At 68.5% G+C, this 115,343-nt stretch carries 92 protein-coding genes and 2 tRNA genes (1 of these 94 running past the window's edge); 40 read left to right on the top strand and 54 right to left on the bottom strand.

The annotated features are described in order from the left end of the window. Positions 1-1,550 carry the 3' portion of a DEAD/DEAH box helicase gene (locus DAT35_RS52515; RefSeq protein WP_146210236.1) on the top strand. Its footprint begins 187 nt before the window's first position, so only the last 1,550 of its 1,737 coding nucleotides appear in the window; the start codon falls outside the window, past its left edge; the stop codon is at positions 1,548-1,550. A gap of 38 nt (positions 1,551-1,588) precedes the next feature. On the opposite strand, the gene DAT35_RS52510 is transcribed toward DAT35_RS52515, so the two are convergent. Together DAT35_RS52510 and DAT35_RS52505 are read right to left on the bottom strand one after the other, a co-directional pair. Next, positions 1,589-2,836: an imm11 family protein gene (locus tag DAT35_RS52510; protein WP_108077036.1), complete on the bottom strand. Its 1,248-nt coding sequence runs from the start codon at positions 2,834-2,836 to the stop codon at positions 1,589-1,591. Between the two features lie 15 nt (positions 2,837-2,851). Then, positions 2,852-4,051, bottom strand: coding sequence for an AHH domain-containing protein (locus tag DAT35_RS52505; protein ID WP_108077035.1), 1,200 nt, complete (start codon positions 4,049-4,051; stop codon positions 2,852-2,854). Between the two features lie 315 nt (positions 4,052-4,366). On the opposite strand from DAT35_RS52505, the gene DAT35_RS52500 reads away from it, so the two are divergent. Further along, positions 4,367-6,349 (top strand): putative metal-binding motif-containing protein, encoded by a 1,983-nt coding sequence (locus tag DAT35_RS52500; RefSeq protein WP_108077034.1) that lies wholly within the window; start codon positions 4,367-4,369, stop codon positions 6,347-6,349. 10 nt (positions 6,350-6,359) lie between these two features. On the opposite strand, the gene DAT35_RS52495 is transcribed toward DAT35_RS52500, so the two are convergent. Then, the gene (locus tag DAT35_RS52495) at positions 6,360-6,914 is read right to left on the bottom strand and encodes a DsbA family protein (protein WP_199243266.1); all 555 of its coding nucleotides are present in this window, start codon (positions 6,912-6,914) and stop codon (positions 6,360-6,362) included. A 350-nt stretch (positions 6,915-7,264) separates the two neighbouring features. Between DAT35_RS52495 and DAT35_RS52490 the strand changes: the two genes are divergently transcribed. The 6 genes from DAT35_RS52490 (at position 7,265) to DAT35_RS52465 (ending at position 15,605) form a co-directional block, all read left to right on the top strand. Then, the gene (locus DAT35_RS52490; protein ID WP_369946547.1) at positions 7,265-10,843 is read left to right on the top strand and encodes a serine/threonine-protein kinase PknK; all 3,579 of its coding nucleotides are present in this window, start codon (positions 7,265-7,267) and stop codon (positions 10,841-10,843) included. Positions 10,844-10,972: 129 nt separating this feature from the next. Further along, positions 10,973-11,899 (top strand): SDR family oxidoreductase, encoded by a 927-nt coding sequence (locus tag DAT35_RS52485; RefSeq protein WP_199243265.1) that lies wholly within the window; start codon positions 10,973-10,975, stop codon positions 11,897-11,899. Positions 11,900-11,942: 43 nt separating this feature from the next. Beyond that, positions 11,943-12,770 carry a hypothetical protein gene (locus DAT35_RS52480; protein WP_108077032.1) on the top strand — a complete coding sequence of 276 codons (828 nt, stop codon included), beginning with the start codon at positions 11,943-11,945 and terminating at the stop codon, positions 12,768-12,770. Between the two features lie 32 nt (positions 12,771-12,802). Further along, complete coding sequence (locus DAT35_RS52475) at positions 12,803-13,558, top strand: hypothetical protein (protein ID WP_146210235.1); 756 nt, start codon at positions 12,803-12,805, stop codon at positions 13,556-13,558. Positions 13,559-13,617: 59 nt separating this feature from the next. Continuing rightward, the gene (locus tag DAT35_RS52470; protein ID WP_108077030.1) at positions 13,618-14,874 is read left to right on the top strand and encodes a YcaO-like family protein; all 1,257 of its coding nucleotides are present in this window, start codon (positions 13,618-13,620) and stop codon (positions 14,872-14,874) included. Continuing rightward, positions 14,871-15,605, top strand: coding sequence for a TfuA-like protein (locus tag DAT35_RS52465; protein WP_108077029.1), 735 nt, complete (start codon positions 14,871-14,873; stop codon positions 15,603-15,605). The genes DAT35_RS52470 and DAT35_RS52465 overlap by 4 nt, the downstream gene beginning before the upstream one ends. Before the next feature lie 52 nt (positions 15,606-15,657). Here the strand turns inward: DAT35_RS52465 and DAT35_RS52460 are convergent, their stop codons facing one another. The 8 genes from DAT35_RS52460 to DAT35_RS52420 all read right to left on the bottom strand — a co-directional run bounded on the left by DAT35_RS52460 (position 15,658) and on the right by DAT35_RS52420 (position 22,564). Further along, positions 15,658-16,128: an NUDIX hydrolase gene (locus DAT35_RS52460; protein ID WP_108077071.1), complete on the bottom strand. Its 471-nt coding sequence runs from the start codon at positions 16,126-16,128 to the stop codon at positions 15,658-15,660. A 21-nt stretch (positions 16,129-16,149) separates the two neighbouring features. After that, positions 16,150-16,620, bottom strand: coding sequence for an NUDIX hydrolase (locus tag DAT35_RS52455; protein WP_108077028.1), 471 nt, complete (start codon positions 16,618-16,620; stop codon positions 16,150-16,152). Positions 16,621-16,642: 22 nt separating this feature from the next. Beyond that, positions 16,643-17,113: an NUDIX hydrolase gene (locus tag DAT35_RS52450; RefSeq protein WP_108077027.1), complete on the bottom strand. Its 471-nt coding sequence runs from the start codon at positions 17,111-17,113 to the stop codon at positions 16,643-16,645. Between the two features lie 21 nt (positions 17,114-17,134). After that, entirely contained in the window at positions 17,135-17,605 is a 471-nt protein-coding gene (locus DAT35_RS52445; protein WP_108077026.1) for an NUDIX hydrolase, read from the bottom strand. Continuing rightward, entirely contained in the window at positions 17,602-19,131 is a 1,530-nt protein-coding gene (locus DAT35_RS52440; RefSeq protein WP_108077025.1) for a DUF2380 domain-containing protein, read from the bottom strand. The genes DAT35_RS52445 and DAT35_RS52440 overlap by 4 nt, the downstream gene beginning before the upstream one ends. Before the next feature lie 386 nt (positions 19,132-19,517). Next, positions 19,518-21,152 (bottom strand): sigma-54 dependent transcriptional regulator, encoded by a 1,635-nt coding sequence (locus tag DAT35_RS52430; RefSeq protein WP_108077023.1) that lies wholly within the window; start codon positions 21,150-21,152, stop codon positions 19,518-19,520. A gap of 69 nt (positions 21,153-21,221) precedes the next feature. Continuing rightward, positions 21,222-22,175: a diguanylate cyclase gene (locus tag DAT35_RS52425; protein WP_108077022.1), complete on the bottom strand. Its 954-nt coding sequence runs from the start codon at positions 22,173-22,175 to the stop codon at positions 21,222-21,224. Between the two features lie 110 nt (positions 22,176-22,285). Beyond that, a complete protein-coding gene (locus DAT35_RS52420; protein WP_108077021.1) occupies positions 22,286-22,564 on the bottom strand; it encodes a glutaredoxin family protein in 279 nt (92 codons plus the stop codon). A 21-nt stretch (positions 22,565-22,585) separates the two neighbouring features. On the opposite strand from DAT35_RS52420, the gene DAT35_RS52415 reads away from it, so the two are divergent. Both DAT35_RS52415 and DAT35_RS52410 read left to right on the top strand, forming a co-directional pair. Next, the gene (locus tag DAT35_RS52415; RefSeq protein ID WP_108077020.1) at positions 22,586-23,752 is read left to right on the top strand and encodes a DUF4388 domain-containing protein; all 1,167 of its coding nucleotides are present in this window, start codon (positions 22,586-22,588) and stop codon (positions 23,750-23,752) included. A gap of 244 nt (positions 23,753-23,996) precedes the next feature. Further along, a complete protein-coding gene (locus DAT35_RS52410) occupies positions 23,997-26,756 on the top strand; it encodes a hypothetical protein (RefSeq protein ID WP_108077019.1) in 2,760 nt (919 codons plus the stop codon). A gap of 52 nt (positions 26,757-26,808) precedes the next feature. Here DAT35_RS52410 and infC read toward each other — a convergent pair whose 3' ends face one another. Beyond that, positions 26,809-27,480 (bottom strand): translation initiation factor IF-3, encoded by a 672-nt coding sequence (infC, locus tag DAT35_RS52405; protein ID WP_108077070.1) that lies wholly within the window; start codon positions 27,478-27,480, stop codon positions 26,809-26,811. 320 nt (positions 27,481-27,800) lie between these two features. Here infC and DAT35_RS52400 point away from each other — a divergent pair, with 320 nt between their 5' ends. After that, positions 27,801-28,547, top strand: a complete 747-nt coding sequence (locus DAT35_RS52400) for a 1-acyl-sn-glycerol-3-phosphate acyltransferase (protein WP_108077018.1) — start codon at positions 27,801-27,803, stop codon at positions 28,545-28,547. 32 nt (positions 28,548-28,579) lie between these two features. On the opposite strand, the gene DAT35_RS52395 is transcribed toward DAT35_RS52400, so the two are convergent. From DAT35_RS52395 to DAT35_RS52380, 4 genes are all read right to left on the bottom strand, one after another. Continuing rightward, on the bottom strand, positions 28,580-30,247 hold the full coding sequence (locus tag DAT35_RS52395; protein WP_233262222.1) for an AMP-binding protein: 1,668 nt from the start codon (positions 30,245-30,247) through the stop codon (positions 28,580-28,582). After that, positions 30,244-31,194 (bottom strand): cyclopropane-fatty-acyl-phospholipid synthase family protein, encoded by a 951-nt coding sequence (locus tag DAT35_RS52390; protein WP_108077017.1) that lies wholly within the window; start codon positions 31,192-31,194, stop codon positions 30,244-30,246. Before DAT35_RS52390 ends, DAT35_RS52395 begins: the two co-directional genes overlap by 4 nt. Next, a complete protein-coding gene (locus DAT35_RS52385) occupies positions 31,191-31,475 on the bottom strand; it encodes an acyl carrier protein (protein WP_108077016.1) in 285 nt (94 codons plus the stop codon). Before DAT35_RS52385 ends, DAT35_RS52390 begins: the two co-directional genes overlap by 4 nt. Positions 31,476-31,586: 111 nt before the next feature. Continuing rightward, a complete protein-coding gene (locus tag DAT35_RS52380; protein ID WP_108077015.1) occupies positions 31,587-33,041 on the bottom strand; it encodes a penicillin-binding transpeptidase domain-containing protein in 1,455 nt (484 codons plus the stop codon). A 165-nt stretch (positions 33,042-33,206) separates the two neighbouring features. On the opposite strand from DAT35_RS52380, the gene DAT35_RS52375 reads away from it, so the two are divergent. Together DAT35_RS52375 and DAT35_RS52370 are read left to right on the top strand one after the other, a co-directional pair. After that, entirely contained in the window at positions 33,207-33,971 is a 765-nt protein-coding gene (locus tag DAT35_RS52375; protein WP_108077014.1) for an ABC transporter permease, read from the top strand. Beyond that, positions 33,968-34,879, top strand: coding sequence for an ABC transporter ATP-binding protein (locus tag DAT35_RS52370; RefSeq protein ID WP_108077013.1), 912 nt, complete (start codon positions 33,968-33,970; stop codon positions 34,877-34,879). The genes DAT35_RS52375 and DAT35_RS52370 overlap by 4 nt, the downstream gene beginning before the upstream one ends. Positions 34,880-34,975: 96 nt before the next feature. On the opposite strand, the gene DAT35_RS52365 is transcribed toward DAT35_RS52370, so the two are convergent. Continuing rightward, positions 34,976-35,215, bottom strand: coding sequence for a sulfurtransferase TusA family protein (locus DAT35_RS52365; RefSeq protein ID WP_108077012.1), 240 nt, complete (start codon positions 35,213-35,215; stop codon positions 34,976-34,978). A gap of 222 nt (positions 35,216-35,437) precedes the next feature. On the opposite strand from DAT35_RS52365, the gene DAT35_RS52360 reads away from it, so the two are divergent. Further along, a complete protein-coding gene (locus DAT35_RS52360) occupies positions 35,438-37,402 on the top strand; it encodes a thioredoxin domain-containing protein (protein WP_108077011.1) in 1,965 nt (654 codons plus the stop codon). 81 nt (positions 37,403-37,483) lie between these two features. On the opposite strand, the gene DAT35_RS52355 is transcribed toward DAT35_RS52360, so the two are convergent. The 3 genes from DAT35_RS52355 to DAT35_RS52345 form a co-directional block, all read right to left on the bottom strand. Further along, a complete protein-coding gene (locus DAT35_RS52355) occupies positions 37,484-41,053 on the bottom strand; it encodes a DEAD/DEAH box helicase (protein ID WP_233262221.1) in 3,570 nt (1,189 codons plus the stop codon). 74 nt (positions 41,054-41,127) lie between these two features. Beyond that, on the bottom strand, positions 41,128-41,514 hold the full coding sequence (locus DAT35_RS52350) for a RidA family protein (protein WP_108077010.1): 387 nt from the start codon (positions 41,512-41,514) through the stop codon (positions 41,128-41,130). A gap of 156 nt (positions 41,515-41,670) precedes the next feature. Next, the gene (locus tag DAT35_RS52345) at positions 41,671-43,890 is read right to left on the bottom strand and encodes a bifunctional (p)ppGpp synthetase/guanosine-3',5'-bis(diphosphate) 3'-pyrophosphohydrolase (protein ID WP_108077009.1); all 2,220 of its coding nucleotides are present in this window, start codon (positions 43,888-43,890) and stop codon (positions 41,671-41,673) included. Positions 43,891-44,009: 119 nt separating this feature from the next. Here DAT35_RS52345 and DAT35_RS52340 point away from each other — a divergent pair, with 119 nt between their 5' ends. After that, entirely contained in the window at positions 44,010-45,110 is a 1,101-nt protein-coding gene (locus DAT35_RS52340; RefSeq protein WP_108077008.1) for an FHA domain-containing protein, read from the top strand. A 16-nt stretch (positions 45,111-45,126) separates the two neighbouring features. Here DAT35_RS52340 and DAT35_RS52335 read toward each other — a convergent pair whose 3' ends face one another. Then, on the bottom strand, positions 45,127-47,001 hold the full coding sequence (locus DAT35_RS52335; protein WP_233262220.1) for a protein kinase: 1,875 nt from the start codon (positions 46,999-47,001) through the stop codon (positions 45,127-45,129). A gap of 147 nt (positions 47,002-47,148) precedes the next feature. Between DAT35_RS52335 and DAT35_RS52330 the strand changes: the two genes are divergently transcribed. Further along, positions 47,149-47,904 carry an FHA domain-containing protein gene (locus DAT35_RS52330; RefSeq protein WP_108077006.1) on the top strand — a complete coding sequence of 252 codons (756 nt, stop codon included), beginning with the start codon at positions 47,149-47,151 and terminating at the stop codon, positions 47,902-47,904. A gap of 62 nt (positions 47,905-47,966) precedes the next feature. Here the strand turns inward: DAT35_RS52330 and DAT35_RS52325 are convergent, their stop codons facing one another. Continuing rightward, positions 47,967-48,329 (bottom strand): TraR/DksA C4-type zinc finger protein, encoded by a 363-nt coding sequence (locus DAT35_RS52325; RefSeq protein ID WP_108077005.1) that lies wholly within the window; start codon positions 48,327-48,329, stop codon positions 47,967-47,969. Positions 48,330-48,465: 136 nt separating this feature from the next. On the opposite strand from DAT35_RS52325, the gene DAT35_RS52320 reads away from it, so the two are divergent. Beyond that, a complete protein-coding gene (locus DAT35_RS52320; protein WP_108077004.1) occupies positions 48,466-49,347 on the top strand; it encodes a diadenylate cyclase in 882 nt (293 codons plus the stop codon). Between the two features lie 12 nt (positions 49,348-49,359). On the opposite strand, the gene DAT35_RS52315 is transcribed toward DAT35_RS52320, so the two are convergent. The 3 genes from DAT35_RS52315 to DAT35_RS52305 all read right to left on the bottom strand — a co-directional run bounded on the left by DAT35_RS52315 (position 49,360) and on the right by DAT35_RS52305 (position 51,938). Continuing rightward, positions 49,360-49,791, bottom strand: coding sequence for a thioesterase family protein (locus DAT35_RS52315; protein ID WP_108077003.1), 432 nt, complete (start codon positions 49,789-49,791; stop codon positions 49,360-49,362). A gap of 20 nt (positions 49,792-49,811) precedes the next feature. Continuing rightward, positions 49,812-51,119, bottom strand: a complete 1,308-nt coding sequence (locus DAT35_RS52310; protein ID WP_108077002.1) for a hydroxyacid-oxoacid transhydrogenase — start codon at positions 51,117-51,119, stop codon at positions 49,812-49,814. A 111-nt stretch (positions 51,120-51,230) separates the two neighbouring features. Next, on the bottom strand, positions 51,231-51,938 hold the full coding sequence (locus DAT35_RS52305) for a Coq4 family protein (protein ID WP_108077001.1): 708 nt from the start codon (positions 51,936-51,938) through the stop codon (positions 51,231-51,233). Positions 51,939-52,059: 121 nt separating this feature from the next. Between DAT35_RS52305 and DAT35_RS52300 the strand changes: the two genes are divergently transcribed. Further along, positions 52,060-52,731, top strand: a complete 672-nt coding sequence (locus DAT35_RS52300) for a TetR/AcrR family transcriptional regulator (RefSeq protein WP_158502253.1) — start codon at positions 52,060-52,062, stop codon at positions 52,729-52,731. Here the strand turns inward: DAT35_RS52300 and DAT35_RS52295 are convergent. From DAT35_RS52295 to dnaK, 5 genes are all read right to left on the bottom strand, one after another. Continuing rightward, complete coding sequence (locus DAT35_RS52295) at positions 52,692-53,267, bottom strand: PspA/IM30 family protein (RefSeq protein ID WP_108076999.1); 576 nt, start codon at positions 53,265-53,267, stop codon at positions 52,692-52,694. The two genes, DAT35_RS52300 and DAT35_RS52295, sit on opposite strands and share 40 nt — an antisense overlap. A 13-nt stretch (positions 53,268-53,280) precedes the next feature. Next, a complete protein-coding gene (locus tag DAT35_RS52290) occupies positions 53,281-55,593 on the bottom strand; it encodes a vWA domain-containing protein (protein WP_108076998.1) in 2,313 nt (770 codons plus the stop codon). A 14-nt stretch (positions 55,594-55,607) separates the two neighbouring features. Beyond that, entirely contained in the window at positions 55,608-58,133 is a 2,526-nt protein-coding gene (locus tag DAT35_RS52285) for an AAA family ATPase (protein WP_369946545.1), read from the bottom strand. Positions 58,134-58,220: 87 nt separating this feature from the next. Then, positions 58,221-58,628: a thiol-disulfide oxidoreductase DCC family protein gene (locus DAT35_RS52280; RefSeq protein WP_199243264.1), complete on the bottom strand. Its 408-nt coding sequence runs from the start codon at positions 58,626-58,628 to the stop codon at positions 58,221-58,223. Between the two features lie 140 nt (positions 58,629-58,768). Continuing rightward, positions 58,769-60,682, bottom strand: coding sequence for a molecular chaperone DnaK (gene dnaK, locus DAT35_RS52275; RefSeq protein WP_108076996.1), 1,914 nt, complete (start codon positions 60,680-60,682; stop codon positions 58,769-58,771). A gap of 347 nt (positions 60,683-61,029) precedes the next feature. On the opposite strand from dnaK, the gene DAT35_RS52270 reads away from it, so the two are divergent. Continuing rightward, positions 61,030-62,121, top strand: coding sequence for a diacylglycerol kinase family protein (locus DAT35_RS52270; protein WP_108076995.1), 1,092 nt, complete (start codon positions 61,030-61,032; stop codon positions 62,119-62,121). A 40-nt stretch (positions 62,122-62,161) separates the two neighbouring features. Here the strand turns inward: DAT35_RS52270 and DAT35_RS52265 are convergent, their stop codons facing one another. From DAT35_RS52265 to greB, 4 genes are all read right to left on the bottom strand, one after another. Then, on the bottom strand, positions 62,162-62,920 hold the full coding sequence (locus DAT35_RS52265) for a cyclopropane-fatty-acyl-phospholipid synthase family protein (protein ID WP_108076994.1): 759 nt from the start codon (positions 62,918-62,920) through the stop codon (positions 62,162-62,164). A gap of 81 nt (positions 62,921-63,001) precedes the next feature. Further along, the gene (locus tag DAT35_RS52260) at positions 63,002-63,319 is read right to left on the bottom strand and encodes a YbeD family protein (protein ID WP_108076993.1); all 318 of its coding nucleotides are present in this window, start codon (positions 63,317-63,319) and stop codon (positions 63,002-63,004) included. 27 nt (positions 63,320-63,346) lie between these two features. After that, a complete protein-coding gene (locus DAT35_RS52255; RefSeq protein ID WP_108076992.1) occupies positions 63,347-64,666 on the bottom strand; it encodes a PhoH family protein in 1,320 nt (439 codons plus the stop codon). Positions 64,667-64,981: 315 nt separating this feature from the next. Next, positions 64,982-65,554: a transcription elongation factor GreB gene (gene greB / locus DAT35_RS52250; protein ID WP_108076991.1), complete on the bottom strand. Its 573-nt coding sequence runs from the start codon at positions 65,552-65,554 to the stop codon at positions 64,982-64,984. A gap of 184 nt (positions 65,555-65,738) precedes the next feature. On the opposite strand from greB, the gene DAT35_RS52245 reads away from it, so the two are divergent. Together DAT35_RS52245 and DAT35_RS52240 are read left to right on the top strand one after the other, a co-directional pair. Next, a tRNA-Lys gene (locus tag DAT35_RS52245) sits at positions 65,739-65,811 on the top strand. A gap of 5 nt (positions 65,812-65,816) precedes the next feature. Then, positions 65,817-65,889 (top strand) — tRNA-Glu (locus tag DAT35_RS52240). Positions 65,890-66,024: 135 nt separating this feature from the next. On the opposite strand, the gene DAT35_RS52235 is transcribed toward DAT35_RS52240, so the two are convergent. Next, positions 66,025-67,137, bottom strand: a complete 1,113-nt coding sequence (locus tag DAT35_RS52235; protein ID WP_146210234.1) for a hypothetical protein — start codon at positions 67,135-67,137, stop codon at positions 66,025-66,027. Positions 67,138-67,493: 356 nt separating this feature from the next. On the opposite strand from DAT35_RS52235, the gene DAT35_RS52230 reads away from it, so the two are divergent. Genes DAT35_RS52230 through DAT35_RS52210 form a run of 5 tightly spaced genes read left to right on the top strand, consistent with a single transcriptional unit; the run spans position 67,494 to position 74,304 of the window. Further along, positions 67,494-68,807 (top strand): hypothetical protein, encoded by a 1,314-nt coding sequence (locus DAT35_RS52230; RefSeq protein ID WP_108076989.1) that lies wholly within the window; start codon positions 67,494-67,496, stop codon positions 68,805-68,807. A 60-nt stretch (positions 68,808-68,867) separates the two neighbouring features. Beyond that, positions 68,868-69,809, top strand: coding sequence for a vWA domain-containing protein (locus DAT35_RS52225; RefSeq protein ID WP_108076988.1), 942 nt, complete (start codon positions 68,868-68,870; stop codon positions 69,807-69,809). Then, the gene (locus tag DAT35_RS52220; RefSeq protein WP_108076987.1) at positions 69,809-70,792 is read left to right on the top strand and encodes a VWA domain-containing protein; all 984 of its coding nucleotides are present in this window, start codon (positions 69,809-69,811) and stop codon (positions 70,790-70,792) included. The genes DAT35_RS52225 and DAT35_RS52220 overlap by 1 nt, the downstream gene beginning before the upstream one ends. A gap of 14 nt (positions 70,793-70,806) precedes the next feature. Beyond that, entirely contained in the window at positions 70,807-73,512 is a 2,706-nt protein-coding gene (locus DAT35_RS62260; protein ID WP_108076986.1) for a cation-translocating P-type ATPase, read from the top strand. A 60-nt stretch (positions 73,513-73,572) separates the two neighbouring features. Next, entirely contained in the window at positions 73,573-74,304 is a 732-nt protein-coding gene (locus DAT35_RS52210) for a hypothetical protein (protein WP_146210233.1), read from the top strand. Positions 74,305-74,357: 53 nt separating this feature from the next. Here the strand turns inward: DAT35_RS52210 and DAT35_RS52205 are convergent, their stop codons facing one another. The 4 genes from DAT35_RS52205 to DAT35_RS59575 all read right to left on the bottom strand — a co-directional run bounded on the left by DAT35_RS52205 (position 74,358) and on the right by DAT35_RS59575 (position 80,074). Then, complete coding sequence (locus tag DAT35_RS52205) at positions 74,358-74,951, bottom strand: hypothetical protein (RefSeq protein ID WP_108076984.1); 594 nt, start codon at positions 74,949-74,951, stop codon at positions 74,358-74,360. Between the two features lie 6 nt (positions 74,952-74,957). After that, the gene (locus DAT35_RS52200) at positions 74,958-75,524 is read right to left on the bottom strand and encodes a DUF1801 domain-containing protein (RefSeq protein ID WP_108076983.1); all 567 of its coding nucleotides are present in this window, start codon (positions 75,522-75,524) and stop codon (positions 74,958-74,960) included. Between the two features lie 89 nt (positions 75,525-75,613). Further along, the gene (locus tag DAT35_RS52195; RefSeq protein WP_158502251.1) at positions 75,614-78,670 is read right to left on the bottom strand and encodes an NAD(P)-binding protein; all 3,057 of its coding nucleotides are present in this window, start codon (positions 78,668-78,670) and stop codon (positions 75,614-75,616) included. A gap of 258 nt (positions 78,671-78,928) precedes the next feature. After that, on the bottom strand, positions 78,929-80,074 hold the full coding sequence (locus DAT35_RS59575; protein ID WP_158502249.1) for an alpha/beta fold hydrolase: 1,146 nt from the start codon (positions 80,072-80,074) through the stop codon (positions 78,929-78,931). Positions 80,075-80,179: 105 nt separating this feature from the next. On the opposite strand from DAT35_RS59575, the gene DAT35_RS52185 reads away from it, so the two are divergent. After that, positions 80,180-80,995, top strand: a complete 816-nt coding sequence (locus DAT35_RS52185) for an SDR family NAD(P)-dependent oxidoreductase (protein ID WP_108076981.1) — start codon at positions 80,180-80,182, stop codon at positions 80,993-80,995. A gap of 25 nt (positions 80,996-81,020) precedes the next feature. Beyond that, the gene (locus DAT35_RS52180) at positions 81,021-82,010 is read left to right on the top strand and encodes a DUF1295 domain-containing protein (protein WP_108076980.1); all 990 of its coding nucleotides are present in this window, start codon (positions 81,021-81,023) and stop codon (positions 82,008-82,010) included. A 49-nt stretch (positions 82,011-82,059) separates the two neighbouring features. Here the strand turns inward: DAT35_RS52180 and DAT35_RS52175 are convergent, their stop codons facing one another. The 3 genes from DAT35_RS52175 to DAT35_RS52165 are packed head-to-tail and all read right to left on the bottom strand — an operon-like array spanning position 82,060 to position 87,441. Next, the gene (locus DAT35_RS52175) at positions 82,060-85,680 is read right to left on the bottom strand and encodes a M1 family aminopeptidase (RefSeq protein ID WP_108076979.1); all 3,621 of its coding nucleotides are present in this window, start codon (positions 85,678-85,680) and stop codon (positions 82,060-82,062) included. Further along, positions 85,674-86,567 carry an ABC transporter ATP-binding protein gene (locus DAT35_RS52170; protein ID WP_108076978.1) on the bottom strand — a complete coding sequence of 298 codons (894 nt, stop codon included), beginning with the start codon at positions 86,565-86,567 and terminating at the stop codon, positions 85,674-85,676. The genes DAT35_RS52175 and DAT35_RS52170 overlap by 7 nt, the downstream gene beginning before the upstream one ends. A 58-nt stretch (positions 86,568-86,625) precedes the next feature. After that, complete coding sequence (locus tag DAT35_RS52165; protein WP_108076977.1) at positions 86,626-87,441, bottom strand: SDR family NAD(P)-dependent oxidoreductase; 816 nt, start codon at positions 87,439-87,441, stop codon at positions 86,626-86,628. Between the two features lie 142 nt (positions 87,442-87,583). On the opposite strand from DAT35_RS52165, the gene DAT35_RS52160 reads away from it, so the two are divergent. Both DAT35_RS52160 and DAT35_RS52155 read left to right on the top strand, forming a co-directional pair. Next, positions 87,584-89,155 carry a PQQ-binding-like beta-propeller repeat protein gene (locus tag DAT35_RS52160; RefSeq protein WP_158502247.1) on the top strand — a complete coding sequence of 524 codons (1,572 nt, stop codon included), beginning with the start codon at positions 87,584-87,586 and terminating at the stop codon, positions 89,153-89,155. A 21-nt stretch (positions 89,156-89,176) separates the two neighbouring features. Further along, positions 89,177-89,554, top strand: coding sequence for a YccF domain-containing protein (locus DAT35_RS52155; RefSeq protein ID WP_108076975.1), 378 nt, complete (start codon positions 89,177-89,179; stop codon positions 89,552-89,554). A 6-nt stretch (positions 89,555-89,560) separates the two neighbouring features. Here DAT35_RS52155 and DAT35_RS52150 read toward each other — a convergent pair whose 3' ends face one another. The 3 genes from DAT35_RS52150 to DAT35_RS52140 form a co-directional block, all read right to left on the bottom strand. Next, positions 89,561-90,154, bottom strand: a complete 594-nt coding sequence (locus DAT35_RS52150; RefSeq protein ID WP_146210231.1) for a hypothetical protein — start codon at positions 90,152-90,154, stop codon at positions 89,561-89,563. Positions 90,155-90,208: 54 nt separating this feature from the next. After that, on the bottom strand, positions 90,209-91,357 hold the full coding sequence (locus DAT35_RS52145) for an alpha/beta hydrolase (protein WP_233262219.1): 1,149 nt from the start codon (positions 91,355-91,357) through the stop codon (positions 90,209-90,211). A gap of 115 nt (positions 91,358-91,472) precedes the next feature. Continuing rightward, positions 91,473-92,813 carry an SCP2 sterol-binding domain-containing protein gene (locus DAT35_RS52140; protein WP_108076973.1) on the bottom strand — a complete coding sequence of 447 codons (1,341 nt, stop codon included), beginning with the start codon at positions 92,811-92,813 and terminating at the stop codon, positions 91,473-91,475. A gap of 138 nt (positions 92,814-92,951) precedes the next feature. Between DAT35_RS52140 and DAT35_RS52135 the strand changes: the two genes are divergently transcribed. Then, positions 92,952-93,398, top strand: a complete 447-nt coding sequence (locus DAT35_RS52135; RefSeq protein ID WP_108076972.1) for a helix-turn-helix domain-containing protein — start codon at positions 92,952-92,954, stop codon at positions 93,396-93,398. A 272-nt stretch (positions 93,399-93,670) separates the two neighbouring features. Continuing rightward, complete coding sequence (locus DAT35_RS52130; RefSeq protein ID WP_108076971.1) at positions 93,671-94,777, top strand: M35 family metallo-endopeptidase; 1,107 nt, start codon at positions 93,671-93,673, stop codon at positions 94,775-94,777. 58 nt (positions 94,778-94,835) lie between these two features. Here DAT35_RS52130 and DAT35_RS60305 read toward each other — a convergent pair whose 3' ends face one another. Beyond that, positions 94,836-94,979, bottom strand: a complete 144-nt coding sequence (locus DAT35_RS60305; protein ID WP_199243263.1) for a hypothetical protein — start codon at positions 94,977-94,979, stop codon at positions 94,836-94,838. A 70-nt stretch (positions 94,980-95,049) separates the two neighbouring features. Here DAT35_RS60305 and DAT35_RS52125 point away from each other — a divergent pair, with 70 nt between their 5' ends. Both DAT35_RS52125 and DAT35_RS52120 read left to right on the top strand, forming a co-directional pair. Beyond that, a complete protein-coding gene (locus DAT35_RS52125; protein ID WP_108076970.1) occupies positions 95,050-95,517 on the top strand; it encodes a MaoC family dehydratase in 468 nt (155 codons plus the stop codon). Between the two features lie 189 nt (positions 95,518-95,706). Beyond that, a complete protein-coding gene (locus DAT35_RS52120; RefSeq protein ID WP_108076969.1) occupies positions 95,707-96,666 on the top strand; it encodes a 2-deoxy-5-keto-D-gluconate 6-phosphate aldolase domain-containing protein in 960 nt (319 codons plus the stop codon). On the opposite strand, the gene DAT35_RS52115 is transcribed toward DAT35_RS52120, so the two are convergent. From DAT35_RS52115 to DAT35_RS52085, 7 genes are all read right to left on the bottom strand, one after another. Beyond that, positions 96,636-97,487 (bottom strand): N-acetyltransferase, encoded by an 852-nt coding sequence (locus DAT35_RS52115; protein WP_108076968.1) that lies wholly within the window; start codon positions 97,485-97,487, stop codon positions 96,636-96,638. The genes DAT35_RS52120 and DAT35_RS52115 overlap by 31 nt on opposite strands. 282 nt (positions 97,488-97,769) lie before the next feature. Continuing rightward, entirely contained in the window at positions 97,770-98,894 is a 1,125-nt protein-coding gene (locus DAT35_RS52110; RefSeq protein ID WP_108076967.1) for a polysaccharide deacetylase family protein, read from the bottom strand. Positions 98,895-98,930: 36 nt separating this feature from the next. Continuing rightward, complete coding sequence (locus tag DAT35_RS52105) at positions 98,931-100,676, bottom strand: tetratricopeptide repeat protein (RefSeq protein ID WP_108076966.1); 1,746 nt, start codon at positions 100,674-100,676, stop codon at positions 98,931-98,933. Positions 100,677-100,895: 219 nt separating this feature from the next. Beyond that, the gene (locus tag DAT35_RS52100; RefSeq protein WP_108076965.1) at positions 100,896-102,080 is read right to left on the bottom strand and encodes an aminotransferase class I/II-fold pyridoxal phosphate-dependent enzyme; all 1,185 of its coding nucleotides are present in this window, start codon (positions 102,078-102,080) and stop codon (positions 100,896-100,898) included. Between the two features lie 18 nt (positions 102,081-102,098). Then, on the bottom strand, positions 102,099-102,716 hold the full coding sequence (locus tag DAT35_RS52095) for a SpoIIE family protein phosphatase (RefSeq protein WP_158502245.1): 618 nt from the start codon (positions 102,714-102,716) through the stop codon (positions 102,099-102,101). 2 nt (positions 102,717-102,718) lie between these two features. Then, positions 102,719-103,042, bottom strand: coding sequence for a multidrug efflux SMR transporter (locus DAT35_RS52090; RefSeq protein WP_233262218.1), 324 nt, complete (start codon positions 103,040-103,042; stop codon positions 102,719-102,721). A 40-nt stretch (positions 103,043-103,082) separates the two neighbouring features. Beyond that, positions 103,083-105,290: a PAS domain-containing protein gene (locus DAT35_RS52085; protein WP_233262217.1), complete on the bottom strand. Its 2,208-nt coding sequence runs from the start codon at positions 105,288-105,290 to the stop codon at positions 103,083-103,085. Between the two features lie 277 nt (positions 105,291-105,567). On the opposite strand from DAT35_RS52085, the gene DAT35_RS52080 reads away from it, so the two are divergent. The 6 genes from DAT35_RS52080 to DAT35_RS52055 all read left to right on the top strand — a co-directional run bounded on the left by DAT35_RS52080 (position 105,568) and on the right by DAT35_RS52055 (position 113,012). Continuing rightward, positions 105,568-106,554 (top strand): aldo/keto reductase, encoded by a 987-nt coding sequence (locus tag DAT35_RS52080; RefSeq protein ID WP_108077065.1) that lies wholly within the window; start codon positions 105,568-105,570, stop codon positions 106,552-106,554. 310 nt (positions 106,555-106,864) lie between these two features. Continuing rightward, a complete protein-coding gene (locus DAT35_RS52075; RefSeq protein WP_108076963.1) occupies positions 106,865-108,406 on the top strand; it encodes a glucan biosynthesis protein in 1,542 nt (513 codons plus the stop codon). Beyond that, positions 108,394-108,897, top strand: coding sequence for a hypothetical protein (locus DAT35_RS52070; protein ID WP_108076962.1), 504 nt, complete (start codon positions 108,394-108,396; stop codon positions 108,895-108,897). The genes DAT35_RS52075 and DAT35_RS52070 overlap by 13 nt, the downstream gene beginning before the upstream one ends. A gap of 14 nt (positions 108,898-108,911) precedes the next feature. Continuing rightward, complete coding sequence (gene mdoH / locus DAT35_RS52065; RefSeq protein ID WP_108076961.1) at positions 108,912-110,945, top strand: glucans biosynthesis glucosyltransferase MdoH; 2,034 nt, start codon at positions 108,912-108,914, stop codon at positions 110,943-110,945. Between the two features lie 533 nt (positions 110,946-111,478). Further along, positions 111,479-112,252, top strand: a complete 774-nt coding sequence (locus tag DAT35_RS52060) for a DUF6310 domain-containing protein (protein ID WP_369946516.1) — start codon at positions 111,479-111,481, stop codon at positions 112,250-112,252. Position 112,253: 1 nt separating this feature from the next. Continuing rightward, complete coding sequence (locus DAT35_RS52055) at positions 112,254-113,012, top strand: DUF5953 family protein (RefSeq protein ID WP_108076959.1); 759 nt, start codon at positions 112,254-112,256, stop codon at positions 113,010-113,012. A 27-nt stretch (positions 113,013-113,039) separates the two neighbouring features. Here DAT35_RS52055 and DAT35_RS52050 read toward each other — a convergent pair whose 3' ends face one another. Next, positions 113,040-113,963 (bottom strand): DUF2381 family protein, encoded by a 924-nt coding sequence (locus DAT35_RS52050; RefSeq protein ID WP_233262225.1) that lies wholly within the window; start codon positions 113,961-113,963, stop codon positions 113,040-113,042. Positions 113,964-115,343: the final 1,380 nt, after the last annotated feature.

The following is a 115,343-nucleotide window of genomic DNA, read 5'->3' as shown; positions in this document are numbered from 1 at the left end:
TCTCCCTCCCCCTCCTCCAGCGCCTCACGCTAGGCGGCAAGCGCGAGCCGTTCTCCACCTCCGCGCTCGTGCTCGTCCCCACGCGCGAGCTGGCCATGCAGGTGGCCGAGGCCATCCACCGCTACGGCCAGAAGCTCGGCGTCAGCGTGCTCCCCCTCTACGGCGGCCAGCCCATCGGACAGCAACTGCGCGTCCTCAAGCGCGGCGTGGACGTCGTCGTCGCCACCCCGGGCCGCGCGCTCGACCACCTCCAGCGCCAGTCGCTCCTGCTCGACTCCCTGCACACCGTCGTGCTCGACGAGGCCGACGAGATGCTCGACATGGGCTTCGCCGAGGACCTGGAGGCCATCCTCGAGGCCACCCCCGAGGGGCACCAGACGGCGCTCTTCTCCGCCACCCTGCCCCCGCGCATCGCCTCCATCGCCGAGCGCCACCTGCACCAGCCCGTCCACGTGCGCATCGCCAAGGAGAAGGTCGCGCCCGGCACCGGCCCCCGCGTGCGCCAGACGGCCTACATCGTCCCACGCGCCTTCAAGGCCGCCACGCTCGGGCGCGTGCTGGACGTGGAAGCCCCCACCGCCGCCATCGTCTTCTGCCGCACCCGCACCGAGGTGGATGAGCTCACCGTGTCGCTCAACGGCCGGGGCTGGCGGGCCCAGGCGCTCCACGGAGGCATGGACCAGACCCAGCGCGACCGCGTCCTCAAGCAGTTCAAGACGCACGCCGTGGAGCTGCTGATCGCCACCGACGTGGCCGCACGCGGACTGGACATCGAGAAGCTGTCCCACGTGGTCAACTACGACGTGCCCAACGCCCCCGAGGCGTACGTGCACCGCATCGGCCGAACGGGCCGCGCCGGACGCGAGGGCGTGGCCATCACCCTCGCCGAGCCGCGCGAGCACCGGCTGCTGCGCAACATCGAGAAGCTCACCGGCCAGCGCATTGAAGTGGCCACCGTGCCCACCGTAGCGGACCTGCGCGCCCGCCGGCTCGAGCTCGTGCGCGCCTCCCTGCGCGAGGCCCTGGTGGCTGGCGAGCTCGACTCCTACCGCCCCGTGGTGGAGAGCCTCGCCTCCGAGTTCGACCTGGTGGATGTGGCCACCGCCGCGGTGAAGCTGCTCCACGACGCCCAGGTGGAAGGCCAGGAGCACGAGGAGGAGATCCCCATGATGCCCCCGCCCTCGGAGAAGCCCGCCCGTCCGGGGAAGAACGCCCGGATGGCGGAGCGCGCGGAGCGCTTCCGGCCCGGAGAGCGGCCGGCGCCGGGGGCACAGAAGGGGCCGAAGCGCCGCACGGGCCCGTCCCAGGACTTCGACATGGCGCGGATCTTCATCGGCGTGGGCCGCCAGGCGGGCGTGCGGCCCGCGGACCTCGTGGGGGCCATTGCCGGCGAAGCGGGCGTGGAGGGCCGGCGCATCGGCGCCATCGACATCGGCGACAACTACTCCCTCGTCGAGGTGCCCGAGTCCCTCGCCGATCAGATCATTTCCGCGCTGAAGCAGGCCACCCTGCGCGGCAAGAAGGTGCAGGTGCGACGCGACCGGGGTTGAGACATATGAGGCGCACCTGCTACCCAGCGCCACACGAGCTACACCACGGCTCGCCGTTTGGCGCGTGACAGGTGCTCCTCGCCGCTCTCCGCGAAGCGCCGAGCCAGTTCATCCCGCCCCTTCTTCCCATGCGCCACCCGGTACGCCAGTTCCGACGGCAGCAGCGCCTTGACGGTGACGAGCCGCACCTCTCCGCAGGGTGTGGTGAAGTGCCCCGGCAGCGTGTGCGACTCCAGCCCGAGTAGCACACCTACCCGGCCCTCCCCGGTGACGAGGGACTTGGGCATTCCCTTCCCGGACACCTCCATGGTCAGTTGGCCCGTCAGAGCGGCTTTGCGCACTCGCTCATGCTCCGCAACTTCGTTCGCAACGCGCTGGAGGATCAAGAAGACCCAACTCCCCTTGACGTCCTTGACAGCGTCGTCGGTTTCAATTGCGAGCTCGAGGCCGAAGCCCACGGACGGCGCCTCGTGTCCGGGGAAGGGATCGGAGAGGCCGTCCGTCACCAATAGGAGCCGTCGCTCTGCACGGTGGATGACGCGCCATGCCTGCCGGTGGCCCGGCCACGCAGGGCCGCCGGGGACAATAGGGACGATGGCTGTTTCCTCCAGTTCGCCAAGGGTGCGCCAGAACGCTTCGCGTGCGGCGTCCACCTGCCGCAGCCAGTCTGTGTAACTCGCGAGCGATTGCTGCTCGACCCTCTGGCGTCCAGGACCTGTGACCTCTCTGAACGACAGCCCCGTGGCGCCGGTGCGCTCAAGGGCCTCCTTCACGTCCTCGGCGACGATGAGGGCCACTCTCCATCCCCAGGGACGGAAGATCTTGGCATCGCCCACCTGGGAGGGGTCGATACGCATGCCGTACACATCCCGGTACTGCCCAACCTTTTCGGGTCGCCCATCCTCCGGTTTCCAGTACAGCACTTCCGTGGACGCCTCGTCGTCGATGCACTTCACGAGGCGCGCGACGTTGACCAGGAAGTAGGCCTCTGGTCGCGACTCCACTTCCACGGGGAAGAGTTGGACGTCACCCGGAGCCAGCTCGACCAGGACGCGGGCCACCTTTTCGGTGACGACGGGGAACCCCCCCGTGTCCGCGATTGAGAAGTCGAGCGCACTGCCAGGATGATAGATGGGGACTCGAAGGCGACCGTCAAAGCGAGTGGGCTCTCCGCTCATGAACTGCCGCGTGCGCACTTCGTTCCCCTGCTCATCAATAGGATCGCCCAGCAACCAGCGATCCGAGCTGTTCATATCATCGGTCAGCTCAAAGTACCTCTGCGCCATGCCGCTCTCCTACCCTCACGGGGTCCGGGTAACCAGTTTGTTGAGCTCGGAGCCCGCCTGCTTGAGTTGCTCGGCGAGACTCTCCAATTCCCGGGTGAGGGCATTCCGACACTGCTCCGTGGTTTCGCAGTTCTGCACTGCAGCCTTGAGCCGCTGATAGATTCGCTCATGGTAGGCCCTCGGATGAGGCCCCTTGTGGCCCGGGATGCGGACCTTGTTCGCCGGGTCCTCCATCGACATGCCGGCCTTGTCGAAGGATCGCTTGAGCCTCGGGGTCCAGGGCCCGCCCCGATGGGTGGACTTCTCGTTCTCCACGGTGGCGATGTGGTGGATGTCCCCATCCTCACCCTCCGCCTGCTGCATCGCGAGGATGGCACCCGAGCCAGAGGGAAGTGTGAGAACCAGTCTGCCCTCGACCACGGACACCGACGTCGCTTCGGAAGCCGCTGCGGGCAGGCGGAAGCGGCCTGCGGCGGCGGCGTTCTGCACCGCCTGGGAGAAACCCGGCAGTCCACTCCCCGTCATCGCCTCCTTGCCCTTGGCGCCCGCCTTCCAGGTCGCCAGGATGATGAGAACACGCAGGGTGTTGGGTCCGAGCACCTGGGCGTACCGCTCGCTCGCGTCGCTTAGCTCGTGGAACGTGCCAGCGGCCTCCGCCTCGTCCCAGAGGTCCTTCGTGGCGGAAATCAATCCCCAAAGCTCATGGCCCAGGTAGCCCCAAAGGAAGAGGGTCATCGCCAGGGCGAGGCCCTTAGAGATGGGCTCGGGTGCCATGAGCACCACGAGGTAGAGGGAGAGGCCGGTGAGCAGGGTCGTCATGGCATTGGCGGAGAAGTCCCGGAGGACTCCCGTGGCCGCTTCCACGGCTGGCGTGAGGGCAAGGCTGAGGGCCAGCGCGAACCTGTCGCTGTGGCTGAGGGTGGTGTCGTTCGGGCCATCCCCCAGCAGCCAGAAGCAATCCCCCGGAGAGCCGCGCTTCACACACACGCGCGCGTAGCCCCCTTCGACACTGGCGTCCCTCGCGCTACCAGGTGGCCAGGACGCCAACACCATGCGGCCGGCCAGCGGCCTGGCGGAGCGGGTAGCCACCCGCAGGGGGACCTCGAGGACGAGCTGGGTGAAGGCTTCGCGGAACTCCGTGTCCGAAACCTGGACAGGCACGAAGTCGCTGCTCAGCGTGAGGGTGACGTACGCCCTCGGGGCCGGTGGGGGCACAGGTGACCTGTAGCGCTCGCCCGCCGAGGCTGCCCCGAGGGACGCCCGAGGCGCACGCGGACAGGAGGACGAGCACGATGAGGGCCCAACAGCTCAACCAGGGACACAGCCGTGCGCCCACCGGGCGCGGCCCAATAAGACGGGAAGACACGGCGCACCTCGCAGCAAGCCACAGGGCCCGGAACCATAGATCATCTCCGCGCTGAAGCAGGCCACCCTGCGCGGCAAGAAGGTGCAGGTGCGACGCGACCGGGGTTGAGCGCCGGCACCTCGGGTGCGTTCACGATTCCCGGAAAAGCTCTACAATGAAGAGTCATGCGCGGACTCGCATTGTTCTCCACTGCACTCTTCGTGCTCCACGGGGCCGGGTGCCTCCCCTGGGCGTCCGAGGCGGCCGTCCGGGTAGAGGTGTCCTACCACTTCAAGGCCGGATGCATCACCGTGAGCGCCCGGGATGCGGAAGGCCGGGACCGGGAGGCGAGCGAACGGCTCGAGGTGCTCGATCGCGGGCCCTCGACGGTGGTGCTCGCCGTGTTCCGCCGGCAGAGCTGGAGCCACACGCTGGAGATCACCACCACGGCCCATGAGCAGTCCTGCGAGGGCCCCGAGGTGGCCCGGGACGTGCGCACCGTGAAGCTCGAGAAGAAGGGAGACATCGAGCAGCTCGCCATCAGCCTGGACGCGCCAGACGCGGATGGGGACGGCTATGTCGCCCTGGCCGGCGGCGGCACGGACTGCGACGACGCGGACAAGAACAGTCAGCCCGGCGGCATCGAGGTGTGCGATGACCACGACAACGACTGCGACGGGACCGTCGACCAGGCCCAGGGACTGGGCTCGCCCTGGTATCCCGACGTGGACGGGGACGGCTTCGGCGACCGGAGCGCCGCGCCGGTCATGAGCTGCAGCCAGCCCCCCGTCTCGGGCACCACGCGCTACGTGCAGAACGCCACGGATTGCCGGGACTCGGACCCGAAGACGTACCCCCGCGCCGATGCCAACGAGGCGCGGTGCGACGACCTGGATGACGACTGCGACGGCACCGTGGATGAAGGCTTCGCCAAGGGCACCGCGTGCAGCACGCCCTGTCCCGGTGGCCAGTACGTCTGCAACGCCAGCAAGGATGGCCTGAGCTGCAACGCTCCCGCCCCCACGTCCTACTACCCGGACGCGGACGGTGATGGCGCGGGCGACGAGCGCGCGGCCCCCGTCCCGGTGTGCCCCGGTGCGACGCCCCCCGCGGGCACCGTCGCCAACAAGGACGACTGCGATGATCAGGACGCTCGCAACCGGCGCGGCAGGACCGAGGCATGTGACGACCGGGACAACACCTGCGACGGGCAACGAGACGAGGGCGGCGTCTGCGGAGGCAAGGGATGGAGCGTGCTCTCGGATCCCGCGCTGACCGGCACCCGGCAGTGGAAGACCGTGGCGATCGGCCCGAGCGGACTGCCGGTATGGGTGGCGGGCGACAATGGCGTGCTCGCGGTGCGCACCACCGCGGGTCAGTCCTTCAAGAGCCTCGATACGAACTGCGGCACCACCAACTGGCGCGCCTCGTGGGTGCGGCCCGATGGCCATGTGTTCCTGTCCGGTGACAACGGGCGGCTGGCCGAGCACGACGGCAACACCTGCCTCCTCCAGACAACCGTCGCCACCTCGACCAACAGCCTCACCGGCCTCCAGGGATTCACCTCGGGGACAACGACGCAGTTCTACATCGCGGATCAACAGGGACGGATGTACTCGTGGACGCCGGGCAGCGCGACCCAGGAGCACTACAACGAGACGCCTCCCACCTACTACGGCCTCCACGGCCTCTCGCCCACGCAGCTCATCGCCGTCGGTGACAAGAACGGCAACGACACGGTTCCGTACATCATCGGCTACCCCGGCAGCGGCGGACTGCCGGCGAGGACGCAGCACACCCTGACAGGAGTGCCCGGCGGCTACAGCGGCGCCCTGCGTGCCGTGTGGATGGGCAGTTCCAGCCTCGCCTACGCCGTGGGAGACGCGGGCCTGGTGATGAAGTGGAACGGCGCCACGGACTGGACGCGCGTGAACCCGCCTTCGGACGGCACCTCAGCCGCCTTCACCAGCGTGGTGGCCCTGGACCCGTCCTCCATCTACACCACCGATGCCAGCTCCCTGACCACCGGTGTCATCCGCCGGCTGAGCGCGACGGGTTGGGTCATCGCTCGCACCGTGGACAAACCCCTCCGGGATCTCGCGCTCAACTCCCCGGACGAGATCTGGGCCGTGGGCGACGACGGCCGCGTGGTGCACTTCCCCGAGTAGCGGCCTCCGCTCAGCGCCAGGGCACCCAGGACTCCGACTCCGCGACGGCCGCTTCCAGTGCATCAAAGAGCGGCCGCGCGGCCAGACTCCCGTCGTAACGCTGTCCGTTGATGAAGAACGAGGGCGTGCCCGTGACGCCGCTGCGCGCTCCGCCCAGGAAGTCGGCGCGCACGCGCTCGGCCACCGCACGGCTGCCCGCGTCCTGATCGAACCGCTCCAGATCCAACCCCAGCAGCTCCGCATAGCCGATCAGATCATCGGGCTCGAGCGACTCCTGGTTCTCGAAGAGCAGGTCATGCATCTCCCAGAAGCGGCCCTGGGGCGCGGCGGCCTCGGCGGCAAACGCGGCCAGACGCGCATGCGGGGAGGACTCGGAGAGCGGGAAGTTGCGAAAGATGATGCGCACCTGGGCACCCAGCCGCTGTTGCACCGTCTTGATGATGGGGTAGGCCTCGCCGCAAGCGGGGCATGCGTAGTCGCCGTACTCCACCAGGGTGACGCGAGCCTCGGCCGGGCCGAGCGCATGGTCTCGTTCGGAGACCGGAGGAATGAGCCTTCCCATCATGGCGAAACCTCCTGAGCGGCACCCAGGCCCACGCGAACCCGGGCAGCGGACGGTGGCTTGTCGGGAACTCTCGGGCGAGGCCTCATGCGTCTCCCTCCCGTGGTGGAACCAAGGCCACGGGCTCATCTGGCTCAGCGCAAAAGGTGCGCCGACCTGCTCTTCCCGACGACCTGCCCTGAAGGCTTGCCCGTGTGGAGAGGAACACGACGAGGGCTGAAGCCGCCCGCCGTGTCTTCTTGTCACCACCGCTCCAGCCTTCCTACCCATACGGATGGACACGACGCACCTGGGGTAGCGAGCGCCAGGATGAACCCTGGCGAGCAATGAAGCACTCGACGCCCAGCCAGGTCGTGGCACCACTTGGAACAGGGGGAGCCGTGAACCGGGTGGAGGTCTCTTCAACGCAGCAAGAGCCACCTGTCCCCCAGGTGCTGGGTCCCTATCGCATCCAAGGGGTCCTCGGCAGAGGAGGCATGGGAATCGTCTACCTGGGCCTCCATCAGGAGACGGGCGAGCGTGTGGCCCTCAAGACGGTGCGCGTCACCCAGGCCCCCACGATGGCCAGCATCCGGCGCGAGGCCCAATCGCTCAGCCGGATCCACCATCCTGGAATCATCCGGATCATCGACTCTGGAGTCTCCAGCGGGCTCCCCTGGTACGCCATGGAGCTGCTGGAGAACAGGACGCTCAAGCAGCTCATCGAGCGCTACTACAGCCAGACCTCTACACGGTCCTCGCTCTCGCCGATGAGCGCCAGCCTGCCCGCCTGGAGAGAGGAAGAGAGTCACCAGGGCCCGGCGCAGGGACTGCCTGCCCGCCCGCTGCTGGAGTGGGTGCTGAAGTTGTGCGCGCCCCTGGCCTATCTGCACGGCTGCGGGCTCGTCCACCGCGACCTCAAGCCCGGCAACATCTTCATCCGGAAGAATGGGACCGTGGTGCTCGGCGACTTCGGCGTGGCCGTGGAGTTCGGAGCGGCCCGGGGGCGCGAGGTCCTCCAGGTGGAAGGGGCCGGGCTGGGCACCCTGCTGTACATGGCGCCCGAGCAGATCCGCGGAGATCTCGTGGACGCCCGCGCGGACCTCTACGGGCTCGGTTGCATCCTGTACGAGTGCATCACCGGCTTCGTCCCCTTCTTCGGGAGCACCAACCGGATCGTCACACGCCGGCATCTCCGGGAGCAGCCCACGCCCCCGTCCCAGCTCGTCGAGGAGCCCATCCCCGAGCGGCTGGAGTGGCTCATCCTCAAGCTGCTCGCCAAGCGCCCCGAGGACCGGCTCGGCTATGCCGAGGACGTGGCCCGGGTGCTCGAGGAGCTGGGCGTGAAGGTCGACGAGCCACCAGATCTCCCCAAGGCCCGGCCCTACCTCTACCGCCCGCCCTTCACCGGACGGAAGGAGGCCATGCGCAAGCTGCGCGCGCTGCTGGACGACATGCTCTTCTGCAAGGGCAACCGGGTCTTCATCGGGGGCGGCAGTGGCGTGGGCAAGACACGGCTGGCCCTGGAGCTGGCCCGCGAGGCCCTCTACCGGGAGCTCCCGGTGGTGACGTGCGAGTGCATCCCGCTCGGCCTCTCCGGCACGCAGGTGGATGCCGACGTGAGGGCGCCACCCCTCCACCCCTTCCGTTCGCTGCTGGCCGCAGTGGCGGATCGCTGCCGGCTCGGGGGCGAGAAGGAGACGGCGCGGCTGCTCGGGCCGAAGGGCAAGGTGCTGGTCGCCTACGAGCCGACGTTGGACGAGCTCCCCGGCCAGCGGGAGCTGCCTCCGCCTCCCCTGCTCTCCAATGCCGAGGCCGCTCGCGCCCGCATCTTCACCGCCCTCCGGGACGTCCTCTTCGCCTTCGCCCAGGAAGACCCCGTGCTGCTCATCATCGACGACCTCCAGTGGGCCGACGAGATGAGCCTGACGTTCCTGCGGCAGCTGCGCCACGACGACCTGGTCGAGCGAGGGGTGCTGCTGCTGGGCACCTATCGCATGGAGGAGATGGGCGACCTGCTGCGCGAGGTGGTGTCCGTGCCAGACGCGCTGCGGATAGAACTGGGGCAGCTCGACGAGCGCAGCATCGAGTCCATGGCGCGCGGCATGCTCGCGCTGCAATCCCTCCCACGCGACTTCGACAAGCTGGTCCGCCGCTCCGAGGGCAACCCGTTCTTCATCGCCGAGTACCTGCGGGCCACCATCTCGGAAGGACTGCTCCACCGCGACATCTCGGGCCAGTGGCGCCTGGATGAACGGTCCCGGACGGGCGTCTGGCTCCAGGGCCTGTCGCTGACCGGCGCCATCGCGGAGATCATCCAGCGGCGTCTGCGCGACCTGGACCCCAGGGCCCAGGCGCTGGTGGAGAGCGCCGCGGTGCTCGGGCGCGAGTTCGATACGGAGCTCCTGCTGGACACGGTGCCGCTGGAGCACGCGGCGGCGCTGGAGGCCCTGCAGACCCTGCGGGTGCGGCAGATCCTCGAGAAGGCCGCGGGAGGCCGGCTGCGCTTCCTCCACGACAAGCTGCGCGAGCTCACCTACGCCAGCATCACGCCCCAGAACATCCGCCAGTACCACCACCGGGCCGCCCAGGCCGTCGAGCACCGCTACACCCAGGAGCTCGACTTCGCCCTGTACTTCCCGGGTCTGGCCAACCACTGGGCCAAGGCCGAGGTCCACGATCAGGCCAGCCGCTACTTCCACCTGGCGGGAGATCGCGCCCGAGTGGTCCATGCCAACACCGAGGCCATCACCTTCTACCGGGCGGCTCTCTCCGAGGCGCGCGAGCACCTGAAGGCGGAGCGGACCGAGCCAGGAAACTGGCTCCCGGCCCTGCTGTGCATCCACGAGAACCTGGGGGATGTGTTGGCACTCACCGGGCAGCAGGAGGAGGCACGCTCGGCCTATGGCGAGGCGCTGGCGCGGCTCCATTCCGGCGCGCGGATCCATCGGGCCTGCATCCACCGCAAGCTGGGCAAGACCTGGGAGACACGTCACCAGCACGAGGACGCCTTGCGCTCCTATGGCGAGGCCGAGGCCGCGCTGGGCTCCGTCCCCGAGGAGCGTCGCGGCACGGAGCCGAGCGTGTCCGCCTGGTGGCAGGAGTGGATCCAGATCCAGGTGGATCGCCATTGGACGTACTACTGGATGGACCGGCGAGAGGAGATGGCCGCGTTGGTGAGGAAGCTGCGCCCGGTCGTGGAGACACGGGGAACCCCGCTCCAGCGCGCCAGCTTCTTCGTGTCGCTCCTCAACACGTCCTTCCGGCAGGAGCGCTACGTGGTCTCCGCCGAGACGGTGGAGTACGGCCGTCTGGCGGTGCAGGCCGCCGATGCCTCCGGGGACGTGGCCCAGCGGGTGTCGACCCGCTTCAGCCATGCCTTCGCCCTGCTCTTCCACGGAAGGCTCGACGAGGCCGAGCGGCAGAGCCTCGCCGGGCTGGAGATGGTCGAGCAGACCGGAGACCTGACGCTGAAGTCCCGACTCCTCACCTACCTGACCCTGGTCTACCGCAAGCGAGGCCAGGTGGATCGGGTGCGCGAGTTCAGCGCGCAGAGCCTGGAGGTGGCGCTCGCCGCACGCATGCACGACTACATCGGGGCGGCCCGGGCCAACCAGGCCTGGGTGGCCTGGCGGCAGCAGCGGGTGGACGAGGCCGAGCACGAGGCCCGCGCGGCGCTGGAGTGCTGGGGCAAGCTCTCGCCGCTCTATCCCTATCCCTTCCAATGGCAGGGATTGTGGGTGCTCCTGGCGGTGGAGCTCCAGCGCCACGAGGTGGTGCAAGCGGTGGAGCATGCTCGAGCCTTGTTGGACCCGACCCAGCAACTCCTGCCAGGGCCGGTGCGCACCCGGCTGGAAGGGGCACTCGGCGCCTGGAACAGGGGTGAACGAGAGCTGGCGAGGGAATACCTGGAGCACGCCGTGGAGTCCGGCCGCCGGCTGGGATTTCTCTGAAGGAGATATGCCTTTGCGTACATCTTCCATCTCGAACACAGCCGCCACACCCTTCCCCATGAAGGGCTCTCACCCGGACTCCCCGGGCCCGATGGGTGACGGGAATACGGGCGGCGGAGGCAGGAGACCATGAGGCATCCCATCACAGCCGTGGTAGGCGCCACCGGAATGCTGGGCGGGGAGATCTGCAAGCGCCTGGCCTCCGAGGGTGCTCCCGTGAGAGCACTGGTCCGGCCGACAGCGAATCCCAGCCGGCTCGAACAGCTGAAGCAGGCAGGCGTCGAGTTGCGGTGGGGAGACCTGAAGCATCTGCCCTCCCTGGACGCATTCTGCGAGGGAGCCCAGGCGGTCATCTCGACGGCGTCCTCATCACTCTCTCGGCAGGAGGGGGACTCGATTGAATCCGTGGACCGCAAGGGCCAGCTCGCGCTCGTGGACGCCGCGCGCCGTGCCGGAGTGGAGCATTTCGTCTTCGTCTCCTTCGCACCGCTCCAGGGAAGCTTTCCCCTCCAGGACTGCAAGCGCGAGGTGGAAAAGGCGTTGATGGGGAGCGGAATCCCCCGCTACACCATCCTCCAGCCCACCCACTTCACCGAGGTCTGGCTCAGCCCCGCCCTCGGCTTCGACTTCCACCATGCCCACGCCCGCCTCTTTGGAACGGGGCGCGGCAGGATGAACTGGATCTCCTTCGAGGACGTGGCCCGTGCCGCCATCGCCGCGCTGGAGCGGCCCCAGGCCTGGAACGCGGTCCTCCAGCTCGGGGCCGAAGAAGCCCTGAGCCAGCTCGACGTGGTCCGCATGTTCGAGGAGCGGAGCGGGCGCACCTGGACGCTGGATTTCATTCCCGAGCAGGAGCTCCGCGATCAGTTCAAGGAGGCCACGGATCCGCTCCAGCGCTCCTTCGCGGCGATGATGCTCAATACCGCTCTTGGAAGTCCGGTCGATCCCAGACCGGCGATGGAGGCACTGGGGCTACGCCCCAGACGGGTACGCGATTACGTGGAGCGCGTGCTGGCCGAGCAGCCGGCGGCGCCGCGGGAATCCGAGCTGCAATGACTCCACACCAGCCAGAACTGGGTGTCGAACGAAGGAGGATCACATGAACCGGAATGGGCATGGCCCTTCGGCGCGGGACAGTCAATTCGAGTCGAGTGCTCAGTATCTCCTGTTCACCAGCAAGGTGAAACACGGTCATTTCTTGCGTTATCTCCTGGCGATCCAGGCACGCAGACGGCTGCTGGAGACCTACAAACTGTGGCGGCAGGTGAAGTCCTCCGCGCTCACGGGCGACCCGGACCAGGTGTTCGAGGTCTATTACGTCGAGGGCTCCCACCGGCTGAGCCAGGACTCCCAGCCCTTCGACGCCCTGCTCGAGCTGATGAGCAGGGAGGACGCCGTCCGCTACAGGGCCATCCAGGAGGCCATCGATGCGGAGAAACAAGATATGCAGGAGATGATGGAGCGCGACCGCCCCGTCATTCCCCACAGCCGGATTCTCTTCCAGATGCCCTATATGACCCGGCTGTCCAGCCAGGAGAGCCAGGGAGGGGAGTTCACCCAGGAGATAGCAACGGACCCCTACCTCCTGAACGTCATCTGCGTCCTGAACCACGAGGGAAACAGCGAGGGCAATACGAGAGACCTGGAGAGTGTTGTCTCGGAGTTCGATGGCTACATGACCCGGCTCATCCCTTCCTTCGCTCAATCGGGCTTCTCCCTGCTCGTCGGAGGCCGGTTCAAGGATCACCCCGACTGGCTCCTGAACATCTGGCAGTTTTCCAATCTCGAACAGCACACGGACCTGATGATGAAGCTCGCGGACAATGAGCTCTACGGCAAGCTCGATGAGCTCTGCCTCCAGGAGCAACACATCTGCAGGAACGTTTCACGCTATCAACAGCACCAGCCGCTCTTGATGTTGACCTGACACAGGTAGAGCGGAGCATGGGAGCTCATGCCATGGGCGATGAAAGAACAGAGCAGAATCGATCCGCGCAGGTGTACGACCCGGGGAACCTGCAACTCGAACAAGACGATCTGATGATCTTCGGCGAGGACGGGAACTTCTACTACGTGAAGAGAGACCAGTACATGAGATCGGCGCAGCGGCTCCCGGAGCATTTCAGGAGCGCCCCCGAGTTTCTCGTGGGACTGGGAGCGATGGCCGCGGACATCTCCGTCTTCCACGCGGTCCAGTCGAATGGCTCGACACGGGCCCAGACGCAGGAGCCGGAGCCCTTGACGGGCAACTGCTCGTGCATGCTGCTGAACGTCGCCGCCATCCGGCAGGAGAGCGAAAAGAAGAAGCGAGCCCATCCGCCTCTCAAGAACGACAGGAAGATCCCCCCCACGAACTACGACACCCGGAGCGCGCCAGAACCCCAAACACAGGATCTGGTGATCTTCGCCGACGACGGGGAGTTCTATCTGGTGGAAAGAGCGCTCTATGAGAAGCAGCGGCTCCCGAAGGGCATGGAAAGCGCCCCCCTCCTCATGGTGGAGCTGGGAACGGTGGTCGCGGACATTCCACGCCTGCCGACGGCGGGCAGTGCCTGCGTCCTGGTGAACCTTGCATCCATCCGGTCGGGTCCCGGGAAGACCCTCCGGAGCATCCGGACCCTGAAGGCATCCGACACAGACACCAGGCGCCGCGCCCAGCCCAAGGCAAGACGTAGCGAGCCGCCCCGCGCCCGGGGTTCTCGCAAGCGAGGCTGAGCCCGCCGCCCTGCCAGGGAAAACCTGGGACACATCACGGACCTCGAGGAGGGGAGAGGATGAGCGTCTCGCCCGACAACCCTGATCTGAACCGTGCGGCCCCCAAGCGGTACCGAGCGGGGACGCATCGGCTGTGCTCTCCGGAGGAGACCCTGCGGCGCGTGCGCCCATTGATGGGGGTGATGGGCATCACCCGCATCGCCAACATCACCGGACTGGATCGCCTGGGCATTCCCGTGGTGACGGTCTGCCGGCCCAACTCGCGCTCCCTGGCTGTCTCCCAGGGCAAGGGGTTGGATCTCCTCTCCGCCAAGGTCTCCGGGCTCATGGAGGCCGTGGAGGCCTACCACGCCGAGCACATCACCCTCCCGCTCATGCTCGCCACCTACAACGAGCTGTGCTTCAGCCACACGCTGGCCGACGTCACCCGCCTTCCCCGGCTGTCGGCCGGCGCCTTCCACGCCTCCCTGCGGACGCTGTGGATCGAGGGCCGCGAGCTGCTCCGCAACACGCCCATGTGGCTGCCCTTCGAGCTGGTGCATACCGATTTCACCCTGCCCCTCCCCTCCGGCAGCGGCTCGTTCTTCATGAGCTCCAACGGGCTGGCCTCCGGCAACCACCTGCTGGAGGCAATCAGCCACGGCATCTGCGAAGTGGTCGAGCGCGACGCGACCACTCTCTGGCACCTGCGAACCGCCGAGGAGCGGCACCGGACGCGGCTCGACCTGGACACCGTGGACGACCCGGGCTGCCGGGAGGTGCTGGAGAAGTTCGACCGGGGCGGCGTGGACGTGGCCGTCTGGGAGACGACATCGGACGTGGGTCTGCCCGCCTTCTTCTGCATGAGCGCCGAGCGCTCGCCAGAGCCCTTGCGCCCCCTCTACCCAACGACGGGAGCGGGGTGCCATCCCACCCGCCAGGTGGCCCTGCTCCGAGCCCTCACCGAGGCGGCCCAGGTCCGCGCCACGCTCATCTCCGGCTCCCGCGATGACCTGGACGTGGCCCGGTATTACGAGACGCTGCAGGACCCGACCCTCTGGGCCCGCGTCCACAAGCTGATGCACAGCGAGCCCGTGCGGCGCTTCCACGAGGTCCCCACCTTCGAGGCGGACAGCTTCGATGAAGACGTGGCGTGGGAGCTGATGCGTCTGGCCTCCGCGGGCTTCGAGCAGGTGGTGGCGGTGGACCTGTCCAAACGCGCGTTCGGCATCGCCGTGGCGCGGGTGGTCATTCCCGGCCTGGAGGCCATCCATGACGCTCCCGGCTATGTGCTGGGGGCCCGGGCCCGGCGGATCGTGGAGGAGCGGCTGCGATGATCTACATCTTCACGGGACCGACCCTCTCCGCCGAGGAAGGAAGGGCGGAGCTCGACGCGGTATTCCTGCCACCCGCGACCCAGGGAGATGTGTACCGGGCCGCGCTCGAGCGCCCCGAGGCCATCGGTCTCATCGATGGCTACTTCGAGCGCGTTCCCGCCGTGTGGCACAAGGAGCTCCTCTGGGCCATGGCCGAGGGCATCCATGTCTACGGGAGCGCCAGCATGGGGGCGCTGCGCGCGGCGGAGCTGGCCCCCTTCGGCATGCGGGGAGTCGGCGCCATCTTCGAGTCCTTCCTGCACGGCGATCTCGAGGACGATGACGAGGTGACACTGGTGCATGCCCCGGAGGAAGCGGGCTTCCGTCCGCTCTCGGAGGCGATGGTCGACATCCGGGCCACGCTGGCGAGCGCGGAACGGACGGGAGTGCTCCGCACGGCGACACGGGTGGCCCTGGAGCGGATCGCCAAGGCGCTCTACTACCCGGAGCGGAGCTACCCCACCCTGCTCGCCCAGGCGGCCCGCGAGGGTGTACCAGCCATCGAGCTCGAGCGGTTCCGCGCCTGGTTGCCACGCGGCCGAGTCAACCAGAAGCACGAGGATGCGCTGGCCATGTTGCGCACCCTGCGCGAGGAGCTCGCGGCCCAGCCCGGTCCGAAGCAGGTCTCCTATTTCCTCTCACGGACCGATGCCTGGGAGGAGGCCTGCCGGCGCGTGGACGAGTCCTCATGAAAAAAGGCCCCACGCCCCGTGCAGCATCAGAATCCTTCAACTCAACACCCTCTCAGACTTCCTCGTCGGGCAGGAGCGTGAGCAGCAACTCGTCGTCGGGCCCGAGCGGACGCCAGCCGGGCGGTGGTGGCTTGGCGAGGAGCGCTGCGCTGACCTGTCTTGCTCTGTCCTGATGAGTATCTGGGGTGTAGGCAATCCACGAGCTGAGCGCCTTGGCGACTTCGAAACGGTTGGCGTCATTCAACACGGCCGGCCAGCCGTTGGGGAGACCTTCGGACAACTCGCGCACAAGCACGTCGCGAACAAAGCGTGAGACCTGCTTGCGCTGCTCCGCTTCGCCAAGCAATCCGCTCAATACTTGCACTGCTGCAACGTCATCCTTTCCAAGCTCTTCGGCCAGCAAGTACAACGGGACGGCAGGACGCGCCTCGGCAAAGGCGGTGAGCGAATCGTAACCGCGCTCGCGGACCCGCTCATACAGGCGCGCCTTGATGTTGCCCTGCCAGGCACGTCCGTCGCTCATGGCCCTCTCCATGGAGGAGGTTCAGACTTCCTCGTCAGGAAGGAGCGTGAGCAGCAATTCATCGTCGGGGCCAAGCGGGCGCCAACCGGCGGGCGGTGGCTTGGCGAGGAGCGCATCACTGGCCCGGTCGGCGCGTTTCTTATGGGTTTCTGGGGTGAAAGCAATCCACGAGCCGAGTGCGTGGGCGACATCAAAACGGTTTGCGTCGTCCAGTACGACCGGCCAGCCGTTTGGGAGGCACTCGTAGAGCTCGCGCACGAGTTGCCCGCGCACGAGACGAGTGATCTTGCCGCTTCGCTCCGCCTCAGCAACCAACCCACTGAACACCTGCACTGCCGCGATGTCATCAGGGCCAAGCTCATCCGCAAGTTCCACAAGTGTAGCGGTAGGGCGCGCATCGGCGAAGGCGGTGAGCGAATCGTAGCCGAGCTCGCGGACTCGCTCATACAGGCGCGCCTTTACGTTGCCCTCCCAAGCACGTCCGTCGCTCATGGCTCCCTACACAAATCGAAGTTCACGCTTCCTCGTCAGGAAGGAGCGTGCGTAGCAACTCGTCGTCCGGGCCAAGAGGGCGCCAGCCGGGTGGCGGCTGCGAGGCCCAGAGGGCCGCTCGGGCCTGCCTGACCCGCTCCTTGTGCGTTACTGGAGTGTATGCGGTCCACGTACCAAACGCCATGGCAACTTCTCCACGGTTTGTGTCGTCCAGCACGGCCGGCCAGCCACTAGGGAGGCTTTCGGACAACTCGCGCACAAGCACGTCTCGCACAAAACGCGTGACCTGCTTGCGTTGCTCTGCCTCGGCGAGCAAACCGCTCAATACCTGCACTGCTGCAACGTCGTCCTTTCCAAGCTCTTCTGCCAGCAAATACAAGGGAACGGCAGGACGTGCCTCGGCAAAGGCGGTGAGCGAATCGTAACCGCGCTCGCGAACCCGCTCATACAGACGCGCTTTTATGTTGCCCTGCCACGCACGTCCGTCGCTCATCACCCTCTCCACGGGGGAGGTTCAGACTTCCTCATCAGGCAGAAGCGTGAGCAGCAACTCATCGTCGGGGCCGAGCGGACGCCAGCCGGGCGGTGGTGGCGTGGCTCGGAGCGCTGCCATGACCTGATCGGCGCGCTCGCGGTGGGTTTCTGGGGTATAGGCAAACCAAGAGCCGAGCGCCTCAGCGACCTTGAAACGGTTGGCGTCGTCCATCACAGCCGGCCAGCCTTCGGGGAGGCTCTCGGCGAGTTCTCGTACGAGCACATCGCGCACCAAACGCGTGACCTGCTTGCGCCGCTCTGCCTCGGCGAGCAATCCACTGAACACCTGCACCGCAGCGACGTCGTCCTTGCCAAGCTCATCGGCCAGCACGTACAGCGGGACGGCAGGGCGTGCCTCGGCGAAGGCGGTGAGCGAATCGTAACCGCGCTCGCGGACCCGCTCATACAGGCGAGCCCTGATGTTCCCCCGCCAAGCACCTCCATCACTCATCGCCCTCTCCCGGAGACGAAGTTCATCGGGATTTTATAGTCCCTCATGTTCTTTGCGACGATGCGCAGGACTTCATTCCGCGTCAATATCCGGCCTGCCTCACTCTCGGCTTTACTCAGCCTATCCATGATCATCCGGTTCCATTCACCGGGCCATGTGCGTCCCAGCTTCCAGTCGCCCCCGCCGTGGATGGCTTGGTGGTGTGCTTCCTCCAGCTCGACGCAGAACTCGTTGATGTCCATCTCGCCCGTGAAGCCGCGCCTCTCGAACCACTCGCGGAACTCCTCGGGCATGACGTGGTGCCGGGGCGGCCTGGCCATGCCCGCCCCCGTCTTGCCCGTCACGCGCATGGCCCGCACCTCGGGCCCGTCTCCGAGCGCCTCGCGCACGCCTTGCGGCAGCTCGTCATGCGCCTGCGCCAGCATCACTCCGCCCGCGTGAATCCGCACGGCGGCACCGACGGCGGGCATCGAGAGGACGCCCGCGCGCACCAACTGCCGCATCATCTCCACCCATTCGGCGGAGACGACCAGGCGCGTGCCCATCATCACTCCGCCGCCACCCACCGTCAGGCTCGCGCCGAGCAGAGCTGAGGCTGACGGTGCCTCGGACGCCAGCAGGGGCGCTTCCAGCGCCAGGGGAAGCGACAGGAGGATGTCTCTGAGCACCAGCACCTTCCCGGTGAGTTCCACCCCCTTGCGCACGTTGGTAACTGTGGTGACGAGCGCGTCCGAGAGGTGGCCCACCAGGGCGGGGGCGTCTTGCGCCGCGGCCTCCACCTGGTCCGGCTCCAGCGAGGAGAGCGCCCGCATGGGGGGCTCGAGCATCCCCTGCCAGTCCAACAGGTCGCGGTGCATTCTCTCCGCGCTGTAGAGGGATTGGTCGAGCAGGGCGTCCACGAGGCGCAGGCAGTCGAGCCAGGCAGCGAGCAGGAGCGAGCCGAGCATGGCGGCTTCCAGCCGGGGGCCCGCCGTGCTCAGCAGGGCGAGCTGCATGTCCGGGTCGTCCACCTCCGAGGCGGCGTCGGCAAGGCGGGTGGCGGCAGCGAGCTGGGTGTCCATCCACCGCATCTGCTCAGTGCCAAAGTCGATGAAGCGCACGAAGAGGTCAGCGTGCATGCCCGAGAGTCCTCTCCCACTGACCTTGAGCCGGGAGAGCTCGCCGGAAATGCGGCGGGCGGAGCCCGACAGCTCGCGAAGGGCACCGCGAAACGCCAGCTGGGCCTCGAGGGCGCTCTGCCGCGCCTCCCTTTCCGCGCTGTCCGGGCCCACCGCCGTCACCTCCACACGAGAGGCCCGGCGCCGGTGTAGCCGCTCCGGTGCCTCGGCTTCAGGCGTTGAGACGAGGAGGCGCGGAGACTCGACACCAAGCCCCTGAGTCGAAGCGGGTCCCGTGGCCTCGCGAGGTGTGTAACGCAGGCTCGTCCCCTGGCGGGGTGGTGGCGTCAGCGAGGCACAGCCAGTGGACAGCAGCGCCAGGGCGAGCAGCAGACCCGCCCACACGGCCCGGAGCGAGTCAGTGCGCATTGTCCACCCACAGACCCACGGAGGCGAAGGCCCCCGGCCGCACCGTGCCTACGCCTTCCAGAAACAGCAGAGAGAGGACCAGTAGCACCAGCAGCGTGGACGTCATCAGCGCCTCCGATGGGTGCCTCCCATTCTATCGGGCGCCTCCGACAAGTCCGGACAGCCTGGACAGCGCGGGCAAAAGGAGCCTCGCGTCGTAGGGTCCGAAACCCAACCGACTACTTCCTCGTCTCCGTGCCCGGTCGCATGACAAAGAAGCAACTCCTTCGCCTCGTCATCATCATGCAGGGCTGGAGAACCGGGTTCGATTACCCCCAGGCCCATTCCCTCTCATCCCTCCTCCCAAGGGAAGAAGGGATGTCAAGAGAGGGAATGTCTGTTCATGCTCACAGCTCGGCCGTGGCCCTCGGGTCCACGATGCCGCACTCCTTGATCTTGTAGAGCAGCGCCTTGTAGCTGATGCGCAGCTTGCTCGCCGCTCGCCGCTTGTTCCACGCCGTGCGCTGGAGCATCGCCAGGATTGCCTCGCGCTCGGCCAGCATCGCCGCGCGCTTGCCAATGTCCTTCAGGGACATCTCCGCCTCGGGCACGCTCGGTGGCGGAGGAGGCGGCTGCGGCACGTCGAACGGATTCGTATAGCGCGGCGGCGGCACCACCTGGTTCACCGGCACCTCCGCCGCGGGCGCGTTCCCCCGCGACGGCATCTCCAGCACCTGGACCTGCACCGAGCCGCCCGGGCCCGCGGCCGCCACCGGCGTGCGCACCGTCGGCGCGGGCGGCTCCACATCCCCGTCCCCCGCGTATGACGTGGGCAGCGAGGGCGCGCTCGCCGGCGCCCGGCTCCCGGCCCGCAGCTCGTCCAGCACCAGCGTCGGATCCTTCAGCACGCACAGCCGGCGCACCATGTTCTCCAGCTCGCGCACGTTGCCCGGCCACTCGTACTCGGTGAAGGCCCTCAGCACCTCGGGCGGCAGCTCCGCTACCCCGCTCATGTACTGCCGCCCGTACTTCTTCAGGAAATGGTCCGTCAGCGGCACCACGTCCTCCGGGCGCTCGCGCAGCGCCGGCAGCCGGATCGCCACCACGTTCAGCCGGTAGAACAGGTCCTCGCGGAAGTTGCCCAGCTCGATCTCCCGCTCGAGATCGCGATTGGTCGCCACCACCACGCGGCTGTCCACCCGGACGCTCTTCTTGCCTCCCACCCTGAAGAACTCCTCGTCCTGCAGCACCTGCAACAGCTTGGCCTGCAGCCGGATGGCCATCTCGCCAATCTCGTCCAGGAAGATGGTGCCCTGGTCCGCCAGCTCGAACTTGCCCGGCTTCTCCGTCGTCGCGCCGGTGAAGGCACCCCGCTCGTGGCCGAAGAGCTCGCTCTCCAGCAGCTCGCCCGGCAGCGCCGCGCAGTTCACCTTGATGAAGGGCCGGTTGCGCCGGTTGCTGCGCGCGTGGACCTCGCGGGCAATCACCTCCTTGCCCGTTCCGGACTCGCCCAGCAGCAGCACCGGCACGTCCGTGTCCGCGATGCGCTCCACCAGCGCGCGCACCCGGCGCATGGCCGGCGAGTGCGAGACGAGGATGCGCTCCCCACTCGCGTCCTCCCGGGCCGCCGCCGAGCCCGCTCCCTGCGCGCCCGAGGCTCCCTGGCGCGCCGGCATGCGGCTGCCCAGGGCCCGGCCCATCGCGTCCTCGAGCTCGTCCGTGCTGAAGGGTTTGGACAGGTAGTCGCTGGCGCCCAGCTTCATGGCGCGCATGGCGTCATCCGCGCCCGAGAGCGCCGAGAGGACGATGACCGGCGCGCCGCCGCCCGAGGCCCGGTAGCGCCGCAGCACCTCCAGGCCGCTCATCTCCGGCATCATCACGTCCAGCAGCACCACGTCGAACGAGCCGCCGGCGAGCATCTCCAGCGCCTGGGAGCCACTCGACGCGCAGCGCACCTGGTACCCCGAGCTGCCCAGCAGCTCGCCGAGGAACGTCCGCACCTGCTCCTCGTCGTCCACCACCAGCACCGCGATCCGATCCATCCCCTCGCCTCCCCTCACCCTGTCCATCTCGAATCACTCCGTGGGACGCCCCCGTGGGTCCGCCCCTCGTCAAACCGTCAGTCCCACCCCTACGCCCCGGCGCTCGTCGCGAGCCCTGCGCAGGGATTGCAGCGCGCTGCTCAGCAGCTGCACCGGCGACCCCACCACATCCGGATAGCTCACCGCTCCCAGGGCCAGCGAGGGGCGCAGCACCCGGCCCTCCACCTGCAAGCGAGCCAGGGCGAAGCGCTCGCGCACGCGGGTCATCACGTCCGGCACGCCCTCCGCCGGAGTCCCCGGCAGCAGCACGGCGAACTCCTCCTCGCCCACGCGCGCCACCACGTCCGCCTCGCGCACCGTCTGGCCGAACACCACCGCGCTGTAGACGATCATCCGCTCGGCCAGGGAGCGGCCGTTCTCCTTGCGCAGGGCGTGGAAGTCGTCGAGTGCCCCCGCCACCACCGAGAAGCTGCCGCCGAAGCGCTCGGTGCGCCGCGTCTCCATGGCGATGAGCTCCAACAAGAAGGTGCGGTTGTACAGCCCGGTGAGCGGATCATGCAGGGCCGCGGCCCCCGAGTCCTCCGGCAGCATCGCCCGGCGCACCGCCGCCTTCAGCCGCAGGTGCGCGCGCAGGCGGAGCACCAGCTCCTCGCCCGAGCCGGTGCGCGGCACCATGTCCACGCACAGCCCCTTGTCCAGGCAGTGGCGGTATGCCTCCGAATCCCCGGTGTCCACCAGGTACAGCAGGGGGACCGCGCCGCGGCCCATCTGCCGCAGCCGCCGGGCCACCGACACCGCCGCGAAGTCCGGGGCCTGGGCTGCCAGCACCACCGCGTCGGGCCGGATGGCCTCGAACAGCGGCCCCGCCGCGTCGAAACGCGTCACCGGCACCACCCGGAAATCCGCCTCGCTCAGGACGACCCGCGTCCGCTCCAGGTCTCCCGCGCGCGGCTCCACCACCAGCACGGTCAGCGGCTCCCCCGCCCTCTTGTGCTTGCGCCTCAACGCCACCCGTCCCCCCATCCGGCCAGAACCTTTTTCCTCATCGTTCCTCCGGCGTACTCCCCAGGTTTACAGCCCTACCCGCCTCTGCCCCTTCCATCCCCCTGTTTTTCCTGGGGTTGGGAAGGGACTTACTCCCCATGTCCACCCGGTTCAGCAATGGGCGTGCCATTTATCGCCCGCCGGATGGATGCCTCGACCTCGGATTCCTCCAAGCGGAGCTTGAAGGTGTCACGGCCGTCGATGATGACCACCGGGATGTCGTAGCGCCAGGCGGCGAAGGTGGCGGGATCGGCCCGGATGTCCTCTTCCACCAGGTCGAAAGGGAGGCGCTCGCGTACCCGCTCCAACACTTCCTTCGCCTGGTCACAGAGGCAACAGTTCGGTTTCGAGTAGAGTCGGACAATCATTCAGTCGAAGGATGTGATGCAATGCGCGGCCTGTCAGGTGACTTCTCGACGATGCCGTTGAAGGATCTCGTCGCGTACCTCGGCAGCCGGCGGGCCAGTGGCACCCTGCGGGTCATGCGGGCGGGCGTGCGCAAGCTCATCCTGCTGCGCAACGGACAGGTGCTGAGCGCCAGCTCCAACCAGCCGCGCGAGTTCCTCGGCCAGTTCCTCATCAACATGGGCCACCTGAACGAGGAGCAGTTCAGCACGGCCTATGCGACCCAGCGCGAGACGCGGGTGCCGCTGGGGAAGATCCTGGTGATGGCGGGGCTGGTGAGCGAGCAGACGGTGCGCGGCACGCTCAACCTGAAGTTCCGCGAGACGCTGCTGGACATGTTCCGCTGGGAGGACGGCGAGTTCTCCTTCGACGCGGGGGCGGTGCCAGCGGCGGAGGGGGTGGATGCGCGCGTGGAGCTGGCGGACATCCACCGCGAGGGCGAGTTCCGGGAGACGGCCTGGCAGGCCATCCGGGCGGCCTTCCCCTCGGGGAACCTGTACCTGACGCTGGACGAGAGCCGGCTGCCGGAGCAGCCCAAGCCGGGCACGCTGGACGCGAAGCTGGTGAGGCGCATCCGCGAGGGGTTGAGCCTGGACGAGATGGCCAAGGCGCTGCATGCCTCGGACTTCCTGGTGTACCAGCGGCTGTACGCGCTGTACCGGCTGGAGGCGGTGAAGGTGCAGAGCACGCCGCCCGTGAAGCGCAAGCGGACCACGGAGGACGAGGGCGAGACGCAGGTGGTGGACGTGGACGTGATTGGCTCCGAGTCCCCCGCGGCCGAGGTCATCCAGGCGGCGCAGTCGTTCCTGGCGAACGGCAACTTCCGGGACGGCGAGGCGCTGGCCCGCCGGGCGCACGAGATGTCGCCCTCGCCAGAGACGGAGACGCTGCTGCGCTCGGCGGAGGCCGCGCTGGTGGGGGCGCTGCGCCGGGAGATGCTGGAGACGCCGCAGGTGCCCTCGCTGCTGGTGTCGGCGGCGCAGCTCAAGTCCATGCAGCTCAGCGCGCCCGAGCGCTACCTGCTGTCGCGCATCGACGGCAAGCGGGACCTGGGCGCCATCATCAGCGTGTCTCCGCTGAAGGAGCTGGAGGCGCTGAAGTACTTCCGGGCCTTCGTGGACACGGGGCTGGTGAAGCTCACCCCGCGGTGAACCCAAGGCGCCCGGGCGACAGTGAGCCATTGAATTGACACACAAGTCCTTTCGGATCTTCCAGGACTGACAGTGATGCCCCCTGTGGATGGGCGTGCGATCGCGCATCGCGCGCCAACACCTGAGGCGACTCTGTTCGGTACCTGATATTTAGCACACCAACCGTGCAGGCTTGCGCTCTCGCCCCTACTCGCTTCTTCGCCTCTGCGACGAGCACGAAGCCCGGCCCTTGTCTGGAGGTCGAATGAAGGCAGTACTCATCGCCGCACTTCTGTTCACGAGCCTGGCCGCAACCCCCGAGGCTTCCGCGGCGCCCTACACGCTCTTCGAGAGCGGACAGGTCCGGCCGCTGGCGCTGTCCCCGAGCGGCAGGTTCCTCTTCGCCGTCAATACACCGGACAGCCGCCTCGAGGTCTTCGAGGTCGTGACCAGCGGACTCGTTCACCGGGCCTCGGTGCCCGTGGGGCTCGAGCCCGTCGCGGTCGCGGCACGGAGTGACACGGAGGTGTGGGTCGTCAATCACCTGTCCGACAGCGTGAGCGTCGTGCAGTTGGGTGTCACCGGGCGCGGCACCGTGGTGCGGACCCTGCTCGTGGGTGACGAGCCGCGCGACATCGTCTTCGCCGGACCCGGGAAGAACCGGGCCTTCATCACCGCCGCCCACCGCGGTCAGAACGTGCCCTTCGATCCCCAGTTCACCACGCCGGGCATCGGCCGGGCCGACGTCTGGGTCTTCGACGCCAACAACCTGGGCACCTCGCTCGGCGGCAACCCGCTGAACATCGTCACCCTCTTCAGCGATACCCCTCGCGCGCTCGCGGCCACGCCCGATGGTTCGCGCGTCTACGCCGCCGCGTTCCACTCCGGCAACCGCACCACGATCATCCACGAGCTGCTCGTGCCCAACGGTGGCGAGGTGGCCGGAGGCGTGCCGGGTCCGAATACCAACTTCGAGGGGATTCCGGCGCCCGAGACGGGCGTCCTCGTCAAGTTCAACGGCCAGGACTGGGTCGACTCGCTGGGCCGCCCGTGGACGAGCCAGGTGAAGTTCTCCCTGCCGGACAAGGACGTGTTCGTCATCGACGCCACCGCCAACCCGCCGGAGCAGCTCTCAGGCTCGGCCGGCTTCTACTCCGGCGTGGGCACCATCCTGTTCAACATGGCCGTCAACCCGGTGAGCGGGAAGGTGTACGTCAGCAACACCGAGGCCCGGAATGATCTGCGCTTCGAGGGACCGGGCACCTTCGCCGGGACCAGCCTCCGCGGGCACCTGCACGAGAGCCGCATCAGCGTGCTGGGCTCCTCGGGCGTCACGCCGCGGCACCTCAACAAGCACATCAACTACAACGCCTGCTGCGCCGCCGTCCCCAACGCCGAGAACGAGAAGAGCCTCGCGCAGCCGCTCGGCATGGCGGTGACCTCGGACGGCGCCACCCTGTATGTGGCCGCGTTCGGCTCCTCGAAGATTGGCGTCTACGCCACCGCGGCGCTCGAGGCCGACACCTTCGTACCGAGCACGGCGAACCAGATCCTTCTGAGCGGTGGTGGCCCCACCGGCATGGTGCTGGATGAGTCCTGCGGGCGCATGTACGTGCTGACGCGCTTCGACAACTCCATCTCCATCGTCAACACCGCCACGCACCAGGAGATCGCCCACCTGCCCATGTACAACCCCGAGCCCGCGAGCGTGGTGGCGGGGCGTCCGTTCCTCTACGACGCGCGGAAGAGCTCGAGCCATGGCGACGCGTCCTGCGCGAGCTGCCACATCTTCGGCGACTTCGACAGCCTGGACTGGAACCTCGGCAACCCGGACGGCACCTACAAGCTCAACCAGAACCCCATCGCCCAGGTGCCGCCCGAGTTCGGCACGGATCCCACCTTCGGGCAGGACCCCAACTTCCACCCGGTGAAGGGGCCGCTGTCCACCCAGAGCCTGCGCGGGATGGCGAACCACGGTCCGATGCACTGGCGCGGAGACCGCACCGGCGGGAACGCCGCGCCGAGCGCTCAGCCCGACAGCGGGGCATTCGACGAGGTCGCCGCGTTCAATCAGTTCAACCCGGCGTTCATGGATCTGCTCGGGCGCAACGCGCAGCTCACGCCCACGGAGATGCAGCAGTTCTCCGACTTCATCCTTCAGGTGATGTACCCGCCCAACCCGGTACGCAACCTCGACAACTCGCTCACACCGGCGCAGCAGGCGGGCAAGGACTTCTTCATGAACACCGTGAGCTTCTTCCACGGTCCCTGCAACTCCTGCCACCAGCTGGATCCCAACGCCAACCCCAGCGCGGGCCCCTTCAAGGGCCTCTTCGGCACGGACAGCAAGTCGGCCTTCGTCGGCACGGCGATCTTCCCGAAGACCCCGCACCTGCGGAACATGTACCAGAAGGTCGGCATGTTCGGCGTGGGCTACGACTTCGGCTTCACCAGCCCCGACCCCTTCCTCGGCGATCAGGTCCGCGGCTTCGGATTCAACAGCGACGGCTCCATCGACACGCTGTTCCGCTTCAACAGCGGCTTCGACTTCCATCCCATCTTCAACTCGGTGGGCATCCCGAATACGCCCGAGGCCGTCCAGCTCAAGCGCGACATGGAGCAGTTCCTGCTCGCCTTCGACAGCAACCTGGCGCCGATCGTCGGTCAGCAGGTGACGGTCACGGCCAACAACCACTCCGTGGCGGGCCCCCGGCTCAACCTGTTGATGGCGCGTGCGAGCGCCGGCGAGTGCGACCTGGTAGCGAAGGGGCGGCTCGGGGCAGGCACGGTGGGCTTCCTCTACCTGGGCAGCGGGCAGTTCGCCCGCAACCGGCAGGCCCTGCCCCACGTCTCCGATACGGCCCTCCTCACGGCCATCACCACGAGCGGCGGCGCGCTGACGTTCACCTGCGCACCTCCCGGCTCGGGCCAGCGCATGGGGCTGGATCGCGACCTGGATGGGTTCCTCGACGGCGACGAGCGCGCCGCGGGGACCAACCCGGCGGATCCCCTCAGTCACCCCTGAGAGGACCCGGTGGCACGCTCCCGCCCCAGCGGCGGGAGCAGGCCCCCTTCACTCAGGGAGCCGTGCCAGGCGCCTCCGGCTCGCCCGCCTCGGAAGCGCTGGCGGGTGCCGGCTTCTCGGGACTGGCGGACTTCTTGGCGCCCTGCGCCGCCTGCCGCGCCTGCTCGCGGGCCCGCTGGGCCACCTTTGGCGTGGGCGCGAGAATCATGAACATCAGGCGCCCTTCCATGCGGGGTGGCTGCTCCACCACCGCCACTTCCTTCAGGTCCTTCGCCACGTCTTCCAGGATGGCGGTGCCCTGCTCCTTGTGGGTGATCTCCCGCCCTCGGAACTGGATGACGACCTTCGCCTTGTTCCCCTCTTCCAGGAACCGGCGCATGTTGCGGACCTTGAACTCGTAGTCGTGCTCTTCCGTCTTCGGACGGAGCTTCACTTCCTTGAGCTCGACCTTGAGCTGCGCGCGCTTCGTTTCCGAGGCCTTCTTCTTCTCCTCGTACTTGAACTTGCCGTAGTCCATGATCTTGCAGACCGGTGGACTGGCCATGGGGCTGATCTCGACGAGATCGAGACCCTCGGACCGGGCGCGCTCCAGGGCTGCCTCGAGCGGCATGACTCCGAGCTGCCCGCCGTCAGAACCCACGACCCGGACCTCTCGAGCGCGGATACGACGGTTGGTCCTCTGGTCGCGGCTACCGCCGCGGCTGCTTCTCTGTTCGCGAATAATGTGACGCTCCTTCGTAATGGGTTTCAGGCCTGACCCTTCAAAGGTGGGACAGGTCACTGCGGTACGGCAGGGTGACGGGTGCGGATGCGAGGCAGCCCGCCCGCCTCGAATCCGCGCCTGACAGGGGAGGACTCCCTGAGGAGTGCCTCCGGATGCCCGCTCGCTCGGTAGGAGGAAAGGCCCCAGGCGACTCTCCCTGACCTGGAGCGGCAACGCCAGGGATAACGCCCGGCCACCGCGCCCGCCGCGAAACCCGGCCGCCCAAGCGAACCCGGAGTGGGTACGCTCCGGGCGCCGGTTCACGGAAGGTAGGAGGCCCCATGATCGAGAGCACCCCGTCCCGCCCCGTCCAGTTCCTACGGACGGCGCTGGCCGCGAGCTGGTCCATGCTCTCCCTGGTGGTGTTCATTCCCCTGGCCCTGGTGGCGCTACCGGTGGATCGCCGGCAGCGAGTGCATGACGTGTGCTCCATCCTCTGGGCCCGAGGCATCCTCGCGCTGCTGGGCGTGAGGCTGGTGGTGCGAGGCGCGGAGCGGGTCTCCCGGGACGAGCGATACATCATCGTCGCCAACCACCAGAGTCTGCTGGACGCGGCGGTGGTGGTGGCGGCGCTCCAGCCGCTCACGCCCGTGCGCATGGTGGCCCGGCGCAATGCCTTCCGGGTTCCGCTCATCGGGTGGGGCATGCGGCTGTTCGGTCATATCTCGGTGGATCCCCGCAGTATCCGCGCATCGCTGCCCGGCCTACAGCAGGCGCAACAGCAGGTGGCGAGGCGCTGGTCCATTCTCTTCTTCCCGGAGGGCGGGTACAGCCCGGATGGGAGGATGCGTCCGTTCTACAACAGCGCGTTCCACATCGCCGCGCGAGGGGGTGTACGCGTGGTGCCCGTCACCCTCTCCGGCACCTTCGACATCCTCCCCCAGCACCTCACCGTCCCGGTCCGGGGGGGCGACGTCCTCGTCACCCTGCACCCGCCCGTGGGGCCGCTGGAGCAGACCCACGAGGCGGCCCTGGCGGCATCGGCGGCGTGCCACCAGCTCGTCGAGGCGGCGCTCCCTCGCCCCTGAGTCCGGAGCCTCTCGGAGGCCCCCGCCGGTTGTCACACCCGCGTGCCGGTGAGCTGCCCGGAGGCGATGGCCTCGGAGATGGCCCGGCGCTTCAGCTTCCCGCTCGTCGTCTTGGGCAGCAGGCCCGGAGCCACCAGCAGCACGTAGTCGATGGCGATGCCGTGGGCCCGCAGCCGCTCGCGGATGCTCTCGCCCAGCGGGCCCTGCGCCTCGGGCTCCAGCTTCGTCTCCGCCAGCACGTACACCTGCTCCGTCTGCCGGTGCTCGGAGCGCACCCCCACGGCCGCCACGCACCCGGCGCGCACGCCCTCCACCTCGGAGGCAATCTCCTCGAGGATGGAGGGGATCAGGTTGTGCCCCCCCTTGATGATGAGCTCCTTCTTGCGCCCGGTGATGAAGAGCGTCCCGTTCGCCAGGTAGCCCAGGTCTCCCGTCCGCAGCCAGCCCTTCTGCAGACAGGCCGCCGTCAGCTCCGGCTCGCGGTAGTAGCCCTCCATCAGCGTCGCCGAGCGCACCAGAATCTCTCCTTGCGTCCGCTCGGGCACGGGCTGCTCGTTCTCGTCCACCAGGCGCAGGCCGGTGTGGGGAATGGGGCGACCCACCCCCGTCAGCTCCAGGGCACCCAAGCCTCCGGTGGACGGCACCGCGCGGCCCTCGCGCTCCAGCGTGGCCCGGTCCACCCGGTCCACCACCGTAGGCGCCAGCTTCTCCGGGAACGTTACGGCCACCGTGGCCTCGGCCAGGCCGTACACCGGGAAGAAGGCCTCCGCCCGGAAGCCGCACGGCAAGAACCGGTCCGAGAAGCGCCGCAGCAGCTCCGGCGAGATGGGCTCCGCGCCGATCATCGCCACCTCCCACGCGCTCAAGTCCAGCCCCGCCTCCTTCGCCCGGTTGGCCAGTCCCAGGCAGATGGCATAGGCGGAAGGAGGCGCCGCGCAGATGGTGGCCCGGAACTGGCTCATGGCCTCCAGCCAGCAGAACGGCCGCTGCCGGAAGTCCAGCGGCGAGAGCAGGTGCGCCGGGAAGTTGTTGAAGAGCGGGAAGAGCAGCCCGCCCAGGAGCCCCATGTCGTGGTGCAGCGGCAGCCAGGACACCGCCGCCGCGTTCGCGGGGGATGGGAGCGCCTGGCTCATCGCCGCCATGTGCAGCATCACCCGCTGGTGCGAGAGCACCACGCCGCGCGGGTGGCTCGTACTGCCGCTGGTGAGCTGCACCAGGCACGGCCCGAGCGCCGCATCCGGCTCGGGCCGGAACGTCGTCCCCCGGCCCTCCTGCACCAGCGTGTCGGCGACGATGAGCGGGAGGCTCTCGTCCTCGCTGGCCATGCCCGCCAGCGCGCCCGAGAGCACCAGGGCCCGCGCATCCAGCTTGCGCGCCGTGCTTCGCAGTTGCTCCAGATACGCGTCGAGGTCCGCCAGCCGGTACGGGACGCCCAGGATGCTCGGCACCGCGCCCAGCGCCCACACCCCGAACAGGGTGCTGACGGAGGCATGCACCTCGGGGACGAGCAGCAGCACGCCGTCTCCAGGACGCACCCCGCGGGAGTGGAGTGCGGCGGCCACCGCTCGGGCCTCCTCCCACGTCTCGCCCCAGGTGCGCGGCAGCCAGCCGTCCTCTTCCTTGTAGCGGATGGCCAGCTTGTCTCCCTGCGACTGCGCCCGGGCCCGTAGCAGCCCGGCCAGCGTCCTCGGCGCGCTCACTTCGCGTCCCCGGGAATGGGCCAGCCGGCCACGTGCACCTTCGGCGGCCCCTTGGTGGCCAGGAGCATGTACTCCAGCGCCGTGCGCCGCGCGAACGACACCTTGGCCACCGTCATGTAGCCCTGCAGCACGCGGGAGAAGCCCGGTGCGAGCGCCTCGATCCGGTCGCGGTTCGCACGCACGTTGTTGATCCAATGCCCCAGCGTCTGCACGTACGAGCTGGTCAGGTCCTCCACGTGCAGCAGGTCCAACCCCGCGCGCCCGATGAGGGCCAGCTCCTCCGAGAGGCTGAGCAGCCGGCAGTAGCCCATGGCGGTGACGAAGATGTAGCGCGTGGCGCTGCTGTCGCGGTCCCCTCGCGCCTGCTCCGGGAAGTAGCAGTCGGAGATGAACAGCCGGCCGCCGGGCTTCAAGGTGCGCGCCACCAGTTGGTGGATGACCTCCCGGTTGTGCATGTGGACGATGCTGCCGGAGAAGAGCACCACGTCGTAGCTCTCCGGCGCGGGGGCCAACTCCTCCACATGCGTCAGGTCCACCCGCACGCGATCCGCCACGCCCCAGTCCCTGGCGCGCTGGAGCGCCACCTCGCGCTGCTTGCTGCTCAGGGTGATTCCGTGGAACTGCCCCTGGGTGTGCTGTGCCAGGTACAGGAGCAAGCTCCCCCAGCCGCAGCCCACATCCAGCACCTTCTCTCCGGGTTGGATGTTCAGCTTGGCCGCCACGCGGGCGAACTTCCGCGCCTGGCCCGTCTCCAGGTCCTCGTCCGGCGACACGAAAACGCCGGTCGAGTACGCCAGCCGCTGGTCGAGCACCATGCTGAAGATCTCCGGGTGGTGCTCGTAGTGCTGCGCGACCTCGCGAGCCTCATGGGCCCGCTGCTCCTCCGGGGTGCGCTGGGCGGCGACGCGCTCGTCGGGGTGCCGCGGCTCCAGGGGCAACGCGGTCATCCGGCCCTCCGCTTCTGGAGGTCGAGCTGCGCGGCGACGAAGCGCGCCAGGTCCTCCACCGTCTGGAGGTTCGCCTCGGCGGGAGACGTCATCTCCGGCATGGCGAAGCGGAAGCGCTCCTCCAGGGCGATGTTGATCTCGATCATCGCCAGCGAGTCGATGCCGAGCCCGCTCTCCAGCGAGGCCGTGAGGGGAACCTGCTCCACCGGGCGACGGAGGGCGCCAGCGATGATGGCGCGCACCTCCCGGCCGATCTCGTCGATCGGGATGTTGGATGCCATGTTGCACTCCCGCGGTTGGCCCTGGGCTCCAGCAGCGCGGAGGCCCTCGTGCCGATTGAAGCCCTCGACGTTAGGCGGCGGCGTCGGAGGCTGGCAACCACGGGAGACGGCTCAGGGCTGCGTCATCGCCGCCTTCGTGCCCGGCGCTGCGGGCGTTCCGGCGACCTCCTCGGAGGAAGGCTCCTCTTCCGAGGACTCCTCTTCCGCGGGGGACTCCTCCACGGGGGGCGTGGCCTCGTCCTTGACCGGAGCCAGGGAGCCCGGAGGCAGGCGCGCCAGACCCAGACGCATGGCCTCGCGGCCGAGCCAGGTGGCCCGGATGCGCCAGATGGGGTCGTTGACGATGAGGGCGGCCACCGCCACCTTCGGGTTGTCCTTGGGCGCGAAGCCCACGAACCACGAGTAGTCCCGGAAGGGCGAGCGATCCGCCAGCGTCCCCGTCTTGCCCACGGCGCCGGGCACACCCATGCCCCGCTCGCGGAAGATGCGGTGCGCGGTGCCCTTGGTCACCGTGGCCTCCATGAGGGTCGTCAGGTCTCGAGCCACCTCGGGGGACAGCACCTGCTCGCCGGGCGGGGGCGGCGCGTTCGGGTCGGGCTCGAAGAGGATGGGATCCTTCCAGACGCCCTTGTTGGCCGCCACGCACGCCAGCAGCGCACCGTGCAGCGGTGAGAGGTACACGTCTCCGAAGCCGGCGCCCGTCTGGGCGAACCGGAACGCGTCTCCCTCCGGCACGGAGGCGAGCGACACGTCCATGGGCACCGGGAAGGAGATCTCCCGGTTGAAGTGGAAGCGGGCCGCGGCGCGCTTCAGCGCATCGGGAGACAGGTAGCGGTGCGTCAGCTTGGCGAAGATGACGTTGGCGCTCTTGCCCATGGCCTCGGCCAGCGAGTGGCACTGGCTGTCGCGCGCGCTGTCCTCCAGCAGCTTCTCGGAGAGCCGCCGCTTGCCGCCGTGGAAGCACGTCTCGGCCATGGGGGTAACGCCGGCCTCGAGCAGGGCGGAGCCAGTGATGATCTTGAAGACGCTCGCCGCGGGGAAGGCGGCGCGCGTGGCCAGCCCGCGCAAACCCGGCTGTGCCTGGGAGTGCTCGGCCATGGCGAGCACGCGGCCCGTGGAGGGCTCCAGCACCACCGCCGCCCCGTAGGGCACCCGGTATTCCGTGAGGATGTTGGTGAGCTGGGACTGGAGCGTCGGGTCGATGGTGAGGGGCACGTCACCCTTGGGCCCCGGCACCACCAGCCGCCCCTGGGCATTCTTCCTGGCCCGGGCCAGCACGTCCTGCTTCGCGGACAGCGAGCGCAGGTGGGACATGGGAGGATCCTGCTCGCGCGAGGGAACCGGCACGGGCGGGACGAGCCCCAGCATCACCCCGGCATCGGTACCGCCCGCCGCCTCGGCCCCTGCCGCCTCGGCTACTTGGGAGTCAGGCGTCCCGGCGTCCGGGAGAGCGGCCTCGGCCAGCGGCGCCGTCCCTCCATCCAGGGTGGTGCCCTCGTCCGCGCCGACGAGGAGGAAAAGCAAGGGGAGGATCAGCGTCGCGGGGAGGGCTCGGGAGAGCGTCATGCGGAACCGTCGCGAGGGTGGGGGTTGTGGGGGGTGGGCATGGTACCCGCCCCAACCGGGACGTCCATTCCTCCGTGCGAGTTCCCTTGGAGGGCGAGAATCCTGGCGAGCCCCCGCTGGGCCCGATAGGGTCCACCCGCCTTGAATGTCTTGAATGAGACCGCAGTGATCTGGAGCGCCGAGTGCCGCCGCACGCTGCGCAGTTCGCGCGTGGTGGCGCTGCTGGGGCTCTACAGCCTGTTCACCGTGGGGGTCTTCCTGCTGGTGGCCCTGTTCCGCTCGCTGGCCCAGCAACTGACCCAGTCCGGGATGCTCTCCACCACCGAGGAGATGCCGGTCTCGGTCCTGGGGGTCTTCTACCTCAGCCTCTTCTTCCTGCCCCTGTACGTGGCGCTGATGGGGTTCGATCAGATCAGCGGAGAGGTGGGCCCGCGCTCCATCCGCTACCTCACCGTACGAGCCCGCCGCACGTCGGTGCTGCTGGGCAAGTTCCTGGCGCAGGCCACGATCCTCCTGGTGCTCGTATACCTGCTCGACCTGGCGCTCTGCGTCTACGCCTGGGTCACGACACCGGGCTTCGGCGCGGCGACCTTCGCGCTGAACGTGCTCCGGTTCTGGCTGGCCTCCACGGTCTTCTCCGTGGCCTTCCTGGCGCTCACCTCGCTCTGCTCCTCCCTCACGCCCACCTCCTCGGTGAGCCTGATCTCCAACTTCGGAGTGCTCCTGCTCTCCTTCGTCCTCTGGCTGACGGCCTTCTGCGACCCGGCCAACCCGGCGCGCTACCTGCGCTTCCTCTCGCCGTTGAGGTACTCGCTGAGGCTGATCTACCCGGATGCGGCGCAGGTCGCCGGAGGCGTGGCGGCCTATGTCGTCTTCACGGCGCTGTTCCTCGGCAGCGCCCTCTACGTCCTGCGCACGAGGGACCTGTGAGCGAGCCAGCCATCGAGCTCATCGAGGCCACCCGGCGCTTCGGCCCCAAGGTGGCGGTGGATGGAGTGAGCCTCACCGTGAGCCGCGGCCAGGTGTACGGCCTCATCGGCCCCAACGGCGCGGGGAAGACGACCACCTTCTCCATGATGTGCGGCTACCTCCGGCCCACGGGAGGCAGCCTGCGGGTGATGGGGGTCAACCCCACCGAGGATGGGGCCCTCAAGGGGAAGCTCGGCGTGCTGCCCCAGGACGCGGTGCTGCCCGGTGGCTGGAAGGTGGGGCCACTCCTCACCTACTGGGCGCGGCTGAGTGGCCTGGACAAGCCCGAGCAGGAGGCGCGCGGCGCGCTCGAGAAGGTGGGCCTCACGGAAGCATGGGGCGTGGAGACGCACGCGCTGTCCCACGGCATGGCCAAGCGCACGGCCCTGGCACAGGCCCTCATGGGCAGGCCGCCGCTGATCCTGCTCGATGAGCCCACCGCCGGGTTGGATCCGCGCATCGCCAACCAGGTGCGGCAGGTCATCCACGACATGCGGGGTCAGCACACGGTGGTGGTCTCCAGCCACAACCTCCAGGAGCTGGAGCAGCTGTGCGACGCGGCGGCCATCCTGGACCGGGGCAGGCTGGCCCAGGCGGGCACCATGGCCGAGCTCACCAGCCAGGCCTCCGAGTTCCACGTCCAGATCGCCCGGGGCACCGTCATCGCGCCGGAGCTCCAGGCCCTGCCCGGCGTCACCTCGGCGCGCATGGAGGGCGAGACGCTGCTGCACGTCCGCTTCGACGGACAGACCCACCAGCCCGAGGAGGTCATCAGCCGCGTCGTGGGCCACCTCCTGCAGACGGGGGTGCTCATCCTGAGCGTGTCGCGGGGCCGGCGGCTGGAGGAGCGGGTGCTGCAGCTCACCTAGGGGGCGGGAGCCCTGGCGGAAAATCCCCCGGAAATTCCCAGGTGAAACTCCGGGGCGGCTCGTGTCACCACCGGGCGGATGCAGACCCGCTTCTCCTCACGCCCCTCCGCCCGCCTTGCGGACCCAGGCCACCCACGCCGCGCCGCGTTGCTCCAGGCTGAGCAGCGCATGGCCGGTGGCCTCGCACCAGGCGGGCAGATCCTGCTGGACGCCGGGGTCCGTGGCCACGAGCTCCACGAGCGTGCCCGGTGCCACCCGGCGCACGGCCTTGGCGATCTCCAGGATGGGGACGGGGCAGTAGGTCCCCGAGGCGTCCACGCGCACGTCCGGCTGCATGGCCTCAGTGTAAGGCCCGGCGTTCGCGTCCCACCGGGGGAATTTTCGCCAAAAAACATTGTGTTTTCGGGGCCCTGGGTGGCGTCATCACCCTGGCCGGTCACGCCTGCCTCGTCTTGCGTGCTCGGAAGGGGCTCTGTTATCACCCGCGCCCTGCTGATTTGACCAAGGCCCGGAATCGCAGTCGGACCTGACGACGTACCTTAGGAGCTGAACAGACTCATGAAACCCAATGTGCTCGTGGCCCTGGTGTTGGGCCTGATCCTGGGATTCGTTGGTGGCCGTGCCTTCACTGGCGGCTCCACGAACACCGCCGCTGCCAACAAGCCCGCCGCCGCCGCCAACGCCCCCAAGCCGGGTGGCCGCGCGGTGGACCCCACCGTCTTCAAGGTCCCCATCGACGGCTCGCCCCTGAAGGGCAGCTCGGACGCGCTCGTCACGCTCGTCGAGTTCTCCGACTACCAGTGCCCGTTCTGCTCCCGCGCGAACGCCACGGTGGATCAGCTCCAGAAGGACTACGGCAACAAGCTGCGCGTCATCATGAAGGAGAACCCGCTCTCCTTCCACCCGCGCGCCAAGCCCGCCGCGATGGCCGCCCTGGCCGCCGGTGAGCAGGGCAAGTACTGGGAGTTCCACGACAAGCTGTTCGCCAATAACAAGGCGCTCGAGGACGCGGACCTGGAGAAGTACGCGACGGACATTGGCCTGGACCTCACCCGCTGGAAGGCGGACCTGACCAACCCCAAGCTGTCCGCCGTCATCGACCGTGACCAGGCCCTGGCCGGCAAGCTCGGCGCCAACGGCACCCCGGCCTTCTTCATCAACGGCCGCTTCCTCTCTGGCGCGCAGCCCATCGAGAACTTCAAGTCGCTGATCGACGAGGAGATGGGCAAGGCCGAGGCCCTGACGCGCTCGGGGACCCCCGCGGGCCAGGTGTACGCCGCCATCATCGCCAAGGGTGTGGACGCCGCTCCCAAGCCCGCGCAGCCCCAGCAGCAGGCGCCGGCCCAGGCCTACCGCAAGGTGGACGTGCCGGCTGACTCCGCCGCCTTCGGCCCGAAGAACGCCAAGGTGACGATCGTCGAGTGGTCCGACTTCCAGTGCCCCTTCTGCAGCCGCGTGGCTCCCACGCTCAAGCAGATCAAGGAGACCTACCCCAACGACGTGCGCGTGGTGTTCCGCCACCAGCCGCTGTCCTTCCACGCCAACGCCAAGGCCGCCGCCGAGGCCGCCGAGGCCGCCCATGAGCAGGGCAAGTTCTGGGAGATGCACGACAAGCTGTTCGCCAACCAGGGCTCGCTGGATCGCGCCACGTTCGAGAAGCACGCCCAGGACCTGGGTCTGAACCTGGCCAAGTTCAAGGCCGCGCTCGACTCGGGCAAGTTCCGCGCGAAGGTGGAGGCGGACTCGGCCGCTGGCTCCGCGGTGGGTGCCAACGGGACCCCGACCTTCTTCATCAACGGCCGCGAGTTCGTGGGCGCCCAGCCCTTCGACAACTTCAAGAAGATCATCGACGAGGAGAAGGCCCGCGCGGAGAAGCTGCTGGCCTCCGGCACCAAGGCGGATGAGCTGTACGCGAAGGTGATCGAAGAGGGTCTGAAGCTCAATGGCGCCGCGCCCGCGGCCCCGGCCGAGCCGGCGGTGCAGAACATCGAGGTGGGTAGCGCTCCGGTGAAGGGCCCGAAGAACGCCCCCGTCACCATCGTGGCCTTCTCCGACTTCGAGTGCCCCTTCTGCGGCCGCGTGATTCCGACGCTCAACCAGATCGAGACCGAGTACAAGGGCAAGGTGCGCGTGGCCTTCAAGCACTCGCCGCTGCCCTTCCACGCGAACGCGAAGCCCGCCGCCATGGCCGCGATGGCCGCCAACGAGCAGGGCAAGTTCTGGGAGTACCACGACAAGCTGTTCGCCAATCAGCGGGCCCTGGATCGCGCCTCGCTTGAGAAGTACGCCCAGGAGCTGGGCCTGAACATGGGCCAGTTCAAGGCCGCGCTGGACAGCAACAAGTACGACGCGCAGCTGTCCGCGGACATGGCCGAGGCCTCCCGCGTGGGCGTCAACGGTACCCCCAGCTTCTTCATCAACGGCCGCTCGGTCGTCGGTGCGCAGCCCTTCGCTGCCTTCAAGAGCATCATCGACGAGGAGCTGAAGAAGAAGGGCGGCTCGGTGGTGGCGGACCAGAAGTAGTCCCCGCCGCCTCCCACGAGGCGCTCGGATGAAGAAGGCCGTCGGACCGAAGCGGGTCCGGCGGCCTTTCTCTTTTCCCGCTCAGTGCACCGTCCGGGTGCGCGGCGCCTCTTCTTCGTCAGCCCGCTCGCGGGGACCTTCACCGCCCGCGAGCAGCGCGAGGAGATCCTTCGTCGTGAGCCGCGCCGCCATGTCGGTGCCCTCGAGCACGCCCGCGACGAGCGCCCGTTTGTCCGAGTGCAGCGAGAGGATCTGCTCCTCGATGGTTCCCCGCGCGATCAACCGGTACACCGTCACCGGCCGCGTCTGCCCGATGCGGTGTGCGCGATCTGTCGCCTGATCCTCGACGGCGGGATTCCACCAGGGCTCCAGGTGGATGACGTAGTCCGCGGCGGTGAGGTTGATGCCGGTGCCGCCCGCCTTCAGCGAGATGAGGAAGAGCTCCCCCTCTCCATTCTGGAAGGCGGTAATCCGCTTCGCGCGGACCCCGGCCGGGGTGGAGCCATCGAGGTAGAGGTACGTGAACCCCGCGCGGTCCAGCTCTTCCCGGACGAGCGCCAGGTGCGAGGTGAACTGGCTGAAGACGAGCGCGCGGTGCCCCTCGCTGCGCAGCTCCTCGAGGAGCTCGATCAGGCGCCGCATCTTCGAGGACGCGAGGGGGGACTCGGCGTCGTACAGGCGCGGGTGCGAGGCGAGGAGGCGCAGCCGGGTGAGCGCCGCGAGCACCTCGAAGCGCTGCTGCTCGTTGCGGACTTCCCTGCCCTGCTCACCGAGCTCGGCGACGGCCGCCAGACGCGCGTCCTCGTACAGTGCCCACTCCTCCTCGGAGAGCGCGACCGGGACCTGGATCTCCGTCCTCGGAGGCAGCTCGCGCGCCACCTCCTGCTTCGTCCGGCGCAGCAGGAACGGACGGATGACACGGGAGAGCGCCGCTCCGGCTTCGGGATCCTTTCCGCGCTCGATCGGTGCCGCGAAGCGCTCACGGAACTGATCCCAACTCCCGAGCAACCCGGGAAAGACGATGGTGAAGAGGCTCCACAGCTCGCCGAGATGGTTCTCGAGTGGCGTGCCCGAGAGGGCGATCCGGAACCCCGCCTGGAGCTGCCGCGCCGCGCGAGCACGCCGCGTGTTCGGGTTCTTGAGCGCCTGGGCCTCGTCGACGACGAGCGTGCTGAAGGAGATGGCCCCGAGCTGGGCGGCATCGCGCACGAGCAGACCGTAGCTCACGATGAGCACGTCGTTCTTCTTGAGCTTCGCGAGGCACGCCAGCCGATCCGGCTGCTCCGCGTAGAGCACGGGACGAAGCGACGGAGTGAAGCGCTGGGTCTCCTGGATCCAGTTGAAGGCGACGGACGTGGGGGCGATCACCAGCGCGGGACCGAGGCGGGCGCGGTCGAGCAGGATCGCGAGGGCCTGGACCGTCTTTCCGAGTCCCATGTCGTCCGCGAGGCACGCACCGGCGCCCCACGCGGCGACACGGCTGAGCCAGGCGTGTCCTTCCACCTGGTAGTCGCGCAGTACCGCGGCGAGCGAGGCGGGTGGCTTGGGCTTGAGGGAGAGCGAGGTCGCGAGACGCTCGGTCAGCAACTGCCACGCGGGAGGGGTCTCGACATCGGCCCCGGCGTCGAGCAGCGCGCGGATCGCCGGGACGGCGCCCGGAGAGAGCTCCATGCGGTTCTTGCCGACGAAGGTGTGATCCGCCACCGCGAGCAGCCGGTGCCGCAAGGTGTCGCTGAGCTCGACCCAGCGGTTCGCATCCATGCGCACGAAGCGCTTCTGTCTCCGGGCCGCATCGAGCAGCACCGCCAGCTCGAGCCTCCCCGCCTCGATCTTCAACTCTCCCGAAACGCCGAACCAGTCGCGCTTGCGCTCGATCTGCACCTTCAGCTCTTCGAGACCGGGCGATGAAGAAATGAAGGGCTTCTGGTCGAGCCACTCGACCTCGAGCCCTGGCGGAGGCTTCTGGAGCGCGGCGATGAGCTCCAGCGCGGCGTCGGTGTCGCCGATCTGGAAGCAGAACGTCGGACCCTCCTCGGCCCCAGCGAGCGGAAGCGAGGTCAGCGCGGCACGGGCCCGCTCCTCCTCGAGCATCAACTTGCGGCGGACGTAGCCACGCTCACCGCCTCGGGCGAGCAGCACATCACGCGGCCCGGTCCCGGGCAGGAACAGCGGCGCGCCCGGTCCGGGGCGCACGAGCAGCTCCAGCTCGAGGGACACATCGGGAAGAAGGCGGAGCCGGACGACGGTCGTCATCTCCGACGGAAGCTCCCGGCCCTTGAGGGTGTTCGGCACGACGAGGGGAAGCCGCGCTTCCAGCCGCGAGAGCCGCTCGAGCAGTTGCTCGTGGCTCTCCGGTGGGAACCGGTCGCCGTGCTTCTCGAGCACGGTCCACACCTGGCGCGCCTCGTCATTGACGTCGATGAGCAGGCATCGGCCCCGCTGCTCCTCGACCGTGAAGAGCGGCTCGCCCGGCACGAACGAACGAAGCAGGGACGCGAGCAGCTTCGGGTTGAAGCGCTCTCCCTCGATCGACGGCTCGAGGTGGATGTGGTCCTCCGCCGCGAGCGCGGTGAAGCCAAGACGCACGCGCGTCACCTCGATGGGCTCCTCGGGACGCAGGTCGAGCGCCACGCGCGGATGCCCCACCAGTGCGATGAACGCCCGTGAGGGGTAGGTGCCCGCGGCACGAGAGGCGGGCGCCCAGGACGCGAGCTGCTCCGCGATGCGGAGATCCGCCTCCGAGAGCAACTCCCGGTGCTCCTCGAGCAGACGAGCCGCCGTCATCCGGGCCCCCGGGCTGAGCATGCCGCGGCGGGTCTGCTTCTTCACGAGCGGCGACACCGTGAGCGTCCCGAGCTCATGCTCGATGCACCACCAGACCTCGATGGACGCGCGGGGCTTCGCCGCTTTGACCTCGAACAGCTCGAGCTCCTTCAGCGCCCGGGCCCAGTTCGGACGAAGCAGCTCCTCCGCCATGGCCCGCGCCTCCGCGACGCGGGAGGGCACCTCGAGGACGTCGAGCGTCGTGTCGATCAGCGCGAGCGCATGGGAGCACCCCCGAAACCGCGGCGAGCAGCTGCACTCGATTCGGGCCTCGCCGCCGCCGTCGAAGGTCAGCCGAGAGAGGGGGGCGACCGTGCTGTAGTCGGGGCCCGAGCGCACCATGCGATCGCGCTCCTTCCACGAGAGGGTGCACATCGAGGCGTCGAAGGCCCACGTTCCCGCGGCTCGCCCCTCCCGCGAGCGAGGGAAGGCCTGTGCCCGAACGGCACGGCGGGCCTCGAGCAGGCGAGCCCAGAGCGGAGCAATCGAGGCGTCGGCGTGCACCTCGCGGCGGCCGCGCTCCTCCTCGAGGCCCCGCTGGACGGACGCCGCCTCTTGATGGAGGTACGCCCATGCCGCCTCGGCGAGCGCGGTCTCGAGTCCCTTGCCCCGCGCGCCAGCGTAGCGGCTCGAGCCCTCCTTCGAGCCGACATCGCGCACCGCGAGTCCGCCGAGCGCGTGCCGGAGCCCGTTTCGCTGGGCCTCGTTGAGCGGCAGCTCCGAGAACAGGACCTCGGCGGAGAGGGCGAGCGCATACGAGACGAAGTGGGCCTCCGCCCAGACCTCGAGCTCCTTGCGGGTCGAGAAGAAAAGCGCGTCAGGGGGCACGGCCTGCTCCGGTCACGAATGCTCAATCCAGGGGGAGGGTTGGGTGAGGGAGGTCTCCCCCACCCTCGCGCCCATCAGGACACGGCGATGGCGTCGATCTCCACCTTGGAGCCGCGGGGGAGCGCGGCCACCTGCACGGTGACGCGAGCCGGGGGCGCGCCGGTGAAGTAGCGGCCGTAGACCTCGTTGACCTTGGTGAAGTCGTTCAGGTCGGTGAGGAAGATGGTGCTGCGCACCACGTGGGAGAAGTCCAGGCCGGAGGCCTTCAGCACCGCGCTCAGGTTCTTCATCACCTGCTCGGCCTGGTCGATGACATCTCCCTGGACGATCGTCATCGTCTTCGGGTCCAACGGAATCTGTCCGGAGAGGAAGGTCATCTTCCCGGCGTCCACCTGCACCGCCTGCGAGTAGGGGCCAATCGCCTTGGGCGCGTCGTCGGAGTGCACAACCTTGCGAGCCATGAATTCACCTCGGGGGGTGAGGCGGCCGGGAGTGGCCGCGCGTCCGCGGCGGCTCTACCACCTGACCGGCGGGCGGCCAACCCCTCGGAGCCCTGGCACGAAGATGGATGACACATGGGGTGAACCCCCCTCTCCGCGAGGGAGAGGCGGGTCCCCTCAGATGCGCTCGACGGAGTAGACGCCCGGGAGGCGCTCGATGGTGCGCATCAGGTCGGTGAGCTGCTTGAGGTCGGAGATGGTGACCTCGAAGGTGTTCACCGCGCGGTCATCTCCGGTGGCCCGGCAGTTGGCCTGGGAGATGTTGACGCCCTTCTTGGAGAAGGTGTTGGAGATGTCCGCCAGCAGGCCCGTCCGGTCCGCCGTGAGGACGCGCAGGGTGACCGGGCGCTTGAAGTCGCCGCGCACGTCCCACGACACGTCCACGCGGCGCTCGGGGTCCGTGGCCAGCGCCTTGTCACAGCCCACCGTGTGCACCGTCACGCCGCGGCCGCGGGTGATGAAGCCGGCGATGGGGTCTCCCGGCACCGGGTTGCAGCACCGCCCGAAGCGCACCAGCACGTCGTCCACGCCGCCGATCTGCACCCCGCTGCTGTTCTGCTTCCCCACCAGCTTCTTGGCGAAGTCGGTGACCCGGGACAGGCCCGGCAGCATGCTGCTGCTGGAAGTGGCCGCCTGGCTCTCCGCCGCATGCGAGCCCTTGCCCTCCCCCGAGGAGGCCGCCAGCTTCTCCGGAGGAACCACGCGGGTGATGACCTGGTTGGGCACCACCTTGCCGTAGCCCAGGGCCACCAGCAGATCGTCCTCGGTCCGGTAGCCGAGCTCCTCGCAGACCTTCTTCAGCTCGCCGTTCTTCAGCAGCCGGTTGAAGTTGAGCTGGTAGCGCTTGAGCTCGCGCTCCAGCAGCTCGCGGCCCAGCTGAAGGCTCTTGTCGCGCTGCTGCTGCTTGATGAAGGCGCGGATGCGCTGCTGGGCGCGGCTCGTCTTGACGAAGGTGAGCCAGTCCTTGGACGGGTGCGCCTGGGGGCTGGTGAGGACCTCGATCGTGTCACCGTTCTTCAGCTTGTAGCGCAGCGGGACGATCTTCCCGTTCACCTTGGCGCCCACGCACCGGCCGCCCACGTCCGAGTGGATGGCGTAGGCGAAGTCCACCGGCGTGGCGCCTCGCGGCAGGCTCTTCACGTCACCCCGAGGCGTGAAGACGAAGACCTCGTCGGTGAAGAGGTCCACCTTCACCGTCTCCAGGAACTCCTTGGGGTCCTTGAGGTCCTGCTGCCACTCCATGAGCTGGCGCAGCCAGGCGAACTTCTCGTCGTCCTTGCTGACGGAGACCGCCTTGCCCTCCTTATAGGCCCAGTGCGCCGCGATGCCCTCCTCGGCCACCTTGTGCATGTCCGGGGTGCGGATCTGCACCTCGATGCGCTCGCCCAGCGGCCCCACCACCGTGGTGTGCAGCGACTGGTACATGTTGGGCTTGGGGATGGCGATGAAGTCCTTGAAGCGCCCCGGTACCGGCTTCCACAGCTGGTGCACCAGGCCCAGCGCCTCGTAGCAGCTGGGCACCGCGGGCATGATGATGCGGAAGGCGATGATGTCGTGGATCTGCTCGAACTCGATCCCCTGCGACTTCATCTTCTTGTAGATGCTGTAGACGTGCTTGAAGCGGCCGCTCACGTCGCCCTTCAGGCCCCGCTCCTCCAGCTTCGTCTTGATGAGATTGCTGACGTCCTCGATGTACTTCTCCCGCTCCTTCTTGCGCTTGTTGAGCTTGTCCTGCAGCGCGAGGAAGTCCTGGGGCTTCACGTAGCGGAAGGACAGATCCTCCAGCTCGGTCTTGATCCAGCTGATGCCCAGGCGGTTGGCCAGCGGGGCGTAGATGTCCAGGGTCTCCTGGGCAATGCGCCGCTGCTTCTCCTCGGACATGTGGTCCAGGGTCCGCATGTTGTGCGTACGGTCCGCCAGCTTCACCAGGATGACGCGGATGTCCTGCGCCATCGCGATGATCATCTTCCGGAAGTTCTCCGCCTGCTTCTCCTCCTGGGAGAGGGTCGCGGAGGCGGAGAACTTGGACAGCTTCGTCACCCCGTCGACCAGTTGGGCGACCTCGGGGCCGAACAGCTCGGTGAGCTCCTCGGCGGTGGCGAGCGTGTCCTCGATGGTGTCGTGGAGCAGGCCGGTGACGATGGACGCTTCGTCCAACTTCAACTCGGCCAGGAGCCCGGCGACCTCGAGCGGATGGATGAGGTAAGGCTCACCCGACTTGCGTAGCTGGCCCTGGTGCACCTTGGCCGAGTAGACGTACGCCTTCTTGATGATGTCCAGATCGGGGTCCGGGTGATAGGAGGAGACCCGTTGGAGGATGTCGTTGAGGCGAATCATCGAAGCGTCAGCAATGGTAACTGCCACAACCAGGGGGGGCAACGTCATGCCCTCGGGATTTGCTCGGGATTCGCTTTCGTTGACCCCGCGTCGCGCCCACTTCTAGAGTCGAACCGCCCATGTCACAGCTCCTGCTGTCTGCTCTCGCCGTGGTCTGCCCGAACTGTGACGGGTACAATCCGCCTCGTGCGGAGGTGTGCGCCAGCTGCGGCACCCCGCTGAGCGAGGCACCGGCCACGGCCAGGCCTCCACCTTCCCGGTCCACGCCTGCTTCCTCGGCGGGCAAGCCGGTTTCCGGAGTATCCCGGACTCCGCCGGGTGCCGCCCGCCCGCCCGAGGCCCCGCCCGGCCTGCGTCCGGCCTCCTCTCGGACCCCGCCGCCCATCGCCTCGGCCGGGGGCATCCCCCTGGCCGCCCGGGTTGCTCCGGGAGTGGCGGCGCCTCGGGTTCCGGCCGCTCCCCTGCCCCTGAGCCGCCCCGCCGCGCCCGCTGCAGCCCCTGCCCCTGCACCCAAACCGGCCGCACCGGCCACCGCGCCCGCCGCCGGGGTCCGCCCTCCGGCACCCGCCGCCTCCCGCTTCGGGCTGGCGGTCATCGCCGGCTCGGCCCGGGGCCAGCGCTTCAAGCTGCCCGTCACTGGCTGCACCGTGGGCCGCACCCGGGGCGCCATCCTCTTCGCGGACGATCCCTTCGTCTCCGCCCAGCACGCCACGTTCCTCATCAAGGACAACGTGCTACATGTCCGTGACGAGTCCAGCGCCTCGGGCGTCTACGTCACCATCCCCGCGGCCGAGACGCTCCAGCCCCTGTCCTTCTTCAGCATCGGCCAGCGCCTCTTCCGTTTCCTCGGGAAGCTCGAGGCGCCGCCGCCCCTCGCCGGGCGCCCCACCGTCTATGGTGCTCCGGTACCTCCCGGCCAGCAGGGCGTCTATGGTGTGGAGGAGGTGCTGGTGGGTGGCCGCGCCGGCCGCACGGTCGTCACCTCCGCGCCGCTGTTGACCATCGGGCAGGCCAACTGTGACTTCAGCTTCCCCCAGGAGGAGGGGCTGGCCGGCCGGCACTGCGAGCTGAGCTTCACCGCCACCGGGGCCCAGCTGCGCGATCTCTCCGGAGGCCTCGGCACCTACGTGCGCATCCCCTCGGGGGTGGACCGGCCGCTGCGTCTGGGAGATCGCGTGCGCCTGGGCCAGCACATCGTCCAGGTGGAGCTGGTGGGCTGAGCGCGGCTCCGCGGGACTACCGGCCCGCGTCGAGGGAAGCCAGCGCCGGCTCCTTGCTGAGGATGGTGGCGCGGGCCTTGGAGCCCGGCAGATCCCGCAGGTGGCGCTTCCACCAGCCGCGCGCATCGTCGTGGCTGTCGAGCGCCCAGTACACCTCGCCGAGCATCAGCGACAGCTCCGGAGAGGGATCCAACAAGAAGGCGGAGCGGTACTCGTTGGCGGCCAGGCCCAGGTTGCCGCTCTTGAAGGCGGTGTAGCCCGCCTGCCGCCGCTGCTGCGCCTGCCGCGGATCGCGCTGCTTCACCGGGATGTCCTGCTCGTACGGAGGGATGATGCGGGGGGCCGGTACGTTGGCGCCGGACTCCTGTCCCGGGATGGGCGCGTTCTTCGGAGGGACGAAGGGCTTGTCGTGGGTCTGGTTGCGCCACGTGGTGTAGAACCACCAGGCGACCAGGCCGACCGTGACCAGTGCCAGGGTGAGCACGAAGGCCTTGAGGAAACCGAAGCCGCCTCCGGCGTCGGGCACGGTGGAGACCATCGCCTCGGTCTTGCCGTTGATCAGCGCCTGATCGACGGTGGGCGCCGGAGCCCGCTCGGCGGCCAGGAGGGAGCGCTCGGTGGTGACGCGCTCGGACGGCACGGGACGCGCGGGGGCGAGCGGCACGGGCCCCGAGCGCTCTCCACGCTCACGCTCCGGTGCGGCCCGGCTCGGAGGGGCGAGCTGCGTGCGCTCCGGCGCGGCACGGGACATGGCGGCACCGGGAGGCATCCGCTCGGGCATGGCGCGCACGGTGGCCTCGGACTCGCCGCCCCAACCCGGGTCGGTGACTTCCGTGCTCATGCCACTCGGAGGCGGCGTGGCCCTGCGAGGCAGCGGCGCGAGCACGGGTCCCGCGCCGGCCGCGGCACGCCGGCCGGTGGAGGAGGACGGGTTGGTGCGGCGCTCGCGCTCCTTTTCCACGGCGATCAGCTCGGCCTTGAAGGCCTCCGCGTCCTGCGGCCGATCATCCGGGCTCTTGGAGAGCGTCCGCATGATGAGCCGCTCCATGGCCGGGGAGATGCGGATCTCCGGGCGCTTGCGGGACGGAGGGAGGGGCTCCTCGGTGAGGTGCTTGGTGGCGTACCCCACCGCGGTATCGGACTCGAAAGGGAGCCGGCCGGTGATGAGCTGGTAGAGGATGACGCCCACGGCGTACAGGTCCGAGCGGTGGTCCAGCGTGGCGCCACGCGCCTGCTCGGGAGACATGTACTCGGGGGTGCCGCAGACGAAGCCGGTGCGCGTGAGCGCGGGCCCCTCGCCGTCGCCGTCCTGGATCTTCGCGATGCCGAAGTCGAGCACCTTCACGAAGTCCGGCTCGTTGCGGCGCTGCTCCACCATGATGTTCTCGGGCTTGAGATCCCGGTGGATGACGCCAGCGTTGTGCGCGTCGTAGAGGGCGGAGAGCACCTGGCTGACGATGCGGATGATGCGCGACTCGGGGAGCGGGCCGTCCTTGCTCAGGACGGTGTGCAGGTCCTGCCCCGGGACGAACTCCATCGCGATGAAGAGGGAGCCATCCTCGGTCTGGCCGAAGTCGAGGATGCTGATGGAGTTGGCGTGGTTGAGGCGGCTGGCGGCCTTGGCCTCGCGCTTGAAGCGGGCCACGGTGCGATCGTCGCCGAGCAGCGACTGGCGCAGCACCTTGAGCACCACGAGCTTGTCGAGGGCCACCTGACGGGCACGGTACACCTTGCCCATACCGCCCTCTCCAATGAGGGCTTCCACCTGGTACTTCTGGGCGATGGTGCGGCCGATGTAGTCGTCCTGCTCCGCGCGCGCGAGCGTGGCGCCGCAGGAGAGGCAGAATCTGGAACTGTCACCGGCGTCGGCGCCGCAGCTGGGGCAATGCAAAGGGGGCATCCCGAATGCAGGGGTCGGATGTTGGCCCCCGAACTTCCCACGAGCGTCGGGTTGCCCGCAAGGTGGACGGTCACCATGCGAGCATTGTTCGCGGCCCACGCAACGTCTCGCCGGGCTTGATATGTACAGCCGTCCGCTATGGTCTACTGCCCCCGCTGCGACGCCGACAATCCCGACTCCGCCTCCTCCTGCCACGCCTGTGGCTCTCCCCTGCGCTCCGGCACGATGGTGATGGCCGCGCCCAAACTGGCGGCCAGGCCCCAGGTGGCCCTGCGCGTGGTGCGAGCCGACGGCGGTCCCGAGTCGGTGGTGCGGATGACCCAGGACACCCTCACCTGCGGCACCCAGGGCGACCTGCCGCTGACGGATGACCCCTTCATCATGCCCGTCCAGGCCCGCTTCTTCTTCTCGGGGGGGCGGCTGGCGGTGGAGGACGTGGGGGGCGCCAACGGTGTCTTCGTCCGGCTGCGCCAGGAGCGCGAGCTACCGGTGGGCGGCGAGCTGCGCCTGGGCCGGCAGCGGCTGGTGCTCGAGCCCATTCCCGCGGCGGCGGTGGGTCCGGGCGGCGCCCATATCTGGGGCTCGACCGATCCGGGCTACCGGCTGCGGCTGGTGCAGATCCTGGAGGGGGGAGTGAGAGGGGCCGCCTTCCCGCTCAAGGAGGGCGACAACAGCCTGGGGCGCGAGCAGGGCGATCTCTCCTTCCCCGTGGACGGCTTCGTCTCGGGGCGGCACGCGATGCTGCACGTGAAGCAGGACAGGCTGAGGGTCAAGGATGTGGGCTCGTCCAACGGCACCTTCATCCGGCTGACCGGTCCCGTCTTCGTGGACAACGGGGACCACTTCCTCATCGGCCGCCAGCTGCTCCGGGTGGAGATCCAACTGGCGGCCTGAGGGCACAGGGAGGTCTCACGCGGGCCCGTACGCGAGAGCCCCCCTGGGCACCTACGGCTCACTCAGCCGTAGGACTTCTCCTTCTTCTCCTGCTCTTCCTTGCAACGGATGCACAGCGTGGTCACAGGCCGCGCCTCCAGCCGCTTGGGAGAGATCTCCTCTTCGCACCGCTCGCAAATGCCGAAGGTGCCGTCCTCGATACGGGCGAGCGCCCGATCGATCTTCTGCAACAGGAACTTCTCCCGGTCACGCAGACGGAACACCATCGACTGGGCGTACTCGGAAGAAGCCTGGTCGATCTCATCGGGGAGATCGTCGGTGTCGAAGCTGGACTCCTCCACCAGGGTCTTCTTGGCGCTCTCCAGCAGGCTCGTCTTGCTGTCCTCGAGCATCTTCTTGTAACGCTTGAGATCTTTCTGGTTCACAGCCTTAAGCTCCCGTACTGCGGGGAAATGGGCCCTGGTGCCTCGAAAAAAATGGCCGGAAAGCTTTATTCACGTGCACTCTGATGTCAAGGAGACCCTGATCAACAACCGATAACAGGCGGCGAGGCCGTACCCCATGAGCGATACGTCGAAATTCGATCGGGAGTTCCTACGCGCCGCCCTCTTGCTTGCTGGGAAGGGGGACGTGGACCACTTTCTCTACATCAGCGACGTGCCCATCGCGCCCGAGGACCTGCGCCGGCAGCACGCCAAGCGCAAGCTCGTCTACGCGGTGACCTCGCCAGCGGTGGCGCAGGATCTGCTGAGCAAGAAGCAGCGGGCGCTGGTGATTCCCGCCTACGACTACTCGCGCACCGAGCGGGTGAAGGTGGCGCTCGTGTCGGCGCTGTCACAGGGGGCGTTCAAGGAGGGGGACCTGGTGCTGTGCATGACGGGCAAGCTCGGCCGTCCCCCGGACACGCTGATGCAGATGCGCATCGGTGGCTCGCTGGACGACCGGCTGACGATCGAGGGCGTGAAGCTGGGGGACGAGTTCAACTCGCAGGTGGTGGACGCGCTCATCCAACTGGCGCTGCAGGTGGGCCAGGAGGGCTTCGAGGGCCACCCCATCGGGACGATCATCACGATTGGCGACCACACGAGCGTGATGGAGAAGAGCCGGCAGATGACGATCAACCCGTTCCAGGGTTTGTCGGAGGCCGAGCGCAACGTGCTGGATCCGAAGATCCGCGAGGCCATCAAGAACTTCTCGGTGCTGGACGGGTCGTTCGTCATCCGCGAGGACGGCGTGGTGCTGGCGGCGGGGCGCTACCTGTCGGCGTCGGACGAGGCGGTGAAGATTCCGCTGGGGCTCGGAGCGCGGCACGCGGCGGCGGCGAGCATCACGTCGACGACGAAGTGCATCGCGCTGGTGGTGAGCCAGACGTCGGGAGCGGTGAGGCTCTTCAAGGGCGGCAACATCGTGCTGGAGCTGCACCAGACCGCGCGCCGCACGTAGCGCGGTGGACCTTCACGCCACGGAGATGCGTGCGAGAGCCTCGCGCAGGCGCTCCGGTATCGCCACCGCCTTGCGGGAGTCCCGGTCCACGAAGACGTGCACGAAGTGCCCGTGGGCGGCGGGTTGCTCCTCACCCTCCTTGAAGATTCCGATTCCGTAGGTCACCGAGCGGTTGCCGAGCTTGTCCACGCGCAGGCCCGCCCGGAGGCGGTCGGGATACGCGAGCGGGGCGCGGTACGAGCACCGGGACTCCACCACCAGGCCGATGACGGGGCTGGTGAGGATGTCCAGGCCGCCCTCGTGGATGAGGTAGTGGTTCGCGACGGTGTCGAAGTAGCTGTAGTAGGTGACGTTGTTGATGTGGCCGTAGACGTCGTTGTCCATCCAGCGGGTGGTGATGGGCAGGAAGTAGCGGTAACGGTCTGAGGTCTCGGCTTCGGACATGGGGGTTGTCTCCGCTTCGATTACCAGTAGCGCAGCGCCTGGCGGAACAGCTCGGTGAGGACGGGCCGGGTCATCTCACGAGGGGCGTTCTGCAGCAGGCGCTGCTGCGGAAAGGCGCCTTCCGTGAGGGCCGCCAGGTCCGCTTCGCCGTAGCCGACTCCCCCGAGTCCGTTGGGTATGCCCACGGCGCGCATGATCTGGATGAGCTTTCCGGCGAGCACCTCGCCAGCATCGCCGGGCGAGGCACCGCGCATGTCCGCCCCCAGCCACTGCGCGGCTTCCAGGTGACGCTCGGGACTCACCTCCGAGGTGTAACGGAACACGGCCGGGGCATTCACGATGACGGCCATGCCGTGCGGCACCAGGGGCTCGCCCTCCGGATAGCCGGAGGGATGGAAATCGCGCACGAGTCCCGCCACGGCGTAGGCCATGCCGTGCGGCGCGTGCACCCCCGCGTTTCCGAAGGCGATGCCCGCCAGCGTGGCGGCCCACATCATCTGCTCGCGAGCCTCATGGTCCTCCGCGTCCGCCACCGCGCGCACCAGGAACAGGCCCATCAGGCGCAGCGCCTCGCGGCAGCCGAGGTCACTCCACGGGTTGGCGCCCTGGCTCATGGGGCGCAGGCTCGGCCGCTGCGGGGCGGGACGGCGCACATACGGCCGAGCGGTATAGGACTCCAGCGCGTGCGACAGCACGTCCAGCCCACTGGCGGCGACCACTTCACCGGGCAGGGTCGCGGTGCAGTCCGGGTCGATGAGCGCCTCGGTGGGCCGCAGCGCAGGCGAGGCGATGCCGGTCTTCGCATGCATCGACAGCAGGTCGAAGATGGTGATGCCGGTGACCTCGCTGCCGGTGCCCGAGGTGGTGGGGCACGCGATGTGCGGCTTGAGCGGGCCGGGCACCGGGCGCCCCTCGCCCACCGGCGCGTTGACGTAGGCCAGGAAGTCCGCCGGATGTGTGGCGTAGAGGTTGGCCGCCTTGCAGGTGTCGATGACCGAGCCGCCGCCCAGGGAGATGTAGCCATCCGGGCGGGTCTCCGCGGCGAAGCGCGCCGCTTCCAGGAACGACTGGTCGGTGGGCTCGACGTGCACGTGGGTGTAGACGACCACGTCCAGTCCGGCGGCGCTCAAGGACTGGTGCACCTTCTGGAAGTGCGGCAGCCGGGCCAGGCGCTCGTCCGAGAACAAGGCCACGCGCTTCATCCCGAGTGCCCTGGCACGATCGCCCACCTCCGCCAGGCAGCCGCGGCCGAAGGTGATACGTGAGGAGTCTACGGTGAAGGCGTTGTCGCAGCCCTCTCCGACGTGGTGGTAGTGGCAGCAGCCCATCGCTTCCCTCCTGTCCGTTCCCGCCGCACCGTACCGCAACTGGCCGGCGCGAGCGGATGGTGCGGATGACGACAGTGGAGGAAAGTGGCGGGTTGCATCACTCGCCGCCGCTCAGGCCTGGGCCACGGGCGCGGTGGGCCGTGGCGCCTCGCACTCACCGAGCAACGCGTCCACCCGGGCGAGGTCCAGGCCGAACATGGTGCGCACCTCCTCCAGCGGCCGGTCCATCAACTGCTTCCAGTCCGTGCCGATCAACCGTTTCGCCCGCCGCCCCAGCAACCACCCGCGGGTCACGCGCGTCATCATCGCCTCGTGCCTGTCGAACCTGTGCAGGAACGTGGAGATGACCCCCGTCATGATGATGCTCAGCGCCACGCGCGAGTGGTTCTGCGCGAGGTAGAAGGCCTGCAACCCCAGCTCGTCCACCGGGTCCGGACCGAAGCCCGTCACCACGTGCCACAAGTCGTGCGTCTCGAGCAGGTGGGCCTGCAGGTAGCTGACCGCGTCGTCGGCCTCGCGCACGGGCAGCGCGTTCGGATCCAACCCGTTCTGGCGCAGGAAGCCCACGAAGGCGCGCCCCAGTGTGCCCTCGGGCAACTGGGCCAGGGCGTCCATGTCCACGCGTCCCAGGCGGGGGCGCTTCAACACGGCATGGGCGAGTTGCGAGTCCTGGGCCACGGTCTCCATCAACCGCCGGGCCGCGTCGGGCTGCGCGTTGACCGCGTCCACCAGCTCGAACACCTGGTCGAGCCGGTCGGAGTCCTTGATGAGGGATACGACGGCGCGGCCACCACGGACCAGATTTCGGATGTCGAGCATGTCAGGTCTCCTGGGGTGAGAACCCCGGTGCACAATGTTCCCGACAAGGGTAAGAGCCGGACCTGGAGCGCGAAATTCGCATCGGGCTCGAGTCCGGCTCAGTTTCTGGAGAGGAGGTGTCATGGCCACGCGAGACCGCGCCGTCCCTCGGAAGAAGCCGCGCCAGGAACGCGCGAAGGCGACGGTGGAGGCCCTCCTGGAGGCGGCGGCTCAGGTTCTGGTCAGCTCCGGCTATGAAGGCACCACCACCAAGCAGGTGGCGGAGCGGGCCGGGGTGAGCATCGGCACGCTCTACCAGTACTACCCGAGCAAGGAGGCGCTCGTGGCCGCGCTGGTCGAGCGCCTGAGCCAGCAGCTCCTCGCGGCCCTCACCGAGACCCTCGTCCCCCGCCAGAGGGGGGGCATGGAGGAGGTGACGCGCGAGCTGGTGCGCACCTTGATGGGTGTGTACGCGGTGAATCCGCAGCTCCAACGGGTCCTGCTGGAACAGGCGCCGCGCATCGGCCCCCTGCACACCGTCCAGGAGATGGAGGTGCGCGTGGAGTCGATCGTCCGCAACTCGCTCTCACGCGGTCTGGAGACGCTGCGTCCGCGCAACCTGGAGCTGGCCGTCTTCCTGCTCACCCGCGCCGTGCGGGGGGCCACCTGGGCCACCGTCATCGAGCGGCCCGAGCTGGTGGGGGACCCGGAGCTCGAGGAGGAGCTGTGCGCCATGGTGCTCGGCTACCTGCGGCGCGAGGGGAGTCCCCCGCCTCACTCCGGCTTCACGGACTCTCCACGCTCCTCGCGGTAGATGTCCGCGAGCGCATGGGCCCGTTCGATCTCATCCCGGGCGGCATCCACGGCGAGCACCTTCTCGAAGCGCTCCACCTGCTCGCGCAGGGCGGCGGAGACCAGACCTCCCACGGCGAGCCGGGCGGAGGCACTCTCGCGCTCGGTGCGCAGCTCGACCACCCGGTTGCCGATGTCCGCCGCGGCCTCCAGGAGCAGCTTGCCGTCCTGCTCGGCGCGGTTGAGGGCTTCCCGGGTGGTGCTCAAGAAGGATTCGGTCTGGACGCGGTCCCTCTCGAGCGCCAGGGCGATCTTGCTGTCCCCCTGCTCATCCGCGGCGGCACGCCGTTTGGCGATGTCCTCCAGCCGCTTCAAGTACCGCCCCTCGTGGCGGCCCAGGTCGCCCCTGACCGCCAGCAGCGTGGCGGCGGACTTGCGGATCTCCGCCGCCTGCCGCTCCAGGTCCTCGATGAGCTGATCGAAGGCCGCGAGCGGATCCTTGGGCCGCTCGGCCTGCTTGGGTGTCGTCTTCTTCTTGCGCAACCAGTCGAAGAGCATGTCCGGGGACAGCCTACTCGAAGGGACGGCAGAGGAGGCGCACGCGAGCGAGGCGCTCGTGCACCTCTGAACCTCCCGCGGCGAGCGCGGCCAGGTAGCGCCCCGGGGTGAGCTGGTACACCCCGAGCAGGTGCTGCAAGAGGGAGAGGCTCTCGGTGGCGCGGCGATCGGCGGAGGCGAGCGCGGAGGCCTCGACGATCGCGTCCAGGATGTCGGCCACGCGGGCAATCACCTCGGGGCCGGGCACCTCTCCCGCCATCTTCTGGGAGCCAATCCGCTCCGCTTCCGGGAAGAGGGCATCGAAGGAGGCCTCGGAGATGACCGGTGCGGGAGAGGAGACCGCGCGTCCGGCGGCGAGCGCCTCGAGTGCCTGGAGGTGCGGGGTGAGCGCGTCGATGACCTCCGGGGTGACGGGCACCTCGTGCGGCAGGAGGGTGCGCCAGGGGCTGTCGAACTCGGTCTTCGCCCACTGGATCTCCTGGTCGGAGAGGTGGTGGTAGAAGGCGCGGCCGCCGCGGCCACGCTGCTCCTGGACCAGAGACTTGAGGTCCGGATTCTCCTCGCCGAGCGAAATGAAGCTGAGCGCGATGTCCAGCGCGTCCATGGGGGCGCGGGTGCGGCGGATGAGGTCCAGGTCGACGCGGTCCTCGCCGTCGGTGATGAGCACCACGGTGGCGCGGGCGAGGTACGGATCCCTGCCCCGCGCGGCGCGGATGGAGTCGAAGGCGGACATGAGCGCGAGGGTGATGTCCGTCTGCCCCTCGGCGGGCGAGTCGCGGAAGAGCTTCTCGATCTGCCGGGTGGCTTCGCGGGCGGTGTCCACGCGGGCGAGCTCGGTGGGCGTGTCGTTGAAGAAGGAGAAGTAGAGCGGGTCGAAGGGCAGACCCTGGCGCACCTTGACGCGGAGGTTGTTGAGCTCGGCGATGATGATGGCGTCGCGGAAGCGGGCGCGGGAGCCATGCATGGAGCCCGAGGCATCGCAGACGTACACGCGCACGGCGGTGCGCTTCATCTTCTTGGGCTGGGGAGGCGGCTCGTCCTCCAGGTAGGCGCGCACCGTCTGGCTGTGGGCGGCCAGGTCGTAGACGAGCAACCGCGGGTCCGAGATGACGAAGTTGTTCACGTCGTGGAGGCCGCCCGTGCGCTCGAACGTCATGTTCTGCGTGGGGTACGGCACCCGGCGCGGCACGGGGCGCACCTTCCGGGTGTTCACCTCGACGATCTCCTCCGTGAGCGAGTCCTCCACGTCGAAGTAGCGGGCACAGCCGGCCGCCAGCTCGAACGCGGAGAGCTGCTCGGGCCGCAGCGAGAAGGCCAGGTCCGCGAGCAGGTCATCCGCGGTGGAGGCCTTGGGGCTCTCCCGGAGCCCCTTGGGGCCCTCGATGGCGGGAGGCTCCTCGCCGAACCAGCGGGTCAGGTTCTCGCGCTCGGAGGACTCCAGCAGGGCCCGCATCGGCTCGCGGGAAGGCATCATCGGCTCGAGCGCCGCGCGGGCCGCCGCCGCCAACTGGGGGTCATTCGCCTCCAACGCCCGCTCGTAGAGCCCTCTGAGCGAGCGCCAGGCCATCTGCGGATCCCTCCGAGCGGTGCGCCGCACCTCCTGGACCAACGCATCCAACGAGCGCGTCGCCGGCTGCTCCCGGACACGATCACGAGCCTGGGCCACCTCGTTGCGCAGGGCCACGCCGCGGTCGCGGTCGTGCTCCATGCCGATGCGCAACAGAATCTCGTGGGCCATGTCCAGGTCCCGCCGCTTCTGGACCAGGTCCTCCACGTTGTCGCGCGCCCGATGGGCGAGGAACTCGGCCACGGCCATACGGGCCTTGCTCGGGGCCCCGCGGGCATTCCAGAGCGGACCGGGCTTCTCGAAGATCTCGAACCCGCCCTCCTCCTGGGCCGGAGGCGGCGTGGGGGACAGGAAGAGCTCCGCCACCCGCAGCACCCTCGCGAGCCGCACGAAGCCCCGCTCCAGCGCCGTGCGCGCCCCCGGAGGAGAGCGGCCCACCCGGAGCATCTTCTCCACCGCGCCCAGCGCCTGCTCGAACTCCTCCAGCGCCTCGGCCGCCCGGGACTTCAGACCCGTGGCCAGTTCACCCACCCTGCCCTTCTTCACGCCGAGCTCGAGCAGCAGGCGCGCGTCCGCGAGGGTGTGCACCCCCACCCGATCCAGCGCCCGATCGAGCGCCGTCACGGTGGGCAGGGACACATCCACCTCGGACGGGGCGGTGAGCCCGAGCCACCAGCCCCGCAGACCCTCGGACTGGGACGGGCTGCCCTGGAGCGCATCCAACCGGAGCCGCAGGCGTGCGAGCCGCGAGCCGAGCACGCGTCAGTCCCTCCTCACAGCGACGCCCGGAGCTCCAGCAGCTGCTTGCTGAAGCGGGTGAAGTCGTCGTCGATGCCGCGCAGCACGCTCTCCAGCTTGCGCGCGCTGTCGCCCAGCTCGCCGGGGATGGCGCTCAGGATGCCGAGCACACCCTTGATGCGCACCAGCTCGCCCTCCTTGAGCGCGAGCAACGGGAAGCGGCTCTTCACCAGACGATCGAAGATCTGATCCGCGGAGGCACGATTCTGGGCGTTCTGCAGGGCCGGCAGCGCGGTGAGGAGCTGGGTGAGCCAGCTGCGCAGGTATTTGATGCGCGTCTGCACGAAGGACAGCTCCACCCGGGCCACCGCGTCCCGGATGTTGTCGGAGAGGAAGGACGCGGCGGAGGCCGGCCGCGCGAAGGCGAGCTGCCCATCCAGGCCGAGCAGCGCGGCGAGCTCGCCATCCCGTACATGCGCGGAGAAGTCCCCGCGATAGAAGTTGTAGGCCTCGCCACTGACGGCCGCATGGGGAGCGGGCGGAGGGCTCGCCACCTCGCGGCCGATGCCTCGCACGTACTCGCGCAGACGCTCCTCGAGGATCTCCCGGCACTCGGTGAACACGGGCTCCGGAGCCAGGCCCTCGCGCCGCAGGTTCTCCGCCACCGACTGCACCGTACGCGAGAACTGGTCGATGCGCTCGAAGGGCGTGGTGGACAGCACATCCTTCGCGTAGGCGAACCCGAGGGGCTGCAGCAGCTCCTGCTTGAAACCGCGCTGCGCCGCATCCAGCTTGCACAGGGCCGTCTCGAGCTGGGTGAGCCGGCGCGAGTCCGCCGCGAGCGCATCGAGCGGATCCCTCCGGCCGCGCGTGCCCGGGAAGGAGCTCGTCGCGCGCTGACGAAGGGCGGCCACGGCACGCCGCCGCGCCTCGGCCTCCGCGGCCCGCAGACGCACCACCACGGCCGAGCTCCCCTCGGCGAGCAGCGCCAGGAGCTCCCCCACCCGGCCCAGCTCCTCGGAGAGGTTGTCCGCGAGCCCGACGAGCGCCTCCAGCACCACCGACTCGTCGAAGGCGAGACTCTCGGCATTGAGCGCCATCAGCTCGAGCGCCTGCACGACGAAGCGGGCCACCGCGTCGCTCACGGCGGGCAGCCGCTGACGCAGCTCCGGCACCTGGCTGCACAGGTCCACCGACTCCACGAGTGCGGAGAACACGGCCACGCCCGCACGGGGCTCGGTGCCCTCGATGGGGCCGCGAGCCAGCCGCTGCTCCACCACCGCGAGCAGCCCACGCGCCGCGCCCAACAGGGCCACCCGGTTGTCGGGGTGACGAGGCCCCGGGACGAGCTTGATGCGCAGACGCTGCGCCGCGGTGGTGACGATGCCGGGCTGGAAGTTGCGCGCCAGCGCCTCCACGGTCTTGAGGTCCTCGGCCGCGCTGAGCGCCGCCGCCTCGCGCTCCACACCCGTGCCCAGCTCCGCGCGCACCTTGGTCAGCGCGGCGTCGAAGGCCTTCTGCTCGATGCGGACGATCTCCAACTGCGCGCGCTCGCGGGGATCCACCGCCACCTTGAGGAGCGCCTCGGCCTCCTCTGCCGGAGGCCCGCCGAGCAGGAAGAACCAACGCAGCGCGTCCAGGTCCTCGACGGTGGCCTCAAGCAGCCGATCCGGACGGCGATAGAGCTGATCGCGCACCACCGCGGCCTTGAGGGCCCACAGCGCCTTCACCACGGAGCGCTGGGAGAAGTACTTGGTAGGCACGTAGTCGGGCAGCTTGGACACCTGGGCCGTGAGCGCGCGCTCCAGCTCGTCGGCGAGCATCTCGATGGCCTCGAGCAGGTGGCTGGACACCGTCACCCGCTCCACGGCCTCCTGGAGCACGTCCAACTGCTGCAGGGTGAGGGAGGCGCGCAGATCCGGGCGGATGCCATGGGCGAACCGGTGCAACATGGCCGCGCGGCTGGGGCGCCGGGCGAAGGACTTGGGCACGAAGGAAATGAAGCTGAGCCGGTCCGCGAAGGCCAGCAGCAGCTCCGGCGAGCGCGCCAGCACCTCGGAGAGGTAGCGGTTGCTCGTCATGATGGCGCACTCGGTGCGTCCGCTCGTCACCCGGCGCCCGTGCTTGAGCTCGCGCTCGTGCAGGACGTTGAGGATGGAGCGCAGGAGCATGTCGCGCCCGTCGAACACCTCATCGAGGAAGGCGTGGGTGGCGCCCAGCATGCCGTCCTCGGTGATGTACTCGGTGCGGCCCGTCTCGGTGAGCACCTTGAAGTCCACCGGACCGATGAGGTCCGTCTGCACGGTGGACTCGGCGATCTGCTTGGCGAAGAGCGAGGGCTGTCCGGTCTTCTCGTCCAGGATTCGCCCCAGCACCGAGGAGGCGATGGCGCTCTTGGCCGTCCCCGGAGGCCCCACCACGAGCACGTGCTCGCGGCACAGCAGCGCCAGCTCGATCTGGGTGAAGAGCGTCTCACGCTCGAGGTAGGCCTCGCGCAGCTCCTGGAAGAAGTGGCGGAAGGCCTGCGCGGCCTGGGGATAGAGGTGCGTGGGAGGATGGATCACGGGCTTTCGGCCTGGGAACAGGAGCCGCCCATCGTAGTCCTCCCCACCGCCCTATTTGAAGGGTGGCTCGACGGAAGGGGGCCTCTACTTGAAGTGCACGGCGCACGCGCCATCGGTGCAAGCCCGCCCCGCGATGCGGAAACGGTAGCGGGCGATGACGCCGTAGAGCCAGTCCGCCAGCTGCCGCAGCCCCGGCACGTAGTAGACGAAGAGCAGCTTCCCGAGCGGTCTGCGCCCCAGCGCCTGCACCACGGCCTCGGCGCCCTCGAAGACCCGCCCATCCGCCTGGACGAGCTGCATCTTCAGCTCGCACCGCTCGGCGGAGACACCGGGAAACGCGGCCAGCACGCCCTCGTCCCGGAACGAGCGCAGCTCCGTGCCACTGCCACCCAGCAACCGCTCGAACTGCTTCGCGGCCCCGCGGCACAGGCGGCAGTACCCGTCGAACAGGATGACGTCATGCCCCGGGGGCGTCGTCGCCAGCGCCATCATGGGTCTCCTCTCGCGGTGCCCGGCAATCCGAGCCCTGGTCTCTTTCATATGCCGTCGGAGCCCTCGGGGTCCCGAAAAACAGAAGGGCCGGACACTCCCTCACGGGAGCTCCGGCCCTTCTTCAAGGGTTCAACCCGGGATTACGACTGACGGAACTCGGCGTCCACCACGTCGTCCTTCGGCTTGGCCGAGCTGCCCGGAGCCGCACCCGCCTCGGCGCCCGGAGGAGGCGGAGCCCCCGCGCCAGGAGCGGCGCCCGTGGCCTTGTACATCTCCTCGGCCACCTTGTAGCTGGCCTGCTGCAGGCGATCCAACGCGGACTTGATGGCGTCCTTGTCCTGGCCCTCGCGCACCTCGTTGAGAGCCTTGATGGCCGACTCGAGCGTCGACACGGAGTCCGCCGAGAGCTTCTCGCGGTTCTCCTTGACCATCTTCTCCGCGGCGTACGCCTGGGCCTCGGCCTGGTTCTTCAGCTCCACCAGCTCACGGCGGGACTTGTCGGCGGCCTCGTTCTCCTTGGCCGCGTTCACCATCTTCTCCACCTCGTCCTTCGCCAGACCGGACGAGTGGGTGATCTGCACCTTCTGCTCCTTGCCCGTCGCCTTGTCCTTGGCGCTGACGTTGAGGATGCCGTTGGCGTCGATGTCGAACGTCACCTCGATCTGCGGCATGCCGCGCGGCGCCGGGGGCAGGCCCGTCAGGTGGAAGCGGCCGAGGCTCCGGTTGTCACCGGCCATCTCGCGCTCGCCCTGCAGCACGTGGATCTCCACCTGCGTCTGGCTGTCGGCCGCCGTGGAGAACGTCTCCGACTTGCGGGTGGGGATGGTGGTGTTGCGCTCGATGAGCTTGGTCATCACGCCGCCCAGCGTCTCCACGCCCAGCGACAGCGGGGTGACGTCCAGCAGCAGGATGTCCTTGACCTCGCCCGCGAGCACGCCGGCCTGCACCGCCGCGCCCACCGCCACCACCTCGTCCGGGTTCACCGAGCGGTTCGGCTCCTTGCCGAACAGCCGCTTCACCGCCTCCTGCACCTTCGGGATGCGCGTGGAACCACCCACGAGGACCACCTCGTTGAGGTCCTTCACATCCAGGCCCGAGTCCTTCAGGCACTTGCGGCACGGCTCCAGCGAGCGCTCGACGAAGGAGTCGATCATCGCCTCGAACTTGGCCCGCGTCAGCTTGACGTTCAGGTGCTTGGGACCGGTGGCGTCCGCCGTGAGGAACGGCAGGTTGATCTCCGTCTCCATCGTGCTGGACAGCTCGATCTTCGCCTTCTCCGCCGCCTCCTTCAGGCGCTGGAGGACCATCTTGTCCTTGGAGACGTCGATGCCGTTGTCCTTCTTGAACTCGGCGATCAGCCAGTCCATGAGGGCCAGGTCGATGTTGTCGCCGCCCAGGTGGGTGTCACCGTTGGTGGCGAGCACCTCGACCACGTTCTCGCCCACCTCCAGGATGGAGATGTCGAACGTGCCGCCGCCGAAGTCGTAGACGGCGATCTTCTCGTCCTTCTTCTTGTCCAGGCCGTACGCCAGCGCCGCCGCGGTCGGCTCGTTCACGATGCGCTTGACGGTGAGGCCGGCGATCTCGCCCGCGTCCTTGGTGGCCTGGCGCTGGGCGTCGTTGAAGTAGGCCGGAACGGTGATGACCGCCTCGGTCACCTTCTCGCCCAGGTAGTTCTCGGCGGCGCGCTTGAGCTTGAGCAGGATCTGCGCCGAGATCTCCGGCGCGCTGTACTGCTTGCCGTCGAGCTCCACGCGCGCGTCGCCATGCGGGCCACGCACCACCTTGTAGGGGACGAGCTTCGCCTCCTCGGTGACCTCCTCGTACCGCCGGCCCATGAAGCGCTTGATGGAGTAGATCGTGCGCTCCGGGTTGGTGATGGCCTGACGCTTGGCCACCTGCCCCACCAGCCGCTCACCGTCCTTGGTGAACGCAACGACCGAGGGCGTGGTGCGATGACCTTCCTCGTTGGTGAGAACCTTGGGCTCGCGACCCTCCATGATCGCCACCACGCTGTTGGTGGTGCCCAAGTCGATGCCAATAATCTTGCCCACGGTGTGTAACCTCCCGAAATGACTGTGGAAAAGTACCTCGAAACCCTCGAGTACCTCCGATGTGTGACCAACGTAACCACCCACCTGGAGGTGTCAAACGACGCCGGGCTGCGTCACGAACGCGCCACCGGGCAGCGACGGGTGCGTAACGCGCTCTCCACCTCCGCCACCTGCTGGTAGCAACCCGCCAGGCATCCGATCAGAACCCGACGCGCCAACCCCTCGGAAATATTGGGGCGAGGTCCAGGTAACGCCTCGCGTCAACCCTTGGCTGGGAAAGTGCACAAGGCGGCAGTCGCGTTGCCGCGAGGCAGCGACGTGCCCCTACCCCCTTGGAGGCAGCCCCCATGCTGGTACAGCCACTCCGCTCCGTGGATCCGCGCCAGATTCCGTCCGTCACCGGTGCTCCCGAGCACAAGGTCGCGGTGCTGCTCAACGCCAATGCCCGCAAGGTGGACGCACGGGTAGTGAAGTCCCTCTCACACGTGGTGCCGGAACAGGATCTGTTCCTGTCGCGCTCGGAGCTGGACTGCCGCCGCATCGTCCAGACGGTGCTGGAGCGCAACTACCCAATGGTGTTCACGGGAGGTGGCGACGGCACGTTCCAGTGCTTCGTGAACGAGGTGTTCCGCCAGTTGGAGCCGCGGGGCCGTTTCGCCGGCAGGCGCGCGCCGCGCTTCGGCGTGCTGAAGCTGGGCACGGGCAATGGCCTGGCCACGTTCCTCAACTCGGGCGGCGGCTCGGACGGCATCCTCCAGGACGTGGTGCGGGCTCGCGCGGGCGAGGTGCCGGGCTACCGGCGGATGGATCTGCTGATGGTGGATGGCCACCGCGCGCCGTTCGCGGGCCTGGGCGTGGATGGGAAGCTGCTCAACGACTACATCTGGGTGAAGAGCAACCTGGGCCGCGGGTTCTTCAAGAAGATGATGTCGGGCCCGGGCGGCTACTTCTCGGCGGTGGCCTTCAAGACGGTGCCGCACTACCTGACGAACTCGACGTGGGTGGAGTGCGAGATCATCAACGGCCAGGCCGGTGAGGCGTACCGCGTGGGTCCGGATGGCAACCCGGTGGGAGCGCCCATCGCTCCGGGGCAGACGATCTTCAAGGGCGAGCTGATGATGGCGGCGGCGGCGACGATGCCCTTCTACGGGTATGGCTTCCGGATGTTCCCGTTCGCGGGCGAGCGCCGGGGGATGATGCAGCTGCGCCTGGGCCAGCTCCAGGCCACCAGCATCCTGGCGAACCTGCCGAAGCTGTGGGCGGGCCGCTGGTTCCCCGAGGGCCTCCAGGACTTCTACGCGAGCGAGGTGCACGTCCGCTTCGCGAAGCCGATGCCGTTCCAGGTGGGTGGGGACGCGGCCGGCTACCGCGAGGAAGTGAAGCTGAGCGTCGCCCCCGAGTCGGTGGAGGTGTTGGACTTCCACGGCGCGGTGAACTGAGCCCCCTGCCCTGCCGGACGGCCGGCTTCCCGCCGGCCCGCTACCCGCGATCGCGAGAGGCCGGAGGCTTCTCGCCGGGCTCCCGACGGCGGCCCACGGCGAACGCATAACTCGCGGTGGCCTTGCCGCTCTCGTGGTGCAGGGCCATCTCCTCGCGCAGCCAGTTGGCCTGCCCGGACGGGGCCTTGGCGAGGTGGGGCTCCAGCTCCCGGTAGAGGGTATCCAGCTCGGCGTCCTGCAGGGACTCGACGGCCTCGGGCTCGAAGCCGGCGAGCGCCAGGTGCTGGAGCAGCTCGCGAGGAAGAATCATCGGAGCCCCCAGGCGGCGCTCCCAGAACTCGAGCACCGCGCGAGGCGTCACCCGGCCCACGCGCACCGGCCAGGTGATGCCCAACCGGCCCCGATGGGCCAGCAGGGGCCGGAGGGTGCCGAGCGCATCCGGCAGCGACATCAACACCCGGCCCTGGCAGAGGATGGCGTCGAACTCCCCCTCCCGGAAGGCGGGCCGGCCGAAGTCCACACGCCGCACCTCGACGCGCCCATCCAGCGCGAGCGAGCGCACCTGCTCCCTCATGCCGATGAGCAGCGACTCGTCCGAGTCCGCGGCCACCACCGAGCAGCCGAACTCCTGGGCGAGCACCACGCTGGCCGGGCCAGACGAGCCGCAGCCGAGCTCGAGCACACGCCCACCCTCCTCCAACTGCGCCACCTTCGCGAAGCGCCGGGTCGAGGCCTCGGAGCTGAAGGGGCGCCGAGCATCACCAGGGAAGTAGAGCGGGAAGGGCTCGGCCGGGCTCATGAGAAGCCACCTTGTACACCGGCGGACCCGAATCGCCAATTCCCCCCCACCTGAGCGGGAGGGCGGCGAAACGGGCCGCCTTCAAAGGTAGTAGACGATCCGCGGCTCCTGCCGGAGCCGCTCGTAGATGGAGCGGCGGTGCTCCTCGGACAACAGGTACACGGACACACTCAGCGACACATAGGTGCCCTTGCTGCTGGGCTGCTCCCGGATGGAGTCCGGGGAGATCTCCGAGCCCATGAGCCGCCGGAAGAGGTCGCGCACATACTCGACGAAATCCGGCGCCTGCCTGCCCATGACCTTGAAGGTGTAGACGGTCGGGTACTCGATGAGCGGCTTCTTCTCCTGGACCTCGCCCGCGCCCTGGATGGCGCCCTCTCCCTGACCGTCTCCCTTCATGACCGCTTCCTCGTGTGGCGCAGGGGGCTAGAGAAGGTTGGCCGCGAGCTCGGCCAGGGCGCTGCGCTCGCCCTTGGCCATGGTGATGTGACCCGCGATCTTCTCGTTCTTGAACCGGTTGACCACGTGCACGAGTCCGTTGCTGGTCGCGTCCACGTACGGGTTGTCTATCTGGAACGGGTCCCCGGTGAGAATGATTTTCGTGTTGTCGCCCACACGGGTGATGATCGTCTTGACCTCGTGGGGCGTGAGGTTCTGCGCCTCGTCGATGATGATGTACTGGTTGGGGATGCTGCGCCCGCGGATGTAGGTGAGCGCCTCGATCTCCATCAGCCCCAGGTCGATGAGCTCATGGTAGCCCCGGCCGGCCTTCTTGTCGGCGCGACTGAGGTTCATCAGGAATTCCACGTTGTCGAAGATGGGCTGCATCCAGGGGTTCATCTTCTCTTCCAGGGTGCCCGGCAGGTAGCCGATGTCCCGGCCGAGCGGGAAGACGGGCCGGCTGACGAGCAGCTTCTGGTACACGCTCTCCTCGGTCACCTTGTGGAGCCCCGCGGCGATCGCCAGCAGCGTCTTGCCCGTGCCCGCCTTGCCCACGATGGTGACGAGCTTGATCTCGTCGTTCATCACCAGATCCAGGGCGAAGCTCTGCTCCATGTTGCGAGGACGGATGCCCCAGACCCCCTCCTTCAAGCCGCGCAGCAGCGGCACCACCCGGCCCCGGGACGCGTTGAAGCGCCCCATGGCGGTGTGCGAAGGGTTGGTCTCGTCCTTGAGCAGCACGAACTGGTGCGGCGAGAGCAGCTCCTGCCCGGAGATCTCCACCTCGGCCCCGGGCCTGTACATCTGGTCGACCATCTCGCGGGGGACCAGACGCTCGGTGTACCCGGTGTACAGCTCGGTGATCTCCACGCGCTCGGCGTCGTAGTCCTCGGCGATGAGGCCCAGCGCGTCCGCGCGGATGCGCAGGTTGGTGTCCTTGGTGATGAAGACGGCCGGGGACTGGGGCTCGCGCTCCATCAGATCGATGGCCACCGAGAGGATCCGGTTGTCCATCAGGTTGCTGTCCGCCATGGAGAGCGGCAGGTCCCTCTCGGTGAAGCACACCCGGAGCACGCCCCCATGCGGCAGGCGCACGCCGTCCTTCAACGAGCCCTCCTCCCGGAAGGAGTCCAGGTAGCGCGCCACCAGACGCGCGTTACGCCCCAGCTCGGAGAGATCGCGCTTGAACTGATCGATCTCCTCGATGACGTAGATGGGGATGATGACGTTGTGTTCCTTGAAGTTGTAGATGGAGCGGGGGTCGTGGAGGAGGACGTTGGTGTCGAGGATGAAGTTCTTTCGCATCGTGTGGAGCGCGACCTCGATGTGGGTGCGACCGCTGGAACGACCGTGCGACGGGACTCCGACTGACGGACCGCTTCTGCGTCTGACTGCTACCCCGAATTATAGATCTGGCCTCCCACGGAGGCAGCCCACCGGGGCTACTTGAAAGCCTACCGGGGGTTAACGCACACGCGCACCCGAGGAGTCCCGGAAGACCCCCCCGGACGCGGGATCACTGGACGCCGGGCACTTCCGGGCCTCCGAACAGCCCGAATGTCCACGGGACGACACCCTGGGGACGGACAGGAGGGCGAGCGGCGGAGGGGCCACCTGCGGTCAGGTGTAGCGGATCTCCACGAGGGTGTACTCGATCTCCCCCCGGGGGCGGATCACCTCGACGGTGTCCCCGCGCTTCTTGCGCAGCAGGGCCCGCGCGATGGGCGACTCCACGCTGATGCGGCCCCCTGCGGTGTCGATCTCGTCCGAGCCGACAATCTGGTAGGTGACCCGGGCACCGTCCTCGTCCTCGAGCGTCACGGTGGCGCCGAAGTAGACGCGCTCGGTGTCCGTCTGCTCGGAGGGCTCGACGATGGTGGCGGTGTCCAGGCGCTTCTGGAGGAAACGGATGCGCCGGTCGATCTCCCTCAAGCGCTTCTTGCCGTAGATGTACTCGGCGTTCTCCGAGCGGTCCCCCTGGGCGGCGGCGGCGGACACCTCGGCGGTGACCTTGGGGCGCTCCTCGTTCAGCAGGCGCAGCAGCTCCTTGTGCATGCGCTCGGCCCCTGTCCGGGTGAGGTAGCGGCGGTGCCCGGAGGGCTTCTCCTCCTGCTCCTCGTCTCCCCCACCCTCCAGCTCCAGCTCGTCGTTCTCCTCGGGGGCTTCCTCGGAATTCCGGACGTCTCGACCCATGGGCTCTGTATAGCGCCTCCCAGCGGTTGAGACAGGAGGGAGTCTCGGGGGTGGACCGTCAGGCGGGGGGCTGTCAGGTGACGGGGGCTGCGATCGCCAGTAGAACTCTGGAACGACTACTGGTAGAGAGCGCCCGGAGCCGGGGGTTGCGGATTCCGGCGGGCAGCCCAAAAAAGAATAGTGCGAGTCGCTAGCTCAGCTGGTAGAGCACCGGCCTTTTAAGCCGAGGGTCGGGGGTTCGATCCCCCCGCGACTCACAGAGGTCCCCGTCGTCTAGAGGCCCAGGACGCTGGCCTTTCAAGCCGGTAACACGGGTTCGAATCCCGTCGGGGACACTAAAGCCGAGGCCGGAAGCCGCTGAGCAATCAGGGGTTTCCGGCCTCGGTGTTTTCAGGCCTCGGCTCGTCTCCAGAATGTCTCCACGCCGGAGACTCCCCCACCCCTCCTCCAGCATCTGGATGGCGGCCGGACTACTTCCTGGCCGCCTCCCCAGCCCCGGCCTTGGCGAGTGTTTCCTCCACCCAGACCCTCCACGCGTGAGGGTCCTCGCCCAGATCACGCCCTGCCAGGGCTTTCAGCGCGAGCAGTGCCCCTTCCCGGTCCGTCCGCTGCCGCAGGGCCACCATCTCCAGCAGCACCGGTCCAGCATCCCGCAGGGCCGCGAGCCTCAAGGTGGAGTCCTTCTCCACCAGCGCTCCGAGCAGGACCGAAGCCTTGTTGCGGTCCGTCAATGCGGGGCCATGCAACGCGCGCAGCACCGGCGCGAGCGGCACCAGGGCCTTCGAGGCACCGCGCTGCGTCTGCCAGAGAACCCGCATCGCGCTGTTACGCACCGCGCTGCTCGAATCCCGCAGCGAAGGCAGCAGCGCTTCCGCGACCTCTTCGCGCGTCCGCCCGTAAGCGAGCAGGAAGGGCACCAGCGAGCGCCGGGATTCATCCTTCTCGGTGCGCAGCACCCTCACCAGCGACTCGAAGTGTGCGGGCACGCCGGTGATGAAGCGCACCTCCAGGGGCGCGAGCGTGGGGTGATCGAAGCCCGCCCCGCAGTGGAAGCCCTTGCAAGGGTGGTCTCCCACGGGCAGTTGCCCCGCGCGGTACAACGCGCCGACCTGCTCCTCGTAGGCGGCCCAGGCGGCAACCAGTCCGTCAGGATCCTCCGGTGCACCGTCCGGAGCGGGAGCAAAGTCGAGGCGCCACTCGTCCCCGACGTCCACGAGGCTGACCATCACCTCCACGGTATGCGTGTCCTCGTAGTTGGTGATGCCACAGCGAACCTGTGCGAAGGCGAAGCGCGACAGCAAGCGCTCCTTGCCCTGCTTCACCTCACGAAGCAGTTCGCCCCCCGACAGGTCCACGTCCCGGCCCTCCGGGACACCGAAGGCGGCGAGCACCTCCTCATGCGAGTAACGACGTGAGCCGAAGACCTCGACGCTCACCAACCGGTAGCGCGAAGGAGCGGATGGTGCCGAGGGCTTCGTGACGGGTGCGGCCGCCGGAACCTCGGGAGAAGGCGCCTTGACGTGAGGAGACGGGACACAGCCCACCAGCAACGCCAATGCAACCCACAGGGAATTGGAGCGCATGCCCTGAATCCACCACAACCGCTGTGACGCCGAAATCCAACCGAGGTGAACACGCGGGCTTGCCGGATTCAGGCGGCCCCCCCTCCACGGGTTCGAGTCCCGTCGGGGACACACAAACCGAGGCCGGAAGCCGCTGGAAGCTCAGCCCCGGCTTCACCTGAAGGCGCCTCTCGTGCTGGCGCCTCGAGACAACACGTTGGCAGCCACGCGTAACCGCGTCCCATTCCCGGGTCGGCACGGACTTCCTACGCTCCCGCGCCCACCCGCCGCCGGACGCAAGAAGGTGCTGGCCCCCTGACTTCACCCTCCGTGCTCTTGATTGCCCCACCCGCCTGCGAGAGCCTCGTCCCCTGCCCGTGAGCCCTCCCCGCTTCTTCGTTCCCCACTCCGCGAGCCCCGCCGAGCCCGTAAAGGCCGATGCCGCCTCCGTGACGCACGCGGTGGACGCGTTCCAACTGGAACCCCGCTACCTCGGGGAGCAGGAGTGGTTCGTCTGCACCGACGTGGTGGGTCAGCTCGTCGTGGTGCCCGCGAGCGAACGGGACGCGCTGCCGCCCTCGGTCCAGGCGCAGCTCGCCCACCACGAGATCGCCTCCGGCCGCCCGCCCCGGCGCATCGCCGCGGCCGAGCTGTTCTTCTTCTCCCTCGAACTCATCGAGCACCCGGCGGACGCGGAGGGGCTCAATGATCCGGTGTACCTCTACGGCACGCTCATGGGGCCCTGGCCCGGGGACTCGGTGGTGCGCGTGCCGGGCCAGCTCACCGTGACGCGAGGCGACATGCTCGCGGGCCTCGTGCACGGCGCCGCGGATGCCTTCCACTACGTGAAGGACGCCGAGAGCCGCGACGCACCGCGTAGCATCCACGCGCTCCTGCCGGGAGACCGCGCTGAACGCCTCGCGGAGGGTCGCGGCCTGGTGCTCGCCTACCCTGCCGTGCCCGTCGAGCTCCAGACGAGCCACGCCGCCAACGGCTCGCAGGTGGCGAACATCCTCCACGACGTGCTCACCCAGCTTCAAGAAGACGCGCGCGCGCACGGAGGCCCGGAGGTGCTCACCACCCTGGACCTGCCCGTGCCCAGCCGCGCCATGGCCATCGCGGAGCTGGAGTCGCGCGGCTACGAGGTGAACGGCGACATCGCCACGCAGAAGAGCTCGAGGCCGGGGCTGATGGGCCGCATCGCGGAATGGGTCCACGGCGACAAGGTGAAGGTGCCCCGCGAGGCCGCCACGCCCGAGTTCCTCGAGCTCGCGCGCCGAGCCCTCACCTCTCTGCCTGGCTGGCCGAGCGACACGGAGCGCGCGCTCCGCTCCCTGGTGCGTGCGGGCAGCGGCGCCCCGGTGCACCACCCGGGCATCATCCGGACACCCGCAGCGCCGAAGCAGTTGCCCCCGCGCGCGCCGCCCGCGCCCCCGCGCCCGAGCGACTGGATGAAGGACTTCCTCGACGCGCACGAGCGCTCGGGCGGTGCGAAGCCGAAGCTCACCCGCATGCAGGCGCCCCCCGCGGCGACTCCGGCGAAGAAGGCCTCGCCCCCAACTTCCGGCACGCCGGAATGGCTCTCCGACTTCGCACCGGGCTCGCCTGTGCCCCGGGTGCGCAAACAGCCGGAGGCGAAACCCTCCGCGCCGCAGAAGAAGCCGGACTGGATGTCCGACTTCGACGACTGACCTCCCGTTGCGGGGCTCGCACGGGGGCGATACCGTTTCCACCACCCAGAAAGGCAGACGATGGGACACGAAAAGCCAGTCGAGCCGTTTTCGGATCTCCACCTCGAGGATGGGCGCGTTCGCGCGGTGCTGCTGCACGACCCGACCGTCGAGGGCCTGGACATGGCCATCTACATGGACGCCTCCGGCAGCATGAAGGACGAGTACGAGTACACCCGTCCTTCACGCACCTTCCTGGAGTGGATCCGGGGCGCCCCGTTGAAGGAGGCCGCCAACCAGGTCGAGCCCCAGGTGCAGTGGATGCTGGAGTACCTGGCGACGAAGGATCGCAACGGCCTGCTGCGCGTGGCCTACTGGGCCTGTGGCGCGTACGGCAAGGCCATCGAGGTCGTCGGCGAGCTGAAGGGCACGGACGTCAAGCAGTACAAGTTCCCCGGCGCCCAGTATCTCGGCGGCTACACCTACCTGGAGCCCGCGCTGCGCGACTACGTGCAGTACCTCAAGGAGCAGGTGAAGCACGGCGCGAAGCGTGGCTGCGCCATCATCGTCACCGACGGCAAGCTGCATGACGCCGAGGAAGTGGAGCGCTTCTCCGAGTCGGTCGCCAAGGAGATCCGCGCCGGACGTCTCCCCCGCCTCAACTTCGTGCTGGTAGGCGTGGGCGATGGCATCGACGAGGAGCAGCTCGAGAAGATTGCCCACCAGGAGTACCCGGGCGTGGGGCACCTGTGGTGCCACCGCATCGCCAAGGAAATCACCCAGGTGGCGGAGCTGGTCGCGGTGCTCGTGGACGAGACCATGACGGTGGCCGCCGGCGGCACCATCTACGACGACAAGGGCAAGGTGCTGAAGACGTACGAGGGCCGGTTGCCCGCGGTCCTCGAGTTCGACGTGCCCGAGGGCACGAAGAGCTTCACCCTGGAGGTGAGTGGCCAGCGCTTCACCCAGCCGCTGCCTGACGAGGACGAGCACCACGACGAGGGCGAGGAGGACCACCACTGATGGCCGGCCACGAAGTCATCGCGAAGCCTTTCTCCGACGTCCATCGCATGGGCACCAAGGTGGTGGCCACGCTGCTGCACGACCCCACGGTGGAGGGCCTGGACGTGGCCCTCTACATGGATGGCTCGGCGAGTATGGAGGACGAGTACGGCCCGCGCGGCGTGCTCGCCAAGCTCGCGCCGGTGAAGAACCTGGTCGAGCCACAGATGCGGTGGATGCTGGAGTACCTGGCCAACAAGGACCGCGACGGCAAGGTGCGCGTCGCGTACTGGGCCACGGGCGACGGCACCCAGCTGGAGGTGGTGGGCGACCTCACCGGCCCTCAGGCCAAGGACTACCGCTTCCCCGGGCCTCGCTTCTACGGCAAGGCCACGGTGATGCTGCCCGTGCTGCGTGACTTCGTGGCGCACATCAAGCAGCAGGTGCAGGAGGGCGGCGCGAAGCGAGGTCTCGCGGTCATCATTACCGACTCGCAGATCAACGACGCCAACGACGTGACGGCCTACGCCACGCAAGTGGCGAAGGAGATCGCCGCGGGCCGCCTGCCCCGCATCAACTTCGTCTTCGTGGGCGTGGGTGACCAGGTGGACGAGGAGCAGATGGAGGAGGTCTCCCACACCACCTACCCGGGAGTGGGTCACCTCTGGTGCCACCGCATCGCCGACCGCATGGAGGAGATGGCTGAATTGGTGGCGGTGCTCGTGGACGAGACGATGACGGTCGCCGCGGGCGGCACCGTCTACGACGAGCAGGGCAGGATCCTGAAGACGTACGAGGGCCGGCTGCCCGCGGTGCTCGAATTCGAGGTGCCGGCCACCTGCAAGGCCTTCACCCTGGAAGTGGCGGGCCAACGGTTCACGCAGCCCATTCCCGAGGACCACGGCGACGAGGATCACGACGAGGACCACGACGAGGACGAGCAGCAGGCTCCCGCGCCCGCTGCCCCCGCGCCCTCCCGCAAGCACGGCGGCCACCGCCACTAGGACCCAGGACCACCATGTCGGAGCAGAAGAAGAGCGGCACCCGGTTCGGACAGCTGACCATCAAGAGCGTCAAGACCGTGCAGGCCCACGGCAATGCCGTGCACGTGCATGGCCCCTCCTGCTCCCATGATCACGACCACGGTCATGACCATGCCCACGCGCACGGCCATGACCACGGCCACGAGCACGGCCCTGGTTGCTCTCATGACCACGACCATGGCCACGAGCACGGCCCTGGCTGCTCGCATGGCCACGACCACGGCCATGACCACTCGCACCGGCGCATCCATCCTCCCGGCCACCGGGCCGCGGAGGGCGGCGGCGTCGCGCTCCAGCTGGATCTGGAGGGCACGCTGCCAGGCGAGACGGACGACCAGGGCCGCTTCGCGATGCTCGAGGCCGCGCTCGAAGCGCACCGGGGCATCATCGACGTTCACCTCCGCCGTGACGCCGGCCACGCGGAGGTCTGCATCCACTACCAGCCCGAGCTCGTGAGTGCGACGCAGCTCCTCTCGCTCGCCCAGCGCACGGGGACGGTGGTGGCGGAGCGCTACAAGCACTTCACCTGGTTCGTGCGCGGCATGGCCTCGGCCGACGCGGCGACGCTCATCGAGCATGGCGTCGGGAAGATGAACGGCATCCTCACCGCGAGCGTGGCGTACGCCAGCGAGCGTCTGGTCATCGAGTACGACAGCCAGGCGCTGACACTGCACGACGTCGAGGCCCGGGTGAAGTCGCTCGGGTACGCGCTGGAGGTGCCCACCGCCGGCCATGTCTGCTCCCACCACGCGCACGGGGGCGGCCTCGCGCCGAAGCTGGAGCTACCGCTCGTAGTCGTCTCCGGCGTACTGCTCGCCGTGGGCCTCGCCGTGGAGAAGCTCTTCACCGCGCCCGCCTGGGTGCCCACTGCCCTCTGGGCCGTCTCCATGGCGAGTGGCGGCTTCTTCGCCATCCGCGGCTCGGTGCAGTCCATCCGCCAGCTGCGCATCGACATCGAGACGATGATGGTGGTGGCGGCCCTGGGCGCCGCGGTGCTCGGTGCATGGTTCGAGGGCGCATTCCTCCTCTTCCTCTTCAGCGCGGGCCATGCGCTGGAGCACCGGGCCATGGATCGGGCGCGCCGCTCCATCGAGGCCCTGGGCAAGCTGCGCCCCGAGGTGGCACGCGTCCGTCGCGGCAACGACCTCGTCGAGCTCCCCGTGGCCAACGTGCAGCGCGGCGAGCGCGTCGTCGTGCGCCCCGGCGACCGCATCCCGCTCGACGGCATCATCCGCGAAGGCAAGAGCTCGCTCGACCAGGCGGCCATCACCGGAGAGTCCATCCCCGTCGCGAAAAAGCCGGGGGACGAGGTGTTCTCCGGCACCATCAACTGCGAGGCCGCGCTGGAGGTGGAGGTGACACGCGTCTCCTCGGAGTCGGTGCTGGCGCGCGTGGTGGACATGGTGGCGCAGGCCGAGGCACAGAAGGGCCGCCGGCAGCGCTTCGCCCAGCGGATGGAGCGCACCTTCGCGCCGCTCGTGATGGGGACTGCCGTGGTGTTCCCGGTGGTGCTCGTGCTCACGGGCACGCCTCTGCAGCAAGCCATCCTCCGGGCGGTGGCGCTGCTCGTGGCCGCCTCGCCGTGTGCGCTGGCCATCTCCACGCCTTCCGCCGTGCTGTCCGCGGTGGCGGCGGCGGCACGGGGTGGCGTGCTCATCAAGGGTGGCCTCTCACTGGAGCTGCTCGGCGGCATCCGCGCCATTGCCTTCGACAAGACGGGAACCCTCACCGTGGGGCGGCCCCGGTTGCTCACCACGACCCCGGCGGCGGGCGTCTCCCGCGAGGAGTTGCTGGGCACCGCCGCCGCCGTCGAGTCGCTCTCCGCGCACCCGCTCGCGCGCGCGGTGGTGGACGCCGCCACCGAGCAGCACATCTCCGCGCCCGCCGGAAGGGATCTGGAAGCCATCCACGGCAAGGGCATCCGCGCGAAGGTGGGCGAGGAGCCGGTGGAGGTCGGCAGCCTCGCGCTCTTCGAGGGTGAGGCGGTGCCGGAGGACATCGCCGCCGAGGTGCACAAGCTGGAGGAGGCCGGGCAGACCACGATGGTGGTGCGCCGGGCGGGGCGCTACCTGGGAGTGCTGGGCGTGGCGGACACGCTGCGCGGCGGCGCGCGCCAGGTCATCCAGACGCTGAAGGAGGCCGGCATCGAGCGCACGGTGATGCTGTCCGGCGACAACGCGCGCGTGGCCCGCTCCATCGCCGCACAGGTAGGCCTGGATGAAGCACGCGCCCCGCTGATGCCCGCGGACAAGGTGACGGCCGTGAAGGAGCTGGGCCGCGAGCGCGCGGTGGCCATGGTGGGCGACGGTGTCAACGACGCTCCGGCGCTTGCCGCCGCCGCGGTGGGCGTGGCCATGGGTGGTGCCGGCTCGGACGCCGCGCTGGAGACGGCCGATGTGGTGCTGATGAGCGACGACCTCTCCCGCCTGCCCTTCGCGCTGGAGCTCGCCCGGAAGGCCACCGGGGTGATGCGGCAGAACCTCGTCATCGCGCTCGGGGTGAGCGCGGTGCTCATCGTCGCCGCGGTGCTCGGCCTGACGAAGATCTCCCAGGCCGTGGTGCTCCACGAAGGCAGCACGCTGCTCGTCGTCTTCAACGGCCTCCGGCTGCTCGCCTTCCGGCCTCGCACTCCGGCACCCGCCCTCGAGCCCACTGCGGGCATCCAGCCCACCGCCGGATAGACGGGCGCATTCGTCCTGCACGGGGCCAGACGGTCGCGGCCCCGTGGTACCTTGCCCCCTATGCAACGGTCGCTTTCAGCCGGCACCGACGCGGCCGGGTTGTGCATCTTCGATCCCGCCGCCATGCCCGGCGACTTCGATGGCCGGCTCCGCGAGGACCCGCCGGCAGCGCTCGATGAGTTGGCGGCCGCCGGCAGGCTATACCGGTGGGAGACGGGAGCGGATGGTTCCTACACACTCGGATTGTGGGTCGACAAGGCGATGCCGTCCGACCTCCGCCCGCACGCACAGCCCCTCGCGCAGCTCCCGGCGTTCCAGATTCCCGGCGGGCGGCTCTACTTCGCCGGCATCGAGTACGTGTTCCGGGATGACGACGCGTTCCTGAAGAAGCACCCGCACATGGGCCAGTCGTCCGATGTGCCCGCAGGCACCTACGGTTTCGAGCTGTACGAGCTCGCATATCCCGAGGGCTACCACGAGGACCTGCTGAACCACCGCCTCACCCACGCCGAGCGGCGGGCCCACGCTGCGATCAACGTGCTCTTGCCCGTCGGCGGTGTGCTCCTCGCCGTCGCCACGGTGTTGATGTTCGTCCTGAGCTTGCGCTCCTGGGCAACGATGGTGCTGCCGTTCGCAGCCATCGTGTTGCTCGTCATGCTCGCGTCGACGCGACTGCCTGCCTACCGCCGGGCGCGCCAGGTGAAACGAAGCATGGCGCTCGAACAGCCGGATTACGCGCTCGTCCTCCGTCGGCAGGATGAAAGCAGTCGAGGCGCGAGAGCACAGCCCTGAGGTGAGTGCGCACCCTTCCTGGTTCTTCCCGTGAACTACACGGCCCGTGCCGCCTAGTTGGCACGGAGGGCCTCGCACAGTTCCACTCGCACCAGCGCGTCCACGTCCGCACCAGGTAGAGCAACGGTTGCCGAGAAGAGCCCCGTCATGGCGTCGCGCTCGAAACGCCGCGGCGCCAGCGCCACGTTCCACATCCAGCGCACCAGCTCCACCACGCTGCGTGCGGCGGCGTGGTGACCGAACTCCAGTGCGGACCAATCCCTCTTGCACTGGAGCACCTGCTCACGGTGTGTCCGGCAAGGACAGCGCCCCCAGGACTCCACCGCGACCAGGGTTTCGGAGAGCAGCCTCATGCCCTCCTCCCCGTGGATGAAGCGGCCGCCCTGGTTCGAGGCGCCCGGGGTGCCCGACTGGTAGACCGGGAGTGCACGGCGGGCGAGTGCCGCCATGGCCCTCAGCACCGGACCCTTGCCCACATGATGGAGGACCCGCTTCCAGAAGCGCTGGGCCTCCAGGGAGTGCCACAGCGCGGGGAGGACGGGGGGCACCGCGTCACCCAGTTCCGCTCGCGCGCCAGCGTCCCCGAGCAGGGCGAGCACGCACCGGACATCGGCCATCGCGAGCGACGAGAGGACTTTGGACGACATGAGTTGTTACGCGCGCTTCTTCGCCGCCGGTTTCTTCTTCGCCGCCGGTTTCTTCTTCGCCGCCAGCTTCTTCTTCGCGACTGGCTTGCTCTTCGCGGCGCCCGGCGCCTTCTTCTTCCCCGGTGGCCGAATCACGGACTCGTAGTGCGCGATGTATGCCTTCGCGGGCGCACGGCGGACGGCCTCGCCGATCACGTCGAGCGCGACGTCCTCGAGCTTCTTGAAGCGCACGCACGACTTGCCCATGTCGAGCTTCTTGCCCGTCTTCGCCCACGCCTCGCGGAACCACTTCTCCTGCTCCGGCTGGCCATAGACGCACATCAGATAGACGGCCATATGGCTCTTCTGCGAGGCCAGCGACGCGAACGGCAGCGGCTGCTTCGGATCACAGTGGTAGCCCGAGGGGAACACCTTGTGCGGGACGTAGTAGCCGATCATCCCGTACTGCATGCCCTCCTCGTATTGCTCATCGAGGTTCTCGAGGATGACGTTGCGCACGGCGGAGATCGCCGCACGGCGGTCCTCCGGAAGCGAGGCGAGATACTGATCGACGGTGGTGGCTTTGCTCTGCATTGCCGCGAGTGTAGCGGCCGAGCAGCAGGGACGCAGCAAGGCAAGCGAAGCAGTGCTCGCACAGGCCGTGTCCCCTACCGCCCCGTCGCCTATCCGGCCTTCGACAGGGCACGCTCCTCCTCGGAGGCGGAGGACACTCCCCCATCAGCTCGGAAGATCTCGCGCCCGGACTCCATGACGAAATCGAAGTCGACCCAGGTGGCCGCGATGGCCGCCTGACCCCCAGGCTCGAGGCCGAGATCGGTCGTGAAGGGGTGGCTGGCGTGATCGCCCCAGCTCACCTGGAACGTTCCAGGGATTGGGCCATACCCCCGCAGGGTCTGTACGGCCGCCTTCGCCTCGATGATGGCCTGATAGCAGGCACGATCGGTGTGCTGCACGTCGCGGAACTGCTTCAGGAACGCGATCGTCACCTCGTTCGCGGTGAAGCTCCGCGCGATCGACGAAGCCCACTCGCCCGATGGATCGAGCGGCCGGACGACCTCCCCGATCACCTCGGCAACGGAGCGCAACGGGCCCGGGGAAGCATGGCTCCGTGCCACTTCGAGAATGCGGGCCCGGGTGCCACACGTCTCGGGTGTGTTCCGTTCGAGGACCTCACCCACCACCGAAAGGTAATCAAGCGCGTGTCCCGAGCGGCGTACCTCCGTCTCCACCACGCTCTTGGGAAAGCCGTAGATCTCTCGCCCGGCGGCCGCGGCGGCGCCCGTCGAGACGAAGACGTGTGGCAGGAACCAGACCAGCCGCTCGGGGATCAGCCCCCTCTTCCCAGAGCGCATGGCCCAGGCTGGCACCCAGAAGGCCACATCGGTCTCGGGCATGTAGCCCAGGCGACGGTGCTCGGGATCGCCCGAGAACGCGCGCCCGGCGAAGGCAGCGGCGAGCACGACGAAAGGGGCCGCGGGCACGTAGCGGACGTGCCCTCGCGCGGGGACGTTCAAGTACCGATCGAGCAACGCGCCCAGGGCGTCCCGCCGGGCCCGCAGCACGAGCGCGGTCATCGAGACTTCTTCCATCACATAGGGCGAGCGGAGTGCCATCTCGCCCGGACGGTCGACATAGCGCGGCAGCGCGACCGCGGGCCCGGCACGCCGCCGAGGAACCTCGCCAACGAGAGACACGGGCGCACCGAGCGCCTTCGCCGCCATCAGTCCGGACATCGTGGCCGCCTCGATGCAGCCAAGGTCATAGCCCGTCCGAGTCCAGTCGCCGGCCAGCACGAGTCCCTCGAACCCTGACTCATCGGGGGCGATGCGGTGCTTCTGCGAACCTGGCAGTGACAGCACGTAGCGGTCCGAAGGCTCCGCGTTGACGCGCAGGTATTGGGCGCGCAAGCGCTCGGGCCCGGTGCGCCCTTCCGGATCGAAGAGCCCCTCCCACTGTAGACTCCCGCTCGGGTCCGCACCGCCCGGCCAGATGTGTCCCAGGTGCTCCTCGAGAAAGCCGCGTGCGACTCCCTCCAGCGCCGAGCGGTCGCCGGCTCGTGGATCACTCGCGGAGACCGGTTCATCACCATTCCCGAGCTGACCGCAGGCGTAGAGGATGCCCCGCACACCGTCGCGCTCCTTCCAGCCCTCGATCGGGATGAGATGCGACATGTCCGCCCAGGTCTCGAGCGGCACCTGATAGGCGGTCGTGACGGGCGCGTCCGCGTTCGAGGCGAGCTGCCCGATGGGCGTGGTCACCCAGAGCTGCATCGACACCGTGCGCACCGTCTTGACGTGCTCGACCATGCGCTGCCACCTCGGGCTCGCCGCGATGAGCTCCGAGGCAATGAACGGAAGCGCTCCGAGGGAGATCCCGAGCACGACATGCTGGAAGTCCTCGCCCAGGTGCAGCGTGCGTTGCCCGACGTGGGGCCAGTTGCTCCAGAAGGAGGCGAGCTTCGCGCCATGGCGAGCGAGCGCCTCGCCCTCGACGAGCTGGTCATAGAGGGGTTGCTCGGGCCAGCACGGCAGCCCCCCGACATCGATCAGCGGGTGATACTCGCCGGCTCGGGGGGTCGCCTGCCGGCCGATGACGATGCGCTCGACGCGCCGCTGGTCGGTGGAGAGCTCGAGCCTCTCCACGCGGTGGAAGAACTCGAAACGGACGCCGCGCCGCCGCAGCACCTCGTACAAGGGCGCGAAGACGGTCTCGCCCATGCCCGCGCGCATCTTGTAGAAGATGGCGCCACGGTAGCACGTGAACATCCGGATCATTCCGAGCAGGGCGAGGCCCGCGCCCGCACCGGCACCGTCGCAGAAAGCCAGGTGGTAGAAGGCGCGGATCAGCCCGCTGGACACCGTCATCTCGGAAGCACCGTGCTTGCGCAGCCAATCGCTGAAGTCGAGCTCGTCGAGCGCCTCGAACTCATCGGCCGGTCCGAAGACGCCGCCGCGTAGGATGCCGATCAAGGCGACAGTGCTGAACTCGAGGACGACCCACAGGCGCCGCAGGTGGACGTCGGCCTCGAGGTCGCGCCGAGCCAGGGCCCGAAGCCGGTCGAGCAGGGACCGCACACTGTCCGCGAGGGCGCGCGCCGCCTTGCCGACCAGCAGCGACGCCTGGATCGTGAGCACGTGCTTGAGCAAGCCACGGAGCTGCCCGGCCACATCGTCGACCCCGGGCAGGACACCTCGCCTCTGGTTCCACCAGTCCATCGCATACCGGAGCACCTGCACTGTGGCGCGGCGGATCGACTCCGTGGGGCCCGGCAGCGGGCGCCCGTCACCGGGCCACTCATCGCTCTCGGGGAAGTTGACGCTCCAGTGATCCCAGCCTCGCGGGGTCTGCTCGCCGACGACGATGGCGCTGTGCTTGATGAAGGCGTCGCGCAACGTGCGCATCGCGGCGCCAGGTGGACGGCCGAGCTCCTCATAGCAGCGGCGCAGCAACGTGAAGGCGTTCTCGTAATACCCGAGCCAGACATGCAGGCCATGCTCCTCGATGCGTCCGTGCGCGTCCCGGTTGCGTACGCTCGCGCCCTTTCCTCCGAGCAGCCATCCGTCCTGGTAGACGGTGAGCTCGTAGCGCTCTCGGAGCGCTGCCGTGTCCGTCAAGGCGAAGGCGGCCGAGAGCGAGGCCATGCCTCCACCCAGAATGGCAATCTTCTCGCGACGGGGCGTGGTTCTGCCCGTGGTGGAGCGATGCGAAGGTGGGTGCATGGCAATGAATTTCCCAAACGAGAGAGGAAGTGTCGAAAAACGCATAGCCAGGAGAGGGGCTGGTATGGATTGTGTGAGATTCGCTCCCCGCCCTGCACGCATGCCTGCTCCTAGAGCGTGAAGGGGCGCACAGTTCTCTGAGACGAGGCTGATGAGAGGAATGTACGCGACAGTGATCTCCCCCCAACTCATCGACTCGGGCTGGCCCAACCGGCGGCCAGCCACGCCCTGGCCCGTCTGCGTGATCTGTTCAACCTCCTAACGGTCCTCGCCACCGCGGGCCCCTTCGACGTGTGACAGGAACCGCTCCAGTGACTGGTTCACCGCGTCCGGGCGATCGAGCTGGATCCAGTGGCCGGAGCCTTCGATCACCTGGTGCGGCACGCCACCGCCCAGCCGGTGCAGGCTGCGCGGCCCGTCATTCTCCGCGATGACGAGCGAGAACTTCGGCCCCGGATAGCGGGCGAGCGCGGCCTGTAGATCGAAGTGCACGCGCGAGCGGTGCACGCCCACCACGGCATCGATCGGCGTGGCCTCCAGGTCGCGCAGAAGCCGCTCGCGTATGGCGGCTTGGGGCCCGGCCATCTCCGCCCAGTCCTCCCTCAACACCCGCGCGACGTCGGGGGCATCCAGCGAGTCCAGGTAGGACCGCACCTGGGCCTCGGGGAGCATCCGGGCGTTGGTCATGGGATCCACGAGGAACAGGCCGGCAACCTGCTTCCGGTGGTCGCCCGCGTACGCCAGCGCGACGCCGGCCCCGATGCTGTGGCCCACGAGGACGAAGCGGCGCAGGTCCAGGGCCCGCACGACGGCCGCGATGTCATCCGCGAGAGACGTCAGCGCGTAGTCCTCGTGGGCCGGCGCCTCCGAGCCTCCATGGCCACGCAGCTCCAGGGCAATCGCCCGGCGCCCCGATGCGGCCAGGTGCTCGCACTGCGCCTGCCAATGCGACGCATTCCCCGCGAGCCCGTGGACGAAGACAACCGGCAGCGCATCGTCACGTCCCCCGCCGGTGTCGAGGAGCCGCAGGTCTCCCGCCGGACCCGGCACCTGGAAGGACTCCAGCCGGGGCCCGGTGCCGCCGCCCGTGAAGGCGATCCCCTCGGCGAAGGGGACCTCGTAGTGGGTGACGTGCAGGTCTCGGTCGATGAGGTAGCGATCGTCCTCGGGGAAGAAGACGGCACGCTCCGGGGTGTCACCCGCGAAGCGCCGCACCGCGTCCATCGACTCCCAGAGGGTGACGAGCAGGAACTCCGCGCGTCCCTCCGCGATGCGCCGCAGGCAGTAGGCCGCGAGGTTGCCCGGCGTGTTCCGATAGTGAGCGAGGCCGGTCTGATGGAGGTAGGCCAGATAGGCGTCGGCGTCCTCCGCCTTCGTCACCCCGCGCCACGTGCGTGCCAGCATGTCATTCTCCATTGTTGAAGACAGTGCCTAGCGCAATCCTCGACATGTACCCAGTCCCGCATTCGTGAGCTTCCACTTCGGAGCCCGGCCTGTCAGGCTCTGGTCATGGCTGACTTGATACTCACCGGTGCTTCCCGCGGTATTGGTCACGCCCTGGCCCTTGCCCTCGCCGAGCGGCGTGAAGATCGTCTCGTCCTCGTCGCCCGCGACCGCGCCCGCCTCGACGAGCTCGTCACCGCCGTCGAACAGAAGGGCGGCCGCGCCACCGCGGTGCCAGGTGACCTCTCGTCGGTGGCCGAGGCCCGGGCCCTCGGACAGCGCCTCGCCGAGGCCGTCACTCCCGGCGCGACACTCATCCACAATGCCGGGCTGTGGCCAACGAAGCGGGTCCTCACGGCGGATGGCCTCGAGACCGCATTCGTCGTCAACCACCTGGCGCCCCTCGTCATGCAGCAGGCACTGCTCGACGCCGGGCGCCTGCGCCGCATCATGGTGGTGAGCGCCGGCTTGATCGTGAAGGGGCTCTTCGACTCCAACCGCACCCCCACCGGCGACGACTTCTCCGGCATCCGCACCTACTGCACCACCAAGCTCTGCTTCGCCCTCGCCATGCGCGACCTCGCCGCCGCTCGGCCGGAGCTCGATGTCGTCATCCTCCACCCCGGTGTGGTGCGCACGGACCTCGGGGCCCGCACGGGACTCCTCGGCTGGCTCCTGTCGCTCGTGAAGCGCGGCTGGGAAGCCCCCGAGGTGTGCGCCGCACGGCTCGCGCGGATTCTCTCGCGCGAGCGTTGGTCTCCTCCTGGAGAGGCCCGCTGGCTCATCGAGGAGAACGAGCAGCCATGGCCCGCCGTCGCCGAGAACGAGGCCACCCGGCGCGCGGTACGGGACACCACCGCGCGTCTGCTCGCATCCGCGTGACGCCCGGAATATGAGTGGGGCAACCATGCCCACTCCGACTTCCGCCACCTCGATCGATGTTTCCCTCCAAGCCGCATGGCAACAGCTCTCGGCCATCCACTTGTCCTGGGAGGGCCTGACCGCGACGCCCCTCACCGCGGCGGTCGCCCTGCTCGGGGCGGTGACGCTGCTGTGCTGGGTGTTGCAGGCCGCGACCGGCAACTACTCCTGGGTCGACCGCCTCTGGTCCGTGATGCCTCCCGTCTACGCGTGGATCTTCGCCCTCTGGGGTGACAGGCCCAATCCGCGGCTCGTGCTCATGGCCGTGCTCGCGACGCTCTGGGGCGCACGGCTCACGTTCAACTTCGCGCGCAAGGGTGGCTACATCCCCACCGAGGAGGATTATCGCTGGGCCTTCGTACGTGACTGGCTGGCGAAGCATGATCCGCTGCATCCGCTCGGACGCGAGCTCTTCAGCCTGCTCTTCATCGCCGTCTACCAGCACCTTCTCATCGGACTGCTCATCATCCCCGCCGCGTTCGTCGTGCACGGGCTGGGACACGGCGTCGCGCTCGGCGCCGGGGACATCCTCGCCGCCATCGCATTCCTCGCGTTCCTCGCGGGCGAGACCCTCACCGACGAGCAGCAGTGGCGCTTTCAGCAGCACAAGGCGCGTCTGTCACCCGAGGAGCGCACACGGGCTGGTGGCGACCTCGCACGCGGGTTTCTCACGACGGGCGTGTTCCGCTACTCGCGCCACCTGAACTTCTTCTGCGAGATGAGCATGTGGTGGGTCATCGGCTGCTTCACTTGGCTGGCGGGGGCGCCCGCGCTGAACTGGACCTGGGTGGGACCCGTCCTGTTGACGCTGCTCTTCCAGGGCTCGACGGTGCTGACCGAGGCTCTCTCGATTCGCAAGTACCCGGCCTACCGTCAATACCAGCGCGTGACGTCGCGCCTTCTCCCGCTGTGGCCGCGTGGGTCGCTCGACCTGCATCCCGCGCAGGAGTCGTCACGGACGCAGCAGCCGGGCTGATGGTTGTCTCGGGGCAGGCCTTCGCCCCCGTGCATTCGCCAGAGCGCAGTCATTGCAGCTCTCGCAAGTTGTCGAAGCGGCTCCGGTCAACCCGGGTGATGTAGGGGTCGACCGCGACGACCGCCGGCTTCGCGTCGACGACGGCCGAGAGCTCGTTGAGGCCGCTCCGCAAGGCACAGGGTTGCAGGTAGAGGATGTGATTGGACCCCGATGCGGAGTCGGGGTGCGCGCTGAAGATGCCGACCGGGATCTTCTCATCCAGCCCGACGGGTGACTCGTTCCCACTGCCATCGGCCCGGCTCCTCGCCGCGGCAATCCGCATCTTCACTTCGTACCTTCCGCCCGGAAGCGGCGTGACGGCCGCGGACTCGAGCTTCAGGTCGTAGAGGGTGATCTCCTCGAGCCAATCGTTCACGAGCGGGTGAAGCTCCCGGGGAGCAACCGCGTACAACTGCGCGAGCAGGTCGCGGGTGGTCGGGGCTCCCCCCGGGCCTCCCTGCACGCGCAGGAGCTCGCGTAAAGCGCGGTTCACCGGCTCCTCGCCCAGGAGCTCCTTCAGGGCGTACATCACGAGGGCGCCCTTGCCATAGTAGATGTACGGCTGGTCCCCTACCCTCGCGAGCGGCATCTCCCGTCCCTCCTCATTCGAGCGGCCAGAGAGATAACGATCGAGCTCGAAGGACAGGAAGTCACGGACGCGCTCCCGGCCGTACATTCCCTCCATCACCATCAGCTCCGAGTACTTCGTCAACGACTCCACGAGCGTCGAGGCTCCCGCTCCCCGGACGGGAGAGAGCTGGTGCCCCCACCACTGATGGGCGACTTCGTGCGCGATCCTCCGCGAGACGAGGTCGAGCCTCTCCGGGTCCGTCGAGTCGGTGAGGAAGCCGCGATTCTCCACGAAGAAGATGGTGCCCGGCATCGCCAGGCCCCCGAACCTCCAATAGGAGGGAACCTCGACGATTCGCAATTGCTCGTGCGGATAGGGCCCGAAGTGTTTCTCCATGTAATCGAGCGTCGCCGCGGAGGCCCGGAGCATTCGCTCGACGTTGTAGCCATGTCCCGGGTGGGAATAGATCTCGATGGTGATGTCTCTGTGCTGGAGCTTCGAGACCTCGTACCGCGCCGATGCGAACGCGAAGAAGTTCGTCATCCGAGACTCGGATCGATAGTGGAAGTAGCGTCGGCCGTCCTTCTCCCACTGGCGCTCCAGCCGCCCGGGGGCCACGGCAATCTGGTCCGCGGACGTCGACACCGTCGCATCGAAGTCCAGCCACTCCGTCACCTCGGGCTCCTCGCCATGAGGAGAGTCCTCGCGCTGCGTCCCTTCCGGCAACCCGCGCTTGCGGCGCTCTCGTGGCTCCTGGAGCTCGTAGGTCGCGCGATAGCCCATGCTCGGGAAGCCGCGCAGGCTCATGATGAATGAGCCATTTCCCACGAGAGAGGTATCCGGCTCGTCGTCGACGAACCCCGGGTTCGAGAACTCGAACGCGAAGTGGAGCTCGGTTCGTCCACCCGGGGCGAGCGGCTCATCCAGCTCGAACCTGTACATTCCGAACCGTTCGTCCCGTGAGGCGAGCTTCGCTCCTGGAACGGAGAGCTCGACCTGGCGGGCCCGGCGGCCCACGGCGACGAGCACCTCGTGGATGTCCGTCTTCGTCTCGTTGACGAGCTGGTAGCGGCCGGACACACGAGAGCGGCGATCCTCCGGGTACAGCTCGACGTCGGTGGTGACCGAGGAGATCGTCGGCCGCGGCAACTGTGCGAAAGGCTTGTAGGCCTTCTCGTAGTCCGCCTTCCAGTCGAGGAGCTCCCTGGCGGACATGCGCTCATTCAAGCCATCGGTGTTGTAGAGAATCCAGCCACCGGTGAGGGCCCAGACGGCGAGCAGCAGGACGGACACGGGGCGATGGGTCCGAGCCCAGCCGCGCCGCAGGAACCGGAGCCGCTCGCCGAGCGTCGAGCCCACGGCGCTTCTCCACAACACCGACGCGCCGACTCCCAGGAGCAGGCCGAGCGCCCCCCAATGGATCATGAACCAGTGGAACGGCGTGGCAAGGTGACCAAAGCCGTTCATGTCGGAGTACGGCACGCGCGGCGCACTGGCGAACCGCCAGAGATGGTGCTCGAGGCCGAGTGCCCCACCCTGCTGCCGCAGCAGCCCGGCGAGGAGGACGAGCAACATCCCGACGTACCTGCCAGGGCTCAGCGCATGCAGGAAGACAGCGGCGGCGGCGAACAGGAGGAGCGGGACTCCCTCGAAGTAGAACAGGGACAGGTAGAGCCCCGGCTCGAAGTTCCAGTAACCGTGCGAGACCTGCACGGCCAGACCGACGAAGATGCCGGAGACGATGATGCTGAGGATCAGCACCGCGAGCGCGGTCCACTTGGACGCCACGAAGGCTGAGCCCAAAACAGGCGTGGCGGCGAGCGTGTCGGCGAACCGGAAGCGCCGCTCGCGCCAGATGAGCTCCGTGCTGTAGTAGACGAGCACGATCATGCCCATGAGGGAGAGGGGCTGGCGAAGGGAGGAGAGGATGAGGCTCGTCGTAGGATGGGAGAGCGAGCCGTACTCACCCCCCTTGAGGTCGGAGAGGATCTCCGTCGCCACGAGCGCCACCCAGAGCAGCAGCACGAGCAGGAAGGGGATGCTCTTGAGGAGGGTGCGCAGCTCGAGCTTCACCGCGGAGCCATAGGCGGCGAGCCACGGACCAAGCGTGCCCCTGTCCGCCGGAGCCGGCGCTCGGGTCAGTGCACGGAGACCCCGCTCCGGGAGCATGTGGGGAAACACGGGCCCGCTTCCCTCGGAGACACCGTGCACCCCGCTACCGGACCCCCCAGCGCCCTTCGACTTCCTCAGGACCCGGAAGGAGAAGAGACGGTAGACCCCCACCAACAGCAGTGCGGCCGCTGCCAGGGTCACGAGCCGGTTCAACAGGAACACGCCACGCAGAGCGACGAAGCGGGTGTTCTGCTCGGCCGAGGTCCAGTAGCGCGTCTGATCGAAGAAACCGGAGAGGCCGAACGGATCCACCAGGGCGGCGAGTGCCAGTCCATCACCACTCCCCGGAGCCGACCCGGCCATCAGCGGCGAATCGGTGAGCGCGGCGCAGATGAAGTACAGGACGTAGACAGCCACCGCGCCCACGTGGCTGGCGAGCGTGCTTCGTGTGGAGGCCGCGAGCGAGAACAGCAACGCGGCGGCGAACAGCATGTTCGGCAGCACGAGCACGGCGAACGCCCACAGGTAGCTGAAGACGTTCACTGCCCCGGCCCGCTCGGCGTCCTGCCACGGCATGAAGCTGGCGACGAGCATCCCCACCACCGAGAAGCTGAAGGCACAGAGGGCGGCGAGGAACGAGCCCGCGAACCGGCTCGCCAGGTACTGAAACTTCCCGACCGGGGTGCAGTAGAGGAGCTCCGCCATCCGGTGCTCGTCGTCCCGCGTGACCGCGTTCGCGGAGAAGATGGCGAGGGCGAAGACCGAGAGGAGCGAGAGGAAGCCCAGCGACTCCGCGACCAACCAGGGCGCGTGGAGCTTCACGCTGGCCGGGCCGAACCCCGTGGCGGTGAGGGCGAAACCGAAGAAGAAGAAGCCCAGCGCCGCGGCCGCGAAGGCCGCCTGCCGCGAGTGGTAGCGCCACTCGAACCGGATGAGCTCGCTCAGCACGTCACCGCCCCCCGTCGCGTCCGCTGGTCTGCGAGGGAGGAGAAATAGACATCCTCGAGATCCGGAGGAATCCGCTCGAAGCCGGGCCCGGGGCTCTCCTCGGACTGGATGTGGACGCGGATCCTTCCCCCGAAATGGTGCGCCGAGAGCACCCGTTGCGCGGAGCGGTACTCCTCCAGCTCGGCCTTCGTGACGGTCTTGCGCCAGAGACGCCCTTCGAGCTGATCGATCAGCCGCGTGGGATCTCCCTCGAGCAGGATGCGCCCGCCGACGAGGATCGCCATCCTCGGACAGAGATCCCTCACGTCTTCCACGATGTGGGTGGAGAGGATGACCACCACGTTCTCGCCCACCTCGCTCAGCAAGTTGTGGAAGCGGTTGCGCTCCTCCGGGTCGAGCCCCGCGGTGGGCTCGTCCACGATGATCAACCGCGGGCTTCCCAACAGCGCCTGCGCGATTCCGAAGCGCTGCTTCATTCCTCCGGAGAACGTGCTGACGTCCTTCTTGCGGACGTCGTGGAGATTCGTCAGGTGGAGCAGCGCGTCCACCTGATCGGCCCGCTCGCCCCGGTGGGTGATTCCCTTGAGCACCGCGAGATGGTCCAGCAGGTGCACGGCCGAGACTCCCGGGTAGACGCCGAAGTCCTGCGGCAGGTATCCGAGCTGGTGCCGGACGTGCTGCGGCTCCTGGATGATGTTCCGTCCGTCGAAGAGGATCTCCCCTTCATCCGGCTCCTGGAGCGCGGCGATCGTCCGCATCAGGGTGGACTTCCCGGCGCCGTTCGGCCCGAGAAGTCCGAAGAGCCCACTCCCGATGGTCAGACTCACACCGTCGAGCGCTCTCACTCCGTTCGCATAGGTCTTCGACAAGCGTGAGATGGTCAGCATCCCGCAGCCCTACGGTGGCCGTGCGAAGTGATTGCAGGGGGCTCGCCCGCCCCGAGGCTCAGGCCACCTTGGGGGTGATGCCCAGCGTGTCCGCGTAGCTGTGGAGCCCGCGGATGTGATTGCCCCCATCGACGGCGAGGGTGTCACCGGTGATCCACGACGCCAGGTCGCTGCACAGGAACGACACCACCTTGGCCACGTCCTCCGGCTCGCCGCAGGTCTTCCCAAGCGGCGTGTGGGCGAGGAACTCCCGTCCCATGGGTCCCTGCATGAGGCCGGCCCCCTCGGCGAGCGGCGTGAGGATGGCCCCCGGAGCCACGACGTTCACCCGGATCCCATACCGCCCCAGCTCCGAGGCCGCGACCTTCGAGAAGTTCGCCAGCCCCGCCTTGGAAGCACAGTAGTGGGCCAGCCCATCCGTCACCGCCGTCTGGTTCAGCGAGGAGATGTTGACGATCGACCCGGGCTGCTTCGCCTTGACGAGCGCCCGCGCGAGCTCCCGGGTGAACAGGAAGGGTCCCTTGAGGTTGATGTCCACGACCCGCTCGAAGTCCTCCTCCGACAGATCGAGGATCGGCGTGATCGTGGCCGTCCCGGCGTTGTTCACCAGGATGCCCGGCAGGCCGAACTCCCGCGTGGCGACCTCGATGGCCCGCGTCACGTCCTCCACCCGGACCACGTCTCCCGCGAAGGGCACCGCCCGCGTACGTCCCTCCGCGGTACGGTTGAGCTGCTCGGCCGCCGCCTCCACCTTCTCCCGGGTCCGGCCAAAGAGCAGCACATTGGCTCCGTCCCTCATGAGGCGCGAGGCGATTCCCAGCCCGATGCCCTGTCCTGCGCCCGTCACGATCGCACTGCCAGATACGAGCTTCATCCTGACTCCTTTTTGTCCGGGTGTTAGGGACAGGCTACACGGGCCGTACGGGGGGACAAGGCATTGGCTCTGACTCGGGTCTCGCGGTTACGATCCGTCCACGCCCACTCACGCGGCGCCTATGAATCAGCCCTGGAGATACATGAGGGACCCGCGAGTCCTCGCCGCGCTCGTGGCCTGTGTCATCGGCATGCCGCGCCCTGCCCGGGCCGCTGACTCCGTCACACGCCCGGCCCCCCGCGTCTTCGAGCACCAGGCGGATGGGACGGCGCTCGAACACAACGTCACGTTCGCGGGCGCCGTGCTCGACACACCACCCGCCCGGCTGCTTCAGCGATTTCCCGAGCGCTACTCGGATATCCCCGGCGTCTTCACGTTCCGCGGCGGCCCCATGCGCACGGGCGGCTCCTGGGGCACCTGTCCCCTGCGCGAGCGGAAGTTGGAGATCGCCTGGGTCGCCACCACCGGCCGCAGCCGCTCCCACTGGGGCGGCGGTGCGGGTTGGACGGGTCAGCCCGCCATCGTCGAGTGGCCCGCCGTCATGCGTCACTCCATGAGCCGCCTGGGCCCTCGCCGCTTCGAGGACGGTCTCGTCGAGGTCATCCAGGGCTCGCTCGATGGCTCCGTGTATTTCCTGGACCTGCGCACCGGCCGCCCCACGCGCCGCCCCATCCCCACTGGCAATCCCATCAAGGGCAGTGTCTCGCTGGATCCGCGCGGCTATCCCCTGCTCTTCGTCGGCCAGGGCATCCCGGAGAGCAGACCCATCGGTCTGCGCCTCTACAACCTCATCACCCACCAGGAGGTCTTCTTCCTCCCCGGACGAGACGCGGAGTCACCTCGCAAGGACTGGGGCGCCTTCGACAGCTCGGGCCTGCTCAACCGCGCCACCGACAGCTACATCGTGGGGGGCGAGAATGGTCTCTTCTACGTCCTGCGGCTCAACACCGACTTCGACTCCATCGCGCTCACGCTGAAGGTCCGTCCGGAGATCCTCCGCTACCACTACGCGCCCCCCGGCAGCGCGCACTACGGCATCGAGAACTCCCTCTCCGTGGTGGGCAACCTGGCCCTCTTCGCCGACAACGGTGGCACGCTGCAGGCGCTCGATCTGCAAACCTTCAAGCCCGTGTGGGCCTTCGCCGCGGGTGATGACACCGATGCCAGCCTCGCGGTGGAGCTCGAGGGCAATCGCCCCGTCCTCTACACCGGCACCGAGGTGGACAAGACGGGCCCTCGGGGCCGCGCCTGGCTGCGCAAGCTGGACGGCCTCACCGGCCGCGTCCTCTGGGAGCGCGCCTATCCATGCCAGGGCGCTCGCGAGCCGAAGAAGATCGACGCGGGCGTCTTCGCCACCCCCCTGGTCGGCACGGGAGATGTCGCGGGCCAGGTCGTCTTCACGCTCTCGCGCTGCCCGGACTTCACCAGCGGCCTCATGGTGGCGCTCGACAAGGCCACGGGCGCGGAGGTCTGGCGCCGCCCCCTGTCCCGCTTCGCCTGGTCCTCCCCCACCGCCTGCCGGGACGAGCAGGGCCACACCTTCATCCTGCAAGGCGATATCCGCGGACAGGTGCACCTGCTCGATGCGCGCACCGGTGAAGTGCTCCACTCCGTCCAGCTCAAGGGCGGCATCGAGGCCTCCCCCGCCGTGTTCAACGACATGGCCGTGCTGGCCACGCGCGGCGAGTGGATCTATGGCCTGCGCCTGCGCTGACCCGGGCGTTAAGCTGCCTCCATGCGACTGCTCCTCAACATCCTCTGGGTCATCTTCGGAGGCGGCTTCATCATCTGGCTCGAGTACGTGATCGGCGGCCTGCTCCTCTGCCTGACGATCATCGGCATCCCCTTCGGCGTGCAGTGCTTCAAGATCGCCGGGCTCGGGCTGCTGCCCTTCGGCAAGGACATCCTCGACGCGCCGGGAGGCAGCGCCGTCGGCTTCGTGCTGAACGTCTTCTGGCTCATCGTCGCCGGGGTGTGGATCTTCCTCAGCCACATCGCGCTCGCGCTGGGGCTCGCGGTGACGATCATCGGCATCCCGTTCGCCATCCAGCACGTGAAGCTCGCGATGCTCGCCCTCGCGCCCTTCGGGAAGCTCGTGCGCGAGACGCGGTAGCCGGCTTCAGAAGGCCACGCCAAAGGCCAGGCGGGGCGTGGGGACGAGCACCACCCGGAGCGCTCCCTCCGACGCCTCGAGGTCGGGGATGGATCGGTACTGGGCGGAGAAGCCCGCCGCGACCGTGAACCGGTCGAACAGCACCAGGTTCCAGCCGACCGTCCCACCGAGCCCCAGCCCCACCGCCTGGCGCCGCTCATGGTTGGCGAAGCGGATCTGGTAGTTCGCGCTGAACTCGGGTCCGAAGTAGATGCCACTCGGAGCATTGCCGAGCACGAAGAGGCGAATGCCGAGCGTTCCCGCCAGCGTCAGGTGCCACAACTCCGGCGTCTGGCCATAGGCGAACTCCGGCCCCACGTAGACCGAGAAGCCCTTGCCGAAGGCCCGCTCGTACTCGACGCCGAGCTGCGAGTGTTGGAGCGCCAGTGGGTTGAGGGTGAAGGTGTTGCGGGCCCCCAGGTCCTCCGGTGCCGGAGGCTTCGGCTTACCGAGGTTCTCGACCCAGTCCCGGAACCGGGTCAGGACGTCGTCATTCGCCAGCGCGGCCCGCGGGCTGAGGACACACAACGACAGGAGGAAGATCAGCGCAGCACGAAGCATGGTCATCCTGGGAAGGGGGCGTGCCCACCATCATCGAGCACCCCCGGGTCCGCCTCAAGACGCCCCGGCCCGGTGCTCCGGACGCCGCCCCGAAGAGCCAGGTTGCCTGACCCCCGAGGGTCCAGCGGAGGACCCTCCAGAAGACGCGCCCGGGAGCACGGCATGGCGTTCCCTGTCCTCGAGCCACGCGGAGATGGCCTTCTCACACGCCTCATAGCGATCGAGGAAGGCGAAGTGGCCGCTGTCGACCTCGACATAGGTGGCGAGGGGGCCGGCGCGTTGCGCGTAGTCACGCATCAGACGCGCGGGCATCATGGAATCGCGTCTCCCCTCGACGAGCAGCACGGGGACACGCGGGGGCGGCGCTTTCGACGAAGCCCCCGAGATGAGCACGAGCCCCCGCAACTCCAGCCCGGGGTGCGCGGCCCGGCCCACGAGCACGCTCGCGCCCAGCCCGCCGTTGGAGAGTCCTCCGAGGTACACCCGCCGGACTCCACGCCGCGCGAGCCACGCGAAGGTGTGCTCGAGGGTCTCCTCGCCCCTGCGCGACCACCAGTCCCCCGCAGGGCCCACCGAAGGACACACCGTGAGCGCCGAGATGGCCCGGGCCGAGCGCGCCATCTCCCAGCAGTACACGGCGAAGTTGCCGGTGTAGCCGTGGAGCATCACGACGGCGACCTCGGAGGAGTCCCTCCCCTCGGGAGGAATGACGACGGCATCGAAGGACTCGGGAGACTGGAGCCCGAGCCACGTCGCGATGGCGGGCGTGGCGATCTGTCCCTCGGAGTCACGAAGCCGGGCGAAGGCCCCTTCGAGCGCCGGAACGAAGTCGCGAGCATCCGCCGCGGGGAGGCGTCCGGAGAGGAGGAGCGCATGCGCCGCGAGCAAGGTCCCATCCCGCTCATCGACGAGACGGTTCACGAGTCTCCATCCCCCATCCGGCAGACGCGCGGTGTGCAGGCCCTTCCCATCCGAGAACAGGAGCCGCGCACCGGCGACGATCAGCAGGAGGCCGAGCCCCACCCGGGTCAGGCCCCGCCACCTCCGCCAGCGCTTCGTCAGCAGCCCGGCCGAGGTGACGACGGCGCCCACGACATATCCCCAGCCCGACGAAGTCGCTCCGATGACGGTGGCCGCCACGGCGAGAAAGACAGCCACGGGGCCCACGAGGAGGCCCAGGAAGAAGGCAGACCCCGAGGCCATGGTTCGGGACGGATGCTGGCCTCTCGATGTGTCCATGGCCCCAGTATGGGGCTCGCCCGGAACCGGAGAGACCTGCCCGCCCGAACGGCCCGAGGAAGGCGCCGAACGGTCGTCTTCAACCCCTGAAGCACCGGGCGAATGTCCGCATCAGGGCAGTGCGCCCCTCGATGCGGATGCGCCGGCGGAGCACTGCCCACCCCAAGCGCTTCTCCCTGCGCAGGAACCCGAGCCACGTTCCCGCATCCGCGGTGACACGGACATCCGCGTCCCCGTGCAGCCCCTGCTTCACGGTGAGCTTTCCCCGGCGGATCTCGACGGTGGCCTCGGCCTGCTCGGCCCCATGGAAGCGGAAGTGGAAGCAGGCCTCCACGTCCTTCGCGCGGCCCGGCTGGAACACGAGCGGCAGACTGCGGATGAAGCCAATGACACTCGTGGGGCGCCTGCTCTGGCCCACGCGGCGCACCGTCTTGGCGGGGAACCGCTTCGCGACGATCTCCTCGGCGTCCGAGCCCGGCACGACATAGACGGGCTCCGGCTTGTCCTGCAGCGGCCGCACCACTGCATCCAGGAACTTCTTGCGCTCGCGCAGGAACGGGCCGATGACGTCCTCGCCGGCGGGGCACACGGCCATGCAATACGCCGCCTTGTAGCTGGGACCGAAGGCAAGGCTCTGCCACATCGAGGCCGTCTCCGAGTCCGAGAACCGGCGCCCGTACTCCTCCGTCCCCCGGCCACTCGCGAGCTGAGCCGTCCAGTCCGCGAAGCCGCCCATGAACTCGCGGTAGTTGTGCGTGTAGCAGGCCGAGAAGTTGAAGTGTCCCTCGGGCGAGATGGCTCCCACCGGACAGGCCGCGACGCACAGCTTGCAGTCCAGGCAGGGGTTGTAGTCGATGGGCTGGCCCTCGGCGGAGACCTCGGCGTCCGTCAGCACCGTGCCGAGCAGGATGAAGTTGCCGAAGCGCGGATGGATGACGTTGCGGTGCAGCCCCATCTGCCCCAGCCCCGCCGCCACGGCCACCGGCTTGTGCGCGACGACCCACGAGCGCCCGGGGTACCTGTCCATCTCCATGGGGAACCCCGAGGCAGGTGCCATCGCCCGGGCCCCTCGGCTGGTGAGCACCTGGACGATGCGCCGGGACACCTCGTTCGTCTCGTCCGTGGCGTGGTGGAATTCCAGATTGGCGACCGAGCGCGCCGGTGACTGGATGCTCGGCGGATTCATCCTCACCACGAACGCCACCAGGGTCCTCGTCCCCGGAAGCGCCGAGAGGATGCCCTCGCGCTCTCCCGCCAATTCCGGGCGATCCAGCCGAACGAAGCCCACGTCATCCGCACCCGCCTCCAGACAGGCCTGCCGGAGCCACTCCGTATCGAGCACCGATGTCCGCTCCCCGGGTGGCTCCGACTCGAGCGCCTTCACCTTCCGCACGGTGGGATGCTCCGCGAGATTCCTCATGTCCGGCCTCCGTTAGTTTCAATATGAAACCAACCTACGCGCGACCCGACTTGGTTTCAAGTTGCAACTCATCCCCTGCCCGCTCCGGGAGCAGGTCCATTGCATGATGCAACCCGGGTTGTTATCTGTCCGGAGACCATGCGGCGTACGAGCTTCGCGGACGAGATCTGCCCCATCGCGAGGGCCCTGGAAGTGGTGGGTGACTGGTGGACCCTGCTCGTGGTGCGAGAGGCGCTGACGGGCACCACGCGCTTCGACGACTTCCGCACGCAACTGGGCATCGCGCGCAACATCCTCGCCGCGCGGCTGGAGTCGCTGGTGGAGCACGGTGTGCTGGAGCGGCGGCGCTACGAGGAACACCCGCCTCGGGACGAGTACGTGCTGACCGACAAGGGCAGGGACTTGTGGCGCGTGGTCTCGTCGCTCGCGGCCTGGGGCATGCGCTGGGAGGGCGAGGGCGCGAAGGTGGGGCTGCGCGTCACCCACGCGGACTGCGGCCACTCCGTGCGCGTGAAGACGGTGTGCCCCCACTGCGAGCAGGAGGTGGACACGCCCCACCTCCAGACCTCCCGCCGCAAGGTGTGACGAGGCCCCGCCCCCCCGGGTGACTCCTTCGAGGTCACCCCCTGTCCGACCCTGGGACAGTCCGGTGCCGCATGCGAACCCCCCAGTATCACGGAGGAAAAGGCTCGCGTGCGTAACGACTCTTTACGCTCGGTGCACCGTGAAGGTGGAGCCCCGCTGCTCCACCGCGGCGGAGCCATGGCTCCAAGTCCGCGTTTCTATGAAAGCGAGAAACTGGCCTGGCGCTTGCTTTGACGGAGGGCAGCAACCCCCCAGCAAAGGAAGTCCGCCGCATGCGCGAGAACGTTCGAGGCAGTTTCAAGTGGATGGCCGGTTGGCTCGTGGGCGCGTCCCTCCTGGGCGCCTGCGGTGCCCCCACGGACGAGGCTCAGGCTGACGTGGCCCAAGGCGCGCAGGAGCTCGCCGCCGGAGACGTGTCGGTGCGGCTGTCCGCGGAGAAGGCCACCCTCGGCGCCAGCGAGAAGGCCTCGGTGACGATCACCCTCACCAATGACTCGCGTCATCCGGTGAAGCTGCTCAAGTGGTACACGCCCGCCGACGGACTGGAGGAGAAGCTGCTCGAGGTGACGCTCAACGGCGAGGCCGTGGACTTCATGGGTCCGCACTACAAGCGCCCGGCGGCCTCGGAGAAGGACTTCCTCACCCTGGCCCCCGGCGAGAGCCTGACGCGCACGGTGGACCTCGCCGAGGTGTATGACCTGTCGCGCACCGGCATCTACGGCATCCGCTTCGCGGTGGCCCCACGGCAACTGCACGGCAACTCCGCCAAGGCGGGCGGGCTGCTCAAGTCCAACGATGTGACCTTGTGGATCGAGGGCCGCTCCAGCGCCAGGGCCTCGGACGGCCCGGTGACCGCGCTCACCGGCAGCATCTCCTACACCAACTGCAGCAGCACCCAGCAGCCCACGGTCCTCCAGGCGCTCAACGCCGCCAGCACCATGGCGAACGATGCGTCGGGCTACCTGAACACCACCACGCCCTCGGGCACGCCGCGCTACACCACCTGGTTCGGCGCCTTCTCGAGCAGCGGCTGGAACACCGCGAAGAGCCACTTCGCCGCCATCAAGGACGCCTTCGACACCAAGCCCATCACCGTCGACTGCAAGTGCAAGAAGCAGTACTACGCCTACGTGTACCCGAACCAGCCGTACACCATCTACGTGTGCAGCGCGTTCTGGTCCGCGCCGATGACGGGCACCGACTCCAAGGGCGGCACCCTCATCCACGAGATGAGCCACTTCACGGTGGTGGCGGGCACGGATGACCACGTCTACGGACAGAGCGGCGCCAAGAGCCTGGCCATCTCCGATCCGGCCTCCGCGCTCGACAACGCGGACAGCCACGAGTACTTCGCCGAGAACACGCCGTTCCTGCAGTAATCCAACGGTGCCCTGACGAGGACGCGGGAGCGGCGACGCTCCCGTTCTTCTCGTGGGCTCACTCGTCCTGCTTGGGAGGCGTCTGGTTCTTCTTCTTCTCCTTGTCCTTCAAGGTGCCAAGGCTCGAGCTCCACCACTCCGGCCCCAGCCACAGGACGAGGGCGGTGAACACCACGATGCCGATCAGTGACTCCCACAACATGTCGTCCTCCCATGCGGCCTGTCGCGGCCACCCCTGCCATCCCTCATTGTAATCGTGCTAAGGGCGGGCCATGGCCAACAAGACGATCATCGAGGGGCTCGACGGACTTCGAGCGATAGCCGGACAGCAGCTCGGGTCCTCCGAGTGGAAGGAACTCACGTACGAGGACATCGCGCGCTTCGCCGAGGCCACGGGTGACCACCAGTGGATCCACCTGGACCGTGAGCGATGCAAGCGCGAGTCCCCCTTCGGAGTGCCCGTCGCGCATGGGTACTTCACCGTCTCGCGCATTGGGGGAATGTTCTTCGAGGTCGTCGACATTCGGGGCTTCAGCCTCGTGCTGAACTACGGCCTGAACAAGGTCCGCTTCCCGGCTCCGCTCAAGCTCGGGGCCCGCTACCGCCTGAGCCTGAAGCTGGCCGAGCTCAAGGACATCCCGAAGGGCGTCGAGGCCCTGCTGATCGCGAACATCGAGATCGAGGGCGAGTCCAAGCCGGCATGCGCCGCGGAGGTGGTCTACCGGCTCATGCTCGGGTGAACCACGGCGCGGGTCCGCTGCACACTGCCTCAGAGGGGGACCGGAGCGCCCACCCCAGGGCGCCCCGCCAGAGGACCTGCCCCGCTACCCATCAGGCCACGCCACCTCTTCACAACCCGGTACGCCAGGGCTGCCAGCAGGCTCCGCCAGGCCTCACTTTTAGAGGAGAGCCCACCCCGGAAGCCGGTCATGTCGACGCTCCAACCCGCCCCCGTCCCTCACCTGTATCTCCTCGCCTTCGACCACCAGCAGCCCTTCGAGCACTCGCTGCTCGGGCTGTCCGCCCCTCCCACGCCCGACGAAGCGGACACCATCCGCCACCTGAAGACGCTCATCTACACCGGCTTCCTGTTGGCCCGCCGGCAGGGGGTGGAGCATGAGGGAGCCGGCATCCTGGTGGATGCGCACTACGGAGCGGACGTGGCGAAACACGCTCTCGACGAGGGCATCCTGCTCGCCCTGTCCGTGGAGAGAAGCGGCCAGGACGAGTTCGACTTCGAAAACGGCGAGGACTTCGGCACGCACATCGAGACCTTCGATCCGGCCTTCACCCAGGTCCAGGTGCTCTACAACCCCGACGGAGATCAGGCGATGAATGCCCGGCAGCGGGAGCGGCTCGCCCGTCTGACGGACTGGCTGCAGACGCATGGGCGCCGCTTCCTCTTCGAGTTGCGGGTTCCGCCGACGCAGGAACAGCTCGACGTCGTCGAGGGTGACACGGACCGCTACGACCTCGAGCTGCGGCCCTCGCTCATGGTGCGCGCCATGAGCGAACTGCAAGCGGGCGGCGTGGAACCCGATATCTGGAAGGTGGAAGGCCTGGACCGGCCAGCGGACTGTCTGCGCGTGGCCCGGCAGGCCCGGAACGGAGGCCGTGCTCACGTGTCGTGCATCGTCCTGGATGGGAATACGGACTGGGAACGGCTGGAGCATCGGCTGCGGGTGGCCGCGCCCATTCCCGGGTTCATCGGCTTCGCGATCGGCCACACGACGTGGTGGGAGCCCCTCCAGGCCCTGCACGAGCGCCAGCTCACCGCCGCCGAGGCCGCACAGCGGATCTGCGAGAACTACCAGCGTGCCCTCATCACCTGGAACAAGGCCGTGCTCCACTCGGCCGTTCAGGTGCGGGAGGAGCTCTCGCCCTCCTGAAGCCCATGCACCATCTCGAGCTGGGTGAGCGCCTGGCGCCGCAGTCCCATCGCGGTGAAGAAGGGGGCACCCAGCTCCTCGGGAGAGATGGCGGGAACCTTCCACCGGCGGCCTGGCAGTCGAGCGGCGAGCCCTCGCACGAGGCGGCTCCCCTCCCCCTGCCGGCGCTTCTCCCTGGCGACCACCAGCGAGCGCAGCACCACGTCCTGGGGCCCGGCCTCGGTGATCACCGCCACGGCCGAACCGAGACGGAAGGCGCGCGTGGGAGCAGTGAGCCCGGCCAGGGTCTCCGGTGCGAGCTGCCAGGGGAGCCCCGGCTCGCCCTCCCGTAGAACGGCCGCCACGGCCGTGGTGAGCGGAACCTCCTCCAGGGGCGCGGAATGTTCGGGAAGAGTCCCCTCCCAACCCACGAGCCGGCGGCGGACCTGGAAGCCCGTGCGCTCATAGAGGGCCACCGCGGGAGCGTTGCTCTCGATGACCTCCAGACCCACCGAGCGGTCCCCGCGGCTGCGTGCGTCATCGAAGATCCGTTGCAGCAGCGCATGGCCCACCCCGCTGCGCCGCAGCTCCGGCACGATGCCCATGGCCGCCACGCGGCTGACGTCTCCCCGGCGGGCCACGAGCCCCAGTGCCACCACGCGGCCCTCGCGAACCATCACATGGCTGTCGGCGAGGTGGACGTGCTCGGTGCGCAACCGCTGCTCGAAGGCACGTACGTCCGCGGAGATGGGCACCACGTATCCGGCGAAACAGGCCGCGAAACCCTCGGCGAGCCGATCGAGTGGAAGGAAGAGCGCGGAAGAGAACTCGGGAGCAGCCATGCCCAAAAGCGTACCCGTGGTGGAGAGGACCCGCCGGGAAAAAAGGCGGAGGAAGAGAATCTCGACACCGCGGTGTTGAAGAGGGCGAAGTGGCCGTGATCCGAAGGCTGCTGCACGTGGTGAACACCGAGTGTCCAGCACACGACGTGGCGCCAGGGCCGCGAGGCCCATGGGCCGTCGATTCGAATCGCGTTTGAAGGTGCATGCACCGTCGCAGGCACGGCACTTCCCCGGAGGGGGGCGGAGACGCCCCCCTTCGTCGTTTTCGGAGCCAGCGCTCCTCTACTCGTCGTGGCAGTCCACCCAGCTCACGCCCGAGCCGCGCGTATCGCGCCAGATGCGCGGGAGCGCCTCGAGGGCCTTCGGGTGGATGTCGTGGAACAGGATGGTGCCATGCCGCCACAGCAGCATGAGCGACAGCACGCGCCCCGCGGCCTTCGGGCCCGTCGTGCTCGCATGCCAGTCCTGCGAGTCGATGTTCCACAGGATGTTCTTCATCCCGGCGCGCTCGAGCGCCTGGAGGATCTCCGGGTTGCGCTGACCATACGGCGGGCGGAACAGCGTCAACTTCGACTGGCCCTCGGGCAGGGTCTCCGCGAGCTTCGCGTGGAAGGACTCCATGCCCGCCACCGCGCCGGCCCACGTGGCGTGGGAGCGGTGCTCCTGGCCGTGTGAGCCCACGCACATGCCCGCGTAGAGCGCCCGGAGCTGCTCCACCGAGGTCGCCTTGCGCCGGGTCTCGTAATTGTTCCCGAGCAGGAAGAAGGCCGCGTGGATGCCCTCGGCGCGGACCATCGCGGTGACCGCGTCCGTGCCCCCCTTCGGCGTGGGGCTCGTGGGGCCGTCATCGAAGGTGAGCAGGAAGCTGCGGTCCGGCAGTTCCAGGCCGAAGCGCTCGGAGGGAGACAGGGGAAGGATCTCACTGGTCGTCTTGGGGAAGAGCCCCGCCAGCCGGACCAGCTCGTACAGGTAGCCCTGGTAGAAGGGCTTCTGCTCCGCGTACCAGGGCGCCAGGTCCGCCGGCAACTTCGCGAGCCCCATGCGCGAGGTGGCAACCAGCGTCTCCCAGTCCTTGGGCACCGAGCCCTCGCAGAAGAGCGCCCCGGTGGCACACGTCTCGCGGGCCTTCGCGAAGTTCTCCACGAGCACCTTGTGCATCCGCTCCTTCCACTTCGCCACCGACGCCGCGTTCCCCTCGACCTCGGTGCTCGCGTCGGAGTCGGCCAGGACCTCGGTGAACACGGCGATCTCCGCGCGCGAGGCCACGTCGAAGGACTGGGGAGAGGTCAGAGGCGAGCGCCACTGGGAGCGCTCGGTCAGTGACACCTTGAGACCCGCCGCATGGGCAGAAGGTGCGAGCAGGGAGGTACAGAGAAGAGCGGTCAGGATGCGAAACGAGCGGTGCATGGTGGAATCCTCTTGGGGAGCGTGGAAACCGGGGCCCTACTCCGCCGCCTCGGCCTGCTTGCGCTGCATGCGCAGGATGGCGTCATCGTAGACCTTCATCGACCGGTTCTGCCGAGCCCACCAGAAGTTCTGCTCGGCCTGCTTCCAGTCGCCCTGGGCCTCGAAGATGCGCGCGATGTTGTAGTACGAGCTCGCCATGACCCCGTTCTTCCCCGACCCTCGCGCGAGCGCGATGGCCTTGCGGTTGGCCCAGATGGCGTTCGGCAGGTCGCCCACCTTCTGGTAGGACAGCCCCAGGTTGCTGAAGGCCTGCGCGTGCGCCGGGTCCTTGTCGATCGCCTGCTGGTAGAGCGTGATGGACTCGCGCAGCTTGCCCTGGTGGTAGAGCTGCTCGCCCTTCTTGTTGAGGGAATCGGCGCTCTCGACCGCGGCCACCGTACGGCGCGAGCGGGAGATGCGCTCCAGCAGCGCCGGCGTGCTCCCGGTGTACACCTCCACCTCCGCGAGCCCGGTCAGATCAGAGCCCTCGTGCACGCTGACGAGCTCGAGCTCCAGCGAGCCGGCGGTGACCGCGGGGGAGATCTCGAACTCCTGCTTGCCCTTGCCCTTCTCCAGGGTGACCACCTTGCTGAAGCTCCCGAGAGTGAGGCGGACCTCCTTGGGGCACCCGTAGCCGGCCGGCGGAGGCGTGAGGGCCACGCGGCTCACGCTCTCCTCCTTCTCGAAGCGCAGGTTCAGCCACTCGCCCACGCCCGGACCGGGGACGCCCTCGGCCCACACCGTTTCGGGTGAACCATCCACCACGTGAAGCGGCGCGTAGCGGCTCTCCTCGCCCGCGAAGAAGTCCATGCGGGAGCTGGCGGTCACCCAGCTCGGCGCCTGGTACTGCGTCACGTCCAGCCCCGAGTCCTTGCCCACCTTCACCCGGACCTCCACCGCGCGGCGGGTGGCGTCATCCGCGGGCCGGGGGCTGCGGTAGCTGACGACGTAGTTCACGGCGACGCCGCCCGCGAGCGAGCGGACGATCTCCTGGAAATCACCCGAGTCCTTGTCGAAGAAGGAGCCACCGAGCCGGCCCGGCATCCAGTGATAGGGCTCCAGGTCCGGCCCCACCACATGGAGCTGAACGCCCTTGGACTGGAGCACCTCCACCACGCCCTTCGCGGTACGCGACGAGACGCTGTCGTTGGAGTGGAAGGACGCATCGGTGATGAGCAGGAAGACCTTCTTGGCCCCGGGCCGATGGGGAAGCTTCGAGGCCTCGATGAGCGCATCGAGCTGGTTCTCCGGCTCGTCATCGCCGCCATGGGCCTGCAGCTTCGAGAGCTGCCGTTTGAACGCCTCGACGTCCGACGTGTACCCGGACACGCGCTCCACGCGATCCGAGTAGGAGACGAGCGCGAGCCGGAAGTCGAAGCCGCTGTTGCCGAGGATGTCCGCGAACTGCCGGGAGCGCTCCACCAGGCCAGCGAGCTCCTCGCCCATGCTGCCGGTCTCGTCGAAGACGAAGACCACGTCCACCGGCTCCTTGGAAGCGGTGCCCTCCTGGCGCTGCTCCTCGAAGGAGACGATCTCCCCTGGGACCATGTCCTCGCGGAGGGAGAAGGCCTCGCGGGTGAGCCCACCCACGCGCTTGCCCGTGGCGCGATCGCGCACGTTGACGGTCAGCTTGACGATGGGGAACTGGCTGCTCTGCGGGGTGATGATGACCTCGGGCGCCGCGGCTCCCGCGGTGGAGGCGGCCAGACAGAGGGAGACGGAGAGGGACTTGAACCAGCGCATGGTGACACCTGTGGGACCTGGGAAGGTCGGGCGAAGGAAAGGTCGGGCGCCGCAGCGCCCGGACAGGCCCAAAGCACACCGCGTGCCGCTCACCAGGCAGGCAAGCTCCCTCGGAAGAGGGGCTGTCTGGCCACAGTCCTGGTGACGGCAACGCGTCCGGCGCGGCCAGTGGGCCACACGGTGTGGATCGCCGACCTCTGGACCCCCGAGGGGACCACACTACTTCGCGCGCTTCTCCAGGATGCCCGAGCGGGCGATGCGCTCGACGGCCTCGGCCAGCCGCGCCTCGCTCTGCACGAGTGCGAGGCGTACATGGCCCTCGCCCATGGTGCCGAAGCCACTGCCCGGCACCACGGTGACCCCGGCCTGCTCCAGCAGGGCCATGGAGAAGGCGAGGCTGGACTCGAAGCCACGCGGCACGGGCGCCCAGCAGAACATGGTGGCCTTCGGCTTGGGGATGGCCCAGCCCAGGCGGTTCAACCCATCCACCAGCACGTCCCTGCGGCGTTGGTAGGTGGCGGCCATATCGGCCACACATTGCTGGGGTCCGGTCAGGGCGGCGACGGCGGCGAGCTGGATGGGCCGGAAGAGCCCGTAGTCGAGATGGGCCTTCACCTCCGCCAACAGGCCGATGAGCCGCGCATTGCCCACGGCATAGGCGACGCGAGCCCCCGCGAGGTTGTACGTCTTGGACAGGGAGTTGAACTCCAAGCCCACCTCGCTCGCACCCGGTGTCTCCAGGAAGCTCGGAGGACGGTAGCCGTCGAAGGACAGCTCACTGTAGGCGGCGTCATGCAGGATGACGGTGCCGTACCGGCGCGCGAAGGCGACCGCCTGCTCGAAGAACCCGGGCCGGGCGACGGCGGCCAACGGGTTGCTCGGGTAGTTGAGGACCAGGAGCCTCGCCCGCCGCTTGACCTCCTCTGGTAGCGCCTCCAGGTCCGGGAGGTAGCCGTGCTCGGCCCGCAGCGGCACGGGATGGAGCTCCGCGCCGGCCAGGACGGGACCGGCGGTGTAGATGGGGTAGCCGGGATCGGGCACGAGCACGAGATCTCCCGGATCCGTGAGCGCCTGGGTGATGTGGGCCAGACCCTCCTGCGAGCCGGTCAGCCCCAGCACCTCCGAGTCCGGATTCAGCGCCACGCCGAAGCGCCGCTGATACCAGCCAGCCACCGCCTCGCGGAAGGCGGGCAGGTCCTTCATCGGATAGCCGTAATGGCCCGGGTCGCGGACGGCCTGGGCCATGGCCTCGATGATGTGCGGGGCGGGAGGCAGGTCCGGGCTGCCGATGGAGAGGTTGATGACGTCGGCACCGGTGGCGAGCTTGCGCTTGCGCGCCTCGTCCATGGTGGTGAAGACGGCAGCGGCGAGCTTCTGGAGACGCTGGGGCTTGCTCATGCGCATGGGACGGGCGTCCCTCTATCACGGCACGGGCGTCTCCGGTGCACCCGACCCGACCCGGCAGACGACCACGGCCACATCGTCAGGCAGCTTCCCCGAGGGGTAGCGGACCGACTCGAGCAGGCGGAGCGCAGCCTCCTGGGGTGAATGCTGGAGGGCATCGGGCACCCGCGCCCATCGCACGTACTTCCAGAGTCCGTCCGAGCCCAACACGAGACTTCCCTCCCCCCGGACCTCGAGGGAGAAGCCCACCGGCACGGCCTCGCCACTGCCCAGGAGCGGTTTCCTCCGCTGCCCCTGGGTGAGCGGGTGCTCGGTCAAACCATCGAACCACCAGGCCTCCGAGTCACCCACGCTCGCCCCCGTGAGCCGAGTGGGACCCACCGCGACGATCACCGCGGTCGTCTGCCCTGGCGACAGAATGGAATCCAACCGCCCGAGCAGGTCCACCCAGGTGCTGACCTCCGGCGACCACCCGAGGCGCCGCACGGCATCGATCACGCCCTGAGCAGCCTCCGCGCCCCGCCCAGTGCCTCCAGCTCCGTCCGCGACGACAACGACAACGCCATCCTCGTACTCGAAGAGCGCGGCGCGATCTTCCCTCCCCTCGACACGCACTGCGCCCTGGAGCTCGCGCACGGTCAGGCCACTCGCAGCAACGCGACGCCTACGAGGATGAGCACGACCGCCAGGACGCGCGCGGGCGACAGCCCCTCATGGAAGAGCACGATGCTGAAAACGAGCGCCAGCGCCGCTTCCAATCCGAGCACCGCGATGTACACGACTCCGAGATCGGCACGGCGCATCGCGAAGGCCTGGAGCAAGGCCCCGACCAGGAAGAGCGCCAGGAAGGCCAGGATGGGTAGCGGGCGGGACACCCCCGCCGAGAGCTTCATGAAGATCCCGCCGACCGCGAAGCACGCGGCCGCGAGGAACATCAGCACCATCTCTTTGCCTGACACCATGCTGCCCAGTATCCACTGAAGTGGTCTCGGGATGCGCGGCTCACGCGTCAGACGGGGACTGGGGCTCGTCCCCGCACGACCCCTGGCCACTCACCGGAAGGAACAGGGAGAAGGTGGTGCCACGACCGGGCTCGCTCCGCACCCGCATCTCGCCCCCCATCTTCTGGATGATGGACTGGCTGATGGACAGGCCGAGCCCGGTGCCCGAACCGGCCGGCTTGGTGGTGAAGAACGGCTCGAAGATGCGCGACATCACCTCGGGAGGAATCCCGTGGCCCGTATCCGAGATGTCGATGCGCACCACCCCTCCCTCCAGCGCGGTGCGGACCCGGAGGACCTGGTGCTCGGGCCCTCCGGACCTCATGGCCTGCACCGCGTTGATGATCAGGTTGAGGAAGACCTGGCTGAGCCGGCCCTCGCACCCGGGCACGAGCGGCAGCGCATCCGCGTACTGTTGCTCCACCCGCGCCGTGTGCTTCAGCTCGTTGTGCGCCATGCGCAGCACGGCATCCAGGCACGCATGGATGTCCACGGGCACCAGCTCCTCGCTCCCGGTATGCGAGAAGACGCGCATGTCGCGCACGATGTCCCGGATGCGCCCGGCGCCCACCAGACACTCGGCGATGACCTCCTTCACCTCGGGGAGCGTCTCTCCCAGGTGCGGCGGCAGCCCTGGCAGAGCCCCCAGCGCCGTCTCCAGCTCATCCCGCCACTCCTGGAGATAGGTGAGGTTGGAGAGCACGTAGGAGGTCGGGTTGTTGATCTCATGGGCGATCCCCGCCGCCAGCGTCCCCATCGAGGCGAGCCGGTCGTTCTGGATGCTCTGATGCTCGAGCCGCCGCTTCTCCGTGAGGTCCGCACCGACGACGAGCAACCGCCAGGTCTCGCCCGTCACCTGGAGTGAGGCGGCGATACCGACGGCCACGCGCTCTCCGCTGGCCGAGCGCAGGCCCTGCTCCTCCAGGCACACGGTGCCACGAACACGCAGATCCTTGAGCGCCTGGCGCAGCGGCTCGCGCTCGTCCTCCGGGGCGAGCGTCTCGAAGGAGGTGCCCAGCAGCTGCTCCCGGGACATGCCCAACAGCCGCTCCGCGACGGGATTGACCTCCTCGATACCGCCGGCCGCGTCGAGCACGAAGACGGCCTCCCCGGAGCTCTCCATGAGCTGGCGGTTGCGCTCGTGGACCTCGCGCACCTGTTCCTCCAGATGGGCGACATTCCGTTCGATGACGCGCCGGGCCTCCTGCATCTCGGCCTCCTGGCGCCGGCGCTCGCTGATGTCGGCGTAGATGCCGAGCACCCCCTGCACCGTCCCCTCCGCGTTCTTCAGCGGCACCTTGCTGGTGAGTGCCCAGAACTTCGTCCTGCCGTGGGGCTGGATGGGCTCCTCGAAGGCGAGCTTGGGAATGCCGGACTCCATCACCGCGCGATCATCCCGGCGGTAGGCGTCGGCGTGCTCGTCCGGGAAGGGCATCTCGAAGTCCGTCCTGCCGATGACCTCCATCGGAGAGGCGAGCCCCATGTCGCGGGCGAACTGCTCGTTGCAGCCCTGATAGACGCTGTTGCGGTCCTTCCAGAACACCGAGTGGGGAATGTGGGCGAGGATGCTGGAGAGCAACGACTGCTGCTCGAGGAGCTGGTGCTCGACACGCTGGCGCTCACGCATCTCCGCTTGCAGGTATGTGTTGAGGGAGCGCATGCGCTCCTGGGACTGCTCCAGCTCGACGTTGCGCTCCTTGAGCTGCCGCACCTGGGAGCGCAGGCGGAGCAGCAGCTCGGCCTGACGCTTGAGCGCGAGCAGGTTGCGGAGCTGGGAGTCCGCCAGTCCCCGGGGGCGCCTGTCGAGGACACACAGGGTGCCAACCGAGAAGCCATCCTCCGTCTGGAGGGGCGCGCCCGCGTAGAAACGAATGAATGGCTCGCCCTGGACGAGCGGGTTGGTGGCGAAGCGCTCATCGGCCCGGGCGTCCTCGATGAGGAAGACGCCCTCCCGTTCGATGGCATGGGTGCAGAAGGAGATGCACCGCTCCGTCGCCCCCACTCCCTGCAGTCCCACGTTCGCCTTGAACCACTGCCGATCCCGATCCACCAGGCTGATGAGCGCGATGGGCGTGCCACACGACTCCGCGGCGATCCGGACGATGTCGTCGTATGCGGGCTCGGGTGGCGTATCGAGAAGGCCGGAGCGCTCGAGTGCCCGCAGGCGCTGCGCTTCATCTCTCTTCAGGGCTGGAGAGGGCGTGTGCATGGCTTTAGGGCAATCTTGCAGCACAGAGGTACTGCCATTCACACGGTGTCCAACACGCATGTAGGTTCCAGCACCCGAAGCACGCAACGGGCCTGGGAACCTGCACTCGCATTGCACGGCCATCTGCACACTATCTTTCAATTGCTGTCAGCCGTGGGCGTGGCGGTGATCACGAGGCCACCTTCGCCAGCATCGCGGATTGTGGGTGGCACCCACGGCACGCAATCTCCTCCGCGCGTCGCGCTCAGGCCCGCTCGCGCGCTCGGAGGACACCGCCATGAACCGCAGGGAATTCCTCGAAGCCACGCTCGCGCTCATGGTTGCTCCGAGCGCCTTCGCCGCCGGCCAGCCATCCACAACCCAGGCGGTTCCGCGCCGGAAGCTGGGACGCACCGGCGAGCAGGTGTCCTGCATCGGCGTCGGCGGCTTCCACATCGGCATGCAGAAGGACGAGGCCGAGAGCATTCACATCATCCGGCGTGCGCTCGACAGCGGCATCAACTTCCTCGACAACTGCTGGGACTACAACGACGGGCAGAGCGAGCTCCGGATGGGCAAGGCCCTCCAGGACGGCTACCGGTCCAAGGCCTTTCTGATGACCAAGATTGACGGCCGAGACAAGAAGACGGCCGCGAAGCAGATCGACGAGTCGCTCCAGCGCCTGCGGACGGACCACCTGGACCTGCTGCAATTGCACGAAATCATCCGCGACACCGATCCGGATCGGGCCTTCGCCGAGGGAGGCGCCATGGAGGCGATGATCGACGCGCGCAAGGCGGGCAAGGCGCGCTTCCTCGGCTTCACCGGGCACAAGTCGCCCACCATCCACCTGAAGATGCTCGAGACGGCGAAGAAGCACGGCTTCCGCTTCGACACCGTGCAGATGCCGCTCAACGTGATGGATGCCCACTTCGACAGCTTCGAAAAGCGCGTCCTGCCGGTCCTCGTACGCGAAGAGATCGGCGTGCTAGGCATGAAACCGATGGGGGGCGGCATCATCCTGGAGAGCAAGGCCGTGAGCGCGCCGGACTGTCTGCGCTACAGCCTGTCCCTGCCTACGAGCGTGGTCATCACCGGAATGGACTCGACGGACCGGTTGGAGCAGGCGCTCTCGGTGGCGCGGGACTTCAAGCCGCCCTCGGAGAAGCAGGTGGAGGCACTGCTCGCGAAGACAGCGAAGCCCGCCAGGGGCGGCACCTTCGAGAAGTACAAGGTCAGCCAGCACTTCGATGGCACGGTCCAACACCCGGAGTGGCTGGGCTAGCGCGCCCGAGTGAAATCGAGGAGCCGCGGCTCGCACCTGTCTCAACCGCTGAGAACGAGGCCGCATTGGGGACCAGACGGACAGCTCCCCCGTCCGCGTTGTTCCTCTGCTCCACACTTCTGCCCTGGCTGTCCCATTCGCCCCTCGGCCGCCAGCACTCCAAGCTCGCGATTTTATTTGAGCAACAAAGAGTTGCACTCTCAGAGGTGCGGCTCAATCCCCTGGAATTGCTCTGATTCCAGCATCCGCCTGGAGAATGGCACGAGAGCTGCTACGGGCCGGAACGCAGCGCGTCAACTCCAGGAGGGACATGGAAGTGGAGTCCAGGAAGTGGTCCACAGGAGGAGCACGTGCGGCGTGCGTACTCGCGGCACTGTGGGTGGTGGTGGCGGGAGCCGAGACGAAGCCCGCCGTCGCACCGCAAGCGAAGCCCCCCTTCAGCGCCGAGCTCGTGCGGCAGCGGGCCCGGGAGCTGGCCGGCCGCCGCTACCAGGCCCCGGAGTCGAAACTCCCGCCGGACTACGCACGGCTCTCGTACGACCAGTACCGGGACATCCGCTACCGCAATGACCAGGCCCGGTGGCGCGACGCCGGACTGCCCTTCCAGGCGCAGTTCTTCCACCCGGGCTTCCTCTACACCTCGCCCGTCACCGTGCATGAGGTGGACGGCGGACGGGTGGAGACGGTGCGGTTCTCGCCGGAGCTCTTCGACTATGGCGCGCTCGTGAAGGCGCCGGCTCCCGCGCAGCTGGACGGCTTCGCGGGCTTCCGGCTCACCCATCCGCTCAACCGGCCGGACCACTTCGACGAGGTGGTGTCGTTCCTGGGTGCCAGCTACTTCCGCTCCCTGGGCCGGGGCAATGTGTATGGGCTGTCCGCGCGAGGACTGGCCATCGACACGGCGCTCCCCGAGGGAGAGGAGTTCCCCTCGTTCCGGGAGTTCTGGCTGGAGAAGCCGGCGCCGGGTGCGGACCGTGCCGTGGTGCATGCGCTGCTGGACAGCCCGAGCGTCACCGGCGCGTACCGCTTCGTCATCATCCCCGGCGAGCGCACGGTGGTGGAGGTGGAGGCGGCGCTCTACACGCGCAAGGCGGTGAAACGGCTCGGCGTGGCGCCGCTCACCAGCATGTATCTCTTTGGAGAGAACGACCGCGGCACCCAGGACGACTTCCGGCCCGAGGTGCATGACTCGGACGGGCTCGTCATCTGGATGAAGAGCGGCGAGCACCTGTGGCGCCCGCTCCAGAACCCCGCCCGCCTGAGCGTCTCCAGCTTCCATGTCGAGGGACTGCGTGCCTTTGGCCTCCTGCAGCGCGATCAGGCCTTCTCCAGCTACGAGGACCTGGAGGCGCGCTATGACAAGCGGCCCAGCGTCTGGGTGGAGCCGATGGGCGACTGGGGCCGCGGCGCGGTGCAGTTGGTGGAGATCCCCACCCCCCAGGAGGTGCACGACAACATCGTGGCCTTCTGGGTGCCCGAGACCCCCGTCGGGCCCGGCGCCGAGCTGCGCCTGGGCTGGAGGCTCTCCTGGGGCAGCACACCGCCCGAGCGCCCCACGGTGGGCCTCACCACCGCCACGCGCATCGCGGCGGGCAGCACGGCGGGAGCGCGGCGCTTCGTCCTCGAGTTCTCGCGCGGTGGCGCGGAGGGAGCGGGCCCGGTGGAGGCGGTCGTCACCACCTCGAAGGGCCAGGTGCTCCGCCCCATCGCGCAGCGCAACGACGTCACCGGCGGCTGGCGAGCCACCTTCGAGCTGGTGCCCGAGGCAGGCGCCCCCGCCGAGCTGCGCTGCTTCCTCCGACGCGGATCCGAAACCCTCACCGAGACCTGGAGTTACCTATGGACACCGTGAAGACGCCGACCCCCTCCCCCGCCCTTCCGCTCGCGACCGGAGTCACCCCGGAAACGCGCGAGGCGCTCGACGCCTTCTTCCGGTCCTTCGGTTTCACCACGGACGACGACCTCTCCCGGTTGGCGGCGTGGGTGCTCGGCACGCGCGGCGCACTGGCGCGGGACGCCGTGGCGCTCGCCCGGGAGCAGATGGAGGCGTGGCTGGCCGGAGCACTGGGCCTGGCCTCCACGGGCGGAGGCTCGCTGCTGGCCCGGGGTCGGGCGGCCTTCGTGCTGTGCGAGGGGGTTCGCTGGGGCGCGGGTGTCCTCACGGCGGCTCCGAGCGCGCTGCCCGCGGAGCTCGCGAGGGCCCTGCGCGCCGCGCTGCCCGTCCCCGCCCCGCGCGAGCTGCCCACGACGATGCCGGAGCAGCAGTTGGTGCTGTGGCCGCTGGGTGAGCTCTTCCGCCGCTGGTGGCGTGCGGGTGAGCCGGACGTCTCCATCTCTCGCTGAGCCTGGGAGCCCACATGAACGCGCATTCGTTCTCGCCCGAGACCGCCGGGCTGCGGCGGGGGTGTGTCCTCGGTCTGGCCGCGCTCTCCACGGCGCTCGGAACGTGGGAGATGCTCCAGTTGCTGAGCGTCCGGGGCCTCACCCCGCCCGAGTGGGTGATGGCGGGCCTGTTCGCCCTGTGCTTCGGGTGGATTGCCCTGTCCTTCTGGACGGCGGTGGCGGGCTTCCTCCAGCTCGCGTTCGGCGGGCGGGTGCCCGGCCTGCGGTGGCCGGGTGCGGAGGAAGCGGCGGCCCCGCTGAAGAGCCGCGTCGTGGTGGTGATGCCCATCCACAACGAGGATCCGGCATCGGTCTTCGCCAACGTGCAGGCCACCTACGAATCGGTGGCGGCCACGGGGCGCCTGGAGGCCTTCGACTTCTACGTGCTGAGCGACTCGACGCGGGCGGAGGCCTGGGTAGCCGAGGAACTGGCGTGGGCGGACCTGTGCCGGCGGGTGGGCGGACAGGGACGCATCTTCTACCGGCGGCGCTCGGACAACACGGGCAAGAAGGCGGGGAACCTCGCGGACTTCTGCGAGCGCTGGGGCCGGCACTACGACTTCATGGTGGTGCTGGACGCCGACAGCCTCATGGCGGGCGACACGCTGGTGAAGATGGCGCGGCTGATGGAGCTGAACCCGCGCGTGGGCATCCTCCAGGCCCCGCCGCTGTGCGTGGGGCGGAGCACGCTCTTCGCGCGGCTGCAGCAGTTCGCCGGCCGGGTGTACGGGCCGGTGGTGGCGGCGGGCGCGGCGGCCTGGCAGCTCGGCGAGTCCAACTACTGGGGCCACAACGCCATCCTGCGCGTGTCTGCCTTCACCGAGCACTGCGGACTGCCGGTACTGCCGGGGCAGCAGCCCTTCGGCGGCCACATCCTCAGCCATGACTTCGTGGAGGCGGCGCTGATGCGGCGGGCGGGCTACACGGTGTGGCTGGTGCCGGAGCTGGGCGGCAGCTATGAGCAGCCCCCGCCCCACCTGCTGGCCTACGCGCAGAGAGATCGGCGCTGGTGTCAGGGCAACCTCCAGCACCTGCGGCTGGTGGCGGCGGGCGGACTGCATCCATCGAGCCGGGGACACTTCCTCATGGGAGTGATGTCCTATGTGGCCTCGCCGCTGTGGCTGATGTTCCTGCTGGCGGGCCTGGGGGCGGCGCTGCACGACCGCTTCGTGGACCCGGAGTACTTTCCCCAGCACCGCACGCTCTTCCCGGAGTGGCCCACGTTCGACTCGGAGGGCGCGCTGCGGCTGATGGGGGTGTCCCTGGCGATGCTGCTGCTGCCCAAGGCCTTCGGGCTCGCACTGGCGCTGACGCGGAGGGAGGAGGCGGCGCACATGGGTGGCCGGACGCGGCTGGTGCTGAGCGTGCTGGCGGAGAGCCTGGTGTCCATGCTGCTCGCCCCGGTGATGATGCTCTTCCAGTCGCACTTCGTCTTCGGGACGCTGCTCGGGTACCGGGTGTCCTGGTCGAGCCAGCAGCGCGACGACGAGGACCTGCCGTGGGCGGAGGCGGCCCGGCGCCATGCGGTACACACGTTGGTGGGGGCGGTGCTGGGGACGGTGGCGCTCGCCTTGTTCCCCGAGCTGCTGCCCTGGCTGTCACCGGTGGTGGTGGGGCTGCTGCTGTCCATCCCGCTGTCGGTGTGGACTGCGCGCGCATCGCTGGGCACGTGGGCAGCGCGGAACGGCCTGTTCCTCATCCCCGAGGAGTCCGCCCCTCCGCCGGTGCTGACCCGGGCGTTCGAACTCGCGCAGCGCGAGCTGGAGCCGGTCGAGGACGCACTGGAGCGGGTGCTGACGGACCCGCGGGCCCACGCGCTGCACCTGGCGCTGTTGGAGACCGTGCCGGGTCAAGGCGCGGCATCGGTCGCGCTCGCCTCGGCCCGCCGCAAGCTGTTGGAGGGCCAGTCGGAACCCCTCTCCGCACAGGAAAAGACGGCGGTGCTGCTGGATGCGGAGACGCTCGAGGAAGCGCGGAGCCGGCACGCCCTCCGGCTCACCGGAGCCTGATGGCGCCCATGCTGTCCGGGCGATGAAAAGCCCAGAGCACCAGAGAACCAGGAACCCCGACGAGCGGAGGCGGCGGGAATCGAACCCGCGCCGGGCGGTGCGAAAACCCCAACGGAATCGCGCCCTTACCTCGTAACCGCCCGGAATGATTGGGAGTCGAGATCCCGCCGCATCCCTTGTAGTCCCGCCCCGTTCCAGCCCGTTCCGCACTCTCACGCGACATAGACGCAACAAGGGGGCGGCTTCCTTCTGCTCCCCTCGCGTGCTCGTCCCTTGCTGTCGGGGCGCGCTTGCATACTCCGAACGGCCCCGCCAGGACCCTCTAGGTCCTGACTCGATTGGAGGATGTAGCCATGCGTTTCCGAGCGTGCATCGCCCTGCTCCTCTACGTCTCAGCCTGCGCTACGTCAGCGCCGAGCCCAAGAGAGCCAGCGGCCCGAGACCCGAGGCTCGCCAACCTCCAGCGAGCGGCGACGCTGCCCTGGACGGACGGGGGGCGTTGCGCCGTCCGCGAAGCTTCCGAGCCCTGGCCCGTGCTGGCGGAGCGGTGCTATCAGGCCCTCGACCATGACCGGCTCGAGTTTCACGACATCACGGGAAGATGTGCGATTGCCTCTGCTGGGGCGGCGGCCATGGGGCTCGGGGTCTGTGTCCTGGCGGCACCGGAGATCGTCGTGGGAGCGGTGATCGTCGCGGGCGTGGTGGTGGTGGGCTTCGCGATCTCAGAGGCGCTGGAGGCTTACGAGAAGAAGGGCCGTCCCCAGGTTCGGCCGCCGCCTACGCTGCCGGTGCCGGAGACGCGGCCGGTGCCAGAAGTGAAGCCCGTGCCCGAAACAAAGCCCGCTCCGCAGAAACCCTCGCCGAAAAAAAGGCCCAAGCCGGAGCCAGCAGGGCAGGACTGGCCGCCCCCGTTGCCACCCGAAGTCACGGAGCGAGACCGCCGCCCTGATTGCACCCCCCGCCCCGTGCCGCACCGTGGCGGTCATGACCCGCACAACCAGTGCGCCGACAGAATTCCGAACAACAACTTCACCGGCTGGGATGTGCGCGTCAATGGGAAGGATTACGACGGGCTGCAACTGGCCACGCTCACTCTGTGGGACGTCAAGACGGATGACTTCGACAAGCACAGTCGTCGTTCTCAACAATTTTTTATCGAAATGAAGCTACCGGAGATACAACGAGAGCGCAGGCTTGCGGAAGAATGCGGTTACGAATTTGTCCTCGGCGTTCGCAGCGAAGCGCACAAGGCTGCACTGGAATTGGTGGATAAGACCCTTAAAGTTGTCGTCATGGATTGGTGCTGACATGGTGGTAGACCCGACAGATGTTCGTATTTCGGTTTATGCGCCTGCACTCGTGCGTGGCGATGCGCGACCTCTCACCATCATCCACGGGATAGAACGCGCGCTTCCGGGCTTGAGTCTGGGATGGACGACTTCCGGAAAGGAAGACCTTATTACGTTGCCTCACCGCGATGAATGGGTCGCGGCGAATAGCACGGACGGAGGGCTTCCGTTCCTCTGCAACGATGACGATGACCACCTCGTGACTCTTGCTGGGTCGGAAAACCCGAATGGCCTTGCAGCAGGGAGCCCGCCGCATTTTGAAGTCCGTGCAACGCTGCTACTCGATGCGGCCGGCATCACTGCGGCAGCGGATGTGCTGGAAGCCGTAGCGGAGGGCGCACGCGCGTTCTGGGGGCACGCGACGCCGTTCAACGCAGCCGTCGAGATTTCGCGGCAGACGAGAGATCCGGCGCGTAAGCCGGGGGTCCCGCCGAGAGGGCTGCCAGCGCTCAGGTTCCCCAATTACATCCGCGCGCCTGAGATTCCGCACTGTCTCGGATGGCTCAACTACTGGTCGGATGCTGCCGCACGGACCATCGGCTTTCCGGACCCGGCCCGAGACTCCGAGCTGCTCACGCGAGCGCGGCGTACCTCAACAGGCGGGTGGGTCGTCCAGCTCACCGATGCGCCGCTCGATCTCGACAACCCCGCCCACCTGGACGCGCTAAAACGGGCCTACGAGCGCTTCCCGGAGATCGGCGGGCGCTCGGCCCCTTGAGGTCGGCACGGCTCGCAATGGCCGTGCTCATGGTTCCTTCTTCTGACTCGCCGGGAATGTGACGTTCCCAATGGTGACAGTGCGCGGCCCCTGCGCCTCCCAGAGTTTGAGGGTACAGGGGCAGCCGAGCTGCGCGCGCTCCCCCTCGATGCCCACCACGACGGCACCGGCACCATTCGCGGCGATGGGTGCCTCTTGCCACACGGCAAGCGCCACTTCTTCCCCCATCGTGTCCACCAGCGCCGCCCCCGCCAGCGTCCAGGGCTCAGCGCCGGGGTTCGTAAGGCCCAGCCGTACAGCTACGCTTGCCGGGCGGCTCTCGCCCGTGGGCGTGTAGCTGTAGCTCCGGGCTCCTACATCTAGCCGCAGCGCGTTTGCAGGCTGCTCCCTCAGCGTTTCAAGCTTCTTAAACGCTATGACCCCGGCCCGCTCCAGCCATGCGGCCCCCATGAGCCCGCCCGGCCCCTTGCGCTCGGCCAGAAGCCGCGCCTTGTCCTCCTGGCACTGGCGCGCTTCGGCTTGTGCTTCGTCCCTCTCTTTCTTGAGCACGTCGGGCGGGCGCGGTTGGCGGAACACCTCCACGCGACGCGTCCCCCGTGCCGCATGGCCCACGAGCCAAAAGCTCGCGCTCGCCGGTGCCGCGCCATCCGCGAAGCGCACCGTCACCTTTACCCGCTCCCCTGACAGATAATCCCCCTTGGGAATGACGTGGAGACTCAAGCCCTCTTGCCCCAGTGCCCAATCCGCGAGGCGCCCCCCTGGCTGAAACTCCACCGTCCCCACGGCGACGCGGGAGTCAAAGAAGAAGGTCGTCGGCTCGTCCGCGCTCACGCACACGTCGCGCGCCCCCTCCGGGGACTCCGCCGCCAAGTCAAAACGAGCCGTCGCGGCGCAGCGAAAGAGGGGGGCCGGCTCTGAGGCTTGCGCGGCGCCAGCGAGAAGGGCAACCACCAGGAAGACACCGGGAGACGGGGGCAGCACGGAAACTCAACCTCCAAGAGTAAGGCAATGATCAGGGCTGCCCGGCGGGCCGAACGAGAGGAACGCGCGTGTTTATCTTGGCGTTGCCGGGCTTGCTTCCGGGAGCGAGGCAGGTCCCCAGGCCGGGGGGGCACAGATATTCCTTGCCGCGTTCGTCCAAAAAGGCCGTGTCAGCATCCAGGCTTGTAACCAGACACACGGGGACGGTCCCCATGCCTGGAATCTTCGCCTCGGTGAAAGTGCCGAAAAGGCGGTCGTCGCCAAGCTGCCACGTTCCGAGAAGCAGGGTCCCGGCAGGCAGCCCCCCAACCCTACCGTAGACACCGACTTGGAGGCTGGCGGGGCCATCCTTCACCCTGGCCATCTCTTCGGGCTCCCCCTTGGACCCTTTCACCGTGGCAATGCCTTCAAAACCAACGTTGAATCTCTCGTGGGTATCCCGCCAACCCTGGGGGCAGGTAATCGCCGGGGGCTCGGGGCGCACCTGGGGAGTGCTCGCGGTGCATCCCCCGTCGAGCAGCGAGCAGGCCGCGACGACTGCCGGCAAGGTGAACCCCGAGCTTTTCGGCTGCGGTCTCGGCGTTTCGTTCTTAGGTGTCTGAGCAGGCGTGCGAGGCATGGCGTTGGCGTTGGACGCGGAAGGTTGAGCCCCATCGGGCGCCGCGTCTCCTCCGGGGAGAGATTCCAGCGGCTTTGGGTCGCGCGCCACTTCACGACCACGCACGCCCCCATCAGTCGAGCCAGGGTCAGGGAACGTCGACGGTAGCGGCAACTCTGATTGCGCCGTGCTCGTGCTGCTCGCCGAACCAGGTCCCCAAAGGTCTGCGCCCAGGGACAGGACAGCGGCGGTCATCGCCAGAACGGCCGCCACGAGCCCTAGACGCCACACGAGGGGCCGGGAGTGGGGAGCCGCGGGCGGGTCGATCTGCTCGCGAGCTGCCGGCAGCGGAGGGGCCATTACGGGCGGCTCATGCTCCCTGGGGGGCGGGGCCGCTTGCGGCGCTTCCGCCATGGAGATCCTGTCAGGATCTACCGCTGCGGCCGGGGGCGAGGCGCCTGCAACCTGCGCGGGCAGAAAGAGCGCGGGTGCCTTGTCCGGGAGGGGCCGCCCGCGCCGGGGGCGTTGCTTAGTCAGCTTTAGGAACGTGCGCCGCGTTTCGTTCGGCTCCCACCGTTCCGGGTCGTCGACTGTCGTCGTTAGCTGCGGATCGTCCGGCTCAATAAGCGGAAGATCCCAGGCGGCGTCATTCTCGGCGTTGGACAGCGTCTCACTGAGTGCCGCACACAACGGCGCGACAGGAAGGCGGTCCTCCGGCAGCTCCGCGAGCATCCTCATGCACAACAGGGAGG

The organism is Vitiosangium sp. GDMCC 1.1324, from assembly GCF_003044305.1.
In the GTDB taxonomy this organism is placed as follows: domain Bacteria; phylum Myxococcota; class Myxococcia; order Myxococcales; family Myxococcaceae; genus Archangium.
The sequence above is the reverse complement of the archived record's forward strand: the minus strand, read 5'-3'. Positions and strand labels throughout refer to the sequence as shown.

Coding starts and splice junctions, on each gene's coding strand:
- DAT35_RS52295 (WP_108076999.1), bottom strand. CDS start 53,267: ATGCTCTTCGACTGGTTGCGCAAGAAGAAGACGACACCCAAGCAGGCC.
- DAT35_RS52450 (WP_108077027.1), bottom strand. CDS start 17,113: ATGAGCGACGGACGTGCGTGGCAGGGCAACATAAAAGCGCGTCTGTAT.
- DAT35_RS52200 (WP_108076983.1), bottom strand. CDS start 75,524: ATGCAGAGCAAAGCCACCACCGTCGATCAGTATCTCGCCTCGCTTCCG.
- DAT35_RS52135 (WP_108076972.1), top strand. CDS start 92,952: ATGCGGCGTACGAGCTTCGCGGACGAGATCTGCCCCATCGCGAGGGCC.
- DAT35_RS52485 (WP_199243265.1), top strand. CDS start 10,973: ATGAGGCATCCCATCACAGCCGTGGTAGGCGCCACCGGAATGCTGGGC.
- DAT35_RS52130 (WP_108076971.1), top strand. CDS start 93,671: ATGCGCGAGAACGTTCGAGGCAGTTTCAAGTGGATGGCCGGTTGGCTC.
- DAT35_RS52445 (WP_108077026.1), bottom strand. CDS start 17,605: ATGAGTGATGGAGGTGCTTGGCGGGGGAACATCAGGGCTCGCCTGTAT.
- DAT35_RS52195 (WP_158502251.1), bottom strand. CDS start 78,670: ATGCACCCACCTTCGCATCGCTCCACCACGGGCAGAACCACGCCCCGT.
- DAT35_RS52075 (WP_108076963.1), top strand. CDS start 106,865: ATGGAAGTGGAGTCCAGGAAGTGGTCCACAGGAGGAGCACGTGCGGCG.
- DAT35_RS52300 (WP_158502253.1), top strand. CDS start 52,060: ATGGCCACGCGAGACCGCGCCGTCCCTCGGAAGAAGCCGCGCCAGGAA.
- DAT35_RS52085 (WP_233262217.1), bottom strand. CDS start 105,290: ATGCACACGCCCTCTCCAGCCCTGAAGAGAGATGAAGCGCAGCGCCTG.
- DAT35_RS52510 (WP_108077036.1), bottom strand. CDS start 2,836: ATGGCGCAGAGGTACTTTGAGCTGACCGATGATATGAACAGCTCGGAT.
- DAT35_RS52090 (WP_233262218.1), bottom strand. CDS start 103,042: ATGGTGTCAGGCAAAGAGATGGTGCTGATGTTCCTCGCGGCCGCGTGC.
- DAT35_RS52455 (WP_108077028.1), bottom strand. CDS start 16,620: ATGAGCGACGGACGTGCTTGGGAGGGCAACGTAAAGGCGCGCCTGTAT.
- DAT35_RS52220 (WP_108076987.1), top strand. CDS start 69,809: ATGGCCGGCCACGAAGTCATCGCGAAGCCTTTCTCCGACGTCCATCGC.
- DAT35_RS52140 (WP_108076973.1), bottom strand. CDS start 92,813: ATGAGGAATCTCGCGGAGCATCCCACCGTGCGGAAGGTGAAGGCGCTC.
- DAT35_RS52205 (WP_108076984.1), bottom strand. CDS start 74,951: ATGTCGTCCAAAGTCCTCTCGTCGCTCGCGATGGCCGATGTCCGGTGC.
- DAT35_RS52315 (WP_108077003.1), bottom strand. CDS start 49,791: ATGTCCGAAGCCGAGACCTCAGACCGTTACCGCTACTTCCTGCCCATC.
- DAT35_RS52260 (WP_108076993.1), bottom strand. CDS start 63,319: ATGAAGGGAGACGGTCAGGGAGAGGGCGCCATCCAGGGCGCGGGCGAG.
- DAT35_RS52360 (WP_108077011.1), top strand. CDS start 35,438: ATGAAACCCAATGTGCTCGTGGCCCTGGTGTTGGGCCTGATCCTGGGA.
- DAT35_RS52110 (WP_108076967.1), bottom strand. CDS start 98,894: ATGCACCGCTCGTTTCGCATCCTGACCGCTCTTCTCTGTACCTCCCTG.
- DAT35_RS52120 (WP_108076969.1), top strand. CDS start 95,707: ATGTCGACGCTCCAACCCGCCCCCGTCCCTCACCTGTATCTCCTCGCC.
- DAT35_RS52460 (WP_108077071.1), bottom strand. CDS start 16,128: ATGAGCGACGGACGTGCCTGGCAGGGCAACATCAAGGCGCGCCTGTAT.
- DAT35_RS52465 (WP_108077029.1), top strand. CDS start 14,871: ATGATCTACATCTTCACGGGACCGACCCTCTCCGCCGAGGAAGGAAGG.
- DAT35_RS52440 (WP_108077025.1), bottom strand. CDS start 19,131: ATGCGCACTGACTCGCTCCGGGCCGTGTGGGCGGGTCTGCTGCTCGCC.
- DAT35_RS52180 (WP_108076980.1), top strand. CDS start 81,021: ATGCCCACTCCGACTTCCGCCACCTCGATCGATGTTTCCCTCCAAGCC.
- DAT35_RS52475 (WP_146210235.1), top strand. CDS start 12,803: ATGGGCGATGAAAGAACAGAGCAGAATCGATCCGCGCAGGTGTACGAC.
- DAT35_RS52495 (WP_199243266.1), bottom strand. CDS start 6,914: ATGATGGGAAGGCTCATTCCTCCGGTCTCCGAACGAGACCATGCGCTC.
- DAT35_RS60305 (WP_199243263.1), bottom strand. CDS start 94,979: ATGTTGTGGGAGTCACTGATCGGCATCGTGGTGTTCACCGCCCTCGTC.
- DAT35_RS52280 (WP_199243264.1), bottom strand. CDS start 58,628: ATGATGGCGCTGGCGACGACGCCCCCGGGGCATGACGTCATCCTGTTC.
- DAT35_RS52150 (WP_146210231.1), bottom strand. CDS start 90,154: ATGCTTCGTGCTGCGCTGATCTTCCTCCTGTCGTTGTGTGTCCTCAGC.
- DAT35_RS52480 (WP_108077032.1), top strand. CDS start 11,943: ATGAACCGGAATGGGCATGGCCCTTCGGCGCGGGACAGTCAATTCGAG.
- DAT35_RS52145 (WP_233262219.1), bottom strand. CDS start 91,357: ATGGCCTCGGGGTCTGCCTTCTTCCTGGGCCTCCTCGTGGGCCCCGTG.
- DAT35_RS52170 (WP_108076978.1), bottom strand. CDS start 86,567: ATGCTGACCATCTCACGCTTGTCGAAGACCTATGCGAACGGAGTGAGA.
- DAT35_RS52105 (WP_108076966.1), bottom strand. CDS start 100,676: ATGCGCTGGTTCAAGTCCCTCTCCGTCTCCCTCTGTCTGGCCGCCTCC.
- DAT35_RS52340 (WP_108077008.1), top strand. CDS start 44,010: ATGTCACAGCTCCTGCTGTCTGCTCTCGCCGTGGTCTGCCCGAACTGT.
- DAT35_RS52080 (WP_108077065.1), top strand. CDS start 105,568: ATGAACCGCAGGGAATTCCTCGAAGCCACGCTCGCGCTCATGGTTGCT.
- DAT35_RS59575 (WP_158502249.1), bottom strand. CDS start 80,074: ATGCTGGCACGCACGTGGCGCGGGGTGACGAAGGCGGAGGACGCCGAC.
- DAT35_RS52420 (WP_108077021.1), bottom strand. CDS start 22,564: ATGATTGTCCGACTCTACTCGAAACCGAACTGTTGCCTCTGTGACCAG.
- DAT35_RS52070 (WP_108076962.1), top strand. CDS start 108,394: ATGGACACCGTGAAGACGCCGACCCCCTCCCCCGCCCTTCCGCTCGCG.
- DAT35_RS52270 (WP_108076995.1), top strand. CDS start 61,030: ATGCTGGTACAGCCACTCCGCTCCGTGGATCCGCGCCAGATTCCGTCC.
- DAT35_RS52125 (WP_108076970.1), top strand. CDS start 95,050: ATGGCCAACAAGACGATCATCGAGGGGCTCGACGGACTTCGAGCGATA.
- DAT35_RS52500 (WP_108077034.1), top strand. CDS start 4,367: ATGCGCGGACTCGCATTGTTCTCCACTGCACTCTTCGTGCTCCACGGG.
- DAT35_RS52225 (WP_108076988.1), top strand. CDS start 68,868: ATGGGACACGAAAAGCCAGTCGAGCCGTTTTCGGATCTCCACCTCGAG.
- DAT35_RS52305 (WP_108077001.1), bottom strand. CDS start 51,938: ATGCTCGACATCCGAAATCTGGTCCGTGGTGGCCGCGCCGTCGTATCC.
- DAT35_RS52155 (WP_108076975.1), top strand. CDS start 89,177: ATGCGACTGCTCCTCAACATCCTCTGGGTCATCTTCGGAGGCGGCTTC.
- DAT35_RS52400 (WP_108077018.1), top strand. CDS start 27,801: ATGATCGAGAGCACCCCGTCCCGCCCCGTCCAGTTCCTACGGACGGCG.
- DAT35_RS52385 (WP_108077016.1), bottom strand. CDS start 31,475: ATGGCATCCAACATCCCGATCGACGAGATCGGCCGGGAGGTGCGCGCC.
- DAT35_RS52415 (WP_108077020.1), top strand. CDS start 22,586: ATGCGCGGCCTGTCAGGTGACTTCTCGACGATGCCGTTGAAGGATCTC.
- greB (WP_108076991.1), bottom strand. CDS start 65,554: ATGGGTCGAGACGTCCGGAATTCCGAGGAAGCCCCCGAGGAGAACGAC.
- DAT35_RS52185 (WP_108076981.1), top strand. CDS start 80,180: ATGGCTGACTTGATACTCACCGGTGCTTCCCGCGGTATTGGTCACGCC.
- DAT35_RS62260 (WP_108076986.1), top strand. CDS start 70,807: ATGTCGGAGCAGAAGAAGAGCGGCACCCGGTTCGGACAGCTGACCATC.
- DAT35_RS52380 (WP_108077015.1), bottom strand. CDS start 33,041: ATGACGCTCTCCCGAGCCCTCCCCGCGACGCTGATCCTCCCCTTGCTT.
- DAT35_RS52210 (WP_146210233.1), top strand. CDS start 73,573: ATGCAACGGTCGCTTTCAGCCGGCACCGACGCGGCCGGGTTGTGCATC.
- DAT35_RS52255 (WP_108076992.1), bottom strand. CDS start 64,666: ATGCGAAAGAACTTCATCCTCGACACCAACGTCCTCCTCCACGACCCC.
- DAT35_RS52470 (WP_108077030.1), top strand. CDS start 13,618: ATGAGCGTCTCGCCCGACAACCCTGATCTGAACCGTGCGGCCCCCAAG.
- DAT35_RS52345 (WP_108077009.1), bottom strand. CDS start 43,890: ATGATTCGCCTCAACGACATCCTCCAACGGGTCTCCTCCTATCACCCG.
- DAT35_RS52115 (WP_108076968.1), bottom strand. CDS start 97,487: ATGGCTGCTCCCGAGTTCTCTTCCGCGCTCTTCCTTCCACTCGATCGG.
- DAT35_RS52390 (WP_108077017.1), bottom strand. CDS start 31,194: ATGACCGCGTTGCCCCTGGAGCCGCGGCACCCCGACGAGCGCGTCGCC.
- DAT35_RS52330 (WP_108077006.1), top strand. CDS start 47,149: ATGGTCTACTGCCCCCGCTGCGACGCCGACAATCCCGACTCCGCCTCC.
- DAT35_RS52100 (WP_108076965.1), bottom strand. CDS start 102,080: ATGCGCATGAGCAAGCCCCAGCGTCTCCAGAAGCTCGCCGCTGCCGTC.
- DAT35_RS52430 (WP_108077023.1), bottom strand. CDS start 21,152: ATGGATCGGATCGCGGTGCTGGTGGTGGACGACGAGGAGCAGGTGCGG.
- DAT35_RS52310 (WP_108077002.1), bottom strand. CDS start 51,119: ATGGGCTGCTGCCACTACCACCACGTCGGAGAGGGCTGCGACAACGCC.
- DAT35_RS52350 (WP_108077010.1), bottom strand. CDS start 41,514: ATGGCTCGCAAGGTTGTGCACTCCGACGACGCGCCCAAGGCGATTGGC.
- DAT35_RS52425 (WP_108077022.1), bottom strand. CDS start 22,175: ATGGGGGGACGGGTGGCGTTGAGGCGCAAGCACAAGAGGGCGGGGGAG.
- DAT35_RS52235 (WP_146210234.1), bottom strand. CDS start 67,137: ATGCGCTCCAATTCCCTGTGGGTTGCATTGGCGTTGCTGGTGGGCTGT.
- DAT35_RS52320 (WP_108077004.1), top strand. CDS start 48,466: ATGAGCGATACGTCGAAATTCGATCGGGAGTTCCTACGCGCCGCCCTC.
- DAT35_RS52055 (WP_108076959.1), top strand. CDS start 112,254: ATGGTGGTAGACCCGACAGATGTTCGTATTTCGGTTTATGCGCCTGCA.
- DAT35_RS52160 (WP_158502247.1), top strand. CDS start 87,584: ATGAGGGACCCGCGAGTCCTCGCCGCGCTCGTGGCCTGTGTCATCGGC.
- DAT35_RS52410 (WP_108077019.1), top strand. CDS start 23,997: ATGAAGGCAGTACTCATCGCCGCACTTCTGTTCACGAGCCTGGCCGCA.
- mdoH (WP_108076961.1), top strand. CDS start 108,912: ATGAACGCGCATTCGTTCTCGCCCGAGACCGCCGGGCTGCGGCGGGGG.
- DAT35_RS52165 (WP_108076977.1), bottom strand. CDS start 87,441: ATGAAGCTCGTATCTGGCAGTGCGATCGTGACGGGCGCAGGACAGGGC.
- DAT35_RS52265 (WP_108076994.1), bottom strand. CDS start 62,920: ATGAGCCCGGCCGAGCCCTTCCCGCTCTACTTCCCTGGTGATGCTCGG.
- DAT35_RS52365 (WP_108077012.1), bottom strand. CDS start 35,215: ATGCAGCCGGACGTGCGCGTGGACGCCTCGGGGACCTACTGCCCCGTC.